The organism is Fictibacillus iocasae (assembly GCF_042665465.1).
GTDB lineage: Bacteria > Bacillota > Bacilli > Bacillales > Fictibacillaceae > Fictibacillus > Fictibacillus iocasae.
The window spans coordinates 1-115343 of record NZ_JBHTCP010000013.1; the positions used below are offsets into that span (position 1 = coordinate 1).

Annotated in this window: 104 protein-coding genes, 1 pseudogene and 3 riboswitches (1 of these 108 running past the window's edge); of the genes and pseudogenes, 35 read left to right on the forward strand and 70 right to left on the reverse strand. The window is 45.2% G+C overall.

All coding sequences use genetic code 11. From position 1 onward, the window contains the following. Positions 1-218: 218 nt before the first annotated feature. From ACFQPF_RS06710 to ACFQPF_RS06755, 10 genes are all read right to left on the reverse strand, one after another. Positions 219-761, reverse strand: coding sequence for a T6SS immunity protein Tdi1 domain-containing protein (locus ACFQPF_RS06710; protein WP_379747858.1), 543 nt, complete (start codon positions 759-761; stop codon positions 219-221). An 11-nt stretch (positions 762-772) separates the two neighbouring features. After that, positions 773-2932, reverse strand: coding sequence for a polymorphic toxin type 15 domain-containing protein (locus ACFQPF_RS06715; protein WP_379747860.1), 2160 nt, complete (start codon positions 2930-2932; stop codon positions 773-775). Between the two features lie 407 nt (positions 2933-3339). Continuing rightward, entirely contained in the window at positions 3340-3861 is a 522-nt protein-coding gene (locus tag ACFQPF_RS06720; protein WP_379747862.1) for a hypothetical protein, read from the reverse strand. A 14-nt stretch (positions 3862-3875) separates the two neighbouring features. Further along, positions 3876-4829, reverse strand: a complete 954-nt coding sequence (locus ACFQPF_RS06725) for a hypothetical protein (RefSeq protein WP_379747864.1) — start codon at positions 4827-4829, stop codon at positions 3876-3878. 13 nt (positions 4830-4842) lie between these two features. After that, positions 4843-5550 (reverse strand): hypothetical protein, encoded by a 708-nt coding sequence (locus ACFQPF_RS06730; RefSeq protein WP_379747866.1) that lies wholly within the window; start codon positions 5548-5550, stop codon positions 4843-4845. Positions 5551-6246: 696 nt separating this feature from the next. Continuing rightward, positions 6247-6423: a hypothetical protein gene (locus ACFQPF_RS06735; RefSeq protein ID WP_379747868.1), complete on the reverse strand. Its 177-nt coding sequence runs from the start codon at positions 6421-6423 to the stop codon at positions 6247-6249. 96 nt (positions 6424-6519) lie between these two features. Further along, positions 6520-6768 carry a Spo0E family sporulation regulatory protein-aspartic acid phosphatase gene (locus ACFQPF_RS06740; RefSeq protein ID WP_379747870.1) on the reverse strand — a complete coding sequence of 83 codons (249 nt, stop codon included), beginning with the start codon at positions 6766-6768 and terminating at the stop codon, positions 6520-6522. A gap of 93 nt (positions 6769-6861) precedes the next feature. Then, on the reverse strand, positions 6862-7230 hold the full coding sequence (locus ACFQPF_RS06745) for an STAS domain-containing protein (protein WP_379748465.1): 369 nt from the start codon (positions 7228-7230) through the stop codon (positions 6862-6864). A 9-nt stretch (positions 7231-7239) separates the two neighbouring features. Beyond that, positions 7240-7593, reverse strand: coding sequence for a nitrogen regulation protein NR(II) (locus tag ACFQPF_RS06750; protein ID WP_379747872.1), 354 nt, complete (start codon positions 7591-7593; stop codon positions 7240-7242). A gap of 163 nt (positions 7594-7756) precedes the next feature. Further along, positions 7757-8287: a hypothetical protein gene (locus tag ACFQPF_RS06755; protein WP_379748467.1), complete on the reverse strand. Its 531-nt coding sequence runs from the start codon at positions 8285-8287 to the stop codon at positions 7757-7759. A gap of 70 nt (positions 8288-8357) precedes the next feature. Between ACFQPF_RS06755 and ACFQPF_RS06760 the strand changes: the two genes are divergently transcribed. Next, positions 8358-8810 carry a hypothetical protein gene (locus ACFQPF_RS06760; protein WP_379747874.1) on the forward strand — a complete coding sequence of 151 codons (453 nt, stop codon included), beginning with the start codon at positions 8358-8360 and terminating at the stop codon, positions 8808-8810. 345 nt (positions 8811-9155) lie between these two features. Here ACFQPF_RS06760 and ACFQPF_RS06765 read toward each other — a convergent pair whose 3' ends face one another. The 4 genes from ACFQPF_RS06765 to ACFQPF_RS06780 form a co-directional block, all read right to left on the reverse strand. Further along, positions 9156-9956, reverse strand: a complete 801-nt coding sequence (locus tag ACFQPF_RS06765; RefSeq protein ID WP_379747876.1) for an SMI1/KNR4 family protein — start codon at positions 9954-9956, stop codon at positions 9156-9158. A gap of 88 nt (positions 9957-10044) precedes the next feature. After that, entirely contained in the window at positions 10045-10998 is a 954-nt protein-coding gene (locus tag ACFQPF_RS06770; RefSeq protein WP_379747878.1) for a glycosyltransferase family 2 protein, read from the reverse strand. Positions 10999-11010: 12 nt separating this feature from the next. Next, positions 11011-11397: a GtrA family protein gene (locus ACFQPF_RS06775; RefSeq protein WP_379747880.1), complete on the reverse strand. Its 387-nt coding sequence runs from the start codon at positions 11395-11397 to the stop codon at positions 11011-11013. Between the two features lie 19 nt (positions 11398-11416). Then, positions 11417-13096: a hypothetical protein gene (locus ACFQPF_RS06780; RefSeq protein WP_379747882.1), complete on the reverse strand. Its 1680-nt coding sequence runs from the start codon at positions 13094-13096 to the stop codon at positions 11417-11419. A 461-nt stretch (positions 13097-13557) separates the two neighbouring features. On the opposite strand from ACFQPF_RS06780, the gene ACFQPF_RS06785 reads away from it, so the two are divergent. The 3 genes from ACFQPF_RS06785 to ACFQPF_RS06795 are packed head-to-tail and all read left to right on the forward strand — an operon-like array spanning position 13558 to position 16670. Beyond that, the gene (locus ACFQPF_RS06785; RefSeq protein ID WP_379747885.1) at positions 13558-14847 is read left to right on the forward strand and encodes a hypothetical protein; all 1290 of its coding nucleotides are present in this window, start codon (positions 13558-13560) and stop codon (positions 14845-14847) included. A gap of 15 nt (positions 14848-14862) precedes the next feature. Continuing rightward, complete coding sequence (locus ACFQPF_RS06790; protein ID WP_379747887.1) at positions 14863-15621, forward strand: hypothetical protein; 759 nt, start codon at positions 14863-14865, stop codon at positions 15619-15621. A gap of 41 nt (positions 15622-15662) precedes the next feature. Further along, the gene (locus tag ACFQPF_RS06795) at positions 15663-16670 is read left to right on the forward strand and encodes a ferredoxin (RefSeq protein WP_379747889.1); all 1008 of its coding nucleotides are present in this window, start codon (positions 15663-15665) and stop codon (positions 16668-16670) included. Between the two features lie 327 nt (positions 16671-16997). Here ACFQPF_RS06795 and manA read toward each other — a convergent pair whose 3' ends face one another. The 21 genes from manA to ACFQPF_RS06900 all read right to left on the reverse strand — a co-directional run bounded on the left by manA (position 16998) and on the right by ACFQPF_RS06900 (position 39252). Beyond that, a complete protein-coding gene (gene manA / locus ACFQPF_RS06800; protein WP_379747891.1) occupies positions 16998-17954 on the reverse strand; it encodes a mannose-6-phosphate isomerase, class I in 957 nt (318 codons plus the stop codon). Beyond that, positions 17947-19680, reverse strand: a complete 1734-nt coding sequence (locus ACFQPF_RS06805; RefSeq protein WP_379747893.1) for a phospho-sugar mutase — start codon at positions 19678-19680, stop codon at positions 17947-17949. The genes manA and ACFQPF_RS06805 overlap by 8 nt, the downstream gene beginning before the upstream one ends. 173 nt (positions 19681-19853) lie before the next feature. Further along, positions 19854-20846: a UDP-glucose 4-epimerase GalE gene (galE, locus tag ACFQPF_RS06810; RefSeq protein ID WP_379747895.1), complete on the reverse strand. Its 993-nt coding sequence runs from the start codon at positions 20844-20846 to the stop codon at positions 19854-19856. A 12-nt stretch (positions 20847-20858) separates the two neighbouring features. After that, positions 20859-21914, reverse strand: a complete 1056-nt coding sequence (locus tag ACFQPF_RS06815) for a glycosyltransferase (protein WP_379747897.1) — start codon at positions 21912-21914, stop codon at positions 20859-20861. After that, on the reverse strand, positions 21914-23299 hold the full coding sequence (locus ACFQPF_RS06820) for a sugar phosphate nucleotidyltransferase (RefSeq protein WP_379747899.1): 1386 nt from the start codon (positions 23297-23299) through the stop codon (positions 21914-21916). The genes ACFQPF_RS06815 and ACFQPF_RS06820 overlap by 1 nt, the downstream gene beginning before the upstream one ends. 26 nt (positions 23300-23325) lie before the next feature. Continuing rightward, positions 23326-24441, reverse strand: a complete 1116-nt coding sequence (locus tag ACFQPF_RS06825) for a glycosyltransferase family 4 protein (protein WP_379747901.1) — start codon at positions 24439-24441, stop codon at positions 23326-23328. A 12-nt stretch (positions 24442-24453) separates the two neighbouring features. Next, positions 24454-25233, reverse strand: coding sequence for a WecB/TagA/CpsF family glycosyltransferase (locus ACFQPF_RS06830; RefSeq protein WP_379747903.1), 780 nt, complete (start codon positions 25231-25233; stop codon positions 24454-24456). Then, a complete protein-coding gene (locus ACFQPF_RS06835) occupies positions 25233-26429 on the reverse strand; it encodes a glycosyltransferase family 4 protein (protein ID WP_379747905.1) in 1197 nt (398 codons plus the stop codon). Before ACFQPF_RS06835 ends, ACFQPF_RS06830 begins: the two co-directional genes overlap by 1 nt. 24 nt (positions 26430-26453) lie before the next feature. Further along, positions 26454-27143 carry a CatB-related O-acetyltransferase gene (locus ACFQPF_RS06840; protein WP_379747907.1) on the reverse strand — a complete coding sequence of 230 codons (690 nt, stop codon included), beginning with the start codon at positions 27141-27143 and terminating at the stop codon, positions 26454-26456. A gap of 25 nt (positions 27144-27168) precedes the next feature. Continuing rightward, positions 27169-28041, reverse strand: coding sequence for an alpha-1,2-fucosyltransferase (locus tag ACFQPF_RS06845; protein ID WP_379747909.1), 873 nt, complete (start codon positions 28039-28041; stop codon positions 27169-27171). 39 nt (positions 28042-28080) lie between these two features. Next, a complete protein-coding gene (locus ACFQPF_RS06850; RefSeq protein ID WP_379747911.1) occupies positions 28081-29061 on the reverse strand; it encodes a glycosyltransferase family 2 protein in 981 nt (326 codons plus the stop codon). A 28-nt stretch (positions 29062-29089) separates the two neighbouring features. Further along, positions 29090-30307, reverse strand: a complete 1218-nt coding sequence (locus ACFQPF_RS06855; RefSeq protein ID WP_379747913.1) for an O-antigen ligase family protein — start codon at positions 30305-30307, stop codon at positions 29090-29092. 40 nt (positions 30308-30347) lie between these two features. Continuing rightward, a complete protein-coding gene (locus tag ACFQPF_RS06860) occupies positions 30348-31814 on the reverse strand; it encodes an oligosaccharide flippase family protein (protein WP_379747915.1) in 1467 nt (488 codons plus the stop codon). A 1-nt stretch (position 31815) separates the two neighbouring features. Beyond that, a complete protein-coding gene (locus tag ACFQPF_RS06865) occupies positions 31816-33009 on the reverse strand; it encodes a glycosyltransferase (RefSeq protein ID WP_379747917.1) in 1194 nt (397 codons plus the stop codon). A gap of 64 nt (positions 33010-33073) precedes the next feature. After that, positions 33074-34153: a GDP-mannose 4,6-dehydratase gene (gene gmd / locus ACFQPF_RS06870; protein WP_379747919.1), complete on the reverse strand. Its 1080-nt coding sequence runs from the start codon at positions 34151-34153 to the stop codon at positions 33074-33076. A gap of 20 nt (positions 34154-34173) precedes the next feature. Continuing rightward, on the reverse strand, positions 34174-35118 hold the full coding sequence (gene fcl / locus ACFQPF_RS06875) for a GDP-L-fucose synthase (RefSeq protein WP_379747921.1): 945 nt from the start codon (positions 35116-35118) through the stop codon (positions 34174-34176). An 11-nt stretch (positions 35119-35129) separates the two neighbouring features. Continuing rightward, positions 35130-35780 (reverse strand): sugar transferase, encoded by a 651-nt coding sequence (locus tag ACFQPF_RS06880; protein WP_379748469.1) that lies wholly within the window; start codon positions 35778-35780, stop codon positions 35130-35132. A gap of 202 nt (positions 35781-35982) precedes the next feature. Then, positions 35983-36864, reverse strand: coding sequence for a UTP--glucose-1-phosphate uridylyltransferase GalU (gene galU, locus ACFQPF_RS06885; protein WP_379747923.1), 882 nt, complete (start codon positions 36862-36864; stop codon positions 35983-35985). Between the two features lie 31 nt (positions 36865-36895). Next, entirely contained in the window at positions 36896-37660 is a 765-nt protein-coding gene (locus ACFQPF_RS06890; RefSeq protein ID WP_379747925.1) for a tyrosine-protein phosphatase, read from the reverse strand. Between the two features lie 175 nt (positions 37661-37835). Next, on the reverse strand, positions 37836-38516 hold the full coding sequence (locus ACFQPF_RS06895) for a CpsD/CapB family tyrosine-protein kinase (protein WP_379747927.1): 681 nt from the start codon (positions 38514-38516) through the stop codon (positions 37836-37838). Further along, positions 38509-39252: a YveK family protein gene (locus ACFQPF_RS06900; protein ID WP_379747929.1), complete on the reverse strand. Its 744-nt coding sequence runs from the start codon at positions 39250-39252 to the stop codon at positions 38509-38511. The genes ACFQPF_RS06895 and ACFQPF_RS06900 overlap by 8 nt, the downstream gene beginning before the upstream one ends. A gap of 536 nt (positions 39253-39788) precedes the next feature. On the opposite strand from ACFQPF_RS06900, the gene ACFQPF_RS06905 reads away from it, so the two are divergent. Both ACFQPF_RS06905 and ACFQPF_RS06910 read left to right on the forward strand, forming a co-directional pair. After that, complete coding sequence (locus ACFQPF_RS06905; RefSeq protein ID WP_379747931.1) at positions 39789-40679, forward strand: LCP family glycopolymer transferase; 891 nt, start codon at positions 39789-39791, stop codon at positions 40677-40679. 533 nt (positions 40680-41212) lie between these two features. Then, entirely contained in the window at positions 41213-44647 is a 3435-nt protein-coding gene (locus ACFQPF_RS06910; protein ID WP_379747933.1) for a S8 family peptidase, read from the forward strand. An 89-nt stretch (positions 44648-44736) separates the two neighbouring features. Here ACFQPF_RS06910 and ACFQPF_RS06915 read toward each other — a convergent pair whose 3' ends face one another. The 6 genes from ACFQPF_RS06915 to ACFQPF_RS06940 form a co-directional block, all read right to left on the reverse strand. Continuing rightward, the gene (locus ACFQPF_RS06915) at positions 44737-45375 is read right to left on the reverse strand and encodes an alanine--tRNA ligase-related protein (RefSeq protein WP_379747935.1); all 639 of its coding nucleotides are present in this window, start codon (positions 45373-45375) and stop codon (positions 44737-44739) included. Positions 45376-45406: 31 nt separating this feature from the next. Next, on the reverse strand, positions 45407-45871 hold the full coding sequence (locus ACFQPF_RS06920; RefSeq protein ID WP_379747937.1) for a VanZ family protein: 465 nt from the start codon (positions 45869-45871) through the stop codon (positions 45407-45409). Then, positions 45856-46323: a DivIVA domain-containing protein gene (locus ACFQPF_RS06925; RefSeq protein WP_379747939.1), complete on the reverse strand. Its 468-nt coding sequence runs from the start codon at positions 46321-46323 to the stop codon at positions 45856-45858. Before ACFQPF_RS06925 ends, ACFQPF_RS06920 begins: the two co-directional genes overlap by 16 nt. 27 nt (positions 46324-46350) lie before the next feature. After that, positions 46351-46773 carry a DUF6584 family protein gene (locus ACFQPF_RS06930; protein ID WP_379747941.1) on the reverse strand — a complete coding sequence of 141 codons (423 nt, stop codon included), beginning with the start codon at positions 46771-46773 and terminating at the stop codon, positions 46351-46353. Between the two features lie 46 nt (positions 46774-46819). Further along, positions 46820-47722: a barstar family protein gene (locus ACFQPF_RS06935; RefSeq protein WP_379747944.1), complete on the reverse strand. Its 903-nt coding sequence runs from the start codon at positions 47720-47722 to the stop codon at positions 46820-46822. A gap of 95 nt (positions 47723-47817) precedes the next feature. Next, positions 47818-48090 carry an excalibur calcium-binding domain-containing protein gene (locus tag ACFQPF_RS06940; protein WP_379747946.1) on the reverse strand — a complete coding sequence of 91 codons (273 nt, stop codon included), beginning with the start codon at positions 48088-48090 and terminating at the stop codon, positions 47818-47820. Positions 48091-48327: 237 nt separating this feature from the next. Here ACFQPF_RS06940 and ACFQPF_RS06945 point away from each other — a divergent pair, with 237 nt between their 5' ends. The 7 genes from ACFQPF_RS06945 (at position 48328) to ACFQPF_RS06975 (ending at position 55759) form a co-directional block, all read left to right on the forward strand. Next, a complete protein-coding gene (locus ACFQPF_RS06945) occupies positions 48328-48870 on the forward strand; it encodes a sigma-70 family RNA polymerase sigma factor (protein WP_379748471.1) in 543 nt (180 codons plus the stop codon). Beyond that, positions 48870-50183 (forward strand): hypothetical protein, encoded by a 1314-nt coding sequence (locus tag ACFQPF_RS06950; RefSeq protein ID WP_379747948.1) that lies wholly within the window; start codon positions 48870-48872, stop codon positions 50181-50183. The genes ACFQPF_RS06945 and ACFQPF_RS06950 overlap by 1 nt, the downstream gene beginning before the upstream one ends. A gap of 176 nt (positions 50184-50359) precedes the next feature. Continuing rightward, positions 50360-50911: a sigma-70 family RNA polymerase sigma factor gene (locus ACFQPF_RS06955; protein ID WP_379747950.1), complete on the forward strand. Its 552-nt coding sequence runs from the start codon at positions 50360-50362 to the stop codon at positions 50909-50911. Continuing rightward, complete coding sequence (locus tag ACFQPF_RS06960; RefSeq protein WP_379747952.1) at positions 50911-52362, forward strand: hypothetical protein; 1452 nt, start codon at positions 50911-50913, stop codon at positions 52360-52362. Before ACFQPF_RS06955 ends, ACFQPF_RS06960 begins: the two co-directional genes overlap by 1 nt. Before the next feature lie 344 nt (positions 52363-52706). After that, on the forward strand, positions 52707-53741 hold the full coding sequence (locus ACFQPF_RS06965; RefSeq protein WP_379747954.1) for an acyltransferase family protein: 1035 nt from the start codon (positions 52707-52709) through the stop codon (positions 53739-53741). A gap of 445 nt (positions 53742-54186) precedes the next feature. Next, complete coding sequence (locus ACFQPF_RS06970; RefSeq protein ID WP_379747956.1) at positions 54187-55110, forward strand: C39 family peptidase; 924 nt, start codon at positions 54187-54189, stop codon at positions 55108-55110. Between the two features lie 472 nt (positions 55111-55582). Beyond that, positions 55583-55759, forward strand: a complete 177-nt coding sequence (locus tag ACFQPF_RS06975; protein ID WP_379747958.1) for a hypothetical protein — start codon at positions 55583-55585, stop codon at positions 55757-55759. Positions 55760-55819: 60 nt separating this feature from the next. On the opposite strand, the gene ACFQPF_RS06980 is transcribed toward ACFQPF_RS06975, so the two are convergent. The 3 genes from ACFQPF_RS06980 to ACFQPF_RS06990 all read right to left on the reverse strand — a co-directional run bounded on the left by ACFQPF_RS06980 (position 55820) and on the right by ACFQPF_RS06990 (position 58145). Then, positions 55820-56236, reverse strand: a complete 417-nt coding sequence (locus ACFQPF_RS06980; protein WP_379747960.1) for a GNAT family N-acetyltransferase — start codon at positions 56234-56236, stop codon at positions 55820-55822. A 184-nt stretch (positions 56237-56420) separates the two neighbouring features. After that, positions 56421-57044 (reverse strand): hypothetical protein, encoded by a 624-nt coding sequence (locus ACFQPF_RS06985; RefSeq protein ID WP_379747962.1) that lies wholly within the window; start codon positions 57042-57044, stop codon positions 56421-56423. Positions 57045-57056: 12 nt separating this feature from the next. Then, positions 57057-58145 carry a YHYH domain-containing protein gene (locus ACFQPF_RS06990; RefSeq protein ID WP_379747964.1) on the reverse strand — a complete coding sequence of 363 codons (1089 nt, stop codon included), beginning with the start codon at positions 58143-58145 and terminating at the stop codon, positions 57057-57059. A gap of 278 nt (positions 58146-58423) precedes the next feature. Between ACFQPF_RS06990 and ACFQPF_RS06995 the strand changes: the two genes are divergently transcribed. From ACFQPF_RS06995 to ACFQPF_RS07030, 8 genes are all read left to right on the forward strand, one after another. Further along, a complete protein-coding gene (locus tag ACFQPF_RS06995) occupies positions 58424-58864 on the forward strand; it encodes a hypothetical protein (protein WP_379747966.1) in 441 nt (146 codons plus the stop codon). 13 nt (positions 58865-58877) lie between these two features. Beyond that, on the forward strand, positions 58878-59096 hold the full coding sequence (locus tag ACFQPF_RS07000) for a DUF2997 domain-containing protein (RefSeq protein WP_379747968.1): 219 nt from the start codon (positions 58878-58880) through the stop codon (positions 59094-59096). Further along, positions 59093-59788 (forward strand): ComEA family DNA-binding protein, encoded by a 696-nt coding sequence (locus ACFQPF_RS07005; RefSeq protein ID WP_379747970.1) that lies wholly within the window; start codon positions 59093-59095, stop codon positions 59786-59788. The genes ACFQPF_RS07000 and ACFQPF_RS07005 overlap by 4 nt, the downstream gene beginning before the upstream one ends. Further along, positions 59788-60414: a 4Fe-4S single cluster domain-containing protein gene (locus tag ACFQPF_RS07010; RefSeq protein ID WP_379747972.1), complete on the forward strand. Its 627-nt coding sequence runs from the start codon at positions 59788-59790 to the stop codon at positions 60412-60414. Before ACFQPF_RS07005 ends, ACFQPF_RS07010 begins: the two co-directional genes overlap by 1 nt. Before the next feature lie 3 nt (positions 60415-60417). Next, positions 60418-62094 (forward strand): AAA family ATPase, encoded by a 1677-nt coding sequence (locus ACFQPF_RS07015; RefSeq protein WP_379747974.1) that lies wholly within the window; start codon positions 60418-60420, stop codon positions 62092-62094. A gap of 189 nt (positions 62095-62283) precedes the next feature. Continuing rightward, positions 62284-66162, forward strand: a complete 3879-nt coding sequence (locus ACFQPF_RS07020) for a bifunctional 2',3'-cyclic-nucleotide 2'-phosphodiesterase/3'-nucleotidase (protein ID WP_379747976.1) — start codon at positions 62284-62286, stop codon at positions 66160-66162. A 145-nt stretch (positions 66163-66307) separates the two neighbouring features. Beyond that, positions 66308-66526, forward strand: coding sequence for a DUF1659 domain-containing protein (locus ACFQPF_RS07025; RefSeq protein WP_379747978.1), 219 nt, complete (start codon positions 66308-66310; stop codon positions 66524-66526). A gap of 151 nt (positions 66527-66677) precedes the next feature. Beyond that, positions 66678-66899 (forward strand): DUF2922 domain-containing protein, encoded by a 222-nt coding sequence (locus ACFQPF_RS07030; RefSeq protein WP_379747980.1) that lies wholly within the window; start codon positions 66678-66680, stop codon positions 66897-66899. Positions 66900-67012: 113 nt separating this feature from the next. On the opposite strand, the gene ACFQPF_RS07035 is transcribed toward ACFQPF_RS07030, so the two are convergent. The 5 genes from ACFQPF_RS07035 to tapA all read right to left on the reverse strand — a co-directional run bounded on the left by ACFQPF_RS07035 (position 67013) and on the right by tapA (position 70417). Further along, positions 67013-67615, reverse strand: a complete 603-nt coding sequence (locus ACFQPF_RS07035) for a class D sortase (protein ID WP_379747982.1) — start codon at positions 67613-67615, stop codon at positions 67013-67015. Between the two features lie 2 nt (positions 67616-67617). Then, positions 67618-68292 (reverse strand): LPXTG cell wall anchor domain-containing protein, encoded by a 675-nt coding sequence (locus tag ACFQPF_RS07040; RefSeq protein ID WP_379747984.1) that lies wholly within the window; start codon positions 68290-68292, stop codon positions 67618-67620. Positions 68293-68380: 88 nt separating this feature from the next. Continuing rightward, positions 68381-68968 carry a TasA family protein gene (locus tag ACFQPF_RS07045; protein ID WP_379747986.1) on the reverse strand — a complete coding sequence of 196 codons (588 nt, stop codon included), beginning with the start codon at positions 68966-68968 and terminating at the stop codon, positions 68381-68383. Positions 68969-69052: 84 nt separating this feature from the next. Next, on the reverse strand, positions 69053-69613 hold the full coding sequence (gene sipW / locus ACFQPF_RS07050; RefSeq protein ID WP_379747988.1) for a signal peptidase I SipW: 561 nt from the start codon (positions 69611-69613) through the stop codon (positions 69053-69055). A gap of 12 nt (positions 69614-69625) precedes the next feature. Next, positions 69626-70417: an amyloid fiber anchoring/assembly protein TapA gene (tapA, locus tag ACFQPF_RS07055; RefSeq protein WP_379748473.1), complete on the reverse strand. Its 792-nt coding sequence runs from the start codon at positions 70415-70417 to the stop codon at positions 69626-69628. Between the two features lie 288 nt (positions 70418-70705). On the opposite strand from tapA, the gene ACFQPF_RS07060 reads away from it, so the two are divergent. Next, positions 70706-70903, forward strand: coding sequence for a DUF2187 family protein (locus ACFQPF_RS07060; RefSeq protein WP_379747990.1), 198 nt, complete (start codon positions 70706-70708; stop codon positions 70901-70903). Positions 70904-70940: 37 nt separating this feature from the next. On the opposite strand, the gene ACFQPF_RS07065 is transcribed toward ACFQPF_RS07060, so the two are convergent. The 10 genes from ACFQPF_RS07065 to ACFQPF_RS07110 all read right to left on the reverse strand — a co-directional run bounded on the left by ACFQPF_RS07065 (position 70941) and on the right by ACFQPF_RS07110 (position 88876). Next, positions 70941-71666, reverse strand: coding sequence for an SGNH/GDSL hydrolase family protein (locus ACFQPF_RS07065; protein WP_379747992.1), 726 nt, complete (start codon positions 71664-71666; stop codon positions 70941-70943). 138 nt (positions 71667-71804) lie between these two features. Further along, positions 71805-73304 carry an argininosuccinate lyase gene (gene argH, locus ACFQPF_RS07070; RefSeq protein ID WP_379747994.1) on the reverse strand — a complete coding sequence of 500 codons (1500 nt, stop codon included), beginning with the start codon at positions 73302-73304 and terminating at the stop codon, positions 71805-71807. Between the two features lie 142 nt (positions 73305-73446). Then, positions 73447-75450 carry a penicillin-binding transpeptidase domain-containing protein gene (locus ACFQPF_RS07075; protein ID WP_379747996.1) on the reverse strand — a complete coding sequence of 668 codons (2004 nt, stop codon included), beginning with the start codon at positions 75448-75450 and terminating at the stop codon, positions 73447-73449. A 968-nt stretch (positions 75451-76418) separates the two neighbouring features. Then, positions 76419-80405, reverse strand: coding sequence for a S8 family serine peptidase (locus ACFQPF_RS07080; RefSeq protein ID WP_379747998.1), 3987 nt, complete (start codon positions 80403-80405; stop codon positions 76419-76421). Between the two features lie 401 nt (positions 80406-80806). Beyond that, a complete protein-coding gene (locus ACFQPF_RS07085) occupies positions 80807-81535 on the reverse strand; it encodes an ABC transporter ATP-binding protein (RefSeq protein WP_379748000.1) in 729 nt (242 codons plus the stop codon). After that, a complete protein-coding gene (locus ACFQPF_RS07090; RefSeq protein WP_379748002.1) occupies positions 81532-82767 on the reverse strand; it encodes an ABC transporter permease in 1236 nt (411 codons plus the stop codon). The genes ACFQPF_RS07085 and ACFQPF_RS07090 overlap by 4 nt, the downstream gene beginning before the upstream one ends. Next, positions 82719-83969 (reverse strand): ABC transporter permease, encoded by a 1251-nt coding sequence (locus ACFQPF_RS07095; RefSeq protein WP_379748004.1) that lies wholly within the window; start codon positions 83967-83969, stop codon positions 82719-82721. Before ACFQPF_RS07095 ends, ACFQPF_RS07090 begins: the two co-directional genes overlap by 49 nt. A 168-nt stretch (positions 83970-84137) precedes the next feature. Further along, entirely contained in the window at positions 84138-85775 is a 1638-nt protein-coding gene (locus ACFQPF_RS07100; RefSeq protein WP_379748006.1) for a hypothetical protein, read from the reverse strand. 526 nt (positions 85776-86301) lie between these two features. Further along, positions 86302-87207 carry a UTP--glucose-1-phosphate uridylyltransferase GalU gene (gene galU, locus ACFQPF_RS07105; RefSeq protein ID WP_379748008.1) on the reverse strand — a complete coding sequence of 302 codons (906 nt, stop codon included), beginning with the start codon at positions 87205-87207 and terminating at the stop codon, positions 86302-86304. A 199-nt stretch (positions 87208-87406) separates the two neighbouring features. Further along, positions 87407-88876, reverse strand: coding sequence for a M36 family metallopeptidase (locus tag ACFQPF_RS07110; protein ID WP_379748475.1), 1470 nt, complete (start codon positions 88874-88876; stop codon positions 87407-87409). A gap of 361 nt (positions 88877-89237) precedes the next feature. Further along, a riboswitch (cyclic di-GMP riboswitch) is annotated at positions 89238-89330 on the forward strand. A 34-nt stretch (positions 89331-89364) separates the two neighbouring features. On the opposite strand from ACFQPF_RS07110, the gene ACFQPF_RS07115 reads away from it, so the two are divergent. Both ACFQPF_RS07115 and ACFQPF_RS07120 read left to right on the forward strand, forming a co-directional pair. Then, positions 89365-90138 carry a hypothetical protein gene (locus ACFQPF_RS07115; RefSeq protein ID WP_379748010.1) on the forward strand — a complete coding sequence of 258 codons (774 nt, stop codon included), beginning with the start codon at positions 89365-89367 and terminating at the stop codon, positions 90136-90138. 395 nt (positions 90139-90533) lie between these two features. Next, positions 90534-91700: a S8 family peptidase gene (locus ACFQPF_RS07120; protein ID WP_379748012.1), complete on the forward strand. Its 1167-nt coding sequence runs from the start codon at positions 90534-90536 to the stop codon at positions 91698-91700. A 52-nt stretch (positions 91701-91752) separates the two neighbouring features. Here ACFQPF_RS07120 and ACFQPF_RS07125 read toward each other — a convergent pair whose 3' ends face one another. Beyond that, the gene (locus ACFQPF_RS07125; protein ID WP_379748014.1) at positions 91753-92691 is read right to left on the reverse strand and encodes a polysaccharide deacetylase family protein; all 939 of its coding nucleotides are present in this window, start codon (positions 92689-92691) and stop codon (positions 91753-91755) included. Positions 92692-92970: 279 nt separating this feature from the next. Between ACFQPF_RS07125 and ACFQPF_RS07130 the strand changes: the two genes are divergently transcribed. Further along, complete coding sequence (locus ACFQPF_RS07130) at positions 92971-93912, forward strand: magnesium transporter CorA family protein (RefSeq protein ID WP_379748016.1); 942 nt, start codon at positions 92971-92973, stop codon at positions 93910-93912. Between the two features lie 66 nt (positions 93913-93978). Continuing rightward, a complete protein-coding gene (locus ACFQPF_RS07135; RefSeq protein ID WP_379748018.1) occupies positions 93979-94788 on the forward strand; it encodes a hypothetical protein in 810 nt (269 codons plus the stop codon). A gap of 33 nt (positions 94789-94821) precedes the next feature. Here ACFQPF_RS07135 and ACFQPF_RS07140 read toward each other — a convergent pair whose 3' ends face one another. Beyond that, on the reverse strand, positions 94822-95004 hold the full coding sequence (locus ACFQPF_RS07140) for a hypothetical protein (protein ID WP_379748020.1): 183 nt from the start codon (positions 95002-95004) through the stop codon (positions 94822-94824). A 329-nt stretch (positions 95005-95333) separates the two neighbouring features. On the opposite strand from ACFQPF_RS07140, the gene ACFQPF_RS07145 reads away from it, so the two are divergent. From ACFQPF_RS07145 to ACFQPF_RS07155, 3 genes and pseudogenes are all read left to right on the forward strand, one after another. Continuing rightward, the gene (locus ACFQPF_RS07145; RefSeq protein ID WP_379748022.1) at positions 95334-95720 is read left to right on the forward strand and encodes a YkvA family protein; all 387 of its coding nucleotides are present in this window, start codon (positions 95334-95336) and stop codon (positions 95718-95720) included. Between the two features lie 18 nt (positions 95721-95738). Beyond that, positions 95739-96402, forward strand: a pseudogene (locus ACFQPF_RS07150) (sulfite oxidase-like oxidoreductase). A gap of 12 nt (positions 96403-96414) precedes the next feature. Continuing rightward, a complete protein-coding gene (locus ACFQPF_RS07155; protein WP_379748024.1) occupies positions 96415-96792 on the forward strand; it encodes a MarR family transcriptional regulator in 378 nt (125 codons plus the stop codon). A gap of 233 nt (positions 96793-97025) precedes the next feature. Here ACFQPF_RS07155 and ACFQPF_RS07160 read toward each other — a convergent pair whose 3' ends face one another. From ACFQPF_RS07160 to ACFQPF_RS07185, 6 genes are all read right to left on the reverse strand, one after another. Beyond that, positions 97026-98972: an FtsX-like permease family protein gene (locus tag ACFQPF_RS07160; RefSeq protein WP_379748026.1), complete on the reverse strand. Its 1947-nt coding sequence runs from the start codon at positions 98970-98972 to the stop codon at positions 97026-97028. Then, positions 98962-99723 (reverse strand): ABC transporter ATP-binding protein, encoded by a 762-nt coding sequence (locus tag ACFQPF_RS07165; RefSeq protein ID WP_379748028.1) that lies wholly within the window; start codon positions 99721-99723, stop codon positions 98962-98964. The genes ACFQPF_RS07160 and ACFQPF_RS07165 overlap by 11 nt, the downstream gene beginning before the upstream one ends. 101 nt (positions 99724-99824) lie before the next feature. After that, complete coding sequence (locus tag ACFQPF_RS07170) at positions 99825-100829, reverse strand: sensor histidine kinase (RefSeq protein ID WP_379748030.1); 1005 nt, start codon at positions 100827-100829, stop codon at positions 99825-99827. A 1-nt stretch (position 100830) separates the two neighbouring features. Beyond that, positions 100831-101517, reverse strand: coding sequence for a response regulator transcription factor (locus ACFQPF_RS07175; protein ID WP_379748032.1), 687 nt, complete (start codon positions 101515-101517; stop codon positions 100831-100833). A gap of 2 nt (positions 101518-101519) precedes the next feature. Next, the gene (locus ACFQPF_RS07180) at positions 101520-101894 is read right to left on the reverse strand and encodes a VOC family protein (protein WP_379748034.1); all 375 of its coding nucleotides are present in this window, start codon (positions 101892-101894) and stop codon (positions 101520-101522) included. 203 nt (positions 101895-102097) lie between these two features. Beyond that, complete coding sequence (locus tag ACFQPF_RS07185; protein WP_379748036.1) at positions 102098-102589, reverse strand: acyl-CoA thioesterase; 492 nt, start codon at positions 102587-102589, stop codon at positions 102098-102100. A 478-nt stretch (positions 102590-103067) separates the two neighbouring features. After that, positions 103068-103283: riboswitch (cobalamin riboswitch) on the reverse strand. Between the two features lie 163 nt (positions 103284-103446). Further along, a riboswitch (TPP riboswitch) is annotated at positions 103447-103561 on the forward strand. Between the two features lie 150 nt (positions 103562-103711). Here ACFQPF_RS07185 and thiC point away from each other — a divergent pair. From thiC to ACFQPF_RS07210, 5 genes are all read left to right on the forward strand, one after another. After that, positions 103712-105490, forward strand: coding sequence for a phosphomethylpyrimidine synthase ThiC (gene thiC / locus ACFQPF_RS07190; RefSeq protein ID WP_379748038.1), 1779 nt, complete (start codon positions 103712-103714; stop codon positions 105488-105490). Further along, complete coding sequence (locus ACFQPF_RS07195) at positions 105468-105665, forward strand: hypothetical protein (RefSeq protein ID WP_379748040.1); 198 nt, start codon at positions 105468-105470, stop codon at positions 105663-105665. Before thiC ends, ACFQPF_RS07195 begins: the two co-directional genes overlap by 23 nt. A gap of 197 nt (positions 105666-105862) precedes the next feature. Beyond that, the gene (locus tag ACFQPF_RS07200; protein ID WP_379748042.1) at positions 105863-107437 is read left to right on the forward strand and encodes an N-acetylmuramoyl-L-alanine amidase family protein; all 1575 of its coding nucleotides are present in this window, start codon (positions 105863-105865) and stop codon (positions 107435-107437) included. A gap of 60 nt (positions 107438-107497) precedes the next feature. After that, positions 107498-109924, forward strand: a complete 2427-nt coding sequence (locus ACFQPF_RS07205; protein WP_379748044.1) for an EAL domain-containing protein — start codon at positions 107498-107500, stop codon at positions 109922-109924. Between the two features lie 227 nt (positions 109925-110151). Further along, positions 110152-110319: a hypothetical protein gene (locus ACFQPF_RS07210; RefSeq protein ID WP_379748046.1), complete on the forward strand. Its 168-nt coding sequence runs from the start codon at positions 110152-110154 to the stop codon at positions 110317-110319. A 68-nt stretch (positions 110320-110387) separates the two neighbouring features. Here ACFQPF_RS07210 and ACFQPF_RS07215 read toward each other — a convergent pair whose 3' ends face one another. The 3 genes from ACFQPF_RS07215 to ACFQPF_RS07225 all read right to left on the reverse strand — a co-directional run bounded on the left by ACFQPF_RS07215 (position 110388) and on the right by ACFQPF_RS07225 (position 114293). Further along, positions 110388-112301, reverse strand: coding sequence for a vWA domain-containing protein (locus ACFQPF_RS07215; RefSeq protein ID WP_379748048.1), 1914 nt, complete (start codon positions 112299-112301; stop codon positions 110388-110390). A 120-nt stretch (positions 112302-112421) separates the two neighbouring features. Next, entirely contained in the window at positions 112422-113306 is an 885-nt protein-coding gene (locus tag ACFQPF_RS07220; RefSeq protein WP_379748050.1) for an ATP-binding protein, read from the reverse strand. A gap of 246 nt (positions 113307-113552) precedes the next feature. Beyond that, on the reverse strand, positions 113553-114293 hold the full coding sequence (locus tag ACFQPF_RS07225) for a YdcF family protein (protein WP_379748052.1): 741 nt from the start codon (positions 114291-114293) through the stop codon (positions 113553-113555). Between the two features lie 218 nt (positions 114294-114511). Between ACFQPF_RS07225 and ACFQPF_RS07230 the strand changes: the two genes are divergently transcribed. After that, a protein-coding gene (locus ACFQPF_RS07230) for a S8 family serine peptidase (protein ID WP_379748477.1) crosses the window boundary here: on the forward strand, positions 114512-115343 show its 5' portion. 527 nt of this gene lie beyond the right edge of the window; the window shows 832 of its 1359 coding nt (coding positions 1-832); its start codon is at positions 114512-114514; the stop codon falls past the right edge of the window.

Consider the following 115343-nt stretch of genomic DNA (forward strand, 5'->3'; position numbering starts at 1 on the left):
GGCCAGTTTTTGTGACAGCATGGAAAAGCACCTCCTTCAATGAGATACTTCTATCGTACCGGAGGTGCCATACAAGTTATATGCGTTGTTTGAATACGGGCTTACGATGTTCTTCATGTCAGGATTTTTTAATTTGAATTTTATAGGGATATAAAAAGCACTTACGCCTAAAAAAATGTAAGTGCTACGTTTGTAAATCGATCTTCCGCAATTTAATTCTACTCAACTGGACCCATAAATTCAGTGATAATGAGGATATGCTCTCTAAGTTTAACTTTCTTTAAGTTCTCTACTTTTTCAGGACCTCCTAAACCTAATAGAGGTGTATAGCCGAAGCATTCGTCATATTCGGGTTCACCATATTTTTCTATAGCGATTGGATAGGGCTGCCACATCAAATATTCGTCTCGGAATTTTTCTGAATCTAGACTCCTTAAAAATAAGAGGAAATTAGGAAAAAGAGTTTTTAAGACACCATATCTAAAGTTAAGCAATCTAACATAACCGTCCGCCCAAATAATTAAATCCCCCATGCTGGTTGCGAATAACACTATTGCATCTTTATATCTTTGACTGCATTCTTGCATAATATCAATGTACTCTTCCGGATTGACAACCTTTAAATAATCTTTCATATACGTACCAAAGCCGTAGTTCTTCCATAAAGCTATCACTTCTTTAGGCACTAGGTTTGAATATTTGTCTATAAACTCTTCTGGAACCTTTAGATGCAGTTCAAAGTCATATAAAATCTTCTCCATGCTATTACCCCTCAGTTTATTAATTTTACATTTAAATAAGTATTTTTTAATTCTGTAGATGTCATTTTTTTCGCTATTTCTCTTATCTGTTCATCAACTATATCAATTCTGTACCTCCATTGGGAACCTATTGAAGAGTTGATACCTTTATCACCCATTCCACCTATATTTTCAGGCATTCCTCCAGCAATTTGATCTGGATTATGAAGTGCAGCTTGTGTATTTAACCATGCTTTCGCTTCCTTTTCTGCTTCATCAAAGGATTTCCCTTCATCCATAAGTATCGTAATTTTGTCGAACAGAGCTTCTTCCCTTGCAGTTTGTTGAGCCGCATTCCCTTCTATAGCTCTACCTTTTGCAATATATCTTCCCCTATTTTTCAAGTACTCATCAACCGTTAGCTCATTCATCCCTATTTCTTGGTCTTTTAACTGCCGTGCAAATTCTTCTGGGTCGTGTTTAATGTTTCTGTTAAAGTGCACTTCAATTTCTTTCATTCTTGGTGCATGACTTAATGGTTTGTGACTGCCACCTTGATTTACAACTTCCTTTTTCCCAACCATCTCACCGACAGTTATCTTGTTCACGTTAAAATGATAATCAAAGAGAGGGAGTTGCCCTCCAGTTCCGACAGGTGATGTTAACATTACCTTTAACTCTGGTACCGGCAATTCAATTTTATAAATGCGATTCGCTACTGCCTTACGTACCGCATTCGCCTTCTCTACCTGGGCCTGCGCATACTCTTTGCTGACGACTTTGGCGTATTGCATCTTTGCGGCGATGTCAGTTTTGAGGCCGCGATAGGCGGCTTGGGCGTTAGCGGTCTGCGACATCGCAAATTCCTTGCCGTCCATTTTAGCGTATTGGACTTGAGCGGTGATGTCGGTTTTAAATCCTACGTAGGCGGACTTTGCGTTAGCCGCCTGATTTCTCACAAACTTCTTCACCGGCACTTTATCTAGAACAGCCGCAGCTCCTGTTACACCCATAATCGTAAACGCGTTGATTAGGCTCTGCTGGCGCTGTTCGTCGGTGAGCTTGTTGCCGAGGAGGTCTTCGCCTCTGAAGTACTCGCTGAACCCGTTGGCGGACACCGCGCCGTAGATGCCGTACTCTGCTTTTTGCAGGTAGCTCCAGGCATCTCCGTGCTTGTAGGCGTCTAGCGTGTTGGTTGTCGCTTTCATGCCTTTGGCTGCCTTAACACCGGTACTGACGCCTTTTACCGCGCGTCCACCCCAGCCGATAACCGGGATGTAGCCGGCGACCGCCATCGCGCCTGCCGAGATGCGCTCGCTCGTGGACAGCCGTTTTCCAGTGACCGGATCCACACCCAAGACAGCGCGCTTCGTGTCGTTTAACCCGGTGACCTCCGCTGCCATGAGGCAGAATGTGTCCCAAGACTTTTCGAGCAGCGGCTTGCTTTCCTGTTCCTTGATCTCTCGAGCAATTTCCCGTTCCTTTTTCTGTTCTTTTTTAAACGTTATGTAATTCGTGCTGTCCTGTTTGACCTTTTCGAGCGTCTGATGAATCTCGTCGGTTCGGTACGCCTCGGCGTTAAAATGGATAGGGGAAATGCTTTCGCCCTGCCGCGAGTGGTTCATGAGCGTCATGAACAGTGCACTCACGCTTCTCTCCGCATCAAGCGACGTGTTGTATTCGGCCGCAAGCTCTGTGTCAAAGCCTTGAACCTGAAGTGCGGTGTCGGCCCGCTTTTTCTGCGCATTTTCCATCAAATCGTTAAACGTGTCGGTGGAAAACGGAGTTAGTGAAACAAGATCACTCACAGAATTTAGTATCCTCTCGAGTGTATCATGCTGGTTGTCGACCATGTTCCGTGCTGTCTGAACGCCACGATGGACGCTCGAGTTCAGAAACTCTTCATAAACGACCGTTTTGCCCGAAAGCTCTCGTGCCTCAGCACCGCCCGGAATACTTTTCAAAAAGGCCGTATGGTGCTCGATGAATTCGAGCCACTTGTCCACGACATCACAGTGCGCCTCGTAAAACCCTTTAATCGCATCCGCTCCGTGACCTTGAAACTCAGTGTCATCCACTATTGTACGAAATGTTTTCTTCAGCTTCAAAAGCTGAACTCGTAAATCTGCATACTGTTCGACCCGCTCCTCCATCGCGTCGAACAGCGTAAGGCTCTCGTAGATTCTGCCCATTCTCCGGTTGCCCTCCATTCCCGCATTATTGAACACCCATTCAGTTAAAAATTACCATTATATTATATACCCCGTGACAAGGTAACGAAACGGACAAACCGACTGTTTATGTGCTGAATTTGTAGTAAGAGTTTACTGTTTTTAGGAAAGATTTTCTTTTTCCTGCCATAAAAATACCGGTTTTCCATCATGGCAAAAAAAAAGACAGACCAAGTCTGCCTTTTCCATTTCTATTATCACTGTCTAAACTCTATTAAAATATCTCGTATTCTTTTATCAAAACGAACGGGCCAACCACCGCGGTGATCCATTTTGGTAATAAAGAGGTTGTGGTCTTCTCTTACCGGTTCTGGGCATTTGAGCAGTTTTTCTCTAGCTGATTTGCTGGCGTTCTTGAACGTTTAACGTCAGACTGTTTCATACTTTTTGTGACTGTACCTCGGCAGCTCCCCAACCCACTCTGGAACCGCTGTTTCTTTCATGTTGATATAATCCGTACCTAGACTACTCCACAGCTCGTGGCGAATGGTGAGGAATAATTGATATATTTGTTCGTTTACTTCTGATACTGGCGATGTGTAATGGTATTCGTAATACGGCTGTTCACCATTTTGAATGAGGTCGGTACGGTGGGTTATTTTGGACTGGATCACAGCGTCTATTCCAAGCGCCTTTAATGGAGCAAGATATAACCGCATCACAACGGCCTCTACCTCTCCGTCGAGTATTTTCTTTTTGCCGCCTTTATACTGGATGGTGCCCAGCTGGATCTTTGCTTGAGGCAGCCCAAGCTTTTCTATTAGTTCTTTTGGAAGCTCGATGGCTGCACTTTCCACTGCGTTTTTCCCGCTTGCGATTAACTTCAGCTCGCAAAACTTTTCGCACAAAAAATGAAACAGCTCTTTACCTGACTCTAGCACCATCACCATTTTTTATCCCCCTATTAGCCTAGTTTATACGCTGCCCGAATCCTTCCAGACGATGAATACCCTAAAGTCTGGTTCTGCAAGTAAGACAGGACAGGCTGTTGATTCGGACAGTTCGATTCTTGAATATAGCGGTGCATATCTTCCCATGTCGCTCGTTTAAAGGTTCCGGCCGTCTGCACGATATGCTTTCCAAACTGGGACTCGATTTCGCGTTCTTTTTCATCGCGAACGAGATTGATCAGGTAAAATCGTTTCCCTTTTTGCTTTGCCATCCACGTTCCGAGCAGCCAGAAACGGAGCAGCTCGTATTTCTTCTCCCCAACGGCAATGCTCGTGAAGTCTGAACGAAACACCGTATCATAATGTTTATCATCCGCTTCTGTATAACACATTTCAACCGAGGCTCTAGATGGCATTGTATTGTTGCCGGACCCTGTTTTGCACTCTATGATAATCAAAGCCCCATCGGTTTCCAGGAGAACGTCCGGCTCGCTCCCTCTTGACGATCGTTCACCAAACACCTTGTGCGCTTGAAGCAACAGCGGATTCGTCCCTCCCGTACGTTCATCGAAACACCAATAATGAATCTTAGCATTGTCGGTACCACTCACCCCGATCGACGCCAAGTATCCCGGTAGCAAATTGTTTTTCTCTAAATAACGAAACGAATTCCACGTAACCGCATCCTCTGAATTGCTGCGCGCCAGCCGGTTTTCCCGCTTTTTCACGAGAATTTTCTCGAGTAATGCCAGATCCTCAGGAGCATCAGAGAGCAAGTTCGATGTATAGTGACTGTACTCAAAGGTCGTCGGAGACAAAAAGATTTGATGAGTGGGGCAAAGATACTTTTCATCTCGTACAAAGTGTTTCTTCTGGCGTTCAGCCGTGTGACGGCAGCCGCGGACCGGGCACTCCACCTGATCCGCGGTGTGGCTCACTTTCTCCTTTAACGTTTTGAGGTTATACATCTACATGCCTCCCTTATTTTAATAAGCTTCTCTGTAAAAACTCCAATACAGGCTCAAAATAACGCGCTCGGTTTCGTAAAGAGAACCCAGGATGGTAGGTGCGGTATGTATGGATTGGTAATTTATCATGTTTCAATTGAGCAAGAATCCTTGGATCAAAACCGTCCACCATCTCAAATGAAACACCTTCAAACGTCTGACGAATTCTTTCATCATAATACGGTCCTGTAAAAAAAATCATGACATCCGGCTCTAGCATTTCAATCTCGCTATGCAGAACAAGAAAACTAGAGCAAACGGCTTCTTCTACCGATTTACTCGGCCTCGTGTTGTTTTGATCAATTCTTATCAAATTTGTTGTCATAAACGTGTAGTCTGGGCTGTCAGGATTTAATGCTTTGTGAATCTCATGAGCTCCCTTCCAGAACGGTGCATGAGCCCATTTGTTGTCTTGGCGAAATTGAAGATACATGTTCTGCAGCTTCCGAACTGCTTCTTCCTTTTCAACCGTCAACAAGTCGGAGTACTTTTCCCAGCCGTTGGACTCTTTTCCAACGATCAGCACCTTATGCTTGTCTTCTATGTACCCAGGTACAACATCAATAAGCCAAGGCATGGACAGTTCAGAAATAGAAACCCCGCTCTGTTGTATGGCCTCCGTTAAGTAATCCCAGTGTTCCAAATAAGTAGATTCTAAAACTCTTTCTTTTGTCCTTTCCATACAGCACGCTCCTAGTTATTTCTTAAACACTTGTTTAAATGGTAGTTTTCACTTAATTCGTATTCTCAAGTTGAATATCCATATATGTCATTATTCTGTTTTAACATGTGCATTCCTTTCATCAACACAACCACATAGTGTTCTATTTAAGTGCTTCCTCATCCACCTGATTGCCTCTGTAAAATATTATGAATGAAACACAAGCTAAAATTTGTTGAAAATTGACCGATAATAACCAATGTAATCTACTGAAAAAGGAGTATGTTTTCTATGCAATTTATTATCATTATACTTATCATTTTTGGACTTATTATGTTAGTAAATAAGGGGCCGGTATCCATGCAAAACCTTTCATTCAATGCTCGAGTCGGAATCTTCTCACTGTTAATTGGAATTATCTTTAAATTTCTATCTTCTACCCAAAGTGTAAGCAGCTCAGGATATGGTGGGGAATCAGAGTCTTTTTTATTTTCAATGTTAACTACTTTTAGCAACCTGGCTTTCCTCGTTTCCATCGGCTGTTTAACGCTTGGATTATTTAGAATGTTCTTTTCAAATCGATAACTCGTTAAACTACGCATAAAAAGAAGCGTGAGACCTCGTCTCACGCTTCTTTTTGTACCTATGATGCTGTTATGGAATTTAGTACCCTAGCCTGACATCAGTACCGGACCCCGATTATGTTAACTAAAACAGTCAGCTGCTCAACAAAAAGGATGCAACGGATGTACCCATAACCATTGCCCAGAATAAGATCGTTCGATTGAGTCTTGCCATCTTCGGCTGCAGCAGCTTTTCTAAAACGGTAAAGATAATCCAGATCATAACAAAGTTACCGGCAAAAAATACTAGAAAGGTTAGTAGTGTATTCATTTCTTCATACTCCTTATGGGCATAAATGATAGCTTCTTTATTAGATGAACGCAAAAAGCGGGTTGCTCTGTGCAGCAACCCGCTTTTCTCACTTCTTTATTGAAGTGCAGGTATGGCCGTGTGTCTGAAGCTCTCTTGACATCGTAAAATTAGCAAGTCCAGTTCCTGGCTTAGGGCTATGATTTTGTTATCTGTCAGCTGTTTCGATGTATGATAGTGTGCATATAGTTCTTCACGCTTTAACGCAATTAACTGTATCAAGTCTTGCTCATTCAAAGGACTTTCCGACCTTTCCTCAAAAAATTTTAACTTGATTGTACCATACATACAGGAAAAATTATACATAAGTGTAAACTATTTTACTTTTCTAGCTAACAAAAACAAGCAGGGGTCCGGTACCTTGGTACCGGACCCCTGCTTGGACTGCTTGTAAGCTTGTTAAATCGCGTATTTCTGAAGCTCTAATATATGCTCTAATCCTGCGTGTGCGGTTGCAAATGTGGGGATGGAGGAGTCGAGGCTTTGAATCGTGATAGCGAGTTCTGTCGAGATGCCGATGATAATGCATTGTGCACCGAGCAAGTGAAGGCAGTCGCTAAGGTTTTGAATGGTCCTTTTAATCCCGTCATCAAAGGAATGCAGGCCGACCAAACTGATTAGCACATATCGAATGCGGCTGGATGTGCATTCATTCAGCACTGACGTAATCATTCGTTCCGCGCGTTCATCATCAAAGCTTCCGATCAGCGGAAGGGCAATGGTGTCTTTCCAAATTTTAAGGATTGGAACTGAGAGATCCTGCAGCAGCTTTTCTTTTTACCGCTCCTCTTCGGCCTTTGTCGTGACGTCCATTAGCATTACCACATAGCCCTCGATTTCATTTATCTCGTTCTTGATGGTTGTGACGACGATATCCGCTACAAAACGGTCTTTTATTTTAATTCTTGCCCGGTGACCTTCTGTCAGGTTCTCCATAATGTGCTGCTGATAGCTGGGCTGCTTGTGAAACCGGTCCATGCTCATACCAATTAAATCCTCGGGACTGGATAGACCGTATAAAGGAACAACCACTTCAAATAAACGTGCCGCATACGCATTCATCCACCGTATCGTAAAGCTTTTGTCTGCAATAATAATGTTCTCGCCAATGCTGTCCAGTACGTTACCCATACGAAAATTTCCGGGCAGCTTTCCGACCGCTTGCATACCATCACCTGATTTCCCCAAATTAATTCTCTATATGACCAAACGTATCTCTATACCCTTCCATAGCAATGTTGAAACAAAACCTAGGGGGTCCGGTACACATGGTACCGGACCCCCACTAAAATTTTTACATCAGCTCAAATTCTACACCCGGAGGATAGAGTGTGACGTACTCTTCTTCACTGTTTTCATAGGCGATTTTCACCGTGCTGTCCAGCAGCTCGTTTTCACGCAGTTCTTCCAAGGTCGCCTGAAGCGCCTTTTCTGGGTCTACTACATAGCAGAATATGTTCGTTGTTCCGCTGCCCACGTCACCGCCGTCGCAATGGCCGTTGCCTGTCCAGCCGAGTGCTTCGTTCATGATGTCTTCTGCGATGTGCCTTTTCTCCAAAGCCTCATCCGCTTTATCCGGTGTGTAACTGAACTGCACGACGAACTCGATCAACTCGTCTTCGTCCAGCTCCTCGTACCCGTTTTCCATCTGTTCGGACGCGAGCCGCTCCATTTCCTTTGCCGGCTTGTCGAACATGCCGAGCTTAATCTCTTCTGCTTCGCCTCGGTCACCGACTGTGCCATAATGAACCGTCAGCAGTTTGCCATCGTTCCACACTTCCCAATATAGCCATGCATTATTCGTTTTCTTCAGCAGTTTCATCATCAATCATCTACTCACCTTCCATTAATTGTTATATACTAATAACATCATCATTGAAAAGAGGACTTCATCTATGAACAAAAATCATTCGCCTTATTTTACTTATTTTTACGGTTCCTCACTGAGTTTTATCGCCTTTCTTCTTATTGTACTCCTGTTTCCACTCGCACTGAAAGACTTTGATGACCTATGGTTCAGTTACTTTCTTGTCACCTTTTGGGGAATACCGTTCGTGTATGTGACCACACTGATCGCCTATGGAAGTTATTTCGTGGTAAAGCGTTTCAATCCTTCTTGGAAACTATCACTCCACCTATTTATTTCCGCTTTGTCGATTGCCGTGCTGTTCGCGATTGGTTTTTCAGAAGACTCCGTGTTTAGCCCGCTTCTTGTCGCCATAATCGGCGGAGCGGCTGCGTTTCTTTTAGGAACAAAGGCAAAGAAATCGGCAGGATCGTATGTTGTCACACTCATTCCTGTCCTGCATCTTGCTGGAGTCGTTCTCGTATCGGTTATCTTCAATTAATAAACGGCACTTACGAAAAGCGGTTTGCTGGAATGGTGAAAATTCTCATTACATTTATTCTATGTTCCATCGCATCTTACGTAGCCATAATGGGCGAGCACACTCACATTCGATCATCCTTCCGAGGGAGCTGGCGTTGGTTTTGGAATGGCCTTTGTAATCGTCTATAGCATTCCCGTTGCCCTGGTGGCCGGCTTTTTTGTCGCCAGTTTCGTTGGCGTCATTTATTTGTTAAACAAAGACCCCGATACCTTTCAAGATGAAGCAGGAAACAAGGAATGACAAACAAGCTCCTTAACGGCCATTGCCATTGAGGAGCTTTTACATTCTGGTATGTCGTCGCACTCACACACGCTTCTTCATCTCGTTCAAACTATACAGCGCCATATCCCGCACGTCTCTGTTCTTGCTCAGAGAAAACTCGTCCAGCATCTCGCGCAGTTCACCATCCTCGATGATTCCTTTGTTGTCGCCTTGTGAACAGCACACAAGAAAAAGCAGGAGGTTAAAGTGAACCTTGGACAGAGCGTGCACTTTCATTTTTCGTACCATATATCGAATCAACTCATGATTGGTAGAAAGGACTTTCGTAAACAAGCGGTCAATCTCGCCTGGCTTCCCTTTCTCTATCATCTGGTCGATTTTTAGATAAAACTCGCTGATTTGCTCCTGACTGAGCGTGTCCTCTGTTTCAGGGCGTTCTTCTATCTCATCCTGAAGTCCGTCGATAAAGGACGCAAAGTCAGGCGCGAGCAGGATTTCCTTCTTTTCATCCACATCGATAAACACAACAGCCGGCTGCTTTTTGCGGCGATAGTCCAAGCAAATGAACAGTGGCGGTTCTGCCGATAGGATGATGACCTTCTTGCTGCGAATGCCCCATTCACGACGCAGATAGTCGTTGTCGAGCAGTCCAGGCTCCGCACCGAGACCGAGCAGGTGATCCACACAAACGGAGTTGTTCGCCCAGCTGTTCGGAACACTAGTCGGAAAATATTTCTTCTTTAACGCAAATCCATTCCGCTCTCTCATCAGCTGGAGATAAGCGTCAGGCAACACGACGCCTAACTCGTTCTGTACCGCCGTCACCAGCTCATCTGTAACTTCTCCTTTATAATAAGCATCCTTTTCTTTTTCATAGAGCATGTTCATCACTCCCACCGCTTTTTTCCCTTTTATCGGTTGAAAAGGCTATTGGCATTACAGAAAAAAAGAGCACCGCCTCAGCGTGTGCTCATGATTCTCCTATCGATTTTCTCTCCACATTGACTGTATCTCTCACAATGTAGATCGGGCGGTTCTTGCTTTCGTCGTAGATGCGGGCGATGTATTGTCCGACGATTCCTAAGCCGAGCAGCTGAATGCCGCTGAAAAAGGTGATGGCGACCATGAGGGATGCCCAGCCTGCTTCGACGGACTGTCCCGTCAGCTTGACGACGATGGTATAGATGAGAACGCAGAGCGAGATCAGCACGGAGATGAATCCGAGCGTCATCACTAATCGCAGCGGTTTGGCCGAAAAGGCGATGATCCCGTCCGTCGCGAACTTGATCATTTTCTTAAAAGGATACTTCGTTTCACCGGCGAAGCGCTCGTCGCGTTCGTATTCGATGTATGTCTGATTATAGCCGATCCAAGAAAACATCCCGCGCACGAAACGGTTTCGCTCTGTCATGTTCTTGAAGACGTCGGCCACTTTTCGGTCAATGATCCGGAAGTCTCCTGTGTCCTTAGGAATATAGATATCCGACATCCAGTTCAGAAACTTGTAGAAATATTTCGCCGTCACGAGCTTGAACCACGACTCACCGTTCCGCTTCTTTCGTTTCGCATAAACGATCTCATAGCCTTCCTGCCATTTCGCGATCAGCTCTGGAATGACTTCTGGTGGATCCTGCAAATCAGCATCAATGATAACGATCGCATCGCCTGTTGAATAGTCAATGCCTGCGGTCACAGCCGTCTGATGACCAAAGTTACGGGCGAAATCCACGATCTTCACGTGTCTGTCGGCTGCCGCGATTTCTTTTAAAATGGATAGCGTTTTGTCTGTGCTGCCGTCATTGACGAACACAAATTCATACGAAATGTGGTTTGTTTCCATGACGGACTTAAGCCGTTTATAGCATTCGCGAGCCACATCTTCTTCAAAGTACATCGGGACTACGACTGAAATGAGCTTTTCCAAACATAACATCCTTTACATTGAGGTTTTTTTGGTTTCGAACGTCCACATTTTGTTAATCAGGTAGTTGACCACCATACCGCATCCGGTTGCTATTACCTGTGCTGTGACTTTATGCAGCGATCCATACGTGACGCCTGCATAAAGCAGCAGAGAGGTGATGGACAGCGTTAATAGATTCACGGCGATAAATCTCATGAAGACAGTCGTGTTCTTGTCGTGCGCTTTGCTGTTGAACACCCAGTTTTTGTTCCAATAATAGCTGTTGCAAACGCCTAGCGCGTACGCCAGCACATTGGCGGCCATGTAGTGAAGCCCGCCATACACGAAGAGCGTGTAGCTCGCAATGGTAATTGCAGTGTTCACGATGCCGACAGCGCCGAATTTAATAAACCTGGACATAGAGCTTCAAGCCCTTCATTTATGGTTTTCTCTTAAAAATTTCGTAATACGCATTCTCATGAACAACGTCGTATTCTTTCTTCACGAGATTGTTCAGGTCATCGCTTTTATAATAACGCATCGGTGTAAGGCCAGCATCCACTAGATATTTCATGCGAATCACCGTGTCTGGCAGCCCGTTTTCCGCTAAATAATCGGAGTGAATTTCACGGTTAATGGAATAATAGAAGATCCAAATCGTGTTCCCGGCAGGCTTACGGTCGGAGAACAAATAACCGGCAGGAAAATGATTATAGTAGAAAATCGTTTCGCCTTTTTTGGAAAACGTATCAAGATCCTTGCTCAGTGTCTTCATGAACGTCATCTTTTCCTCGCTCGTGTACAGCCCTTTATAAGGTCCATCTTCTACCTTTTGTGTCAGCTGATGAATTGGCTGATCGCGGTATACACTTTGCTGCTGCAGCCAAATTAATGAAGCCATTATAAAGACCGGCGCCGAGAAAATCGCCACATGTTTAAACAACTGTTTAACTTTTGTCTTTTCCACACTATGCAAAAGCAGGACCGTCATGGCGATAAAGGCTGGGAAGAAGCCAAGCCCCGCGGCAATGTACCCGTTGCTGCTCGACCAAAGATACGTGACACCCGCAAAAAAGGAAGGAAGAAAGATCAGCACAACCATCTTTCGGACCGTTTCATCACGGCGATGAATAAAATAGAAAAATGGCAGAAGCATGCTGTAATTTGTCACCCAAATGAGCGAGCGAAAAGCGACCGGTTCTTCCGAATGAAAGGGATAGCTGAAGACTGGAAGAAGCATGAGTGCGGCGAGAGACACCGCGTTATATTTTTTGAATAGGAGTGCTGCCGCCGCCAAGACAAGTATCGTACCCCATTTATAATGGTAAGAAGTGAACCAGAGCGAGATGTGGTCCGCGATTTTTTCGATACCGCCGCCTTGTTTGCCGACATATCCGAGGTTTTCAATAAAATACAAGACATGGTCCACTCCGGCAACCGCCATCATGATGAGAACGGGAGAAGCGGCTATGAAACTGCCGGCGATGAATAGAAACCACGCTCGTAATTTCGATAGCCGGACAAGGTAAAGAAACAGCAGCAGCACATACAGAACAAATGGTATGACTAAGGTTGGATAAGAGACGACCGACAGCCCTATGAGCAAGCCGGAAAGTGCAAAATAGAGTGGTCTTTCGCGATGGGAAAGAGCGTGATACGTGATGAAAAGGCCGAGCGTTAAAAATCCGCAGCTTAACGTGTTGTATCCGAGTGCCGGAATATTCAGCGGTATAAAGGCGATGACGATCGCGGAAGATAGAATAGCAGAGTGAACGGATATGACCCGCTTTAATATAAAAAACAGAACGACAGCGACAAGCAGGAAGAACCCTAGAAACAAATGCCGATTATAGAGGATGATCCCTTCCGTCCCGCCGGTCACGAGGTGAAACAGCTTCACGAACGGAAAAAGCAGCAGGCTCGGAAACGTTAAGAAATTCATCTCATCAATAAACGGCCGCATTCCGAGAGCAAACTCATACGGTATACCGGTATAGAAAGCTTCATCCGTAAAATCCACCCCATAATAAAGGCGGTAATAGGTGAACGCCAGCGACGCAATCGCCGCGACCACGGCAAGAACAAGAAGAATTATAGAATTCTTGTGTTTAGCTATCATGAAAACAATCATCCTCATACACAGTCATATAAAAAATTAATACTATACCTGAAACGATGGGATTGCAACCTCTCATAAACATTAGTTTATCAGCCAGTCTACCCAATATTTTCATGATTGTTACAAAAGATATATTCATTCCATACTTAATAATTAAAAACGAACTACCTTAAAGATACCTAAATGTCAAAGCTAAATAAAAAGTTCCCCTAGTAACTTTGTTATATGTGTTACTTGACATTAATTAATTATTCCACTAAGCCTTTTTAAATTACTTTAAAAACATTACCATTTTTTTATATACGTGATAAAATATGGTACATAATATCTATTTTTTTGAAAATTTGATACGTAATTAAATAAAGATGGAGACGTAAAGCTAACGGGCAAAAATAAAATTAGTATTACGCTAGCTAGTTACCGTGTATTAATGAAACTACATAGTGACAGGGGTTTTAAAAATGATTAATGATTACAGTCAAAAAAAACGAGTTCTTGATGATCCAGGTCGGAGAAATAATAACAAGAATAGCTTTAAGAATAGAAAATTCAATAATAAGAAGACGACAATAGATGAATATACAGGCGAAAGAATTTTCCATTCGAATAATGGAAGACTCCCTACCTCAAAAGTTTCAAGTATCGATCACATTACTCCTTTAAAAAAATTAGAAGATAGATATAGCGGAAGTAGAGTTTTCACGTTGGAGGACATTAAGGAAGTTGCTAATGCCGATTACAACCTTGCAGTTACAAATCAACATCTAAATATGTCGAAACTTGATAAATCTAACCTTGAATATATTGTAAATAAACTCAATAAAGGCGAAGCAGTTGATTCCTCAACAGCCTATAATATGCTAAAAAAACAGGTTCAAACTGAAATAATGACACCTGTAAATTTAGTTAGCAATAAGACTGTAGAATATTCAAGCAATATAATTTCCAATACAGAAATTGGTTTAACTAAGGCACACGAATATTCACTAAGAGGATTTAATGCAGGCGTGGATGTAGCATTAGTTTCACTAACAATTTCCAGTATTAATAACCTAGTATCAGTGGCTTCGGGAGAGAAGGATCTAAAGGATGCAGTATTAGAAATTGCTCAAGAAACTGGATCAAGTTTTTTAAGTGGAGCAAAAATGGATATGATTCAAAACGGGGTTATAGAACTTGCAAAGAAAAATGGAAACCAAGTTTTGTTAAACATAGCAGGTAAAGGGTTACCAATAGCTCATATATCTGCATCAATAATGGTTTCACAATCGGTTAATAAGTATCTTAATAATGAATTGAGTGGAGAAGAATGCGTGCTAGAAATATTAATAAATGGAGCAGGTTTAGCAGCTTATGCTATTGGAATGTCTATGGGAGGTCCTGCAGGAGCAATAGTGGCCTCTGTAGTATGTTCCCAAATATGTCAAACCATTGTTGAATACAGAAATATAAACAAATTAGCCGCAGAAAAGTTAACAAAAGTTAATAAAATAGCATCACAAGCTTTAATTGAGATGGAATATCAAAGAAACAAGTTGAAAAATATGGTAGATAGTGAATTTGCTAAATGGGACGAACAATTCAATTTAGGGTTCGAAGAAATTTTCTGTGCTACTGTAAGTAACGATGTAAGAGGAATTTCAGTAGGGCTAGATAGATTGTTAAATGTTTTTAGTCAAGACGTCAAGTTTAAAACCTATGAAGAATTCAACGAGTTTTTTATGGAAGATAATTCTATCTTGTCGTTTTAAAAAGGAGATGTTGTTTTGATATTTAGTTTAATTAAGGCTGAGAAGAACGATAGACAAGCAGACAAAATAAATGTTAAAGCATTTGAAAAAGTAGCAACTGCTGAAGAAAGAAAAAATCAGGTTGAAAAAGACTCTAGAATGTCGTTAGAGAAGCTGACTAATAGAAAAAAAGGTATTCTAGTTACCTCAATGAAAGACTTTGTCGTAACTTATGAAAAAATTATGAAAATTGATTTAATAGAAAGCAAAGAATTGCATTCAATAGGTTTACTTCCAAATCTAATTCAAGACATCCGATCAATGGCTACAATAGCAATCATGAAAAAGAAAACCCCACCAGCAAATGTAATAAGTATTTTGGGGCCTATTATTGAATTTACTAATTCAGATTTAAATCTAAGTGCAGCAACTTTACGAAGAAAACAGGCGAACGTTGTAGATTCTCAAGTTGAAACGATTTGTATTGCTCTTGAAGCAATACAGAAAAGAGCAGATAAGATTTCAGAATTACTTGCGAAACTTAATCTTCTTTTTAGAAAAAGTATAGAAACGGTTAAAAAAATTATTATTAGTAAAGGAAATAATCGGTCATTTTATACAAGGGAAGATAAGGAACAGATAATGACTTGCGTAAATTTTGCTACGACCATTAAGACAATTATAGATACTCCGTTAATAGATGAAAGTGGAGAAATGACTTTACAATCAATTAAAGCAATAGAAACCGGCGAAGAGTATTTAGTGAAAATTAATAATCTATTATCCGATATGTAATTAACTAAACTTAAAATACAAGTAAAGAGGATGATATTAAAATGAAAGTAATTAAAGTTTCTAATAAATGTGTGGCTTCTGGAAGTTGTACTCTATTAACTGATTTATTACAAGAAGGTCCAGATGGTAAAGCAACTCCAGTCGGAACAGGTAAGATAACAGATAAAACAGCTGAGAAGTTTATGGGAGTAATAAATCACTGTCCTGTTGGTGCTATTTCATTAGAAGATTCAAGCATAGTAAAGTCGACAGGCACACATGGATTAAAAGAGATTAAAACACTTATTACAAAAGAACTTGTAGAATTCAAGGTTCCAAGACCTTCAGAAGACATTTGCCGTTATCGTGGTTCTGCTTCTTCTATTCATTATATAAGTGCAGAAGGGCATAACCGATATGATTATAGATCAGACAGTCAAGCTGAGTCAGCGGGTTTAAGTCACTTCGATAGAATTGCCTACTCGCAGAGAAGAGCACTCGTACAAGAAGCGCTTGTAGAATTTAAAGTGAACCAATTGGGAGACTTTATAAAATATGAAACGAAACAAGGGAATTACTACAATGATATTAACGAATACTTTATTAATTTTATAAGAGATGTTTTAAAGGAGATAGATGAAAAGACAGATGGGAAAATTAAGTTATCTCTAGATTTAGATAGATTAAAAATAGGTCCGGATCATCACCTTAATAAAGTGGAAGATGATTTTTATTTATATCAACTCCATAATATTGAATTAATATTTACAGATAGTGTAGTCAATAAACTAAATTCCCTTTCGTCCTATAAAATTTATATAAACACTGACGATATGGAAGATTACAGAGAAAGAGATGTCTATTGCTATAACTTATTTGAAGTTATTGAGGAATTTAGAGGTGATATTGCTAGTGCAATACAAGATGTTTTTAATTATGATGACGCAATTAAAGTTCATATTGAGAGAGTTTACGAGACATACTCTAAGATTTTAAAGGAAGAATTAAACGAGATAGCCAAATTCTTATTTAAGGAAATTGATAACTATTTAGTGGTTACAAGTAAATAATAATTTAATGTCTAATGATAAAAAGAAAATAACACTTTTAGCTGCTTCTATAAGCAGCTAAAAGTGTAATAAGTAAAGAATTTTTTATCCGTTATTATTGGGGAATTTCACACCGTTGTTATTAGGGATTTTATCACCGTTGTTTTCAATACCTCAAGCATGTACCTCCTTCAAGAAAAGAATGATACACCCATTATACTTTATTCTGTTCATTCGGCACTCTGTAATTTCAAATATTAACCAATAACCTATACCTTAGACAGCAAAAAAGCCTCGCCCACTTCAGTAGTTTCTGAAGTGAACGAGGCTTCTTGTTTTAACAAACGTTTAAATCGTCACATGCGACACAACCATCTCGGCATCGCCTTCTAGACGGTATTCATCCATGGTTGCTGGGAGGATATAATGGTCTCCTTTCACAAACGGGTATTCTTTGCCGTCCGCATATAGGGTCCCTCTGCCTTCAATCACACTGACCTGCAAGAAGGAGAACTCTTGAACAAGCTCTGCCGTTCCATTCAGCTTCCACAGGTACACGGTAAAATAGGTATCCTCTACGAGCTGTTTAATCGTGAGGTCCTGCACCTTAGCCTCGGTCTGTTCGATGACTGGGTCACGATGCGGGTACGTGGCAACGGCTATCGACTGATTGATGTGGAGGTCACGCAATTGGCCGTCAGCATCTCTTCGGTCGTAGTCATACACGCGGTACGTAATATCCGAGCTTTGCTGCGTTTCCAATATCATCGTTCCGGCACCTATGGCATGAATCGTCCCGCTTGGCACGTAAAAGAAGTCACCTGGCTGAATGGATACTTGGCGAAGCAGCTTCTTCCATTCCCCTTGTTCCACCATTGCGGCAAACTCTGACTCTGACTCTGCATGGTGTCCATACACGAGCTGAGCTCCCTCCTCACAGCTGATCACGTACCAGCATTCCGTTTTTCCGAAAGAGTAGTTTTCCTTTTCCAACGCGTATTCATCATTTGGATGGACCTGAACAGATAGATCGGTTTGCGCATCCAAAATTTTAACAAGCAGCGGATATTCGCTGCCTTCCAGGTTACCGAAAAGCTGTCGATGCTCGTTCCAGGCACGATCAAGCGGCCATCCTTCTAGCTCTCCGTTTCGGATTCTCGAAGGTCCGTGCTGATGACCTGATATTCCCCAGCATTCTCCGGTTAACTCATTCGAAATGTTATAGCCATACTCAGCTTGAAGCTTCGTTCCGCCCCATATCCGTTCCTTGAACACCGGCTCGAGGAAAATCGGCCCCTTATACATGCTGGACACCAGCCGCAGCAAGATCCATGACACGCTGCTTCAGTGTGGCAAGCTTCTCTTCACTATCCTGCAGTGATGAGCCCTTCACACCGAAATAAAATTTAATCTTCGGTTCCGTTCCAGACGGACGCAGGCAGAACCACGAATCGTCTTCCAAATGAAACTTTAAAACATTTGATGTTGGCAATGAAATAGGAACCTTGTTCTCTCCAGCTGTACGAACACTTGTCTGATAATCTTCAACGGCTGTCACATTCACACCCCCAATAGTAACTGGCGGCTGGCTGCGGAAGTTGTCCATCATCTGCTGAATTTCTTCTGCTCCGTCCTTGCCTTTTCGCGTCTGCGAAACCAAGTCTTCCTGATAAAATCCGTACCTCTCAAACACCTCAAGCAATCCTTCATACATCGTCATACCGCGTGATTTGTAGTACGCAGCGACCTCTGCTGCCAACAGGCATGATTGCACGGCATCCTTGTCACGTACAAAATCACCGATCAAGTAGCCATAGCTTTCTTCATAGCCGAACAAGAACGTGTGCTGCCCTGACGTTTCGTATTCATGAATCTTCTCACCGATAAATTTGAAACCTGTCAGCGTATCGACAGTCGGGATTCCAAAGCGAGCTGCAATGTCTCTGCCGATTTCAGATGTCACAATCGTTTTCAGCACAACGCCGTTGCTCGGAAGCGTACCGTTTGCTTGTTTCTTCATTAAAAGATAATCCAGCATGAGCGCGCCAAGCTGGTTGCCGGTCAGCACCTCATACTCTCCTGCAGCGTTCTTTACTGCCACTCCCACACGGTCCGCATCTGGATCGGTTCCCATCAAGATGTCCGCATTCATCTTCTCGCCGTATGTTATAGCGAGTTCAAACGCGGCGTGTTCTTCTGGGTTAGGTGACATGACCGTTGAAAAATTTTCGTCGGGCAGCTCCTGTTCCTTTACAACCGTGACATCTGTAAAGCCGAGTGTTTCCAATGCGCGGCGTACGGGTACGTTAGCCGTCCCGTGAAGTGGAGTGAACACGACCTTCAAATTCCTTGCATGCGCCTTCAGCAGATTCGCATCCTGCACAATCGTTGTTAACAGATCGTTGTATGCTGTATCGATTTCCTCTAGCACGTACTCCAACAGACCACGCTCTAACAGCTCGCTTTCGGCTGCCGCCGGAACGGTAAGTTCATCTTCAATCTCGTTCACATAAGAGATGATCTCATCGGCCATCCCTGGTGGAATTTGTCCGCCGTCTGGTCCGTACACTTTATAGCCGTTATACTCGGGCGGGTTATGGCTTGCCGTAATCACGATCCCCGCGTACGCGTTCAAGTACCGTACCCCAAAGGAGAGTTCCGGAGTCGGCCGCAGCTCCTTGAAGAGGTAGCTTTTGATGCCAAAATGGCCTAGCGTCAGCGCCGCTTCTCTCGCAAACTCTGGCGACATGCGGCGAGAATCGTAGGCGATCGCCACACCTCTCGATTTTGCTTCTTCTCCCTGCTGCTTTATGTATCGCGCAAGTCCCGCTGTTGCTTTTCGAATACTGTACGTATTGATGCGGTTTGTTCCTGGCCCGATTTCCCCGCGCATGCCGCCTGTTCCGAACTCCAAATTTTTATAAAAAGCGTCCTCTTTCTCTTTGTCTGAGAACTGCTTCATCTGTTCCTTTAACGTGCTGTCAACAAGCATGCTGTTCTGCCACTTGTTAAACCCTGTTTTCCAATTCATTGTATTGACCCCTATTCAATTTTTATACAAGTAAAGAAAACTTGGCTGACGCCAAGCCTTTTCGTCAGCCTTAGTTTTGTTCATTAACTTTTTGACTGCGCCGAATTCCTTCCCTGTTAAAAAGTTAACCATTTCAACGTGCAAACAAGGGCAGCCGCGAATGCGGCTGCCCTTTAGTTGATTACTTTATATCCTGCTGGATGATTTTGATGCCATGTCCATGCAGATGAGATAATTTGCTTTAGCTCAAATTGCGGTGTCCATCCGAGTTCTTTTTGAATCTTTTCCGATGAAGCGACCAGCTCATCCGGATCACCAGGACGTCTTTCACTTTCCACGATCGTTGCTTTTCTACATGTCACATTTTCGCACATTTCAATAATCTCTCGTACGGAATAACCGCGGCCGTTTCCTAAGTTATACGTCACATTCGTATTATCTCCGTTCAACAAACTCGCCAGTGAAAGGATGTGCGCATCGGCTAAATCCGTCACATGGATGTAATCGCGAATGCACGTACCATCCGGCGTGTTGTAATCCGTTCCGAATATGGAAATGTGCTCTCGCTGTCCGAGGAGGTGCTGAAGGACAATCGGAATCAAGTGTGATTCTGGAAAATGATCTTCACCAATCTGACCGTCTGAATAAGCTCCAGCTGCATTAAAGTAGCGCAATACCACATACTTTAACCCGTACGCTTGGTAGAAATCCTCCAGCATCTGCTCTACCATCAGCTTCGACCGGCCGTATGGATTGATAGGCGCGGTAACGGTATTTTCTGTAATCGGAATCGATTCTGGGATGCCATACGCTGCTGCCGTCGAGGAGAAAATAAAGTTCTTCACGCCGTGTTCGTTCATCTTCTGAAGCAGTGTCAGCGTACCGCTGACGTTGTTATGATAATACTTTGCCGGTTCTTGTACCGACTCACCCACCAGGCTGAAAGCCGCAAAGTGCATAACCGCTTCAATCGTATACGTCGTGAACAACGCATCAAGAACGTCAGCATCTCCTAGATTTCCTTCTACAAAAACAGCCCGTTCATCTACGCTGTCACGGTGTCCTGTGGAAAGGTTGTCTAGTACCACGACTTCGTATTCTTTTGAGAGCAATTCCTTCACCGTATGGCTGCCAATATACCCTGCTCCGCCTACTACTAGGATCATGATTCTGCCTCCTTATTTTGCTATATAATCAAGAATCGTATTTGCAATGGTACTCACTTCATTTGGGGCAACAGCACGGTTGTTGGAAAACCGCTCGTACTCCTGCAAGAGATCTATGTGCTGCAGCTCTTCCCATGAAACTGATTTTGCAAAGCCACCATTCACTAATGCTTTTGTTGTGTTTCGATCTTCTGTAAATGCATTTCTTTCTATTAATAAAAGAGGCGTACCTGCCACAGCTGCTTCTGCCGCCGTTCCCCATCCTGCTTTTGAAATGACCAGGTCCGCTGCGGCAACATAGTGCTGCACTTCATTATCATTCTCTTGTATTTGCGTAACATTCGGATGCTCAATGTTCATGTTATGTGAGACAACGAATGAAAATTGAGGATGATCCCAAATTGGCAGTTCATTGATGCTGCCAAGCTCAATCTTCATTCCAATCGGCATAAAAATCAGCTTTTTATTAAACGATTGTTTAATTTTCTGGACCGTTTCTTCATTCACATGCCGCGCATAGAACCCAGCATTGATTTGATTGTCCCAGTGCTCATCACTACCCGCGAGAGCAATGAAACAATCCATCTTCTCATAATAATGCCGCAATGAGGTCAAACATTCTTCCGAGACCATTCCCTGATACGCCGTGTACCACGTGAAATTGGAAACACCGATAACCGGAACACCAAGCTGTTCAGCGGTTTCCATCGCTACAGGAGAAATATCAGATAGAATGGCTGAAACGTTAAAGCTTCTTAAATAATCAGCTTCCTCCACAGCAAGAGCAGGCAGTTTCATCACGTACGTCCTGAGTTCTTTTTCAAGCTCTTCGCTATCTACCTCAAGAGAATCTTTTCTTAATACATAACCCACATCGGTACGCACATAATGAAAAAACACCCGATCACCGTGTTCACTTAATGAGCTCTTCATAAAGTCCAACGCATAAGAGTGGCAGATGACCACTACTATGTCTTTATCCTTTCCGAGCAGCTCTCGAATGAGTGCGATGGAACGGCTTGCGTGGCCGTAGCCATAGTCGGAAATGTAGTATGCCAGTGTCTTCATTAAATAATGACTTGTGCGGTTGACGTGTAATAGCTGTTCATGATCTCATCCCACGTGATATACAATCGGGTAAAGTCGCTGTCTGTCACTTCTTTACCAGTTTGAACCTCGATAAATTCCAGTTCCTTATACGCCTTGATCGCATGCTTTCTGCCTGCCGGAATGTGAATAATATCTCCTGCCTTCACACGGCGGATGTTGTCATCCAGAACGAGTTCCCCATCACCGCGCACGATCGTCCACACTTCATTTCGTAGATTGTGGTAATGGTACGTTGAGTTCTTTCCGGAATAAATGCAGATGCGCTTCGTGACCATTTCTTCTTCATTATATTTGGCATAATCCAATGTCTTAGACCAGCCCCAAATACGCTCTACGTACATAGGTGGCTGTTCATAGCTCGCAATCAAATCCTTGATCTTCGGGCTGGACCCCTTGTCACTGACAAGAATGCCGTCTGGACTTGCCGCGACGACCACATTCGATAAGCCGAGTACCGTTACCGGAATACCCAGCTCGTTCACGAGATGTGTGTTTGTCGCGTCCTGAGAGATCACTCCTTTACCGATTTGTTCGGTTGCCATTTCTTCCGTCAGTGTGTTCCATGTCCCAAGGTCCTTCCAATATCCTTCGTATGGCAATGCCACAATATGCTCGGTCTTCTCAACCACTTCATAATCGAAGCTGATTTTCGGAAGCAGCTGATATTGCTTGGAAAGCTCTTTATAGCTCGTCGGCAATCCTTTGCTCTCCAGTATGGAGATGAGGTAATCGAGCTTAAAAGCAAACACACCCGTATTCCAAAGCGCATTTTGCTGAATGAGCATTTCCGCCTTTTCTTCACTCGGTTTCTCTGTGAAACGATCCACACGGAACGGGTCGTTCGGCAGCACCTCTCCTTGAGGAACAATGTATCCATATTTTTCAGATGGATAGGTTGGCTTCACGCCCATTAGTGCCAGATGTGCCCCAGTAGCATCCAACGCCGTATCCAATTCTTTAACCTTGGCAAAAAAGCCATCCTCTACATAAGGATCAACTGGCAGCACAACAACCGTTTCATTACGATCCGTCTGTTTCTCAGCAAATAAAAAAGCCGCCGCTAATGCGATGGCTGGAAACGTATCACGACGCTCAGGCTCGATAATAAGAGGAACATCCTCACCAAGCTGGCTGTGAATCATATCGGTTTGTGATTTGGATGTAGCAATAACAGTCGAATCAGAGAGCCCAACATTGTCGATCTGCCCCCAAACACGCTGGACCATCGATTCTTTCGTTCCGTTTTCCGCTTCTAGAACTTTTAGAAACTGTTTAGAGCGGGTGTCGTTGGATAATGGCCATAAGCGTTTTCCGGATCCGCCGGATAGCAGGATGAGTTTCATATATACGTCCCCCTAATAAAAATAATTTAGCTCAAGATTTTATTAACAATGTTATCCCAGGTGTAGTTTTTTAGAATATTTTTTTTTGCACTATTCCTTAATTCCTCTTTTAAAGATGAATCATTTAGTATTCCTAATATCATTTTCGACCAAGTTTTTATTTCTAAATTATCCATAATATATTTATTGTTATTCTTTAATAGTGTTTGAGAACCACCATTTAATGTTGATATAATGGGTAACTGATAATACATACTTTCAAGCAAAACCATACCAAATATATCGTAGTTAGAAGGAAAAAGAAAAATGTCCATTTCCTTATATATATATTTCAATTCTGATTGCCTTAATTTCGGTATGTGAATGATGTTTTTCTCAACATTTAATTCCCTTATTAAATCAAGATATTTTTTCAAATCCTCAGATGTCGCTTCGCCAATTAAAACCAAGTTTATATTAGAGACAAATTTGCTTACTTCTGCAATTAGTTTAATAAGAAAGCTGGTATTCCTAGCTTCTTCTAACCTACCAATGTACAACAGGTTTTTTTTGTCACGTAATTGTGCTCTAATGTTTTCTAATAAATCTTTTCTTATATTGCTATCTTCTTCTATCTTTTCAATATCTAAGCCTACACCAATAGTAGAAATCTCTTGAAATCCTTTTTCAAATAAATATTCTTTCGCTAATTCTGATTTAACATATACTTTTTTTATGTTTCGGGCGATTATGGGGGTTAAAAATGCGTCATATAGACTCCGTATCAATTTATTATTATTATCTCTATACGGTCCATGATAAAGATAAAGTGTATCTTTACAATATACAGATAATAAAAAGGTCATAATTTGGTTATATTCAGTTGAAATTATCATGTCATAACCTTTCAATTCTCTTTTATTTAGTAAAGATAAGTAGATACTATTGCTCATAAACTTAATCGCTTTGGTCCATTTAACCGTTAATTTATGCTGATTGTGTTGATAGACCATTTGATCAAAATTTTTATTATTGTAATAGATAACATCACAATCATAACCTCTTTTAACAAAAGCCTTCCCCATACCGATTTCTTGAAGATTGTAGGAATCTATATTAACTTCAGATGCAAAGTTTCTTATAATTAGTACTTTCTTCCCCATCATCATCACCTCTTAGTGAGAGAGATTATTCATATTTTTCTTTTTATTTCGTGAATACGTTGAAATAAATTTCAAGATATATAAAGTATTATTGTATAAATACCTTTTCCACAGTCTTTTAGGTTCATATAATAATCTAAATAACCATTCTAAACACAATTTTTGTAAGATTAAAGGCGGTCTTTTTATTTCACCTATTATAAAATTAAAAGCTGCACCTACTCCTATTAAAATACTGTTTATTTGTGAGCTATTTTCATACATCCACATTTCTTGTTTAGGACAACCTAAACTTACAAATACTAAATCCGCGTTACTTTGATTAATATTATTTCTTATCAGTTCGTTTTCTTCTTCTGATAATTGTCTAAAAGGTGGGGAGTATGTTCCAACAATTTGAATACCCATATAAAGTGATTTAAGTTTAAATTCCAATCGTTTTAGTGTTTCTTCAGTTCCGCCGTACAAGTATATTTTAAAATTATTCATTGCCGATTCTTCACATAATTTCAGCATTAAGTTAGGCCCATCAACTCTGTCTTGTTCTTTAAAGCCGTACATTTTCAAAGCCCATACTAGAGGCATTCCATCTGGTGTACAGATATCTGCTTTCTCCAACGCGCTGCTAAAATATTTGTCCTTACTAGCACTTACTAATGAATGTGTATTACATACACATATATATTTATTTTTTTCTTTTGCATTGACCCAATTTTTTATTGTTGTAATTGTACTCTTAAAATTATTAGCTGAAATTTTTGAATTTAAAATATATCCAAAAGGACTAATCATTATTTTTTCCTTTCTTTAATAACCTCTTTGTAAGTATTAATTAACATCTTATAATTAACTTCAGAAGTATACTTAGATTCAAACTCATGTTTTACATTTTTTTGCATTGTTTGGTAATTAGAATATGTTAGAGCTTTTTGAAGAACTTTTTCTAGACTAGAAATATCATTGTTGTCAAAATGAAAACCTGTTATCCCATTATTGACTATCTCTTTTAAAGAGCCAATATTTGATGAAATAACAGGTGTATTTACTGAATAGGATTCAACTATTGTCATTGGGAAACCTTCATACCATACCGAAGGGATTATTACATATTTTGCTTTTGCCATGTGGTCTAAAACATTATAATCTTTTAACAACCCATGAAATTGAATGTTGTCTATTTGACCATACTCAGATCTGAACTTGTTCAAAAGAGGTCCATCTCCAATAATATCTAACTTCCACTCAATTTTAGGACTTAAATTATTCCAAGCTTCCAGCAATAAATGAACACCTTTCTCTTTAGAGATTCTACCTACAAAAACAATACGATTTTCTTTAATAATTACTTCTTTTGATATATTTTGATTTATAAAATTCGGCTTGACATTTATTCTATTTTCATCTATACCTATTTCTCTAAATTTATTTTTAGCAAAATTCGTAAGAGCAATATATTTATCGACCCTTGAATTCCAAGTATCTAACAGTCTATGTGTGAATAACATACTGCTTATTGGAAGTGTTTGAATACGAGAATTTCTATAACACCCATACTTTAAGGAATTCAACAGACTTCCCTCAATACATTTTTCACAAACTTCACCATCTCTTAATAACATTGCACTTGGACAAGCCAGACGGTAGTTGTGCAACGTTTGAATTACAGGTATTTTTAAATTTTCACATGCATAATATACAGATGGAGAAAGTAATGGGACGGTATTATGGAAATGGACCAGATCAGGTTTTTCTTTTAATAATATCCTTTTTATTTCCCTATAGGATTTATTAGACCAAAGGGTATCAATACCCAGTTTGATTTTTTCTAAAAAGCTATCAGTATTTATTTCTTCGTTTTTAACAAAAAATGTAATTACTTTATTTCCATTCTTTCTTAATAAGTTTATCTCTTCATTTACTACTTTATCTTCTCCGCCACTCTGTTTATAATAATTATGCACAATTAATATTTTAATAAAATCACCCACTTATAAAACTAAATTACAATGTTATCAACTAAGTTTTTCTTTGAATAATTTAATATCAGAGAAATATTTTCCTAATTTTTTTAGGTCTGCTTCTGAGTACGTCCACCATTCAATAGCCTTTAAAAATTCTATTTCATCTTCTTGAAATCTTAACTTAATTGTTCTTGCGGGTATCCCTACATTTATTGTGTAAGGTTCTATATCTTTCGTAACTATAGCTCCAGTACCAATAATTGCCCCATCACCAATTGTTACTCCCTTAATAATTTTTACATCTTCACCTATCCAAACATCATTTCCAATAATAGCATCAAGATTTTTATTTCCCTTTATTATTTTGTGAAAATTAAAGTTTTTTGGCACAGAGTCAACTAGGGATAGTAGTTTTCTTTTTGGAGAATAAAATGCAGCATGAGTAGAGACAAATGTGTGAGTAGGATGACTTCCTCTAACTATTTTTACTCCAGCAGCAATTGAACAGAATCTACCAACTTTGACATTTCTCAAATCACATTTTTTCCCTAAGAAAGAGCCATACCCAATAGCTGATCCTCTAATATCAGTTAATGATGAAATAATTGTTCTATTTTCAAATTTTGTATTCCTGTCACATTTAACTATTAATGACACTTTCGATTTTTTAAGTAAATTTGCTTTAAATATTAAATACGGCATCCAAAAAAAGTAATTAAAACACTTAGACATAATATTCATAATTATCTCCCAATACGTTATTCAATTATAAAACAGTCCATGTAGGCGGGATAATTTCTATATCTTTCACATTTAAGCCTTTTACCCAAACGTGAGGAGCAATCACAATTTTTCCCTTGTTAGAATTTAAATAAGCTCCCCACCAACTAAAAGTACTATTTGAAATAATATTGTGCTTACATTTACTCATTAAATACAATTCTTCATAATCATTAAAATTAAAATCATTAATGCAAATAACTTCCCCACTAGCCATTTGGAAATTTTCTAGAATCCATTCTTTGTCATCTGAAAATATGAATAATTTAAAGTTTGGGATATTTGCAGTAATTTTTTTTAAAGCTTGTGTATAATATTCTAATGGCAAATTCCATCCTAGTCTTACATAATCTCCTCGTCTTACGTGTAGACATATAGATTCATTTTTCTCAATATCGTTTATTACACGTTTGAAATTTTCACTCTCTTTGAAATCTAATACCATTTCATTCTTGATTAACCCTTCAATTCCCTTAAGGTATTCATAAGACTGCCAATAACCTTGGAAATATTTGTTGTCATTTATTGATGTTATTAGTTTTGAATCTAATTTAAATTCTTCAAGTTCTTCATAATAATTACCCAGAACTTTATCAATACCCAAGATTCGTGTTAATTTATTAATTCTATTTATAGTATTGCTATTTTTTTTGAAATTGTTAATTTCTTGTGAATTTGCAACATGAAAATTTGTATTAAACTTATCTATGCTAAAATCTCTAATTTCGTTATTATCTGAAGAAGAAAAAAAGGTGAGATCATATTTTACAACTGTATTATATTTCTCTGCTAGTGCTTTACCAAAAAAATATTGGAAAAGTTGATTTCCTAAACCACCATATACTTTTACGATTATCATATTGATTATTCTCCAATATATTTAAGTTATAACTTATTATTACGTGAAATCTTGTATTCCATTAAAACTTTTTTGTAAAGTGTATTGTTCTCTTTTATAATTTATTTTTTTTAATATGCTATCGCCTAAGAAGCAAGTAAAGTATTTAATTAACAAATTAATTTTAATTAAATTTTTTATATTATGCTTTAAAGTTTTCACATAACTTCTTTGATAGTTTTTTGTATCATTAGCTTTAAAATATCTATTTGCTAAACCAATTAACAAATTATTAATAATATGTTCTTTTTCTTCAATAGATATAATACTTTTTATATGCTCACAATTTAAAATATCATTTAAAGCTAGGCTACAAAAATGATTCATTTTTTCAGCATTTTTTGAATGACTATTAAGTCTCCATCTATAGTTAATTAAAAATTCATTAGTTGAATACACTGAATATTTCATTGAAATCCTATACCAGAGCTCTAAATCTTCAGCATAGTGAAATTTTTCATTGAAAAGCCCTACATCATTTAAGACGTTTTTACATATCATTACTGAAGAAGGTGGACCTATAATGTTTCTATAAAGCATTTTCTTAAATATATGTCCTTTTACTTTATATCCATGAGACCCTATTACATTGTTATTCTCATCAATTACATTACAATATGTGAAAGTTAACCCTAATTTAGGGTCATGTTTTCTAACTGTCTTAAAAAGTTCAATCTGTCTCTCAACTTTTGTGGGTTCCCATTCATCGTCGTCATCTAAAAAGCATATGAAGTTCCCTTTGGATGATTTTATTCCTGTATTCCTCGCTGCCGGTAAACCTTTGTTAGTTTGATATATATATTTTATTTTTCCCTTATATTTTTCGGCTATATCTTTACTTATACTATTTGATGATCCGTCATCTACTAAAATTACTTCTATATTCTTATATGTTTGCTTTATAACACTATTCACTGCACTATCTAAAAAAAACAAGTCACTGTTATAAGAAGTAATAATTACCGAAACTGTATCGTTCATAACATCCACCTTATTTATGACATAATCATTAGATATTTTTTAACGAATTATAATAACCCACATTACTCTTTTCAGATAAAATATAAAAATAAGCTATTAAATACCAAAATATGTAATTCATATTTTCGTATAAAATAATATCAAACATTCCTGCAAGGAAAACTACTAATGTACCAAGAAACAACAGTCTGTCTTTTCTTAATTTTTTAAATATCAATAGGAATATTATGGATAACATAAACATGCCTAATAAACCACTTTCAATTCCCTCATTTAAAATAATATTATGGGCACTCTTTAAATCCAAATTTCTATCTGGATTTTTAAAATAAAAATTATTATCAACCGTAACTATTCCCCATGGATTATTGCATATTTGATATATACTGGCTTGCCAAATATATAATCTATCTCCCATATTTGAGAAATCTTTTCCTTTTGAATTTCCAAAATTGAAAAACAATAAAATTAAAGAAAATAACATAATTAAAAAGAACTTGAACATAATTAACTTGGTATATTTATTAATTGATTTAGTTGATTTTAAGTAATTAAAAATACAAAAAAATAATACACATGCTGCTAACAATAAACTTGTATAAGAAGAGGAAAAATATAGATTAACCATTATAACAACAATAATGAGTAGTTTAAAAATTTTATTTAAATTTTGATGTTTAAGTATAATTATTAATGAAAAAATGCATAATACACCAAACCTACTTTTATGCGTACTCATAAATTGAAGTCTAGTTTCTCCAAACACATCTAAGTAGTACTGATTTGAGATTAAAGAGATAATGGTTTTTGATGATAAATATATATTACTAAATCCTAAAAAAAACAGGAGTAATGCAGATAACATACAAAAGATCAAAGAATATCCAATAATTTTTTGTACTAATAGAATTGCTTTTATATTTTTTTTGAAAGTTATAATAAGTAGTATAAATACATAAAAAGGTAATGATTTTTGTAAAGCGTATATTAATTTGCTTGGGTCAATTATCATAGCATTAATTGTTAAATAAAATGTGTAAATTAAAATTAATGATATGAGGAGTAAATCATTGGAATGAATTCTCAAATGTTTATAATTAAAAAGCAATAAAAAAATTAAACTAGCAGCAGTACTTGAATAAATTGTAATTGTAAAATTAGAAAAGTTTATTGGAAAAGCTGCTACAAATATTAATGTCATGGCATACAAGAAAGTCACATTACTTTTTTGTAGATTAATTTTCATTTAATCTCTTCTTTCTAATAAAAGAAATGGCTTATAAGATTTAATTGTTATTTATTAATTTTTTAATCTCATCAATGTCAATTACTTTAAATGCTATCAAAATCAGTAAATAAAAAGGGATTGTTATAATTGAATAAATTATCAACAAAACATTGTTTTCAACATTAAATAAAGAAATAAATACCAAGGTATTTACAAATATCACTTTAAATAAAGTAACAAATGGAAAAATCACTTTTATTAAATGCTTCGTATAGGCGAATTGTACCACAGAGAAAAACACTTGAGATATTGTACTTGCAGTTGCAGCTCCGATTGCCCCATATTTAGGAATTAAAGCGATATCAAGTACAATATTTAATATCCCAGATAAGATCCCTAAATTAATTATCACTTTTTGTTTCTCAAAATAAAATGGCAAGGAACTTGAAACATTTAAAATTTTGCTTACAACAGTCCCAAATAGCAATAATAAAAACACTGTAACAACCCCAGTGTATTCATTCGTATATATTAATGTAAGAATTGAATCTGAAAATAGGACAGCATAAGTGAATATGAATATTAGCACAATAACGAAATATTTTGAAATGCTATTTATTAATGTGGTTAATGTTTTAGTTTCGTTTAAAGCTACAAATTTAGAAAAATAGTTATTTACTATGGACATTATTGGAGAAATAGCATAATTTATGATGGAAATTAAGCTATATGCTAATCCATAAATAGCTAGTTCTTTAGGGCTGGAATACAACGATAAAAACAGGAATTCGGATTTATTCCAAACAATTTGTTGCCATATAATATTAATGTACATATATTTAGCATAATTTTTTATACGTTTTAAGTCTTTTTTTAGTATGTTAAAACCCATTTGTATTTTCAAGTCCGGTAAAAGTGTTTTAATATTTTTAAAATATATTATCACTTGCAATAACGATGTTATACCTATTACCCCTAGCATAGCTATTATATTTTGGTATTTAAAAGAAATAACGGAGTTTATTGAGATAGTGATTATTTGGAAAGTTACATTTACTTTCGCAAAAATATCAAACCTTTGTAATGCTTGAATAGTACTTACAGTGATACTCATAATCATCATTGGTGAAATGATAACAATAATTAAAATATAAAAACTAAACTTAATATCGTTAATTTTTCCAAACGTTGTTAAAAAAGGGTAAGCTGCAATTAATAAAATAGATCCGAATATTATTACTTTAATCTGTTTGGTAATTATATAACTTATCAAGCTGCTTGAATGTGTTGCTTTATTCTTATAATAGTATTCTGGCAAAAATTTTGTGATCGTACCTTCAAATCCAAAATTGAGTAACAATGTTATTGTGGATATTAACCAAGTATAATACATGTATACTCCGAATAGATTAGCGCCTAATGTCCTTGAAAAAATCACTGTAGAAACAAAACCTAATATCGCCAAAATTATTGTTCTAAAATAATTACTTTTTATATTGGTTAAGAAACTTATTGGTTTACTCATTTTACCCCTGTCGTTTTATAATTATTTCCTCGTACAAATTAATTATTTTAGATGATATTTTATCTGGACCAAAATTACTCAAAATATACTCTCTAATATTTTTTCTATTAAAACTATCTTTTGAACTATACATTTTAAATAAAGCCTTTCCTATTTCTTCAATATTTCTTTTATTAATTAATATCCCAACTTTATGATTTATTATATCTTGTGGACCACCACTCTTAGTAGATAATATAGGTAATCCTGTACTCATAGCTTCTATTAATATTGATCCAAAAGTTTCAACTTCACTTGTTGAAACCAAACAGTCTGACTTCCAAAGTAAATCTCTTACTTGAGTCCTATCAAGGACACCTGTAAATATCACTTTATTTTCCATCCCTAAATCGCTTACTAATTTCTTTAAGTTTTTTTCCTCAGGACCTTCTCCAGCAACGTATAATAATACATTTTTATTCTTAAGCGTATTTACAAACGCTTTAATTAATAAATCAATTCCTTTGTTTTTATCTAAACGTGATATTGCAGAAAAAATAAATTGAGAACTTCCATTATTTTTTTTTTCAGACAATGTAAAAAAATTAGTATCTATAAAATTAGGAATTACAATAATTTCTTTCCTTTGATCACTTGTATATTTTTGAATTGATTTTTTTAACATATTACTCACTACTGTAATTCCGGCTGCACCGTCAAATACATCCCTAGCATATCTTAATTGCCAATTACTTAAATTGTTGAGTGGGAATCCACTACTATGTTCCGTTACAATATATGGAATATTATATTGTTGAGATATTATTTTAGCTACGTAGCCACCAAAAAGAGCACAATGTGCATGAATAATATCAGGTTTACCATATTCTTCAATATATTTTCGGGCTAATTTGACGCTCCTATAAACCCAAATTTTACTTCCTATTTCAAACATAGTAGGAATATAATTCCAACTATGGTTTCTGAGGACTAAAAGCTTGTCTTCTACATAATATTTAGTTTGAAATCTATTAACTAAAATAGTTTTTAATTTTACTTTCTTTACACTTCTTAATTCAGAGTAAATTACTGCACTATTAAGATTATTTCGTGCTATCAAATTCGCTTGTTCCTTAAAAAAGATTCCTTTTATGCTGTCTTCTTGTTGAGGGTAGAATGAAGGTATAGTCAATATATTTAATGATTTTTGTTTCATATTTAGTTACCTCTTCCCATAATTTCTTTCACTGAAATTACGAACAGACAATTCTCCCCTCCACCTAGTCAAACATTTTCTTAACTTTTTCTTCTTGTTCAACCTTTTTTGTATCTGAAGCAACCATAATTTGAACTAGCTCTTCAAATGAAGTCTTCGTAGGATTCCACCCCAACAACGTTTTTGACTTAGTCGGATCTCCCAACAACTGTTCAACCTCTGCTGGACGGAAGAACTTCGGATCAACTTCTACAATCACTTCGCCTGTTGCTTTGTTCATTCCCTTTTCCTCTACACCCGAGCCAACCCATTCAATCTGAATACCAGCGTGTCTAAATGCCAAATCGACAAATTCTCGGACAGAGTGCATCTCACCCGTCGCGATAACAAAGTCCTCTGGCTTATCATGCTGAAGCATCAACCACATGCACTCTACGTAATCCTTTGCATAGCCCCAGTCGCGAAGGGAGTCCAGGTTGCCGAGTGACAATTTCCTTTGTTTGCCTTGAGCGATTCGTGCGGCAGCTAGCGTGATTTTGCGTGTTACGAATGTTTCGCCGCGGCGCTCTGATTCATGGTTGAATAGGATGCCGTTTACGGCGAACATGTTGAATGACTCACGATAGTTTTTCGTGATCCAGAAGCCGTAAATTTTTGCTGCTCCGTATGGTGAACGCGGGTAGAATGGTGTTGTTTCTTTCTGCGGCACTTCTTGTACTTTGCCGAACAGCTCTGATGTGGATGCTTGGTACACGCGTGTTTTCTCGGTAAGGCCTGCAATACGGACCGCTTCGAGTACGTTCAGTGTGCCTTTTGCATCGACATCCAATGTGTAGCCTGGCATGTCGAAGGAAACGCGAACATGTGATTGTGCGGCTAGGTTGTAGATTTCGTCCGGCTTGATTTCACTCACTAGTCGAGTGACGTTCAATGCATCGGTTACATCACCATAATGAAGGTGAAAGTTCTCGTTGTTGATGAGTGCGTCTGCTTCTTCAGCACTCATGATGTCTTCTAGTCGTTCCTGGTTATACGAAGAGCTGCGGCGAATCATGCCATGCACTTCATATCCTTTTTCTAATAGAAACTCTGCTAAATACGATCCGTCTTGCCCGGTTACACCAGTAATTAATGCTTTTTTCATTCGATTCTATTCCTCCGTTATTAGCTGTTCACTTTTTGTACTGCATTGTCTAAGAACCATTGATACGCTTTTTTCAAGCCTTCTTCTAAAGATGTGCTCGCTTTCCAGCCAAGGCTGTTAAGCTTCGTTACATCTACCAGCTTTCTTGGTGTTCCGTCTGGCTTGCTTGTATCGAACTGAATCTCGCCATTGTAGCCAACGGTTTCTTTTACAAGATGTGCGAGCTGGCCGATCTCAATATCCTCGCCCACTCCAATGTTCACGATTTCATTTCCTTCATAGTTATCCATTAAATACACACACGCATCGGCTAGGTCATCGGAGTAAAGGAACTCGCGCTTTGGTGTTCCTGTTCCCCATACTTCAACAAACGGCTGTTTGTTTTCTTTTGCTTCGTGGAACTTGCGAATCAGCGCCGGCAGTACATGTGAGGTATGAAGATCAAAGTTGTCGTTCTCGCCATAGAGGTTCGTTGGCATGACCGAGATGTATTTTGTACCGTATTGACGGTTGTAGGACTCACACATTTTAATTCCGGCAATTTTTGCGATGGCGTATGGCTCGTTTGTCGGCTCGAGTAATCCCGTAAGCAAGTATTCTTCCTTTAACGGCTGCGGTGCAAGCTTCGGATAAATGCACGTGCTGCCTAAGAAAAGAAGCTTCGTTACGTTGTTGCGGTATGCCGCGTCAATGACGTTCGTTTGAATGAGCAGGTTGTCGCGGATAAAGTCTGCAGGGTACTCGTTGTTCGCGACAATGCCACCCACTTTCGCTGCAGCCAGAAACACATAGTCAATCTTTTGTTGCTCAAAAAAATGGTCGACTTGGATTTTATCCGTTAGGTCCAGCTCTTTACTCGTGCGGTATACAAGGTTCGTATATCCTTCTCTTTCTAGTCGTCGTACAATCGCTGATCCAACCAACCCGCGGTGGCCAGCTACATATATCTTGGCATGTTTGTCCATGTTTTCACCTTCTAATACGCATTATCCGATCCAAAAAGGACGGTTATCGTTTTGAGTATAATTTTGATATCGAAAAATACACTTCGCTTGGAAATGTATTGAATGTCCAGGTTCACCATTTCTTCAAAGCTCATCGCGTTTCGTCCGCTTACCTGCCAAAGGCCGGTACAGCCTGGTGTGACGAGAAGGCGCTGTTTGTGATAGGCGTTGTATTGCTCGACTTCGCGAGGAAGCGGCGGGCGCGGCCCAACGAGGCTCATGTCGCCAGTGAGGACGTTCCATAGCTGCGGCAATTCATCGATGCTTGTTTTTCGGATGAACTTCCCGATTTTCGTAATACGGGGATCCTCCTTCATTTTGAACATCGCTCCTTCAATCTCGTTATATTGAAGCAGCTCTGCCAGCTTTTCCTCCGCATCGCTTACCATGGAACGGAACTTATACATGTAGAACGCTTTGCCATCTTTTCCAATGCGGATTTGTTTAAAAAAGACAGGTCCTTTTGAATCTTCTCTTTTAATAAGAAGAGATACGATTATAAACACCGGTAATAATAAAATAAGTCCGACTAACGCGCCGAGAATATCGAGCATTCGCTTGCTGCCCTCATAAAAACGATCATCTTTCACTGCCACACTTGCTGGCTGGCTGGATACCTTCATGGTTTGAACTTGTGTTTCTGCCACTTGTTCCGCTCCCCCTTTCATCATTTATCTACCTATATAAGTTATGTAAAATAGGGCATCTAACCCCCCCTCACACCATGCTACTGACAACAATGTGCTAAGGCGGTTAGACACCCACAGCATAGCCGAGTGCCTCCATTGATACAGGTAAGGAGACATCACCTTTTACAGCAGTTGACTACTTTACTTTTAAACTACTAAGAATGCGTTCCAGCTCTGGAATAAGTTCTTTGCGTATTTGCTTGTCACGCAATGCGAATTCGAGTGTTGTCGTGATGAAGCCAAGCTTCTCTCCAACGTCATAGCGGATGCCGGAAAAGTCGTAGGCGAATACGCGCTGAAACGTGTTGAGCTTTTGAATGGCATCCGTCAGCTGGATTTCTCCGCCTGCGCCTTTTTCCTGCTGCTCTAAATACGTGAAGATTTCGGAAGTGAGCACGTAGCGTCCCATGATGGCAAGGTTCGATGGTGCTGTTCCTTTTGCCGGCTTTTCTACAAAGTTTTGAACACCGTACAGCTTGCCGAAGCTGCTGATCGGATCAATAATTCCGTATCGGCTCGTGTGTTCGTCTGGTACCGATTGCACACCGATGATGGAAGAACCTGTTTGTTCGTATTGCTCGATCAACTGTCTCAAGCAAGGCTTGTCCGCTTGGACGATGTCGTCTCCTAGCAGGACGGCGAATGGCTCGTCGCCGATGAACTTGCGTGCGCACCAGACGGCGTGTCCGAGGCCTTTTGGCTCTTTTTGGCGGATGTAATGGATGTCTGCCATTTGCGAGGATTGCTTTACTTTTTCAAGCAGGTCGGTCTTTCCTTTTTCAAACAGGTTCTGTTCGAGCTCGAACGCATGGTCGAAGTGGTCCTCGATGGCACGCTTGCCTTTACCGGTTACGATGATGATGTCTTCAATGCCTGAAGCAATCGCTTCTTCGACGATGTATTGAATTGTCGGCTTGTCGACGATCGGCAGCATTTCTTTTGGCATTGCTTTGGTCGCTGGCAGGAATCGGGTTCCGAGGCCCGCTGCAGGAATGATGGCTTTGCGAACTTTTTTCATTAAGAGTTAACTCCTTCAAATATTTACTTTGTTAACTAAACCATAATAGAGAACGCTGCCTCACCTTTTCCGGCACATCTTTCATGATGCTCCGGCCTTCTGCGAGCAGGTAGGCATTTTCCTCGAACTGATATCTTGCTGTTCTGCCAAAATCCTTTTCGAGCTGTTCGTAGGCGCGCCTTAAATGAAAGGGCCGCTTTTTTGTATCGTGTGCGTCGCTTGCGATAAAGTGAGCAAGATTGCTTTCGACAATTTTTTTCGAAAAAGACTTAACATTTCTCCCTAATCTGCCGATATAAGAGGCAGCCGTCACTTGAGTGAGTGCACCGTTCTTGACAAAATCGTATAATTTGTCAGGGTTCTTTAGTATGGCTTTGTTTCTCTCGGGATGGACGATAACAGGGATTAAGCCCTCGATCTGGATGTTGTAGAGCATCTGCTTGGTGTAATGCGGCACCTCGTTGTGAGGCAGTTCCACAAATATGTACTTATGAAGATTGTTGATGGTTAACAGATCTTCTGTTTCGTATGCACGCAGCATATCTCCAAAGAGTCTTGGTTCTTGGCCAGGCAGGATCGTAACTGGGATGGATCGTTCGGTTAATGTTTGGTTTAACGCATGGACTTTTTCTAGGATGGTTCGTTTGTCGTTCTGGTAACGATGGTTATAATGAGGAGTTGCGATGATTGTGTCGATTCCTTCATTTGCAGCAGCACGTGCCATGTCAATAGAATCTGCGATTGAAGCTGGTCCATCATCAAGGCCCGGAAGGATATGACAGTGAATATCGATCACGTTAAACACCTTCTTCCTATTTTCCTGATAATTTCCCAATTACTGATAAATACCAACACATTTGGATGAGGACTAAAGTATGATTTTCGTCTTCATAATCCTATCATACAAATTCCTTATGGATAAAGGGGGTGATATTGTCGAAAGTTGACTAATTCCCCCTATTTACACATTCTTAATAATAGTAATAATAATCGTCATTCTTCTGATTTTTGCTGTTTAACACGACTCCAAGCAATTTGCCTTGACCAGTCATGAGCATTTCCTTCGCTTTCACTGCCTGATCCTGTTCGGTTCCTCCGCTTTTCACGACAAGAATGCTTCCGTCTGTTATGTTAGATAGAATCTGCGCATCGGTTACCGCAAGCACGGGCGGGCTGTCAAACAGGATGAGGTCAAACTCAGCTGATGCTTCTGCCAACAGCTCTTTCATCGAGTTCGATCCGAGCAATTCGGATGGATTAGGCGGAATCGGACCAGAGGTGATGAGAAATAGGTTCTCATTCTCCGTTTTCTGAAGTACCTTTTTCATGTTGCTCTGCTTGGATAGGACATTTGTCAGGCCTTCCAGGTTTTCCGTTTGAAACGTGTAATGCACCGTTGGCTTGCGCAGATCCGCATCGATCAGCAGCACTTTTTTCCCTGTTTGTGCGAACGCAACAGCTAGGTTCGCGACGGTCGTCGATTTCCCTTCGCCTGGTCCAGGAGAGGTGATAACGAGTGTCTTCAGCTCTTTATCCACACTCGCGAACTGGATATTCGTTCGAAGGGTCCGGTACGCTTCGAAAACAGGAGATTTACTGCTTAATTTCGTGACAAGCGCACGCTGTTTCATCGGTGTCTTCTTCTTAAACATGTACGCTGCCTCCCTTTTCTGCCGTCCTTGCTTCTCTGCTCGTTTTACGCTGTGACGACGCATCGATTTTCATTTCTGCGATCGATCCAAGTACGGGCAGCTCTAGCACTTTTTCAATGTCCTGCTCTGTTTTGATCGTGTTATCCAAATATTCAAGCAAGAACGCTAATCCCACCCCTGCCATAAGGCCTACAACAAGCGCAATTGCCATGTTCAGAAGCGGTTGTGGTTTGACAGGTGACGGGTTTTCCGCCATTTGTGCTTTTGAGAGAATGCTTACGTTATCGACGCTCATGATCGTCGCGATTTCTTTTTGGAAGACGTCTGCGATCGTGTTCGCCATGTTCACTGCCATCACAGGGTCTTTGTCTTCTACTGTTACTTCCACGACCTGCGAGTTTTCTTTTGAATTCACTGTAATCTGGTTATTCAGCTCGCTAACGCTTCGATCCAAATTCATTTCCTGTTGCACTTTTTCCAATATCGCCGGGCTTTTAATAATGACGTTGTACGTGTTAATAAGATCAAGGTTTGTTTGTACCGCGTTAAAATCTATTTGCTTATCGCTTTTTGCTTGGTTGACAAGCAGCTGTGTTGAAGACTGATAAATGGGAGTCAGCAGGTAAAAGCTGACCAGTCCAGCTGTGATCGTCGCCGCAACTGTCAGCGCGAGTATAAGCCACAATCGCTTTCGTAAAATAGCAAACAATTCTTTTAGGCTAATTGTCTCTTCCATTTTCCCCTCCAAAGGTTTGATTACAAATAGTGATTATATCACAGTGCTTTCCAATATAAAGAATTATTTTGGAAAAATTACAGGTAATTTTACAAGTAGATGTTTTTTGTAACAAAAATGTAACTATGGTGCGTAAAAAGTGGATTATAACGAGTGTTATCAATAGTTGATGAAATGATGGAAAGATACTGAATTATTATTCTAGTACGTTAAATTCGCGGGTAAATGGCTTCTGAGGTATTGGAAATTCCGGGTGCTTATTCGGATGAATGTTGATTGACTTTTGTGTGATTTGTCTCGTATCTACTCTCCTAACCTATCATAGTGAAAAATACCTACTGACAGTTTAGCACAAAGTTTTCCAATGTCATGAGGGAAATTTGCCGTAATACGCTGTTTTCGACACATTCAGACGATATTTGGTAGGATTGTCGAACGAAAGTCCTTGTCCTTTGTGCCTATGTAATGAGAACGTTATAAAGAACAGCATGACAATCACACAATCAACATACCTCATTCGGGTGGTGACAGGCACCGTGAAAAAGTTCTTGATTGTATTTGGCATTACCGCAAGTGTATTTCTTGCCGCCGCGGGCGGATATGCGTTCTATCTGTATTCGTCAGCCAAGCAGGCTGTAACCAGGATGCAGGAACCGGTGGAGACAAATGAACCGAAGCCGGTATTCGCTACAGAGAACCTTCCGCCTATTTCAATTCTTTTGCTTGGAGTGGATGAGCGAGCCAACGATAAGGGCCGGTCGGACACGATGATCGTGGTGACCGTGAACCCGAAGCGTGAAAGCATGCTGCTGTTCAACATTCCGCGCGACACGCGTACAGAGATCATAGGAAAAGGAACGGTCGATAAGATTAATCATGCTTATTCGTTCGGCGGTCCGCAAATGGCGATGGATACGGTCGAGCACTTTCTTGACATGAAGCTGGATTATTTTGTGAAGATTAACATGCAGTCGTTCCAGGAAATCGTCGATGCGGTTGGCGGTGTGACGGTGAACAACCCTTCTGCTTTCTCGTTTGAAGGCTACGAGTTTCCCGCTGGCAGCCAGCAGCTAAACGGCAGTGAGGCACTCGCGTATTCGCGCATGAGATATGACGATAAAAAAGGTGATCTCGGCCGCAATGACCGGCAACGGCAAGTGATTCAGTCGATCATCTCAAAGGGCGCAAACGTTTCAACCATTACGAAGTTTGATAATATCCTAGAGATCCTGAGTAAGAACGTGAAAACGAACATGACGTTTGATGAGATGCAGGATATTCAAAGCAACTATAAGAATGCGCGGCGTACGATTGAATCTACTGAGATTAAGGGTGTTGGGCAGAGGCTGAACGGGGTTTGGTATTATTCGGTTAGTGAAGAGGAGCGGCTGCGGGTTGTGCGCTTGATAAAGGAGCATATGAGCTAGATCGATACCTGAGGGCATGTTGCCTTCGGGTGTTTTTTTGTGGGGAGTTGATCTGCGTTACAGGTGCACGCTTTTCGCGGGGTGCAGCGAAAAGCAGAAAGGGCTCGTCCAGCCACGACAAGCAAAAGGGCAAGAGGCCGGTAAGTCGCTCTTTGACTTATTGGACTTTTGAACTTTTGACCTCGAGTGGCTAGCCCTTTCTGCTGGACAAGGTGAGCCCTTCCGTCGCACGCGCCAATGGAAGGGCTCACCTGTCTCACTCATCCCGCTGGACAAGGAAGGCTGCGGCAGCAAGACATCAAACGCAAGAAAAAGTGAAGTTCTTTTTCGAGGAGTCGGCACCTTTCACTCCGATCAACTTGCAGGGATGTATTCTCTGTCTATCAACCTTCGAAGTTCTACTCTTCTAGCATTCTTTTCTACTACTAATTTCTTAATTTTTTCCAGTTGGAAGGGTTTGTGGGGAGTGTTGGCGAATTTGTTTTTGAATTCCTAAATCTACCAATATATAGAATGGGGGAACTTTTTTGTCTATGAAGTGGCTTAAGGTCTCGGCTGTGCTGGGGCTGTCGATCAGTATGTGGAGCGGTCCGACCGCTTCTGCTTTTACGGGTAGCGGTTTGCCGTCTGCCTTGAATACGAGGGATTTTCATCCGCTCGGTCATAATGTGTACACACCTGAGAAGAAAAACGCCCAATTGGAAACGGACAAGATTGTTTTAAAGCTGGAAAAGTCGCTTACGTCTGCTGATTATTATAAATCAGGCACGAAGCTGATTCGCTCGGTTCCTGAGCTTGGGTATGCGGTCGTGCAGGTAAAGGACAAGAAAGGCTTTGGCAAGGCAATTGCTTATTTCCAAAAATCAACGAAGGTTCTTTCTGCTGCTCCTAGCGTGAGCTACTTACCGCAAGCAACTCCAGATCCGAAGGTGAGCAAGCAGTATTTCCTGAATACCCTTCAAGTCGATGAGGCACATAAGCTTGCGGGCACCAAAAAAGTGAAGGTGGCGGTGATTGATCAGGGCATCGACCGCAAGCATCCTGAGATTGATTCGAAGGTGATTGAAGCGATTAACGTCGCCGATCCGATGAACGCACCGATGCCGGATTTCCACGGTACTCATGTCGGCGGAATTATTGCTGGTGAGAAAGGAAACGGCGTCGGCGGGTACGGTGTCAGCCAAAATGCGGAGCTCATTTCTATTGATGTGTTTGACCGCGGCTGGGGTGCGAGTGATTATATCGTCGCAGAAGGCATTTTAGAGGCCGTCAACCAAGGCGCGAAGGTCATTAACATGAGTCTTGGCTTCAGCCGTCCGTCTCCGATTTTAGAAGAAGCGGTAAATGCGGCTCTCGCGAAAAATGTGACGGTCGTGGCGAGTGCGGGTAACCGCGGAAACAACACGCCCAACTATCCGGCGTCGTATGAAGGCGTTATTTCTGTCGGCTCGACGAACGATAAGAATGCGCTGTCTTCGTTCTCCTCTTATGGAACGGCGGTTGATGTTGTCGCGCCTGGTGAGGACATTTACGCGCCGCTATATGATTATGAGTGGAAATCCACGTTCTATAATTTGAGCGGAACGTCGATGTCAGCACCGATGGTTTCGGGCCTTGCTTCCCAGCTTTTGGCCAAGCACCCGTCACTCAAGCCGTCTGAGGTAGAATACATTATCGAGCACACGGCCAAAGACCTTGGTTCAGCAGGATACGATACGTCGTATGCACACGGCTTGATCCAGCCCGTCGCGGCATTGAAGTTTGATCCGAAGAAAATCCCGGCTGCTGTTAAAAATCCGGCGAACGATGCGGAAATTTTAAAAAGCGCTGAGTCTCTCACGTTCACAGGGATGAGCACAGAGAAAAAGAATTATTTTGCGAAAGCGAGCCAGATGCACTGGTACAAGTTCCCTGTCACTGAGGGGGACTACATCCAGACGCAGCTTATTGGCGCGGCGAACTATGACTACAAGTATGATGCTCGTGTGTTCGGTGAGAATCAGTCGTATAGCGTGAGTATCAACCGCCACCAGGACGACCACAGTGAAGCCGGCCTCCTTAAGGCTCCTTTCACGGGTGTGATGGTGATTGGCGTGAAGGACGCGAACGGAAATTATGACGACTCTACTGGCAAGAAATCGAGCTACACGCTGAAAATCGATAAAACGAAAACACCGCCTAAGGATGAAAACACGGCGGAAAACATGAAAAAGGTCGATGCCCTGCCGTTCGATTATAGCAGTGAAACACTGTTTGGCGGCGAAAAAGGCGACCAGGACTATTATGAACTGTCGGTAAAAGAGCCGCAGCTCGTAAAAGTGGCCACGAAAGGCGTACCTGGTGTTAACACCGGAATCCGCGTGTATATGAAGAGCGAGGAAATGCCGCCTGAAGGAGAAGGAAAAGGCGTTATCACCGAAAAAGGTGACGAGCCAGAAGGTGAAGAAGGCGGATCGTCGCTTGAAGAGCCTATGTTCATGAGCAACTCGAACGGTTCTGGAGACGGTGAAGTACTCACCTTCCCTGCTATGCCGGATGTGACGTATTATGTGGAAATCACGAACCAAGAGTTCTTTAGCGGAAACTTTTTCGAAGAGATGTTCTTTGAGCGCAAGGAAGAAAGCAAGCCAGAGCAATCGCTGCTGCCATATGAACTGAGCATAACCTCAAAGGTGATTTCCGGTGATGAGGATGGCCTTTCTGCTCACAATGGTGATGAGGAAGAAGAAGACAGAGAGGAAGACAGCGAAACACGGTTTGTTGAACATGTGATCGAACAGTCTACTCCGTATGAAGTGGGCGGCTCCGCTTCTGGATACATCCAAACGCCGGATGACGCGGATCATTTCAAATTCACGTCTGGTGAAGCCGGCGTGTATGAGTTCAACTTCGGCGATGCTGGACTGCCGATGGCCATGATTCTGAAAGCGAAGGAAGTGCAGGACGAGGATGGCAAGCTATACAAATATTTCGAACCGGTCTCGTATAACTTTGACTTTACGTATAGCGGGATTGAATTGAAGAAGAAGATGGTCGCGGGACTAGAGAAGAATACTCAGTATGTCCTTCGCATCATGCAGAATGAGATGGACTCTAATGTATCGTTCGACCCGTATTCGTTCACGTCCAAGCTGAGCTATGCGAACGTGGCGGACAGCTATGAGCCGAACAATGACCTTAAATTGCCGGTAAAAGCGCTGCCGTCGACTTGGAGTGTGAAGGGGAACTTCGCTTCGGCTGGAGACTATGACCCTTACTACTTTAAGGCAAAGGAAGATGGAATCATCGAGGCGTCTCTTAAAAAGGATGAGGTAACATCCACGTTGTTGAAGAAATACCCTGCTGAGCTGCTGGCTGATTATGTGGGCTTGATCAGTGTGGTAGAGGATGTGAACCAAAACCAGAAGATTGACGAAGAAGAATTCGGTACATTGAAGTTCTTCAGCAAAAATTACTACACAGGCACGACACGCGGATCGTTTAAAGCGAAAAAAGGAAAAGGGTATTTTGTTGTGGCAGAAGGCTGGATGCAAAACAGCTCGAACCTTTCCCTCCTGCCTTACACCCTGAAGCTTCAGTCGGTGAACAAAAAGGATGAGGACGCAGGATCTGTTGTTCAACGAAACAAGCCATCCAAGCCGCTTTCACTGAAAAAAGTGAACAGCACACGCTCTGAGTTCAGCGGTTACTTGAACGCTGGCAAGACAGGCGGCGATGAGGACTGGATTCAATACAAAACGGTCCGTCCGATGAAAGCAAAGATCACGCTTGATGTTCCGCTTGATCTTGACGGTGTGATCACGGTGTATCAGAACGGCCGAGCGATCGCCTCGTCTGACCATTATGTCGACGGCGACGATGAAGTGCTGTACGTAAACTTCAAATACGGCACGTACTACATTGAAGTAAAAGACCGTTTTGGCAAAGCCAGCACAACACCTTACAAGCTGACGGTTTCCAAGCAATAAGTGACGGGGTCCGGTACCTTTTCATGCAACGGCGCGCTGCTGCGCCGTTCATTGAAAAGAGTACCGGACCCCTTTTTAGTTTTTAGTTTTTAGTTTATGTATATCTCGATGCGCTCCTTGCCTTTGCCGATGTTGTTTCGCTTCAGCCTAATATTGCCGACCTCGCCGGTTGTTCTCAGATGAGTGCCTCCGCAGGCGACTCTCGCAAACCCGTCGATCTCCCAATACCTTCTGCCTTCCTCTTGGCTGCTATACTCACTTGTAATGCTATCGTTCTCCTCGATGAGACGATGTGCTTCTTTTTCAAGGCGCGCAAAGGCAGCGGAGATGTTCTCGCCCCAAATGAAGTCGATGCGTGATTTGTCTTCTGCGATGTGTGCGCCGATTTTTTCAATGCCTGGCAGCTGTCTGTACGCGAGTTCAAGGATGATTTCGGCCGCAAAGTGCAGCCGCATCAAGCGATATCGTCTCTGCCAGTCGATTTCGACTGTTACCTCATCTCCCGTTTTGAGGCTATGCCCGTCTTCCAATGTATAAATAATCTCGTGTCCGTCTTTTTGGGCTCGAGAGACGCTGTATCCTCCGATCTTGCCATTGTCACTTTCCTGTCCGCCGGAGAAGGCATAAAAAATGGTCTGCGCTAACGTGATGTCATTGCCGTTCACACTTGTTAAACAGGTGTTTAATTTCGTTGCGTAAGGATCTTTCCAAAACCATTTTTCAACCATAACGGCACTCCTTTTTATAGAAAAAACGCCATTAGCGGCGTTTTTTCCTTCGTTTGATGATCATGGTGCATAGCAGCACACCGAGTAATGCCCCGACTGCATCGATTACGACATCCTCCCAATGCGGCGACCGGTTCGGCGTGAGTGATTGATGGTATTCATCGCTCATGGCGTATAGTACTGCGAGCACCCAGGATACTGCCGGATTGCGTGTAGCATTGTACAGCAGGACCGCGAGTATAAAATACGTGCCAAGGTGGGCAGCTTTGCGCACGAAGAACTCGATGACCGCCGCCGCGCCGTCCTCTGCGACACTAACCCACTCGCCCGCATACGGAACTTCTATGAATGCTGCGTTTTCATCGATCCACTCTGTCGGCAGGTTCTCCTCCCAAACGGGTTTCATGTCCTGCTTCTCATATGGCTGTGATGACGCATAAAAAATGACGCTCGCCCAAAGCGCTACGAGCAGCCAGCTGCCTATTTTCTTTGCCAAATCTGTCTTCCTCTCAGCTGTTGTATTTCCTTTTTGAGCAGTTCGTTTTCTTTTACAAGAACGTGCTCGATATACGTATAATCCTTCATAATCACGTCCAAAAACTCGTCAACCTCGTTCATATTATAGCCGCGGAACAAGCTTTTGTTAAACGTTTTATGATACACGAGCACATCGCTGAGCAAGAGATTATGGTGTATCCCTGACTTGCGCGGGTCGAGTTCTTTTACAGATACAGAGCGAAAATAGCCTTGTGAGGCGATTATCAAAACACGGTGCCCCTGTTCATTTTCCAAAATCACTTCCGCCGTATCCAGATCCTCTTCGTCGTAAACGGCGATCGACCGAATGACAATATCGGTCGGTGAATAGCCTTTCTGCAGGTGCTGCTCATACTCCCCGATCACTTCGGGAAACTGAAGCAGCAGCCTTTTCAGTTCATCAGACAGCATAGCCTTCCCTTCCTTTTCACCATTCTGCTAAAAGATCCACATAACGATTGTGTAAACACCTATCAAAAACGTGCCTATGATGGCTGCCACGGCGACAAGACAGCCGATGTTTTCAATGGTGTCTGATATGGTATTTTCATGAAATGTTCCGCGATTCTGGTGTTTCGTATATTTCAGCGCGCGTTCCACACGATCAGGCTTGTAGCCGTGCGCTTTCTCAAATTTCTCACACGCTGCCTGCATCTCTGGCGTCTTCTCTTTTTCCAAGTACCAATAGCGGCCCGCCATCGCAGGATCCTGCAGCTGATGATACACGTCACCGAGCTTTTTGCGGATCTCCAGATTATCTGGATACGTGGACAGCAGTCCGTGCAAACGGTCTCTCGCTTTTCCGAGATCACCCGCTGCTATATCCTCTTCCACTCGTTTCAGCGCAGGTGGAGTAATCATCAGAAGCCCTCCTTCTGTCTTTATCCTTTATTCGTTCCGCGCCAGCTTATCCCTTTTCATCACGAAAGAAAATGTTGCACTGCAGCCCGTCTATTTTTCCGTAATAGCGCTGAAAATCCTGCAGAGTTTGTTTCAGCTTCTCTGCTTCAGAAGGTAGACTAGCGGCCAAGCTGTTCCATCGCTTCAGCACGAGGGTTTCTGGAATGTCCGCCTCAAGGCTTGTGAGGGCATCCCAAAAGCCTTGCCAGTCAGGCGCATAACCTGGCGGAAAGGAGAGTTTTTTTTGAAAAAGGGTGTGAAGGTCTACTGGCGTTTGGGCGGCAGAAACATCGATAACGATTTTCTTCGTCCGCTCCTCTCCTTCTTCAGCATATTCGAATCGTTCTGTCATGATGTTGGATGGCAGTGTCGCGATTAGCTTGTCATACGTTGAAAACCTCGTATCGTTGGACAGCACGACGATTCCCTGCCCGTCGTAATCGATCCAGAACACTGTGCTTTCCGGCTGTTCCACATGAACGTTCAGTTTGCCGTTATGCCAGGTGAACGCCTTCTCGTGCAGCGACCACGCGGCAAAATCATTCATCGTCCCTAAGCTGACCGCCGTCTCCCAAAGTGCTTGTAACTGTGTGGCTGACGTGAGCGTGGCAACCGCCATCGTTCTCCCCTTTGGAATACGTGTCAATGTGAAGGAAATCTGTGCCGCTTCACACGTTTCCTGAAAATCATCGATCCAATCCTGATACGTTTTGATGCAAAGATAGACCGGAAACGCGTTCAATCTTTGCAGCCACTCGTTCATCCAGCGGCTTTCCTCCACATCGACAAGATTGCACTGCAGGCTTATCGCATGCTCGACGTTCCCTTTGAGTTTAAACGGAAAGATTTCGTTGTAGTCAGGCTGTCTGCTGCTATATTTTCCCGTTATGTAGCCTATTTCTATTTTCATGATGAGTACTTCTCCCTGTCTATGACGTTAGAAAATGATGAAAAAAACAAGGAAAGAAGAATGCAGCGTCTTCTCTCCTTGTTTTGGTGTGCAGCTTATCTTTCGCAGGCGATGCCGTCTCTGTCACGGTCGCTTTTGCTGTTTGCCTGGTAAAGCGGCTTGGAGGCGAACGGCTTGTACTTTGTCTTGCCGCCTTTATTCTTGGTTGTCGCCGAAATCGCTACTCCGCCTTTGTAAGTCTTGTTCAGCTCTGTGCAGTTCTTGAACGATTTCACCTTTACCGTTGCCGCATCCGCTTGCCCCACTGTTCCAGATGAAAAACCGAACACAAGCCCTAATGATAAAATAACCGCAGATGTCTTTTTCAAGATCATGACTTCCCTTCAAGTAAATTACTATTCTCAAAGAACATTTTATTACATAATTAGGAAGTTAGCAAACTTCATTCTTATTGTGGGGGTCCGGTACGTTTTCACATTCTCGCAGTAAGGACAACGCTGCGGCGAAAACGTACCGGACCCCATACTTTTTTGAAGCCTGTCAGCCAGCTGCTACGTCTTATGTTTAGAGAAGCACAACAAGGAGGGTTTATCACGTTGGAATCAATGGAAGAAGAGCTGGATTGGCGTTCTCAAAGCAACGAGGATGCGGTGGTATATTTTATGAAGCTGTATGGCGAGGAAATTAAGCGGCTGACGTTCTCGTTCGTGAAGAACTGGGAACAGGCCGAGGATATCACGCAGGATGTGTTTGTCACCCTGTACACGAAGCTCGATACCTTTAGAGGCGAGGCCGCGGTCCGGAGCTGGATCTATACGATTGCGATTAACCGCTCTAAGGACTTTTTAAGAAGCTGGCATCACCGGAAGATTGCGTTCACCGACAAATGGCTCCCATTGACCGCCGCCTCCCCTACCACTGTGGAAGAAGACGTGATGATTCAATCGGACAATAAAATGCTCGCTCGTTCGGTGCTTGAGCTGCCGATCAAGTACCGTGAAGTGGTCATTCTTTATTATTACAATCAATTCTCACTGAAGGAGATCAGTGAGATGACAGGCATAGGTGAAGGCACACTGAAGACGAGGCTTATACGAGGCCGAAACAAGCTTCAGGACATTTATTGTAGAAATGGAGGCCGCGATTAATGGAGCAAAAGCTGAAGAATTTAAAAACGATCATGGACGAAGAACTGTATACGAAGCCCGTATTCACAGCGAAGGATGAGGAAGCGGTCTTACGGAAAATTCAGGAATTACGGTACGTGAAAATAAAACCGAAAAAGCGGAACGTGATGCCTCAGCTGCTGACGGCCGCCGTCGTTGCTGGCCTCGCTTTTACCGGGTATGAGGTGATGAATCACGACAAAGCACCGAACACAGCGGTAGAGAAAAATGAAACGAAGGAGCTTTTCGCTGCGCCAACTGAGCAGTTCTCGCAGCCTAAGGGAACCGCCACGTATGACCCTGACATGATGAGCGTGGACGTGCAAGGCAGAGTTGTGAACACATCCAAGCATAACGGCGTTCCTTTTAAGATGAAATTGGTGCTGAAGAATCCTAGCTTGGCGGACGCAGCCGGCCAATCTGAGGTGCTCGTGGATGTACCGTCAGGCGTCATGCGCGCCGGCGACCCGTTTTCGTTTGCCTCTTCTATTGCGCTCAGCACGCCCATTGATCCAGCTGCACTTGAGAACGGTGTTGAGGTGGTGTTCTTCAACGATGATCGTGTGCTGTCGTCGTATGTGATCAGTGATCTTGTGATCAATGAACCCGCTCCTCCTCAAGCAACGAAAATTAACGTAGAGACGGTCGACGAAATTCGTTCCGATGAAGGGACACAGCTCAACGTTCAAGTGACCTTTGAAGGAAACAGCTCAGCTGAGATCGTAAACGTATTAAATGATGAAAACTATCGCAAAAACGTTACATTTGACGTTAGAGACGAGAACGTTGTAACGGTCAGTGAGACTGGTGTCGTTCAGGCCGTTCGTGAGCCAGCCGCCTATGATACGGTCATCACCGTCACCTATCAGGACGAAATGGGAGAGGTGCTGACGTTTGAGGTGCCCGTAAAAATAGAGCAATTGGAGAGTCTAGATTTAGGTACGTTAACATGGGAAGAACTCGTGGCGGTTATGAAGCCTGGCATGACGATGGAACAAGTGAAGGCCATGTTCGGCAGTAACTACCGAACAAGCGTGGATGACATGGACAGCAATCTGGTATGGGACTATCGCTTCGGTATGATAGACGGGTATAAGACGTATTATGGTGCTGTTGCGGGCGTTGATGTAAGAGATGTGGAGGGACTTGAACAGGAAAAAATCCAAAAAATCGTGCACTTCTATTGGAAAAAAGATAACACGATTCGAGCGTTCAGCATGTACACAGGAGAAAATGGAGAATTCATTAAAGACAAACATAAAGAATTTGAGCCAAGTATTAATCAACTTCACTGATTGGTTCGGGGTCCGGTACCTTTTGAAAGGGTACCGGTCTTTTTTTATGACTTAATCCGTACATATCGCCCCTTTCCTCTCCCTCATTTTTCCTTCACAATAAAATAATGGAGATTTTGAATCCCTTTTTTCATGAGCGTCGTCTTACCATCAGAAATATGAAGGAGGTACATTTCTTGAACACGGTAGATGAAGAGTTGGATTGGCGTTCCGAGAGCAATGAGGATGCGATTGTCTTTTTTATGAGGCAGTATGGCGAGGAAATTAAGCGGCTCGTCTTCACGTTTGTGAAGAACTGGGAGCACGCTGAGGATATTACACAGGACGTTTTCGTCACCCTTTACACAAAGCTGGATACGTTTCGCGGCGATTCTGCCGTTCGCAGCTGGATCTATTCGATCGCCATTAACCGGTCCAAGGATTTCTTGAAAAGCTGGCATTATCGAAAAATAGCGTTTACCGACAAATGGCTGCCACTCGCGGCCAGCTCAGGCACATCAGTAGAAGAGGATGTGATCACACAAACAGACAACAAGATGCTGTCCGATTCCGTGCTGCAGCTGCCGCTCAAATATCGCGAGGTTATCCTGCTTTATTATTACAAACAATTTTCGATAAAAGAGATAAGCGACATGACAGAAATTAGTGAGGCAACCCTAAAAACCAGGCTGATCCGCGGCCGGAGCAAACTGCAGGAAATCTTTATGAAGAACGGAGGCCAACTGTGATGGAGAAGAAGCTGAAGACCTTACACACCACAATGGATGATCAGCTAACCCAACATAAAGTGTTCACAGAAAAGGATGAGAAAGCTGTGCTGGAGAAAATCAATGATCTGCGCTACAGAAAAATGAAGCCGCAAAAACGCCGAAACATCGCACCTCAGCTGCTGACGGCCGCCGTCGTTGCTGGCCTTGCTTTTACCGGGTATGAGGTTATGAACCACGACAAAGCACCGAGCACAGCGGTAGAGCAAAATGAAACGAAGGAGCTTTTCGCCGCTCCAAGCGAGCAGTTCTCACAGCCACAGGGCACGTTAATATATGATGAGGAAAAGAATACGGTGGATGTGAGCGGAATTGTTACGAACACATCACAAAAGAAAGGCGCTCCGTTCAAGCTCAAGCTTCGGCTGACGAACGAAGAACTGATCAAAGCCGCTGGAATGTCAGAAGTGTTGCTTGATGTACCAGCAGGTGAGATCGAAGCCGGAGAGTCCTTTACCTTTGATTACTCCATTCCACTCAGCAGCAAGATCGACCGTAGCAGCCTTGAGAACAGTGTAGAAGCGGTGTTCTACAATGAAAAAAGAGTTCTCTCATCGTTTGTCTTCCAAGATCTGAAAGTGAACGAAGAAAAAAATTATTTGGTGGTAACCGGACTTCAAATCAACAGTGCGGATGAGTTAAAAGCTGGTGAAAGCATGCAGCTTGAGGTGTTCGCGGTGATGGATGATACAAGACCAACTGATATAGGCGTTGGACCGCAAGAGGCAGTGAAACATGGAGAAGTAACGTTCGAGGTTCGTGATCCAGACGTCCTGACCGTGAGTGAAGAAGGATTCGTGACCGCAGCAGCCAATCCGGTGAAGGATGAAACGGTGATCACTGTCCGATTCACTGGACACGATGGCACAGAATTTGAAAAAGAAGTGCCGGTTAAGGTGATGAGTGAGTACCCCCTTGCTACGCCAGAGACTCGTGCCTTTTATGAACAGTTCACCTGGGGCATGACGAAGGAAGAAGTTATCAAATTGCAAGGTAAGAATGGAACAACAACTTCCAGCGGCTCGCTTCGGTATCCTTTTTCCTATTTTTCCAAGTATTCTTTTACAACAAAACTGACCTATATTTCTTATGGCTTTCAAAACAACAAGCTAAGTACGATTACTATCCTTTTCAACACCAATTTCCCATTCGACGCTAAGTCACAAAGCTACGATGGCAGTGAACAAGTAAAGCCTGTTTATGAATTTGTGTACAATGTTTTCGATCCTCACTCAAAAGTGAACATACCCGCTTTTTCATTAGAACCGACTACGTGGACTAATGGAAACACAAAATTCCTTGTCCATTTCGACTATGGCTTTAATGTTAATCCGCCAAATGACGCAGTGACTAGCACCATGATCAATCTGCAGCCAGCTGGAAATGCGGATGGTGTTAAAGTTGTGAAATAATCTTTTTCCACTTTGGCCTTTCGGGGGTCCGGTACGGTACCGGACCCCCGAATTTTTTTATCCTCCTCCCCATTCTCCTTGCGCATTGGTCCATAGAATAAGTGTATTTCCACTCCTCATAACTCCTGCAATAAAGCCTAAATTCTCGCAACATTCCCATTCCTTCATGAGTAAAATATCCCTTTGAATCCAATTTATAGACAGCTTATTACCGCTATATTTAATTCACTTGTCATTGTGATGACAACTTCTCTTTTGGTGTTTTTACCGCTGAGCTTATCTGTTAAGTTAGCAGTTGGGTTTTTCGATTTTGCTTTTATAAAATAATATAAATGAGGGATATTATGATAAAAGAGTGGAACTTGTTACGTACTATCGCTTGTTTATCGATCGTGTTTTTGCATAGTACATCCCAGGTGGGACTGGCCACGGGATTTCCGCAATCAGAGTATTATCAGCTTCTCAGAACCATTCTATGCTACGCGACACCCACTTTTGTAGTGCTGTCAGAAGTTATACTAGCCAACCGTTATCCCGATAAACTCCCTGAAAATTTTTGGTCAAAACGGTTTAAATGGATCCTTGCACCGTACGTTTCGTTCGCCATTATTGATGCCTTCATCAGCTATAAGATGAGCCCTACCTTCGATTTGGGCGAAAAGATGTTAAAAAACTTGTTTCTCGGTGAATTTGAAGGCTATTTTGTACTGATCATCTTTCAGTTTTATCTTTTGCATTATTTCGTGACAAAATACCGTCTTTCCATGAACTGGCTCGTTCCTGTCAGCATCCTTGCCATGGTCTTTCATTTCAAGATCCTAGAAGGCAACATTCCGTTCGTGCAAGAGCATATCGCCTTTTTCAAAATTCCGTTCACCGCTTGGTTCGCGTACTTTACCATCGCGTATGTGATCGGCAGGCATTATAAAAAGCTTTCAAAAATGTTTCTGCAATACAAATGGTGGACCTTAGCGGGTGTTGTGGTATCTCTGCTCGTCGTATTTGTTCTGTTTGAAGCAGGTTACACGAGCGTCGGATCACGACGAATCGATCTGCTCCCACTCACGATTGCGATAAGTGTTGCCGTTATGGCTTGGGGCCAGCTTATGCCTAATTTTAAAGTAATCAATGTGATTAGCAGCTATTCGTTCGGCATCTACTTTCTTCACTGGCAGCTGCAGCGTTACTTTGGCGCAGACATCGCCGGGTTATTCGAGAACACCTTTACACGCGTGTTCGGTTTATTCTTCATCTCATTAGCCGGTTCCATGCTGATCATCTTCCTATTTTCCAAGCTGCCTTTCGGGTCGTTTGTGGTGGGAAACACGAATCGAAAGGTACCAAAAAAGAAAGAAATGAAGCTGTCACGTGCGGCTTAAACTTATTGTGCTAGCCAGGCCGCTCTCTGATCAGAGAGCGGCCTATTTTATGATGGGGGTCCGGTACTTTTTCGTCGAAAGTACTATCTGGCAGGATAACATTGAAAAAGTACCGGACCCCCAAAAATAATCATCTGTTATGTGGATAACCATACTTATCCACCGTATCGTCAACAGTATACACAGCCGCGGTTTAAGAAAAAGGGCAAACAAACTCGTTATTTGTCGGAATTCTTAAATAATCGAATAAATCTGTGGATAAAGTAAGAAAGTCTGATCAAAACTTATCAACAGGTACCGTACCCCGCTAAAATTTTTGGGTGTGCTCTTTATACTTATTTTTCGATGAATTTAAGCTTTAAATTGATTATGTTTCCTCATGTTGAAAAATCTGTCTAACTATACACTTATATGTAGAAACAGATCGACATCGAGGAGGATAAGAATGATCAGAATCACAAAATATCTCGTCGCCTTTATGATGGCCTTTTCGTTAGTCACTCTTTATTTGCCTGCTGAGCAGGCATCCGCTGCCGCTACACCGATCAATAAAGCGGTCTATGTCAGCGTGGATGTGGCCAATATCCGTTCAGGTGCATCGTTAAGCTATAAGGTCATCGCTCAGTTAAAAACGGGAGCAAAAATGACAGCGTATGAACAGTTCACGAACAGCAAGAATGAAATCTGGTACCATGTCGTGCTGCCGGACGGCCGTAAAGGCTGGGTCGCGAGCTGGATTGTTACCACTACTGCTCCGCCTGCTACAAGAGTGATTCTCAGCGCTCCGCTAATCAGCCAGATGCCTGAGCTGCCGCGCGGCTGTGAGGTCACGAGCCTCGCGATGATGCTTCAATATGCCGGCAAAAGCGCCAACAAGATGACGCTCGCGAGCCAGGTCAAAAAGGATCCGACGCCATACCGCAAGGCGGCAGACGGAAAAGTATATTTCGGCAATCCGTACGTTGGATTTGTTGGGAATATGTATGACAAAGACAAGCCAGGCTACGGCGTGTACCATGGACCGGTTGCCTCGCTGGCACGCCAGTACCTTGGGACGCGTGTGGTCGACCTGACAGGAAAGACTTTTCAAACCGCTGTGATCGGGCAGCTGCAAAAGAAGAAGCCAGTGTGGGTAATCGCCAACTCCTGGTTCACGGCCCTTCCTGCATCGCAGTTTACGACATTCTATACACCTCAGGGTCCTGTAAAAGTGACGTACCGCGAGCATTCCGTTCTCGTAACCGGATTTGACAGCCAGTACATTTACTTTAACGATCCGCTGACGAATCAGAAGAACCGCAAAGTTGCGCGGTCGAGCTTTGCTGCCGCCTGGGATCAGATGGGCAAGCAAGCGATTAGCTATAACTGATGAATGAGTGCTTGACTTGGAATGACTTGGGGTCCGGTACCTTTCCGGTTGGAAGCTGCTGCAAAGCGGTTTTTCCGGAAAAGTACCGGACCCTTTCTTTTTTATTGCTGCAATCCCATCATTTCAGCAATTGTCGTAACAATGAAGGATTATGCTGTAAAGAACGCTTGAAATGCTTTGAAGAATTGATAACTTGTTGTGAAGATGTCTTAACTTGATGCATGAATTTCAAAAAGTGTTGTGACACGGTATTTTAACTACACTTTTTATGAAAAAAAACACCCTAGAAATGCCCACACTTTCAAAATTAGATAAAATCGCTCGATTTTGTTTAAAAAATCACCTTGAAACGACTGAAATCTGGAGGAAATTACTCTAAAATTGTTCATAAGAAGAAATTTGGGGAGCAAGGCACACTCACGAACGCCACATATGCAGCCCACTCACAAAATTAACCATGAAGGAGTGCAATATGGAAAAGAAAATCACGAAAAAGGAAAATGGCAACGAGTATATCGAAGGAACATACCGTCTCTGGAAGAATCCGAACGGTGGCATCGCAATAAAGTTTGATAAAGAAAGCGAGCTTTATACCATTCCTAAGAACTCGGATTTGCATAAGCGCATTGGAGAAAGGTTTAACATCTAAATTGTTCACGAAAAAAAGAGCCCACGGATGACAAGGTATTTCGTCATCCATGAGCTCTTTTTATTCTTTAACCAGCCTCATCAATCGGCTGCCATTCACTTCTGTACTAAACCCGAACCTTTCATAATACGGGGCAAGCCGGTCAGGACAGTATAGCTCCACCCTGTCGACGCTGCTTACACGTGGGTGCGATAGAATGCTTTTCATTAACAGCGAACCGATTCCTTTGTTTCTAGCTGTCTCTTTCGCGATGACATCAAAGATAAACGCACGGTATACCGTATCGGTGATCACACGGGCAAACCCGATTAGTTCTTCTGTTTCTTCGTCCAAAACGCCAACAACTAACCCGCTGTTTTTAAACATTTGTTTCATATCCTGCATCGTGCGATCCTTTGTCCACCATTCCTGCTGAAATAAGTGATGAACCTGAAGCAGCTCATTTTCGTTAAATTCCTCGATTATTTTATAGCTCATCCTCTTCCCTCCTGCCAGAGGAATTCGCCATCCCGGGGTCCGGTACCTTTTAGGTTGGATGCGGCTGGAACGCCTTTTTTAAGGGGATGTACCGGACCCCAGATCTTGGAACCTAGATCTTGGAACCTAAATCTTGGAACCAAGATCTTGGAACCAGAAAAAAAGCCAGGGAAAAAACCCTGGCTTAGTTCACTTTTGAGACGCTGAAGATCACGCCTGCTTTTTGGTCGTATTTTAGGTTGTAGCGGATAAGGTTCACTTCTACTGAAGTTTCATTTTCATGAAATTGATAGGACTTATCAAACAGTCTCAAATCCTTCAGCACGTCGCCTACTTCTTTTTTACTCAGTTCTGGATTGGTCGCAGCGATTAACAGTCCCATCGTAAGAACGATGTCGTTTCCGTCTCCCTGGCCAACCATGATTAATTCGTGAACTTGCCCAGTATCATTCACATTTTCCATGATTGTCACATCATCAGACACAAGCGATGTGATGGTTTCTTTATCTTTTCTCGTTTCCTGCAGCTTGTAGTTCAGCTTCATCTCTTTGTTGGCTTCCGAAAAAGCGCTTGTGAATTCGTCATGATTTTGGAACAGCGGAACGGTCATTAACGCTCCGGCTACGATAGGAGCGCAAAAGTACGCAACTGTTCCAGCCGTGATGACCCATCGTTTTTTCTTCGTATACTTTTTTTGTTTCCATAGGATGAACAATCCTAGCGGTGGAAACAAGATCAAGAATGTCCATGTGATCCAGGACTTCTGAAGTAGGCTTTTTTTACTTCGAACGGTTGTATCTGGCTGCATTTCTTTGTCCCCTTAAAATAATTCTTTAATGTTTGTTTTAAAAATGAAGCGTAGTTCTTCGCCTTTTTCGACAAGACGGTCTTTTAAACTCTCGGCAATTGACTTGTTGTAGGATGTCTCGTTTTCAGGCTCCATAATGTGGTTGAAAAGCGATTTCCCTTCACGGTCCCAGCTCGAAACACCTAGCGTCTCTTGGATGACTGCTTCTTCTTCCACATCCTCAAGCAACGCTTTGTATTCAGGATGAAGCTTGGCTGGTGCGTATACGATCAGCAGCTTCAGCCATTTTTTCGCTTTTTTATACGATTGCTTTTGAACCGCTTTTTCCATTTCTTTAGTCAGTGACTCCAACGACTGCTGCTTCAGTTTTGATACTTCTTCAGCATTTTTCTTTGTGTCATGCATCTTCTCAATGCTGCGGAATGTCTCTTCATATTCTTTTTTAGCTAGCGACTTCTCCGCTTTTTTCACTAGTTTGTTATACTTCTCTTCTGCCTTGATCGCTTTAAGCAGATCTTCGCTTTTCTTTTTCAGTTCTGAGCTGGAGCGTTTGTGATCTAAAATGTAGTTCAATTCTGATTTGGCTTTTTTGTATTTCTTGTTTTGACTGGATTGCTGTGAATTTGTCCAAACTCCGTTAAACGCATTGCTCATGAGCTTTTCCACTTTCGCATCAATCTTGTCCAACTCATAAATCGCTTCGAGCTCGGTTATTGCACCTTTGTAGTCTTTGGATTGAACCATAGACGAGGCTGTGGTGAAATGTTTGTCCGCTTCTACCTGCTTTTCGTCCACTTTTGGTGCGGGCTTTGGAGCTGGTTTTGGTGCAGGTGCAGGCTTCGGTGCTGCTGGCTTTTGAACTGGAGCTGGAGCAGGTTTTGGCGCTGGCGCAGGGGCGGGCTTTGGTGCCGGTGCCGGAGCAGGGGCAGTTCCCCCTCCGTTATGATAGTGGTACCCCGTGCATAGGCCCTTTGCTATAGACTTTGGTGAACAGTTATGGCCTCCATTACCGTCCAAGCCGCCGGAATGGGCAGAAACGGTAGAGGCGGTTCCTAGCATATACATGAAAGCTATACTGAAAATAGTGATTTTCTTCAACATATTGTCACTCCTTTACAAACTTCCTATAATTTATCATTTATTACAACTAGATTACAAGTGTTATTATGATATTACAATAATAAAATTATCGGCAGATTTTAATCGGGGTCCGGTACCTGCTTCTATGCGTGTATTAGCAGTGCGGTGTCTATGAAAAAGGTACCGGACCCCGGATCTTAGCTTCTGAAAGAAACATTTTTCTCCAAAATGTGAGGCGGAAAATGGTATACTCATACAAATACTGTCATTTTATGACGATGGTTTAAGGAGGCTTGGCCGTGAGTATTGAACTTGTTTTGATTCCTGTTGCGATTGCGGTTTCTCAATATACGTCGGATCAGCTGGAGAAGAGAAAAGAGAAGAACCAGTCGTTCGTGCTTCCTTCTTATATGAAGGACGAAACGCTTTTGCAGCAAGCACTGGAACAGTATGGCTGCCATACGGTGATGGTGGACGAGCAGAATCTTTCTATCCATACAGGTGCTCATCAGATGGTTTTTTATAAAAATGAGGAAAATATCTTCGACTTGGCTGCGGATTCTTCTGTTTCGCGGGAGGATGCCGAGGAGTTTCTCCATCAGATACAGGACGAGTACACACGCATTCTTCAGCAGGAGACGTATCAGAAGTTACTGCAGCGTGCGGAGCGACAAGGGTATGTGCTGGAGTCTGAGGAGATTACAGAAACGAATTCCATCGTTTTGACGTTTAAAGTGTAGAGGGGGATGACCCATGGATCAGCGGATAAAGATTGAGATTGGGCCGGACGGCAAGATTAAGGCGGAGACACTTGGCTTAAAGGGCAAAGAGTGTCTCGCATTTTTGGAGCAGCTGGAAAAGATGCTGGATGCTGAAACGGTGGACTCTAATTTTACGAACGAATACTATGAAACAAGTTTGCAAACAGAAGAGAAATCGATCATACAGCTTAACAGGGGGATGAAAGAATGAGTAAGGGGATTACGCAAAAAGGAAAAGCGTGGGAGTGGGGAAATTCCTTATGGATGCTTTGGGCATTAGTAACCTTTGGGTTGTTTAACTATATTTCTTTCTTCTATATTGGCTATCGGGTGAAGCAGAGAAAATGGACGCTTGCTGGTGTGCTATATTCTATTCCATTTATCTTGATGATCATTTTTTCTGAAACGACCGATGAAGATCATTGGTCATATGGTTTAACGTTAGCCATTTACTTTATCTGTTCCACCATCTCCTTTTTCCATGTGTTTGTCGTGAGAAAGGAATACCTGCTTCGGCTTGAGAAAATGAAAGACAGTAGATTTGAAGAAAAAGAGCTAGAACGATTGAGACAGAGCATTGACCGCGAGTATGCGATGGGCCAGCATATGGCGGCTGCTAAAGCGGAGGAACCGCGGCCGCTGTCTTCCAACCCTTCCGTTCTGGATATTAACACGTCATCGGAAAAAGAAATCGCCGCACTGCCGATGATCGGGTCCATTCTTGCCAAAAAGGCGGTGCAGCATAAAGAGCTGAACGGCGGGTTTCAACATTTTGATGAATTCTGTGACGTCCTGCAGCTGAAACCACATGTGATGGAGCGTGTCAGACCTCTTGTCGCATTTTCGGCCATTCAGCGGCCAGCTGTGGAAGGAGCCAAGTCTGGAAGGGTTATTGATTTTTAATGAAGCTGCGCATCCACCGGTTTCTTCCTCTCACGACGGTTGAGGGTCCTGGAAAAAGAGCGTGCCTCTGGGTGCAGGGGTGCTCTATCCATTGCCGCGGCTGCGGTGTTCCGTGGACGTGGAGCACAAAAGGCGGCAAAGAAACGACTGTACAGCAGCTTTTTTCTGAAATCGTAAAAAGCAAGCATCAGCATGATATTGAAGGGGTCACGTTCTTGGGCGGTGAGCCCTTTGACCAAGCCGAGGCGTTAAGCGAGCTGGCTGCCTTAGTAAAGGAAGCGGGCCTATCAGTTATGTGTTTCAGCGGATATACTTATGAAACGATTTTGGCGGAGAACAAACCTGGTTATTCTGCCCTCCTCCGCCAGGTTGACCTGCTGATCGACGGGCCCTTTGTTCAAGAGCAGCTCGACCTTAGCCGGCCATGGATCGGATCAGCTAATCAGCACTACCGGTTTTTGACCAGCAAATATGCTGATCTAGCCTCACAGCTTCATCGTATTCCAAACAAACTGGAAATCCGGATCGAGCGTGATGGAACTGTCGCGCTGAACGGAATGGCCACTCAAGAAGAGCTGAGGCTCCTGACAAATGGCCTTGGTGAACGAACGAAGGGAGAACAGTAACGTATGACAACTGCGGTGATACAAGAAAAGACAACACAATCCATTTTAGCTGACCTGCTGAAGGCGCGCTTTCCGCTTTTATATATCCAAACGTTTGAAGAAGACCGCATTTTATCTGTGATTCGGTCTGTCGGTGCCAATGCACAGCTTGTGAAACGGCCCCGAAATGTTTTGACGTGGCGCCTTACTTCGGGCATGGAGAACGAACTCTCACAAAAGGTGCCAGATACCGTCGCACCGATCAAAGCGTTAGACTATATCGAGAGCTATGATGACGCTGGAATCTTTGTGCTGCAGGATTTTCATATTTATTTCGGCGGTCAAGGAAAGCTGCCCGATTTTCAGGTGATCCGGAAGCTGCGGGATATGGTGTCCAAGCTGAAGTGCAGCCCTAATCCTAAGAGCATTATTTTCACATCGCCTACCCTCGTTCTTCCATATGATCTTCAGAAGGATGTGACGATTGTTGATTTCCACCTGCCTTCTTTACAGGAAATCAAGAGTGTTCTCGATGAAATGATCGCCGTTAACGAACAGAGCGGCCGAATTCAAATAGACCTATCTTCTATTGAAAAAGAACAGCTCGTCAATGCGGCTCTCGGCTTAACGTTATCCGAAGCGGAAAACGCATTCGCACGAGCGATGGTAGAAGATGGCCGGCTCAGTGTCGACGATGTTGACGTTATCCTCCGAGAAAAGGAGCAGATCATTAAGAAGACGGGCATTTTAGAGTTTATCACGAGCGATCTTGTGATGGAGGATGTTGGCGGACTGGAGAACCTGAAGCGCTGGCTGCACAAACGCAACAAATCGTGGCTCGATTCAGCAAGCAAATACGGTTTAGACGCGCCTAAGGGTGTCCTGATTACCGGCGTGCCTGGCTGCGGAAAGAGCTTAATCTCTAAAGCCATCAGCTCGATGTGGCACCTTCCTCTCTTACGGTTTGATATTAGTAAAATTTTCAGCGGAATTGTTGGAAGCAGTGAGGAGAACATGCGGGAAGCCATTCGAACGGCGGAGGCGCTCGCACCTGCTATTCTGTGGATCGATGAGATTGAAAAAGGGTTCAGCGGCATGAGCACGGGTGGTGACAGCGGCACCTCGGCACGTGTTTTCGGCCAGTTCCTCACGTGGATGCAGGAGAAAAAGAGCGCGGTGTTCGTTATTGCGACAGCCAACAACATTCAAGCCCTTCCTCCTGAAATGATGAGAAAAGGACGGTTTGATGAGATCTTTTTCGTTGATCTGCCAACCATGAGGGAACGGGCGGAAATTCTGAAGGTGCATATGGACAAGCGGCTGCTGCATCCAGATGTGATCGGGACATTTCAACGTGACGAGAGCACGCTCGAGCATCTTGCACGCATGACAGAGGGCTTTGTCGGTGCCGAAATCGAGCACCTCGTCATATCCGCGATGTTCGAGGCTTATTCAGAAGAGCGCAGCATAACATTAGCTGATTTTGAGCGGGCAATCGAAAATACCGTTCCACTATCGGTTACACAAGCGGAACAGATTCTAGCGATTCGTGAATGGGCGAACGTTCGCGCCATCACGGCTACGCCTCGTGAAGACCGCGCGGAGTATGCAGAGCGGCCAGCGGTTAACGGCAGCACCATACCATCTGCTGGCGGCGACGACCTCCGCTCCACCCGGGGCGGAAGAGCCATTGACTTTTAACTACAGTTCGGGGGTCCGGTACCTTTTTCCCTAGAAGCCGATACGACGCGGTTTCTTCAGAAAAAGTACCGGACCCCCGTTTTGGTTTTGAATTTCTCAAAATATTTACAAAAAATTATATATTTTGCATTCAAAATTAATGATATATTATTGGAGGATTTAAATAATTTTTGAAAGGTATGTGAATTTATGGTGTTAAAGCGCAATGGTAAGAGATTGCTAGCTTCTATGCTTGCAGTCGGTCTTATTTCTCAATCTGTTTCTCCCTCTTTTGCTGAAGCAAAATCAGCGAAAAAACCTGCTCCTAAAGTACCATTTGTTATTTCTGATCCTTATGTGGATTTTTCAAAAGGTACGAAAGCAAGCGTTAAAGTTACCCCTTTAAAAGAAAACAAAGGCTTGGAAACGGTTGTATTTCAGCTAATGAACGGCAGCACGCCGGTCGCTCAAGCCGCTGTTGAAACAGATATCAAGACACCTGAGAAGTTCAACGCACACTTTGATTCTACTAACCAAAATTATTGGATTAAGGTTTCGGTCGTTTCCCACTATAATGGCGAAACGTCGAAATTCGGAACTCATTTGGCAAAGCCGGTTTCCACTTCACCTTTCACGTTAAGAATCATGGAAACGACGGACATCCACACAAACTTTGTAGCCTATGACTACTACAAAGGAGCGCCTTCCGATGTTCTGGGCCTTTCAAAAACGGCAACACTCGTCAAGCAAGCACGTCAAGAAAATAGAAATACGGTATTAGTTGATAACGGAGACCTTCTTCAAGGAACGCCGCTTGCTACATATAAAGCGAAGATCGCTCCTCTTAAAAAAGGTGAGGTTCACCCGGCATATAAAGCCATGAATCTCATGGGCTATGATATTGCAACTTTCGGAAACCATGAATTTAACTATGGCCTTCCGTTCCTGAACGAAGCAATCAATGACGCGAAATTCCCGTACGTCAATGCTAACGTTTATCAAGTCGACAAAGACAAAGATCCTAAGAACGATAAAAACATGTTCACTCCTTACAAAATTCAGGAGAAGCAAGTTCTAGATAAAACAGGAAACTTAAAAACGGTCAAGATCGGTTACATCGGTCTTGTTACACCTCAGATCATGGACTGGGACAAGCAGCACCTTGAAGGCAAAGTAACGGCGCGCGATATCGTCGAGACAGCGCAAAAATTTGTTCCTGAAATGCGCAAGAAAGGTGCAGATGTGGTTGTTGCCATCACGCACTCTGGCTTTAACGGCGACAAAAACAACAAAGAAGACGTGATCTATGAGCTAAGTAAAGTTGCTGGCATTGACGCGATCACGTTCTCGCACACACACAAAGTGTTCCCTGCAGCTGATGAGAAGTCTTTGGACATCCTTTTCAAGGACTCAACAGGCAAGCCTCTTCCAGGCGTTGATAATGCAAAAGGAACGATTAACGGCGTTGCAGCCGTACAAGCGGGCTATGGCGGAAATTCTCTTGGCCTGATTGACCTAGAGCTTCAAAAAGTAAAAGGCAAATGGAAAATCGTGAACACGCAGTCCTCTACACGCGGCATTTTCAATAAAGCAACGGGTGAAAAAGTAGCGGAAGATCCAGCGATCGTGAACGCGGTAAAAGCAGACGTTGATGCAACGATTAAGTATGTGAACACACCGATCGGTAAGACAACAGCTCCAATTCACAGCTTCTTCGCTCTTGTTCAGGACGATCCTTCTGTTCAGGTCGTGACCAACGCACAGAAATGGTATGTAGAAAAGTATATTGCAAGCAACAAACCGCAATACAAAGACCTTCCGATTCTATCTGTCGGTGCGCCGTTTAAAGCAGGACGCAACGGTGTGGAAGAATTCACAGAAATCAAGACGGGCGACCTGACGATCCGCAGCGCAGGCGACCTTTACCTTTATGACAACACGCTAAAAGCGCTTAAAGTGAAAGGTTCTGTTGTAAAAGAATGGCTCGAAATGTCAGCTGGCAAGTTCAACAAAATCGATCCTAAGAAAACAGAAGAACAAGCGTTGCTGAACGACTCGTTCCCTGTTTATAACTTCGATGTAATCGACGGTGTTACGTACAAAGTCGATGTAACTAAGCCGGCACGCTATGACGGCAAAGGCGTAAAAGTATCTGATGCTAGCCGTATCGTGAACCTAATGTACAATGGCAAGCCCATTGATATGAACCAAGAGTTCATTGTTGTCACAAACAACTACCGTGCATCTGGCGGCGGTAACTTCCCTGGTATCAAAGGCAGCGAGTACGTGGTGGATTCAGCGGAAGAAAACCGTCAAATCTTGATGGACTACATCACTGAAGTAAAAGAAATCAACCCGACTGCAGATAACAACTGGTCGATCGCACCGATTCAAGGCAACGTGAACGTCACGTTCACAAGCTCTCCTAAAGGAGAAGAATACTTGCCAGAAGGCGGTAAAATCACATACACAGGCAAGACTAACGAAAAAGGCTTCGGCATTTACTCGTTTGATTTGAAGAAAGAAACGTTTACGCTTAACTTAATGCATACAAATGATACACATGCACAGCTTGATAAAGTGGCGAAACGCATTACGGCGATTAAAGAAGTTCGCGCGGATAAGCCGGATGCTCTATTAGTCGACGCGGGAGATGTGTTCTCTGGCAGCCTTTATTTTAACGAGTTTAAAGGCCAGGCTGACCTTGAGTTTATGAATCTTGCAGCTTACGATGTTATGACACTTGGAAATCATGAGTTTGATCTTGGCGGAACTCCTGAAGGCCATAAAGCGCTAGCAGACTTTATTAAAGGAGCGAAATTCCCAATCGTCAGCTCAAACGTTGATTTTTCTAAGGACAGCCAGTTATCTGGACTGTTCAAGGACGGTATCACTTCTGATGCTGCTGGCGGAACGGTTTACAACAGCATCGTTAAAAACGTAAACGGTGAAAAGGTTGGATTTTTCGGTCTGACTACAGCTGAAACTGCTAGCATCTCAACTCCTGGCAGTGTTGCATTTGAAAATTACATTGCTGAAGCCGACAAGGCGGTTGACGCTCTTGAAGCGCAAGGCGTAAACAAAATTGTCGCCGTTACTCATCTTGGGTTCGATGACACGAAAGAATACGATAACGATCAAGAGTTGGCTAAGCATGTAGACGGCATCGACATCATCGTTGGCGGACACAGCCATACGCAGCTTAACGCACCATTCGTAGTTGCTGCAGACGAAGCTGGAAAAGCAAAAGAGCAAACCATTATTGTTCAGGCTTTTCAATACAACGAGTTTCTTGGTACCGTTGATGTTGAATTCGACAAGAACGGCGTCGTGAAATCATATGCTGGCCAGTTAATTAAATTAGCAGATAAAGCCGATGACGCACAAGCGGCTGAAATGCTGAAGAAGTATTCTGAAAAAATTGCTGCACTAAAGAACACACCGACTGGTGCGGTTGCAGAAAAAGCATTGCTTGCACCACGTACGAGCGAACCAGGTAATACAGGTATAAGCATTCGAAACAGCGAATTCGAGATTGGCAACCTGATCACAGACGGCATGCTTGAAAAAGCTAAGACTTACAATAAAGATACGGTTATCGCGCTTCAAAACGGCGGCGGAATCCGTGCTTCCATCAATGCTGGTGAAATTACACTCGGAGAAATCTTGACAACTCTTCCTTTTGGAAACACACTGGCTACAATGAAGCTTTCTGGCGCAGAAATTAAAGCTGCTCTGGAGCACGGCGTAAAAATTGCGCCAGCTGAAAATGGCGCATTCCTGCATGTAGCTGGCATGAAATTCACATATGACAGCAAGAAACCGGCTGGTGAGCGTGTTGTGTCCATGGACGTGAAAAACGCTGATGGCACATTCACAGCGATTGATCCGGCTAAAGAATACGTTGTCGCAACAAACGCATTTACTGCTAAAGGCGGCGATGGATTTACAGGATTCAAAAAGATTTATGAAGCTGGCGGCGTAACGGATCTCGGTATTTCTGACTGGGAGATCTTCCGCGACTATGTAGCTAAATTAAAGAACGTTAACCCGGCTATCGAAGGCCGTATCGTTGACGCTGGTAAATAAAAACTTAAACATGGGGTCCGGTACTTTTTCGGAGACACTGCACGGCAGTGGGCTCGATACGAAAACGTACCGGACCCCTTTTTCTGTTTGTTAGCCTCCTTTTCCTCCCTTCATGCGATCTATTGTATGAAAGGAGGTGATACATATGGCACAAGCTTCAATCCAACGATCTCAGCTGCAGATGGTGTTTCAGCAAGGTGTTGACGGTGAAGGTTATCCGGTTCTAAAGCGTAAAAACTTCTCGAGCCTGAAAACGACGGCAACACCCGATCAGATGCTCGCTGTTGCAAACGCGCTATCTGGCCTGCAGCAGCATGTTCTGTACGCGGTCGAGCGCAATAACGCTTACGACATCCATACGTAAGCAAATTTAGTGAAGGGGTCCGGTACTTGAACGATAAGCTGGTGTACCGGACCCCGAACGGTATAAACCCGCATAACGGCGGTAATTCTTGATCTCCTGTACCGGACCCCAAATCTATTAAAACCACTCAAACTAAACGAAAGGAGGGACCATGATGGCTAGAACGCTTGAGCTTCAGTTTTTGAATGAAGATGCGAAGACGGTGACGATTCGTTTGGATGCACCGGTTGAGCCTGCGAACTCGGCTTCTATCGCTGCTGCGATGGATGTTGTGATCGCACAAAACATCTTCAACACGAACGGCGGCAATCTCGTCAGCAAGAAAGGCGCCCGGATCGTTGATCGCTCTGAGAGCCCGATTACGCTGATCTAATGTAGAAGACCGATGACAGCCAGCTCCTGGCGCATCGGTCTTTTTATTTTATAGCAAAAAAAATACACTCAGACGTATTCTTGATCTGAGTGTCCCTCCATTAAAACCTGGGTTTACTGCTCTAATACCGCCTGTACAATTAACCGTTTTGTCGGGTTTTTCATCGGTTCGCATGTTATGAGAGTTAAGAGAGCCTCTCCCGGTTTCGTGCTTAAGACAGAAATATCATCTGGCATCACGGTAAATACCTGATTCACTGTATAGCTATAGCTTCCATCCTTTGTTTCGATGATAATCTCATCGTTCTTCACGAGCTCATTCAACCGGTTGAATTGCTTGCCGTACGTAAAACTTCGGTGCGCCGCTATGGCGGTGTTCCCTTTTGTTCCAATTGGAGTGGTGCCCTCCAGCCTGCCTGCAGCATGCTTCAGATTTTGCTGGCTGGCACCTTCCAAAACCGGCAGCTGCACGTCAAGCTTAGGAATGCTGATCGTTCCTAGTAAACTATTGCGTTCTGGCAGTCGTGGTTCCTGCTGCTCTTGCTCATTGAACACCGTTTCGAGCTTTGTGAAGCTCGTTTTCGCTTTATCATCGATATGATTTTCCCATTCTCGCATCAGCTGTTTTTCCTGGTAAGAAGAATACACACTCTTCATTTTTGGATACATCATGGTCACAATCCCTGTCAGTATGAGTACATAGGCGAGCCATTTCATGATTACCGCCGTCTAAACAGGCTGTGAAGGATTGATTTCTTACTTAACAACAAAATTAAGCCCGCTGCCGTAATAAAGAAACCTGTCACGATCAGCAGCAGAGGATCCTCCTCCCCGGTTTTCGGCAGGGTACCGGTATTTGGCTGGCTGCCTTGATTTGGAGTTTTGCCGTCACCGTCAGCTGGCGGGTGAACAGGCGCATCGCCTTCTGCAACCAAAGTGAACGCCACAACCGTTTCAAGTCCTTGAAACTCATTTCCCGATTCATACGGAAACTCGACCGTAATCGTCAGCTTTTCCTGAGTGAATTTTGCAAGCTTACGAGGTGGTAACTTTGTGAAATTATTTAAATTCCCTTCATACAAAATGCCCTGATCGTCCTCTATCTTCACATCAAGTTGCTTGTAAAGCTTCTCAGAACCAGACTTTAGGCGAGATGTCAGATCATATGAAAAATCCTGGTTGCCGTTATTTTGAACCGTCAAAACGCGAGGTGCCCAATCACCTGGCTTAAAATGATCAATCTCAAACAAGACGCTTTGGGGAAAGGTATCAATCTTGATCTCAGGCGCGCTGCTGTCTGCACCAGTCTTGCCAATGGGAGCAAACACGATGATGGCGAGCAGGAGACAAGAAAAGATAATACTCAATTGAAATCTAGTAGAATAGATGTTCATAGGATCTACCTCTCATCCTGAGAATATTAGAGATAAACCAATCTTACATAAAGAAAAGGTGAGTCTTCTCACCTTTTCCAAGTCAATCTTATTTCCACTCACCATTTCCTTGTTGTGCATTAAACGTCCAAGTAAGATTTAAGGAATCACCCTGGAATTTATTTTGATCTTGATTATTTTCTACAAAAGTAAACACTACGAATAAATTATCAAACGTTTTTGCTTTAATTCCACTGCCTTCAGGAGAAAACCATTGAGCAGCAACTGCATCAGGGTCTGGACCATTTTTTAGGTTATATAGTGAGTCACTCCAAATTACTGCACTAGCTTTATCTACGTTTGCTAAGATATCTACTCGAATATGCTTACCAAAATCATCGCCACCATTATTACCGTTTGTATCGTTGACCGTATAAGCCGTATCTAAAAGTATTTTCTTTATATCTAATGAGCCATCATTTTTTAATTTGAACGTTCGGTATATTTTGTCGCCAGGCTTTAAATTATCCATGCCTACCATTACAGATGGATCAGTATTAATATCTAGTGTACCTGCTGCAAATGTACCCGTTTCTGTAGCTGTATCACTAAAATAAGCATACGTCCCTCCACCAACCAATGACAATCCAAGTGCGGCTGAAGCTACCCCTAGGCCTAGCTGTTTTTTCAAACTCATCTTTTTTTCCTCCCATTCACCCTTTTTTGGGTATGTATAATATTTTTTATATTGAATCCGTTTGGAAGTGATCCTCCCGGAGTTTCAACCAGAGACAGGTGGTGCTTTTTTCACTTCTATTTCCTTAATCGCTTTGAAAATCGTAAAGGCGGAGTAAATTAAGAGCAATATTCCTGGCAGGATTAGCAGTAAGGCTGCACCAGACTTAGACTGTGCTGCGTTCAGGAAATACCCTATATACGGGATGGTGAATCCGTTGTACTCCCCGACAACATTGGCTGCCAATACCGGCTTCATATCCGCCGCGTCGTTGTTGTCACCTTTTGTGATGTACGATGTGTTTGGCCCCTCGCCTCTTACTTCTAAGACCCGGTGTGTCACCAGTTTGGTTTCAGATTCCTTGAACGTGATGACGTCTCCTTTGCTGAAGCGCGTCATATCGCCACCTGGTTTTATGGCCACGATCGAGCCGGTTTGGATTTCAGGCTCCATCGATCCGGATAACACCGTTTTGAGCTGATATCCCATGATGGCCGGCTCTCCGCCTGAAGCTTTAGAGGAGATGGCCACGAAACCCATCAATAAAAACGTGATCAATAAAAGAACCGTCATAATGTTGCTGATCCATCTTTTCAAAGAAATCATTTCTCTCACCCTTTATTCACTATTTGATATACGCTCATTTGGCTGCTGATCGCCTGCACTGTTCTCGCTTGGCTGTTCAGGGTCAGCCGGCTCCGGGTCAACCGGTTTCTCCGTACCTTCTGCTGGAGGATCAGACGGCGGTGGATCTGCTGGCACGGCTGGTTTGGCTGGTTCCTCCGGTGCTGGTGACGGTGTTTCTGGTTCGGAAGGAACTTCTGGAGCTGGAGGAGCAGGTTCCATTTTTGAAGACTCGGTACATTCCGTAACGGATAGTTGCTCGCTCCATAATTCACCTTTTCCAGGATGACCTGAACGCTGGTACGCTTTAAACTTGTAGATTCCGTTTTCTTGCGGTTCAAAGCTCAATGTTGAGCTCGCTTTTTCCTTTAATGCCTCGATGACCCCTTCTGCTAGTTTCTGCCCATCCTTGGGGTTGCCTTTTAAAGCAAACCAGACCTCATATGTAACGGAGCCTTTCATGTCATTGCCGCGATTTTGTATTTCAGCTGAAATGGATGTGCACTTGTCTACACTTACATTTCCGAATTGTAACGAGCTTTTATCCCAGCCCTCATTTTGCGGCGGCTTTTCTTCTTCCCATACACCTGCTTCTATCGAGCCTGTAACTGTTTTGGTATCATTAAAGTAGGCGTTGGTGGATCCTGTAAGGTTGGTTAAGGTGATGGACAAAGAGTAGAAGATGACGCCTATTTTCATGGTGGAAATGTAGAGATAATGCTTGTTTCGAAACTTTCTTAGCCGTTTGCTTCTAATTTTTGTTCCCTCCCAACGTAGAGGATCGATTTAATTCAGTTCGTTCTTTTTAACGAACGTTATAATGGAATTATAGAACGTTACTTTTGTATTTAAAACATTCGTTTAGGGTGGTTTACGTTCTTTTTTGAGTACAATCTTACTAGTTATCTTCCTTTTTCTTCTGTTTTCATGGAATATCGTATTTTTTATAGAACTTTTTGTTCATTTTATAGAACAATTTCATTAAGACCCCCAATAAGAGAAACCGTTACCACTGAAAGCCCTATTTATGGTAAACTTAAATGAAAAAGTTATCTGCCAAAGGGGACTGTAAACATGGAAAACGTTGAGAGCTTGGGTGTTAAAACCGGGGATACGATCGTTACAACCAAAGGGTGGAAAGGCGTGGTTACCGCCACTCTTACGAATACAGTAGTCGTTGATTTTTCTTCAATGGAAAATTATGAAGAGCTGTTCGAGCATGAGAAGCAGGTCGTTCGGGTCGCAGATATTAAAGAGTTGATCTCTAGATAAAGGAAAAAGGACACGATGATGTGTCCTTTTTTTCATGTTATTTGTTTTTTTGCTTGAGGATTTCTGTTACAAACAGCCGGGCGATGCTCTCGTAGCCTTCTGTGCTTAAATGAATGTCCTGAGGATTTGGCAGAAATTCTAAGGCCTTTTTTGCGATAACCTCATTGGTCGGTATATATGTATCACCGTTGTGCCAGGCTCTCAGCTGGATTTGAGCGTTAAGCGCGTCCAGTAAGGGCAGCAGCTGCTCCTGCTTGTCCACTGGATAATACGGAAATGGATTATAGTATCCCATCACATATACATTGGCGTTTGGATTCAGTTGATCAATTTGAGTCAAAATCAGCTCAAGATTCACGGCCACTCCAGCAATGGCCACGCCGGCTTTTGCCGGATTCGTTTTCAGGATAGGCAGAAGGTCGTTCGCCCCGATATCGATAGTAATGTGGCTAGCATCCTTCAACTCGCTGCGAACGGATGGATTCAAAAGAACATCATTTCGCAGCTGAACAGACGTATAGCCGGAAACGCCAAAATTGTGATACTGCATTTGATATTGTGACCGTTCAAAGTGATCGGCAATATAATCCGGATATCCGTCATCAAACGTTCGGTATGGCGTCTGGCCAGCGGCTAAAGAATCACCTAACGCAACATAATCCATGGTTTTCTTCGGGTTATTCGCTTTAGCTGCAGCATCCTCTACCGGCAAGGATAACAGCAAAACACCTGCGGCTAGAAATGAGAGCGCTTTCTTTTTCATCTGAATTTCCTCCTTTTCAATTCCTCATAGCTCGAGTCATTTAGACTTCCATTATAGCTTTTCATGCGTTATAAAGAACGAACTTTCCCTCGACAGAAACTAACAAAGCCAAAAGCCGCGAATGAACGGCTGTTGGCTTTATAATAGGGAACTGACCGCTTTGTTCCGTTCATCCTCTGCTTTTTTCAAATTGTCGTATTCCTTGTTCACCTTCGTTCTCCAGCCAGACAGCTTTCCTTTCCTCTCCGCGATCATCCGCTTCACTTCGTCCGGGTTCGGTCCGCCTTGGATCTTGCGGCGGCGAACGAATTCGTGCGGACAGGTGATGCCGCCCCATTCCTTTTCTGATATAACAACTGAAGTGACGGAGGAGATCAGCTCGTTGATCTCCTTCACTGTGAGTTCATCCAGTTCCTTTTGTTTCTGTGTGCACGTTTTCGCGACTAAGCTGGCGATGTGGTGCGCCTGTCGGAAGGGCACCTTCTTTTCGCGCGCCAGTACGTCGGCGAGCTCGGTAATCGTGATGCATGATGTTCGCGCCCTGCTGCCCAAGGTTTCTTTGTTTACGTCCATCGTCCGGATAACAGCATTCATGAGGCGCACGACGCGGTTCGCTTTTTCATAGCTTCGGTACAGATGCGGCTGAAGGTCGTCTTCTGTGTCCACGATGTCGCCGAACGGTGTGTTGTGGATCATCTGGATGGCAGCGAGTGCCTCGCCGGCTGAACTGCTCGCGAGCGATCGGGAATGCTCGATCGAAACCGGATTTCGCTTTTGTGGCATAATGCTGCTGATTTGGACGTACGGATCCGCCACTAGTATCACGCCATACTCGTGCGTCGTTTGCTGCAGAAAATCCTGAATCCAGCGTCCGGCATTCGTCATCATGCTCAGTGTTGCGGTCGCCGCCTCGATCAGGTAGTCGGCGGCTGCGATGGCGTCATACGAGTTTTCGACGAGCCCATTAAAGCCCAGCAGCTGTCGGACACGTTCTCTGTCGATCGGAAAGCTGGTCGTAGAAAGCGCTGCGGCTCCAAGCGGTGACAGGTTCACAATCTCGTACGCGCGCCAAAGCCTCGACATGTCACGCATGAACATGTCATAAAGGGCAGCAAGATAATGTCCGAGCGTGGTAGGCTGCGCCGGCTGAGTGTGGGTGTAGGCAGTCATGACCGTTTCGGTGTGTTCCGCTGCTTGTGTGAGGATGGCATCAGCCAGCAGGAGCGAGCTATCCATGAGCGTAAGGATGTGCTGGCGCAGAACGAGGCGGTACATCGCTACGCCCATGTCGTTCCGGCTGCGCCCGATATGGATGTTCCCCGCAAGATCTGCGCCAATCTCTTCACTCAGCTTGCTTTCCATCATAAAAAAGAGATCTTCAAATTGCGGCTCGTATTGTAGTTTCTTATGATCAATCTGTCGCACTTTTTCAATGCCATGAAGGATGACTGATGCCTCTTTACGAGAGATGATCGACTGCTCTGTCAGCATGACCACATGTGCGCGATGAATCGAAAACATCTCATGAAAAAGATGGTCCCGCTGGTCGTTAAAGATGTGGCGCAGCAGGTGGTCGGCGTACGTTTTACCAGGAAATGCGGTTCCTTCTTCTTGCAAAAAACGCTCTTTCTCGTTCATGCGCTCTCTCCGCCCTTACGTTGAACTCTGTACGATACATTATGCAGCGAGTGCGGTCAGCGGACTATAGAAAAAGCCGCCCGGGTTATAACAGCACCTCCAATCGGGGATGCCGTTCCTTCATGCCGGGCGGCTTTGTGGTTTATTGCTTTGCTTTAGCTTTGTGATTTTTAAAAATTTGCTTCACTTTCGGTGCCAGGTAATGGCTGCCGTTGCGGTCCTGCACGTCCTCGATCATCATCGCGACAAGAAGTGACGGGTTGTCCGCGTTGTAGGCGACATACCAGCCGTATTCCGCCCCCTTTTCATCTGCTTTTCGCTTCAGTTCGGCGGTTCCGGTCTTGGCTGCGAGCGGCAGGTCCGCCATGTACGAATCGTGTGCGGTCCCTTTTTTATTCGCAACAACCTGCTTCAAATCTTCGTTTATACGCGCGGCCGTCTCAGGGCTGATCACGCTTGCTGGCTCGCCTTTATCGCTGCTTACAAGCTTTGGCGAGGCGAGGCTGCCTTTATTCACGAACGGCGTGTACGAAAGCGCCAGGTGAAGCGGGCTCATCTGCACCTTCCCTTGGCCGTATGAGCTGTCCGCGAGCTGCACTTCGCTCATGTCGCTCTCGCCGTACGTGGACTTGGTGATCGGAAACTGTATTGAAAGTTCCTTTTCAAATCCAAACTCCTGCAGTCCTGTCAGGTACTTCTCTTTGCCGAGCTTGACCGCATGCTGCGCGAAGTAAATGTTATCCGAGTAAATCATCGCGGTTCGTAAATTCACGCTCGGCACCTCGGTCACACGGTTGACCGCATAGTTGCCCCAAGAAGCATCTTTCTTCCAGGCACCTTTAATCGTTAATGCTTTATCTGGATCGATTACCCCGTTTTCCAGCCCGATGGCGGCCGTCAACGGTTTGAGCGTCGAACCGGGTGCGTACGTGTGCTTGAACCGGTTAAGGAACGGCTGCTTCGGATTCTTTTGCAGCGCATCAAACTGCGACTGCTTCATGCCTAGGATAAAATCGTTCGGATCGTACGACGGGCTGTTCACCATGGCCAAAATTTCGCCGGTCAGCGGATGGATGGCCGAAGCGGTACCGGCGTCGCCCTTCATGCTGTTAAAAATCGATTGCTGAGTAGCGCTGTCAATCGTCGTTTTCACGTCCGCACCATTTTTGACCGGCGTTTGGGCGACGACTTCTTTTTCTTCACCGTTTTTGTCGAGAATTTTGATGACGCCGCCGCTTTTACCGCGCAGCTGCTCCTCGTACACTTGCTCTAGCCCCGCTTTTCCGAGCCAATCCTGGTCAGTGTACCCTTTTTTCTTTAACGTTTTCAGCTCTTCCGCATCGATCGGCCGGATGTAGCCGGTCAAATGCGCCGCAGCTTCTTTCAGCGGATAGATGCGCGTCTCGTTTTTCTGCGTTTTCACGCCAGGCAACGCAACCGCTTTTTTGGCGTTCGGGTCGTCGATCGCGAGCTTCTTGATCGGAACACTGTGCTCAGGCTTGACCCATTTTTGCTCCAGCTTCGCCTGAATGTCTTCTATCGACAGTCCGAGAATCGGTGCGAGCTTCGTGATCGTTTCCTCTTTATTTGCTCCTAGCTCTTTTGGTACGATGACGATCTCATGAGCCGTTCCGTTCACTGCGAGGGGTGCGCCGTTCTTATCAAGAATCGCGCCGCGCTTCGCCGGCAAAGTAGTAGCGGACACTTTGTCGCCTTCCTTCATCTGCGGAAAAATGTGCGACGCGTTCCATTCCATCGCCCACTGCTCACTGTCGTTCTTTTCTTCTAGCACCATGTTCATTTTGTGTGTATATTCGACCGGACCGGCGAGTGTGTTCATTTTGAGGTCATAGTTGACGCCGGTTTTATCGCCATCGATTTCTTTGCTGCTCTTCTTAGCTGTGATGTTCAGCTTGTCTGCTTCAATACCAGCGTAGATTGCCTCGTATCTTCTAACGAACTCCTCTTTTTGAATGCTCTGCTTGGATTCGGCAGACAGCATGTTATACATCTTCTCAAATTCTTGCTTTTCCCAATGCGAAATGTACGTCTTCATCGCTTTGTCCGGCTTCGGCGGCTCCGAACAGCCCGATAACGCCACGATCGCTAACATAATAAAGCCTGCTGCTATAAATCGAATGTTCATATGCAGCTCCTTTCTGTGAACCCTTTTCTTTTTTGCTATTTGGCTATTATAACAAAAATGATGTCAACGTTAAGAGATTACCCTCTTTGGTGTGTGCTTACGCATGGGATGTGGGGTGACGCGAGGATGGGATGGGTTGGTTCTTGGTTGATGCTTGGGGTCCGGTACGGTGCTTGGGGTCCGGTACTATGCTTGGGGTCTGGTACGGTGCTTGGGGTCCGGTACTATGTCATGAATGTCGAGAGCTGATGCGGGGTCATTGATTGTGGTACCGGACCCCAGAAGATTTGAGGAACGCCAATAAATCTCCAAAAGCTGGATCATCTTGTCATTTAGTCCCCCGGCGCTTATTTGGTTGATTTTCATAAATTTTGTTGATATTTTTGCTTAATTCTGTCTGGTTTTTTATATTAGCGGCCATATCACAGCAATAGCCCTCGATCCAGTATGAGCGAGGGCTAAATATCAGCTTGCTATTCCTAGTTCAACCATCTATTATGCTCTATTACAACAATTCCAGCGGAAATCACTACAATTTCTATATTTCTCACAACAGCTTTTTGAAAAGTTACAGCAATCCACCGAAATGTCACAACATTTCAGGAGAAAGTTACAACATTTGCTCATCCCCCACTAAAATAATGCCTTTGGAGCAAGTTATCAGCTGCCGTATCACAGCAAAAGCCCTCGATCCAGTGGGAGCGAGGGCTAAATATCAGCTTGCTATTCCTAGTTCAACCACCTAGTATGCTCTATTACAACAATTCCAGCGAAAGTCACTACAATTTCTATATTTCTCACAACAGCTTTTTGAAAAGTTACAGCAAATCACCGAAATGTCACAGCATTTCAGGAGAAAGTTACAACATTTGCTCATCCCCTCACTAAAATAATCCCTTTCAAACAAGTTGCCAGCTGCTGCGTCACCACACACAACCCCTCGCTCCATAGAGCGAGGGGCTTCACGATCAGCCTACTTTAACAGATGTTGCTTTGCTTATGTTCTTGGCTTTGTCTTCTGCTGTGACGGTTAAGATCGTGCCTTTTTTCTGGGCTTTGATCTTCACTTTATAGCTGCCTTTTTTGTCTGCTGTCGCGGTGCCGATCACTTTTTTGCCTGCTTTGACCGTCACTTTTGCGCCAGGCTCTGTTTTACCAGAAACATATGTGCTTTTGCTGTTCAGCGCGTTCACTTTCGGCGCGGCTGGAGCGACGATGTCGGCTTTAAGGATCGTTACCTTTTTCGTTGTTTTGTTGCCGCCAAGGTCGGTCACCGTTAAGTGGAACGTGTTCACGCCTGGCTTGAGCGCTACTTTAACATTGACCGTGTCGTTTGCCGGAACGAGGATATCGACCGGGCTTTCGATGGCCTTGTCGTATTCATGATTGTCGTCCACGTAAAGTGACAGGTAGTTAAAGTTATCTTTCATGTTAATTCTGAGCGTCGCTTCGTTCACGTTTGTGTGAACCTTCGCTGGAGCTTTTACGGAAATTTGAGCAGCAGTCGTGTCGATGAACACTTTGCGTGCGATCGCGAACTCTTTTCCGTCGTAATCCGTCACTTTCAGGATCACATCATGCAGTCCTTCGCTCGCAAAGGCAGCGGTTGTTTCGAATTGATAGTTGCCGTCCAAATCCTTCGTCACAACGGTTTCTTTTCCGTTAACCGTCAATTTCTTGATGCCGCTGTCTTCTGTCACATACCCTTTTACCGGAACTACTCTCGAGTTGTACTGACCGTAAGGCTTTGGTGCATGGTCGTCCAGGAAGATGATCGGCGTGTCGATGTCGCCGATCGCGGCTTTATCGCTGCCCGCGTTGCCCGCGTAGTCCATCGCGATCACATCGATGACCGCTTTTTCAGGCACGTCTTTCAGCTGATAGACCGTCTGATCGCTGCTCACCGTTTCGATCAGCTTGCCGTCAACGTAAATGCCGAACACATCAAGACCTGTACCGCCGTCTTTCGCGCTCCATGTGACGACCTTTTTCTCGGCATCGTACTTGGCATTCACTTCAGGTGCGGTTGTATCGACAAACACTTTGATTTTCTTCGACTGCCACTGGGCACCGGCATAATCGATGACCGACTTGATTTCATAGTGATAGAGGCCGTCTGGCACTTTAGTTCCTTTGACCGTTCCATCCCATGCACGTTTCGTGTTCAAGCTGAACGCTTCGCCTGATCCGGAATCATAAAAGGATTTCAGCACGTTCTTCTCCAGCTGCACGCGGCGCAGGAAGTTTCCATTTTTGTCGAGCACGTTGTATTGCACTTCTGCCGCGTTTCTTAGGAACGATGGAAGCGGATAGATGTCATCAGCGAACTTATCGCCGTTCGGTGACAGCGGATAATAATCCTTGCCCGGCACCGTGCCGATAAAGTCACTGTCTGCTCCTGTTACCATGTCGTGCGGCGTTTCTTTCGGGAACAGGTAATTCAGATCATAGAAGCGCGTTTCGCCAAGATCTTCAAAGCCGTCCACGATCGCCGGACGGTCCCATTTGCCGTAGAACCCTGTGTACGGCACCGCAAGCGTTGGCTGCACTTTTTTCACATCCGACAACGTTACGAAGCCTTCTACGAAAATGTCCTGCTTTAGGTTTTGGAACTGTTCCTTGCCGTCTTTATCGATTACCGGAATCTTGGCATTTGTGAAATCGACCTTCACTTTGAATGTTGAGGTCTTGCCTGCTTTTACCGTTACGGTGCTTGGTGCTGTGACCTTCGCATCCTTCATGTCGCCCGCGATCAGCGCGTTATAGTCCGGGCTGCCTTCCACTTGCTGAATCGTGTCTGTCAGCACGTCTGTGTTCACGTTATACGTCACATCTTTGTCCGAGATGTTCTTTGCGGTAAATGACATTTCAAAGACTTTGCTGGAGAGCTCCTTCAGCTCGACCTTTGCCTCGTGGTTCGCATTATTGTAAAAGTAAACCGGCGTGTCGACGGCTGCATACGTCTGCATCATTCCAGCACCTTGACGGCGAGGAGAGAACGGCTGATCGTTCAGGTCTTCAATCACTTTTGATGTGTTCATGAGAAGCACCTTCGCTAAGCGCGTGCGCTGCTCCACCGAAAGCTTGCCGAAACGCTTGTCTTCTTTTAAATATTCCTGAACGAGCGCTGCACCACCGGCAACGTGAGGCGCTGCCATCGACGTTCCGCTCATCTGGCCGTATTGGTCATCGTTCAGCGTGGACAGGATCTTGCCGCCTGGCGCTGTGATCTCTGGCTTCAGCTCAAGGCTTGGCGTCGTTCCCCATGATGTGAAATCGGTCATGCGGCCCACTTCGGCATCTGCTTCTTTTTTCGCCTGCTCAACATGCAACGTTTTCTTGCCTTCGCTGATCGCATTTTCTAGAGCCAATCCGTCTTGTTTCGAGATCTTCATGAACGGCACTTGCCATCCGCCTTGATCTTTGAAAAAGACCGGATTGTCGCTGTTGTACACGATAATACCGATCGCTCCAGCATCTGCCGCGTTCTTTGTTTTGTCATAGAACGTCAGACCGCCGCGGGATACGACGACGACCTTGCCTTTAACGTCAACGCCCGCATAGTCTTCTGGTGCGCCGAGCTTTCCGCCAAGACTGACGAGCTCGAGCGAGTTTTTATGAGCAGCAGCAAGCTTCGTCCAATCATCGACTCCGTAGCCGATACTCGCGAAGCCATCCACTCCATCGACTGTGATCTTATGTTCGTACAAATACGCTTCGTTTCCAGACGCCGCCACTTGGATGGAGTCTCTGTTAAGGCCCGGCGCCCCTACAACTCCGATGTCAGGATTCTGGGCAAACGGGTTGTCCCATCCGCTTGAGATGTGGCCGGAGTTTCCTGCCGATACCGAGCAGACGATTCCGTTCTCCACCGCACGCGTGATGGCGAGATCTTCGGCACTGCGCTCATCATAAAACGACGCAGTAGAGCCAAGGCTCATGTTCACAACATCCGCTCCGAGCTTGATGGAGTCATCGATTGCCGCCAAATAAATATCCGACCATGTGGAAGGATAGTTCGGGTCGTTACTGAACACCTTCATGCCGAGTACCTGCGCTTCAGGCGCGACACCCTTTAACCCGCCCTTTGTTTCATCACCGTTCGCTGCCACTGTCCCGGCAACGTGCATGCCGTGCATGGACGCATCCGGACCGATGTCAAGGATCGTATCGTTCTGGTCATAATAGTTGTAGCCATAAGGGACTTTGTTTGTGTAAAACTTACCTTTAAGGCCCTGTGAGCTGACAATCGTGTTGACTTCGCTTTGCGAAAGGTCGCCCTTCGCGTTGTCTGAGAGCACGAAGTCTTTATGTGATGGATCGACACCCGAGTCAATGACGGAGACAACCATCCCTTCTCCTTTAAAACCAGCATCCGCCCACGTCTGGCGCGATTGGATGAACTGATGGCTCGTGACCATATCCGGTTTCACTTCTGGACGGTTGTACTCGTTTGCCAGGTACACATTTTTCACGCCCGCGATGCTTTCGATCTTGGCCACATCGCCGTATGTAACTTCCCCAGAAAACCCGTTAAACGCAACACTGAAGTTCTTTTTGTAGCTGAACTTGACGCCCTTTGAGCGAATCAAGCTTTTCACGGATTTCTGCTTCTTTTCTACCTTTGCTCCGATTTCCTTTTTCTTGGAAGAAGAAAGAGACTTATACAGCTTTCCATTTTCCGTCGCGTATTCAACAGGCGTCTGCCCTTCTACTTCGACGATCACGCGGACTTTATCCGACGCTTTCAGCTGGTTCTTCGCTTGCGTTTCTTTCTGCTGAGATTTTGCCGCGCTCTGTTTCGGAGAATGCTGCTCTTTCAGCTGGCTGATCATGGACTCCATGTTGCGTGTTGAAGCCGCTTCAGCCGGTGTAGCAAAGCCTAGATTTGATAGAATAAGTGCCGATGATAATGCGTACGTTGCGAGTTTGCTATATTTATTCATCCTTTTCATGTACCGCTCGCACATCCTTTGATTAGATTTTGGAACGCAAATAAAAATACAAGATTTGTATACTACTTTTATATTAGAGCCAGCCAGCAAGTTAGTCAAATAATAGTCAGAAAATTCTATTTAATAGAGTAGACATTTAACTATGTGAATCTTTAAGAATAAACCCTATTTGGGGGTCCGGTACTCGTTGGTGAAACCCTCGCCGTGGCGCGTGTTCATCACGATGAGTACCGGACCCCGAACTTTCCGAACTTTTTGAAGCGAAGATCCATATTTATGATCAAGTTTAAATGAAAGGCCTCCTGAGAGTGTCAGGAGGCCAGATTGCATATACTTTTTCGTATACTACTAAAGTAGTAGTTGCGGTAATAGCCGGAATGAGAGCCGGCGGGGCGTTTTCGTTATCTTCGGCTGCCCCATGCGCCGACATGAGCAAGGCTTTCTGTGAACGATTGGTTGTAGGGTGATGGTACGTGCTGGCGCAGTTTTTCTTTTGGTCCGTGAAAGAGCAGCTCGCCTTCTTTCATGATTAAATAAGAGTCGCAGAGCATCTGCAGCTCCTGTGCGTCATGGCTGGAATACAGGATGGTCTTGCCTTCATACGCCAGCTGTTTAAGGTGCGACACAATCTCCTGCTTCGCGGCAATATCGATGCCGACGGTCGGTTCGTCGAGAATGAGGAGATCAGGCTCGTGAAGCAGGGCGACGAGGATGTTCAGCTTTCGCTGGTTTCCGCCTGAGAGGTGCTTCACTTTTTTCCGGTAATGCGGCATCAGCTGCCATTCTTCACATCGTGTCAGAACCGCACGCAGATCGCGGCGTCCGGCAAGCTTAGCAAAAAACTCGATGTTCTGCTTGACTGTCAATTCTTGATACACCGCGATTTCCTGCGGCACGTAGCCGAGCAGCGGCCTGACTGCGCGCGGATCGGATGCGGCGTTCATCCCGTCAATGACGATCAGCCCGCTTGTCGGCGGCATCATTGTCGCAATGCACTTGAGCAATGTTGATTTTCCAGCGCCGTTCGGTCCGACAACGCCCGTGATTTCACCGGCTGGCAGTGAGAACGAAATATTGTGAAGGACGGTTTTACTGCCATATTTTTTGGACACGTTACTCAGTTGAATCATCGCTGTTCACCTGCTTTTCTCGTACTGTGAATGGCAACGATCATAGCCGCCGCTGCCATACAAAATAGTGTGATATATGGCGGATGTTGGGAGACCGCGGCATCTGCTGCCCAATATTGCGGCGTCACATAAGCCAAATAGTGCAGCCGCTCTGTGATCTCATCGGTCGGGATAAACGTTCCGCTGAAAAGCGAAGAAAGCAGCAGCACGGTAATCGTGATCATGCCCCATGTCCGCATGTACCGAACACGGTGCGCGAGGTAAAAAACCACCGTGGAAACGAGAACACCATACATGGCAAGTGATGCTGTTTGCTGCAGCATATCCTGTGCTGGCAGTTTGCCAGATTGGTAGGCATAAACCGTAAATCCGGCTAGTAACAGCCATTGTAAGGCGGTGATAGCGAGCAAGCTTCCCGCGACATAGTGATGGGGCTTTGCCGTGAGCAAAATACGGCCGGTGATCGCGCTGTTTCGTTCGGTGATCACCCACCCGCACCATGCAAAGGAAAACAACATAAGAAACAAAAGGACACCCGGCAGGTAGAGTGAAGAAACTGCGGCGGGCTGAACCGGTACTTCGGGGTCCGGTACTTTGGTGCCTGACCCCTTAGTGCCTGACCCCAAAGTACCGGACCCCAAACTTGAAACGGGTATGTTCTCGATCGTCATGAGTGTCTTTTTGTTCCATGTGGTGTTTGTGTATTCGTATACTTCCTTCCAAAGCTGCTGCTTTTCGGCTGCGTTCATCCGGCTTGATTGGTGGGCATTTTCGACGGCTGTTTCTGCGCCAAGCGCGCTCGCAGAAGGCCGCATAATTTCGGCTGCAACCATTTCTTGGACAGCGGCGGTTGAAATCACCGTTGGTGTCGTCCAGACGGTTACACTCTCTTCTGCCTCGTTCTGCAGCACATCATCGCCGAAGTTCTCAGGAAAATGAAAGCCTGCCGCCGCTTTTTGCGTTTTAACGAGGTTGCGTGCTTCGTCCTCACTGTCCGCTTGTAGCACGGTCATGACCGGATTTTTTTGGATCGCGGAAATAATCTGCTTTGTGATCTCACTCTGGTCGCTGTCCGCGATCACGATTGGAATGTTGCTCTTCGATACGGTGTCTGCGGCAAAACGGTCAAGCAGACCAAGAAAAAGGACAGGCAGCAGCAACAGCAGCGCGCTGCGGCGGCTGCTTAGGAGGATTCGTATACGGTTGACGGCGATTGCGGCTGTTGTGCCCATAAGTCCCTCTTTTTTAATTTAATGAGAAGCTGTTTGGCAAGAAGCAGAATAGCTGCGGTGCCGGCGAGCTTTGTGAGCGTCTGTAGCGGTATGTTGCCAGAGCCGTACAGGGCATCGAGCATGCCGTTCTGCGCCAGGCTCATGATGCTATACTCGCTGATATTCTGCCATTTTTCCGGCAGCAGGCTCGCTGGAAACAGCACGCCGCCAAGGATTGTGGCTGTAGCCGTTACGGTCATCCCCGCGAGCAGCGCGGCTGTTTCTTTTGTAAAGAGCTCGGTTATCAGCGAGAACATTGCCCCGATGGCGATGAGATAAACTAGCAGGACGAGTGCTGCGATCATATTGAAGTGCTTTGTGACGGCGTAGAACATGCCGCCTAAGACGCCTGCCTGCAGGAGCAGCAGAAACATGCCTGACCAGAACCGGCTCCACGTCATTTCGGTGCTAGAGACGCCGTACAATGCCAGGCGGTCCTGCAGCGCCTGCTGTTCGTTCGGCTTTGTCATTTTTATCGTGAAGATACCAGTGATCAGGAGCAGCAGCAGCATGCCAGAAAGGGCGTAATAGCTTTGCTGGTTGGTCCCGCTGTACACCGATACTTCTTCATTTGTAAAAAACTGATTACGGTCGAGCGCGTGAAGCGTCAGTTTCGTCGCAATCTGCTTGCGCTGCTTTTTTAACTCGCTTTCTGTTATCGGAAGTTGTTTAGAATAGTCGTACGCCGCATTCGCTCCGGCTTGTGCGGCAGAAATGAGCTTGGCATTGGTCGCCATAAATTCGCGGAACAGCTTCGCCTGAAAGCCGCGCCGGTCGTTGGTGATGACCCCGACCGGCATGTTCTTGCCCGTCCAAAGGCTCTCGGTAAAGCCTTCCGGGATGATGGCGATGCCTGCGATTTCGTTATTTTTGAGCTTTTGCATTGCTTTATCTTCAGATAAAACGCTGAACGTCATGAGTTTCTTCAACTCTTCTGACTTTTGATATTGCTTGAGCAGCAGCTTTGTCTCAAACGTCTGCTCATGGTCCACAATGGCCACCGGAAACGGTTCGATCCACTGCTTTTCTTTGAGAAGAGGCTGCAGCCCGGTGTACAGGATGACTAGCAGCACGACCGGAAACAGCAGGGTGATCAGCAGCGGCACCGGATTGCGGAGCCACGAGCGTATGGTGTTAGAAGCGAGCAAGAATATGAGCCGCATGGTCGGTACCGTCCTTTCCGTCGTGTCGTTGTGCGCGCTAGGTTTGGATTTGTGAGCCATTAACCTGACACTTTGTCACCCTCATTATACTGAAGTTTATGCGTCGCAACCGTAAAAAAGGACAAGATAACACGTGAATGTTATTCTTGTCCTTTGATGTTCGTATCGTTAGAATCCGCCTTGAAACAGCTCGGCGTTCGATCCGATAAAGTTCTGAATGTTCATCTGCACTTCTTGCATGATCGCTGCGATATCCTCGTCGCTCGCCTCGGCCGCGTTCACTGCGTTGCCGTCAGACAGCTTAGGAAATTTCAGCTTATCTGTGAACGTCGTTTTGGACTTGATGTTCAGATCCATCTTCATCTCACCGCCAAGTGACGGGTCGTTCACGAGGATGGTCGTTTTAAAATCGTGCTGTGCTTTGTTGTTGTCCAGATCCTGCTTGCCTTTGTGCTCAAGCTGCAGCTTAAAGTCCGGCAGCTCAGCCGCTGCCATATCGCCAACCGGCGTCATTTCAAGGTTCCATTTTGACTTCGATTTGTCGCCTTCGCCCCAGATGTGGAATCCAGCGCCTTCTGTCGTGCCGTTTTCAACCATCTCAAATTTCGTCTTAATATCACGCTTCATACCTTCGCCTTTAGGCTCGGAGTCCATCTTCATATCCAGTGTGAGTGCACCCTCGCCTGATTTCGGCGTCATCACCATTTTCCAGCTGGACTTCGTTTTGTCGCTGTTTTTCTTGGATTCTGAATCATAGGCAATGGCTACCGCATCGTTCGGAGCGTCCTTTGGCCCTACTTCAAAATCAAAGGAACGGCTGACGATGACCTCGTCGCTGTTGATGATGACCGTCTGCTTAAATCCTTTTGGCATGCTCATTTCTTCTTTAATGCCTTTTTTGATTTCCTTCAGACCGTCGCGGATCTGTTTCTTTGTTTCTTTTTCGCTTTGCGCACCCGTCATAGTCGGGTCCATCCCGCCTGAGATAGCGGTTTGCTTCGCGAGTTCGTCGATCAGCTTATCATCGCTTTCGATTTTTTCAACGTATGCGACAAGCAGGTCCTTCACTTCTTTTTCAGAGAGTGTGAGTGTGAGAGACGTCATGCTTTCTCCGTTAAAGTCAACATCCTTCTCTGTCACGTTTTCGTCTTTGATTTTATCCTTCAGTATTTCAGCATACTCTTTTACCATTTCCTTGCGCTCATCTTCGTCCGTTAAGTAGCTGTCATACGCCTTGAAGAAATTCTGCATTTCTTCGAGCCCTTGGTAAGAGGCATCGAACTTTCTCATCAGTTCGCCAAACTCTTTGTTCTCGAAATACACGTGCTTGCTGTACAGCTCAGGCACCTCTAGCGCCGTTTTTTTGTTATCCTGATAAAACTCCGCTCCCGCGATCTCGGAGTCGTTCATTAAAACACCAAGCTTGACGGATCCTTGATCGTTCTTTGGATCATGCTGCGTTTTCACCTGCAGCTCTGCGCTTTTTAAAAGAGACTGAGCAAGCGCCGCTTCCATCCCGGTCGCTCCCATCGCACCAAGATCCATGTCGATGTTCACGCGTGTATCCGACTCGTTCGCTTCACTCTGCGTCTTTTCAGACAAATCGGTAAAATCGCCAAACTGGCTGTCAAACGACTCACTCATCGCTTCATACGATTTAAACTCTGACAATAAGTATTGATTTTTTGGCGTGTTCATCATCATCGCGTAAACCGCTGCCCCGCCGCCGATCAGCAAGACTGCCGCCAGTGCGATGATCAAAAATTTCTTGCTCGACTTCGCCGGTGTGTTCACTTCCGTTTGCATGTATTGCCCTCCTTAAATGTGCTTGAAGCAATAAATATCCACTCTTGAATAGTACGAGCCTGTGCGCAAAATTATGTATACGTGCTGTCTTGTGCATGGTCCATCAGCGCGGCTCACGATTACTTACTATACGGCAATCACTATGGAATTTCTATAAAAATTGGAAAATTACAGGAAATAGTAAGATGGTCCGGGGTCCGGTACCACAAAAAGACAACCAGCCCTATATGTCCGCGCGGAATGGACAACACGTGCCTTTTCTCACTCTCACGTGATGTATGTACGCATCAAGCCAATAAATGGTTTCAGCGTTATCCAATAATAGGATAATAGCCTCATAACGATACTACCACCTCAAATATCGCATTAAACATATATTTACAAAAAATCGGGGTCCGGTACACCTTTCCCCAAACCCCGCTGCCGTGCGGCGGAGTTGGAAAAGGTACCGGACCCCAAACAATAGCCCGATGAGGCGAATTTTTCAAAACTCCAGCTTCACCGGGCTTTTCATTTTTATATCATGTCAGATGCTTTCCTTGCTTTCTGGTGTTAAGTGCTTCGCATCCTCTACGAGCTGGCGCAGCTCGCGGTAGAGCGTGTCTTGGATGTCATGGTCGCGGAGCGCAAATTCGACAGTGGTCAGAATGAAGCCGAGCTTTTCTCCGACGTCATACCGGCGTCCTTCAAACTCATAAGCGAACACACGCTGAAATTCATTCAGCTGCTCGATCGCATCGGTCAGCTGAATCTCTCCTCCAGCTCCCATTTCCTGCTTTTCAAGGTAACGGAATATTTCCGGGCTCAAAATATAGCGCCCCATAATCGCAAGGTTCGACGGCGCTTCTCCAAGCGCTGGTTTCTCGATAAATTTATTCACGCCATAAAGCGGCCCTTTTGTCTGAACAGGATCAACGATGCCGTAACGGCTCACCTGCTCTTCCGGTACCGTCTGGACACCGATGATGGACGAGCCCGTTTTTTCATATTGCGTGATCAGCTGCGCGAGGCACGGCGGCTCAGCCTGCACAATATCGTCACCGAGCAGCACAGCGAACGGCTCGTCACCGATAAACTTGCGCGCGCACCAGATCGCATGACCAAGGCCGCGGGGCTCCTTTTGCCGGATATAATGAATCTCCGCCAGCTGGGAGGACTGCTGAACCTTCTGCAGCAGGTTCACCTTTCCCTTTTTCAAAAGATTCTCCTCCAGTTCAAACGCATGATCAAAATGATCCTCGATCGCCCGCTTGCCCTTTCCAGTCACGATGATGATGTCCTCGATTCCTGAGGCGACTGCTTCTTCTACGATATATTGGATCGTCGGCTTGTCCACGATCGGCAGCATTTCTTTTGGCATCGCTTTAGTTGCCGGCAGAAAACGTGTGCCAAGACCTGCAGCCGGAATAATCGCTTTACGAATCTTCTTCATCTCTCGATCAGCTCCCTGATGGTAATCAACGTTTACCAACAGTGTAGCGAAAAACCGCCGTCAAAATACGTACTTTTACAGAGATTTAACAAAGGCTTATTAATTTCGGGGTCCGGTACTCATTCCGCAAAAGCGGCATGGCTGCCGCTTTATGTGCGGAATGGTACCGGACCCCGACAAAGACAAACCGACAGTGCTTTTAATTCGTTGACAGTCCCCTTGCGGCAAAAATCGAATCAATGGCCGTGGCGTTTCGACCGGCGTTCAGCAGCTGATCTGCCTGCTTGATCGCTTTTGCTCCGTTATTGAACGTCGCGTTCGGTGTCAGTGACCAGTGTGACTGAAGCACGAGCTTTGTCGCCGTATCACGGCCGAGTGCCCCTGCCAGATCGTACAGTCCCTGCGACCAGATCTCGCCGTCCGAATGTACTTGGTTCACAACATCACGCGGATACACTTTGTTTTTATCAAGCCTTCGCAGACATGGCGGGTTGCTGCTAGAATACGAGGCGGCATCCCACTCTCCTACACACGCTGTTCCGAACGCACCAGGCGCGGCGGCATCTTCATATGTGGCGCCGAGGAAATCGCCGAATCCTTCACCCATCGCGCCGCCTTCTGCTGAGTTCCCCCACCCTGGGACCTGGTTGTCCTGGATCGAATGGCCGTATTCGTGTGCGATGATGCCTGAATCCTCCGCATCGTCCACTCCGCCTATGCCGAATGTCAGCTCTTTTGTCGACGGACTGTAGAACGAGTTGTCCTGGCGGTACGTGTTCACGTTTGCTTTAATCGAGCGGTTGTTTATGTTGGAAAAACCGAGGGATTGAATATACCGCTGCAGCGTGTCGATATGGTAGTACACCATCACGTCCTCGAACCGGTCATCGCTGCGTGTGTAATTGAACACATGGCTGGCACTCGTCGTTCTCGATTTGGAATAAATGTTCACGTATTGGCCCTCGAGCTTTCCGGTGCCGTTCAAGCCTTGAAGAGACACAGGCTTCAGCTGGGCAGTGAGGGCTGCTGAATCGGCGTCATTGCCGTCTGTCAGCCCCGTTTTAGATCCTTGTGATTCAATCGGATTTGGCAAGAACACCTGGCCTGACCCGGTCACTTTTTGGTTCAAATCCTTCTTCTTCAGCACTTTTCCGGTGCCTGCATGAACATACATTTCCCAAGCCCCGAACGGCTCATCGGCATGCAGGGTTATTTTATAGACAGGAATCGCGGTGCCGTTTTCAATAGAATAGCCAAACACATTCTCAGTCTGTGACCAGCGGCCAGCCTGAGCGTTAAGGTGCTGTGCCGCTTTCGATTCTGCCTCGCTTTTTGTGATGTTCTGCTTCGGCTCTTCCACTTTCGAGTAAGACGTATAATCAGAGACCGCCATAAGTGCCTTGCCGTTTCTATCGAGCGTAACCGTCACTTGATTGGTAAAAACGGGTTTGTCTTTCACCGTTTGCTGATAACGGACGTACGTTCCAGCGTTCGCTTCAATCGTCGTGACATATGTAAGACCAGAAAGATCGGCGTTAAGGTTGTATTGCGCCGCATTCTTCTTTAAGTACTCATCCGCTTTTACTTTCGCATCAAAGCTCTGTGCCTGAACCGTTCTCGGTGTGTAGTCTGGTGTGCCGCCGCTAAAGGTTGGGAGAGCCAATGTCATCACAAGCGCAGCCGAGCCAAGCATCTTAATCAGATTCTTCTTTTTCAAAATAACAGCCTCCTAAAAGTTTGAATTTTCATACAATTAGTGTAAGGCCTGTCCTAGCCTCAATGCAATGGGTCTATTTTGATAGATTTTGTAGGAATAAAACATCTGGAACATCTGGGGTCCGGTACACATCTGGGGTCCGGTACTCTTCTTTCAAATGCTGCTTTATGGCGTTGAATGATGGAGATGGTACCGGACCCCGATTGTACCGGACCCCGAAAATACGAAAAAATCAAATATACAAACCCTGTATACGGTTTTTGTCGAAATAGGTCGCCTGTACTATTTCCATATTTTTTATTTATTTGTAAAATATTGATATCGGTAAAACCAGAGAAATCTGGCGGCACAAAGCTATAGGGGCTAAGGGCACACACAGAATCGCCTACGCCAGCCAGCTGCCTTTACCACATTTTTATATCCTTAAGGAGGATGAGGTAATGAAAAAGAAAATGATGAAGTTCGCTGCGGCTGTTCTTGCACTCGCTGTCATGCTTGGCGCGCCTGCTGGATCGTACGCGAAGGAAAATGGTTCGAAGCACGAGCTGCAAAAAAAGAAAGAACAGAAGAAAAAGAAAGACAACAAGAAAAAAGGCCACGAAAAAAAGAAGCAGGATGAAGCAAAAAAGAAAGCTGAACTAAAAAAGCAGTACACCAATAAATATCGCGAGCTGAACAAAAAGCTTATTCAAATCGAGTCAAAGGTTAAGTCTCTTAATGAAGAGATCGAGCTGTATTATGGAGAAGAGCCTGTTAAAGAAGAACCGCCTAAGACAGAGCCTCCTAAAGAAGAACCGCCAACAGAGCCAGTTCCGGTTCCCAATCCGACTCCTGTTCCAAACCCTGCACCAGAACCTGTGAAAGCATCTTCTGATGATGACGAGGAAGAGGATGAAGAAGAAGAGTGCGATCATCACGAGGAAGATGAAGATTGCGAGGAAGAGGACTGCTGTGAAGAGGAAGAGGAATCACGCTTCGAGGAGTTTGAAAACAAGCTGATGTCTCTTGATAACCAGCTGTATCAAGTGAAAAACCAGATGAACAAATTGGTTTCCGACGCTAAGAAAAAAGGTGTCACCCTTGATGCATCCATTACTAAAGCAGGAAATGAAAAGTATGCAGCTGTTAAAAGGCTCATCGCCGAAAGCATCACGAACTTAAACAAAAAAGAATCTGGTGAACCAGCTGAAAAGCCAGCTGAAGTAATTAAATAATAGAAATGAGCTGCCGCAGTGTGCCGGCAGCTTTTTTGTGGCAGATCCACGTTCGGGGTCCGGTACTTTTTTCCATAATGGTGCTAAAACGGGGTTGGAGATGGAGATGTACCGGACCCCGACGTTGTGCCCCAACGTTGTGAATCGGTTTTAAACTAGTCATTTCTTACCTTTTTTCTCGTTTCCAAATTTCGTCTATTATCCAAAACCTGTTTTTTCTATAGTCGAATTTTAACACGGGTTTCGAAGGTCACACATTATTTTTCTGAATATTTCGTTACTTTAGTGTTATTTTAAGATAATTTAAAGGGTTTGTTAATTTTATATCGAACCCCTTTTCCCTTTTTGAGATTGTGTTAACCTTGAAAGCAATCAAACAGAAGGAGTGATCAGTCATGCTAAAACGTTTCGCTGCAGGTTATACTTCTCTAGCACTTTTGGTTGGACTTGCTGCACCAACTCAAGCGGGAGCAGCTTCTATACCAGAGCAATCCGATTCAAAGGAAGCACCGAAAGAAATTATCGTAAAATACAAAGAAGGTGTTTCTTCTACTGAGAAGTCATCACTTATCTCTAAGCTTGATGATTCCCTTAAAGAAAAATACAGTGCCTTTTCTGTTGTGACTGTGACCGATGGAAGCGTGGCTGAAGCGGTTAAGGAATATGAAGCGAACCCGAACGTCGAGTACGCGGAACCGAATGTGACATATAAGGCAAGCTATGTGCCGAATGATCCTGATTATTCGACAAAGCAATATGCTCCTCAAAAGGTTGGAGCAGAAGCGGCCTGGGATGTGACACGCGGTTCTTCAACGGTAAAAATCGCCGTTGTTGATACAGGTGTGGACTACAACCACCCGGATCTTGCCGGAAAGGTCATTAAAGGCAAGGATTTTGTTACTGATGACAACGACCCGATGGATGAAAACAAGCACGGCACGCACGTTGCGGGGATTGCAGCAGCATCCACGAACAACGGAGTCGGAATGGCTGGCCTTGCGCCCAACGTGCAGATCTTAGCCGAGCGAGTACTTGACGCGGACGGCAGCGGAACGCTTGATGATGTAGCGGCAGGTATCCGTCATGCGGCAGACAGCGGTGCGCAGGTCATCAACTTAAGCCTTGGCGGCGCGGTCGGAACGAAAACATTGGAAGATGCCGTAAACTATGCGGCAAGCAAAGGTTCAGTCGTTGTAGCGGCAGCGGGTAACGAGAGCACACCGCTTCCTAGCTACCCTGCGTATTATGATAAAGCGATCGCTGTAGCGGCGACAGATCAAAACGACAAGATCGCTTACTTCTCTAACTATGGGCCATGGGTTGATGTAGCGGCACCTGGGGTAAGCCTCTACTCTACAGTTCCTGGCGGAAAGTACGAGAACCTGAGCGGAACAAGCATGGCATCACCTGTTGTCGCAGGTGTAGCAGGCTTGCTCGCATCACAGGGCAAGAACGCAACACAGATCCGCACAGCACTTGAAGGAACAGCGGATAAAGTAACGGGGTCCGGTACACTTTTCAAACACGGACGCATCAATGCAGCAAAAGCAGTCACTCAATAGGTCTATAGAAAAGAGGGGGTCCGGTACTTCGCGTACCGGACCCCCTCTTTTTTTATTTTAAGCTATGATCCTCCAGCTTCACGAAGCGGAAGCCTTGTTCGATGAGCAGCGGCACGGCTTGAATGATGCCTTGTGCGGTACCGCTTTTGGGCTGGTTCATGTGCAGCAGCGCGATGGAGCCCGGCTGAGCCGCTAGCAGTGCTGACTTGACTTGTTCACTTGTAAAGGTCGCGCCTGCATCGCCTAGCACATTATAGTTGACAGCTGTTTCTCCAAGGTCACTTGCGATCTGGACCGCCACCTCGTCATAATATGCCGTTCCCGAGCGGAAATACTTCGGCTTTTTTCCCGTGAGTTCCAGGATTTTATTTTCATTTGTCATGACTTCTCGTACAGCCTCTGCGACACTTTCTGTCCCCTTTACACCATATGCCGACTGGCCTTTCACCGATAACGGCTTATGCTCGGTGCCGTGGTTCTCGATTTCAAACAGCGGATCACGCGAAAGGGCAAGAAAAGCCTCTTTGTTCGCATCGATCCATCGGCTGTTTACAAACAGCGTGGCGGGAATTTTTTGCTGCTGAAGAAATTGGATCAAAAGCTGATCGTAGCCGCTTCCGTTTGGACCGCCGCAGGCATCTAGGGTGAGCGCGATCACTTTTTCTTGGGTGTTCAGTGCCGTTTTAACACCCGTGACGTTCTCTCCCCATTGGCGTGGTTGGATGCTGCTGTATTTCTGAACGAGCGCTCGCTCAGTAACGGTATCCTCATCATCACCTTGGCTCGTTCCCTTATCCTGCTCTCGCTCTTTTGACAAATCTGGTTGATGGGCTTCATTATTTTTACCTTTATTTGTGTCCTTCTCTGCTTCTGAATGATTCGGTTGTTGATGTTCCTCTGTGCTGCTCCCCGCCGGTTCCACTCCGCCTGCACATCCTCCTAGAAATAGCAGGGCACCGCCTAGCACAATCCCCTTTTTTATCCACCCCATATTTTATCTCCTCTGTTAAAAATAACCTTTATTTTCATTATGGGGTACGGTACGCCGAAAAGACAATCCTTGTTTTTTGTCCATATGGCAAGGACACGATCACTCTTCTCCACTTATAGCAAGGTTCTTTGACCATGGTCCGGTACCATTTCCCAAGTGTTTGGGAAATGGTACCGGACCCCGCACTTCGGACCCCGCACTTCAGGTTTGCCACCTTGCTGGCAGGGGGAAATTAGCGGTATAGTGAGGGAGTGATATAGGCAAGGAGGTCTCTCTAACATGCTGCAAATATTATCAAATAAACATCATTCGTTGACAGAGCTTGAGCAGATTGAGCAAGGCTGCTGGATCAACTTGATCGCTCCGACGCCGGAAGAGATTGAAGCTGTTGTACGCGCAACAGGGATCGATCCGGAATTCCTGCGAGACGCACTCGATGAAGAAGAGCGTTCTCGCATTGAAAAGGAAGACGACACCGTCAGCGTAATCGTCGATATCCCGCTGCTCGAGCAGGACGAGAACGGTCAGAACGCTTACGATACCTTCCCTCTCGCCATGATTGCGTGCGAGCATTATTTTATTACGGTTTGTTTAAGAGAAAATCCGATCATTGAAATGTTCGTGAAAAAGAAGGTTCGAAACTTTTACACGTTTAAGAAAACGCGCTTTATCTTTCAGCTGCTGCAGCTGATTTCGCAATATTATTTGCGCTACCTGCGCCAGATTAACCGAAAGACCGACACGATCGAACGGGAGCTGCGGCAGACGCTGAAAAACCAGGATCTGTTCGAGCTGCTCAGTCTCGACAAATCACTGGTCTATTTTACGACTTCTTTAAAATCGAACGATGCGGTACTCGAAAAGCTGCTGCGGATGAACTTTTTGAAAATGTATGAAGAAGACCGCGAGCTGCTGGAGGACGTGATCATCGAGAACAAGCAGGCGATCGAAATGAGCCAGATCTACAGCAGCATCCTAAAAGGGCTGACGAATGCGTTCTCCTCGGTTATTTCGAACAATTTGAACCTGGAGATGCGTTTTCTGACATCGTTCACGATCATACTGGCGTTGCCGACGATGGTCGCGAGCTTTTATGGGATGAACATTCCGATTCCGTACCAGCACAACCCGCATGCGTTCGGCATCATGCTCAGCGTTGCCTTCATGCTCTCAGGCGCCGCCGCGTTCTTCTTTTGGCGCAAGCGGTATTTTAAAAAATAACGAGCGAACAGCCGTCAGCACAACATGCTGGCGGCTGTTCATCTCCATAGAAAGGAACTCTCCTCTATGTTATTTACAGAAAAAGTTCTGCATACACCGGAAACACCGGCTACCATTATCGACGCCGATTATCGGGCGGAGTACGGGGTTATTGTGGCTGAACGAAGAAACCGCCGCCGTTCGTTTTATCATAGCCGCGAGAAGCTTACTCTTTCGCTCTCCATATCGTTTTCAAAAGTCCGTTGGATGAATGCTGACACTATCGTACTTGCGGACACTCGACCAAAAAATGCCGATGACAAGAATGTTCACATCGTTTCCCTCACAGACGGCGTGCAGGATAGTTTTCATGGCGGCAGCTGCATTCAGGATATCGTGGTCACTCGGGACGGGATCTGGATCAGTTATTTTGATGAAGGCGTGTTTGGGGAAGGAGTGTCTACTGGGGGGGGCGTGCTGTTCAGCCTAAAGGGCGATGTTCTGTACTCTTTCAACCACCACAACCATAAAGAAATCATCATTGATGACTGCTATGCTGTTTGTTCGGGTGATGATGATGACATTTGGCTTTTCCCTTATCATTCGTTTCCGCTTGTCCGGTTTTCCTACAAAAACAAGGAAACGGCCGTCTTTCCGGTATCTGAGAAGCTTCATGGCGCCAGTGCTATAGCTGTCCGCGAATCACAAGCTTTTTTTCACGGCGCTTATGACCATAAACAAAGCATCCTGGGCACCTCGTTACACGGCGCATCTGAAATCAAGAACGTTGCGGACTACGGGATGACGAACGGCTATGTAAGAGGGCTGGCGCCTGAATGCGGTGGTGCTGCATTTATTCGGATTTCCAAGCACGTATCGCTTTTACATTTGGCATAAAAAACTCCGCACGAAATTATCGTACGGAGGGTGTTAATTTTTCTGGCGTTCTTCAATTCTCTCCAGCAGGGCGCGTACTCGCGTTTGCAGCTGTACGATGTCTTGCTCGTCCTGGGCGTTTTCGATCGCATCTTTTATTTCATAATATTCGTCGCTTTCCTCTTTCGTAAGCGTCACTTTTGGAAGCGGCATTGGAAAAGGTATGATCTGGCCCATCTATTCACCCCATAACTGTCAACAATATAATATACACTCATTGTACGGCAAATTCTGTCGAAAAAACAATTTTATTTCTAGACAATGTGCTGAACAGCCGTTTTTTCTTCCTATCCGATTAAAATGCTCGAGAAAAGGGAATCAAAATAGCAGAGAGCGAAACGAAGCTAAATGACTGAAAGGGTGATTGCACATGATGAAGATTCTCATTATACTAGCGGTAATAGTTGTGGCTCTGTATTTCTTTAAACGCGTAAGATAAACTCACAGACGGTGCTGCAGAATATGCGGCGCCGTTTTTTTCTGTACATGGAAAGGCGGAGGCAAACTTGATTACCGAACTGAAACAAAAAGCGCGCGAGCTGAAGCAGCAGCTGTTCGTCCTATACCTCGCGTATCACGATCCGCGAACACCGCTTATGGCAAAAACAGCCGCGATTTTAGTGGTAGCCTATGCGTTCAGCCCGATCGACCTGATTCCTGATTTCATCCCGGTGGTCGGCTATCTTGATGACCTGATCCTGCTTCCGCTCGGAATCATGCTCGTGCTGAGGCTGATGCCGCCGCACATTTTGGAGGAACACCGCGAAAAAGCGTTACAGCTCGCCAAGCAGCGCAAGCCGAAGAACTGGTTTACCGGTGCACTGTTCATCGCGATCTGGCTGCTTGCGGCGTACTGGTTTGGGGTGAAAATGGTGCATATTCTGGGACGATGAGCTTAGGAGGGTCTATCGATGAACAAAGCGGACCGCATTAAAAAGATGCGCGTGCCACAGGCGGCGGATGAGCTGGAAGGCCGTTTGCCGCCCGGACAGGTGCTGACTACCCGGTTTCCGATCCTGCACGAAGGGGACGTGCCGCAGTATGATATGAAAAAATGGCATCTTACGGTCGATGGCCTTGTGGAGGAGCCGAAGATGTTCACGTTCGGCGATCTGTTGGCGATGCCGCAGACGACGGTCGTCAAAGACATCCATTGTGTGACGCGCTGGTCGCGGTTCGATAATGCGTTCACAGGGGTCCTTTTTTCCGACTTTTTAAAAAGCGGTTGATGTCGACCCGGCGGCGAAGCACGTGATGGCGTACGGCGATTTTGATTATGACACGAACATTCCTCTAGCGGATCTGATGCGTGATGATATCCTGCTCGCCCACTCGTTTGACGGCAAGCCGCTCACGGAAAAGCACGGCTATCCGCTGCGTTTGATCGTGCCGCATCTTTATTTTTGGAAAAGCGTGAAGTGGATCCGCCGCATCGAGTTTATGCGTGACGACCGGCCCGGCTTTTGGGAGCAGAACGGCTTCCATCACTACGCGGATCCGTTCCGTGAGCAGCGTTTTTCCGGAGAAGGATTCGACATGCCTGAGGACGAATGGAAAAAGAAAGACTACGATTGAGGAGGAAAAGATGTGGGTACGTGGGGCACGGATTTGTGGGAAGATGACTTCTCATGTGATATTCAAGAGGACTGGAATCATTTTATCGATGAAGGAATGACTCCTGAAAAGGCGACAGCGGTCATTTTAGAAGAGTGGCTTGTGGAGCTGGACGATTATGATGACGATGAGGAGCGCCAGCCATACGAGGCGCTGCTTTATATCGCGGTCGCGGCGCTTCAGCTCGAGAACGAGGCACTGCAAAGCAAGGTCAAAAACAAGGCGCTGCAGCTGATCGATGCAGGCGGCGATCTCTCACTCTGGGAGGACGGCGATTCGACTGACTATGAAAAGCGAAAGCAGGTGCTCGCCCGATTTAAGCGCCAGCTGGAGGATGCGAAAGCGAACTAAAGAAAACTCAGGCCCGCGATCTGCCTTTCGCGTCAGCCTTAGTTGTCCTTATCCCTTGTTCCTGAACGTTTTGACTGCGCGGGCTTCCTTTTCTGTTAAAAAGTGATGCTTTCTTAAAGTAAAAAACCGTTTCAACGTTGCGCTGTTCCTTAAACAGCCCGCTTGAAACGGTTTTTGTTTTTGTTTTTGTTTGTGTGCGTACCGGACCCCGATTACAACGAACTAGAATTCTATCACAGCGCTGCTTTGATCACTTTTTTATAGTGTACCAGCGATAGGAAGCCGAATACAGAGTATAGGGCGGTGTAGATGATCATGACGATGGTCATTGGGGCATAGACTTCGGCACCGAACAGGAACCAGCCAGACTGTACGGCAAAGTAGCTGTGAATGAGCCCGAGACTTAGCGGAATGCCGAAGCTGAACCATTGCTTGAGCTTGATTCCGGCTGAAAGGTCATCGACCGTATAGCCAAGCTTTCGCAAAATGGTGTAGTTCGGCCTCTCTTCTTCACTTTCATCCATCTGCTTAAAGTACAAAATACAGCCTGAAGTGATCAGAAAGGTAAGGCCGAGGAACCCAACGATAAACATCGCGAGGCCGATCTGATTTCGCTGAGCACTAATCATTTCAAGACGCGAATCAGCCCCATTCTCCCTCTCATAAAAAGACGCAACGAACAGTTTGTTTGCTTTCTTCCACTTCTTTTTATCCGTTATATCGATACCGATATATTCAGAGTGCTCCTTTTGAAGGGAGGGCTCGAGGTTTTTTTTCAGCTGCCGATAGACGGAATCATCTACCACTGCGGTCGACTGCCCCTCTCCGATAAAATACCACGATATCGGGTACTCTTTTTTCAATCCTTTGTATTCTAAACTTACTGCCTCGCTTTTTCCTTTCAGCTCAATCGTTCCCTTGTTTTTTAGCGGCAAAAACTTTTGCATTAAATCGTTATAGCCGGCAAACAGCACGTCGCCTCGCTTCACATCGTACTTCGGAAATTGCGCATCGCTGATGACGGCCATGCTCGTCTGTGAAGGATCCATGAGGAGATCGCTCGTATCGCCTAGCAATATATCTTTCATGTTCGCGTTTGCCATCAACACATCGATACGCACTTCGCGATAGGATATCATCTCAGAAGCTAGCATTTTTTTGAACTTTTCTGCAGCCTTGCTATCTGTCAGCGAGAAGTGTGCTGGAACATTGTTTTCCGCTGTTTTTTCAGAAGAATAATAAGAGATATAGCTTAATGACAGCAGTCCGATGGCGAGGGCTGAAACGGTCGTGATGATGGTGAGAAGCATCGCGTTTGATTTCATGCGGAACATTATCGACGTCAGGGAAAGAACCTCTCGGACCGTCACATAGCCGTCTTTTTTCTTGCGGATGATGTTCAGCACAAAGCTGACGGATCCTTTGTAAAACAAGTAGGTGCCGATAATGACAGAAGCGAGGATAAAAGCCATAGCCAGAAACAGCTCGGTCATCTGCCTGAAGCTGCCGCCAAACAGCTCTGAGGACACATAATATCCTGTTATGATGAGCACCAGACCGGCGATTCCCATCATGATCTCTAGCTTAGACAGCTTCTTCACACGCTCTTCAGTGGTCGAACGGACCGCGAACAGAGAAAGAATGGTCTGCTTTTTAATAAACAGGTAATTCATGAGCAAGATCAGCATGTAGATGGCGGTGAAAATCAGTATTGTCTGAAGAAGCGCTTTTCCTGAAAAGTGAAGCACCGCCACTGCATCAACGCCTGTGATACGGAACAAGATCATCGTGATGAGCCGCGAGAATGCGAATCCGAAGAAAATGCCGGCCAAAAGCGAGCTTACGTACAGAATCGCGTTTTCAGCGCTCAGCAGATAAAAGATGCGCCTCTTTGTCATGCCGATCAGCTGGAACAAACCGATTTCCTTGCTTCGCCGTTTAATAAAAATCGCATTGGCGTAAACGAGGAACACCGCCACGATCGCGACAAGAAGAACGGATGCCGTGCGGATAGCCGCGCCGCCTTTCACCGTGTTTTTTGCCGTGTCCATCGCCGGATCGTACTGCAAGGTCACAAATGAGAAGTACAACGCCACACTGAACACGAGCGCGAATACGTACAGAACATTTTGTGCCAGGTTCTTTTTCAAGCTGCGCCAGATCAGCTGTTTATTGTTCAACCGAAACACCGCCTAACACGCCTTGTGTTTTCATGATGTCCTTAAAAAATGACTGCCTTGTTTCGGTGCCTTTGACGAGCTGCGTGTACACGTTGCCGTCTTTAATGAAAATGACGCGGCTGCAATAGCTTGCTGCAACCGGATCGTGTGTGACCATCACGATCGTCGCATTGCGTTTCTCGTTCATCCCGCTCATCTTGTTCAGCAGGTCTGATGCTGATTTGGAATCGAGCGCTCCTGTCGGCTCATCAGCAAAAATAAGACTCGGCTCGTGAATGAATGCCCGTGCGGCTGAGGTTCGCTGCTTCTGGCCACCCGAGATTTCATTCGGGTATTTATCTTTCAGCTCATATATGCCAAGATCTTCAGCTACGATTTGGAATTTAGCGTCTGCCTCTCGCTTTGGAATGCTGCGAATCGACAGCGGCAGCAGGATATTTTCTTTGACCGTCAGCGTGTCGAGCAGGTTATAGTCTTGAAAAATAAAGCCGAGGTGATGTTTGCGGAACTGAGCAAGCTCGCGCTCTTTCATGGCCGTGATTTCTTTTCCTTCCACCTGTATGCTTCCGCCGCTCACTCTGTCGATCGATGACAGCACGTTCAACAGTGTCGTCTTGCCGGAGCCAGAGGCCCCCATGATGGCGACGAACTCCCCCTTCTCCACCTTCATGTCGATGCCTTTTAACACTTCCTGGCGGTTCCATCTATTGCCGTAGCTTTTGGTGATTTGATTTGCGGTTAACACATTCATGTATTCACTTCCCTTTGACTTGTTTCTTCAACTATACTGCCAGCGGGGAGCTTTTGCGTTTGATTGGACTAACAAAACGATAAAAGCATGTGACAATGCTGTCACATGCCGATGATGCGGGACATCTCGTTCTGTTTCGGAAAGATGAGGGTAAACTCGCTGCCATGGCCCGGAGTTGAACGGACCTGAATCGCAATATGCAGAGAATCGGCTGCTTTTTTCGCAAGATACAGGCCCATTCCTGTAGCCGCCTGATCGTGGTGATTAGAGGTCGTCGTGAACCCTTTATCAAAAATGCGCGGCAAATCCTTTACAGCCATACCGCGGCCGTTGTCTTTCACCGTCAGGAATAGCCGTTCATCTTTTACCGCACTCGTTACGATGATATCGCTATTTTCACTGTATTTAACCGCATTCGTCAGCAGCTGCCGGATGATGAATGATAGCCATTTTCCATCTGTCAGCACCTCTTGCTCCTGCAGATCAACTTCAACCCCGATTTTCTTTTGCATACACCATGAACGAAGGGTTTTCAGTTCGGCGGAAAGGACCGTTGCTACGTCTATCTTTTCAATGTATAGATCGTTTTGGATAAAAGGAATCCGTTTTTGGTGAAGCTGCTGATCGAGCAGGAGATGGATGCGCAGCCATTCGTAGGTGAGCTGCGACTTTGTCTGTTGATCCTCCACGCGGTCGAGTATGAGGTGCATGGCGGTGAGCGGTGTCTTAACTTCATGAATCCATGACAGCATCTCATCCTTTTCTGTCTGCATCAGCATTCGGTTCTCGTCAGACAAGCGCTTCAGCCGTTCGGTCTGCAAGGTGATCGCCTCGCTTGTTATTTGCTGCAGCGGACTGACTGGTTCCGCGATATCCGACAAATCCAAGTCATGATCCCACTGTTGCAGGCTTCGGTAAAAGCGTGTTTCTCTTTTAAAACGCAGTGCCAGAAACCCGGCAAACAGGATAACTCCTAAAAAAATCATATAAACGACGGGCATGAGCGGAATGGTTTTGTCAATAAAGGCAATGAACAGCATCAGCAGCTGCGAAAGCAGAAAGAATCCAATCCAGCTGCGCCTTTCTTTTAAAAACGCTGAAATCATTTTATTGTCCCTCTCCTGCGGCCATGTAACCTTGCCCTGTCTTAGTCTCGATATAGCGCCCGAGCTTCAGTTCATCCAGTTTTTTGCGCAGCCGGTTCACGTTCACGGTAAGCGTGTTGTCGCTCACAAAGCGTTCATCGTCCCATAGGCTTTTGATCAGCTCGTCGCGCGTCACGATTTTGTTTTTGTGTTGCAGCAGTTTTTTTAGGATAAACATCTCATTTTTCGTCAGTTCAATGACTTCTCCGTTTAAGGTGACCGTATTTTTGTCGCTGTCTATCGCTGCACCAAACCACGTTTTTAACGTGATGGCGTCGCTGCTGTAGTTATAGACACGCCGTAGGACAGCCTGGATTTTAGCGATGAGCACGTCAAAATGAAACGGCTTCTGTACAAAGTCATCCGCACCAAGCTGCATCGACATGACCATGTCAGTCGGATGGTCACGAGAGGATAAAAAGAGAATCGGCACGTTAGAATGAGAGCGGATCATCCGGCACCAGTGAAAGCCGTCAAACTTTGGCAGCTGAATATCAATGATCACAAGGTCTGGCTTGACGGTCGTGAATTCCTGCAGAACATTTCCAAAATCCTGAATTCCATGAACCGCGTAGGACCATTGCTGCAGCCTATCTTGTATTTCGGAGAAAAGTGTCGCATCATCTTCAATCAGCAATAATTTAAACATTGTTATGTTCGTTTCTTCGACAGAAATTCAATGCGGTTGTTAAACGGATCGCGAAAGCTGAACCGTGTGACATTCGGAATCGGCTTCTCATTGAACGTTTCCACGCCGTTTTCTTCTAAATAGGCGCGGACTGCCTCAACGTCTTCTACCTCAAACGCTGGATGGCTTTTCGTGTCATAGTTGTCGCGGTTCTCCACGCCTACATGTACCTCAATCTCTCCTGCCTGAAACCAAGCCCCGCCGTTTCCTTTTAACGACTCTGGCTTCTCTTTTTCCGGAAACCCGAGAATATCTGTGTAAAAAGCACGCGCCTCGTTTTCAGCACCTGCCGGAATGCAAAGCTGGATATGATCAAATCTTTTAATCTGGATTTTCATGCTTGGTAGCTCCTCTCATTGGTAGCTGGATAAGTTGCGGTCCGATTAGTCAGGGTCCTTAGTCGGGGTCCGGTACGCGCACCGTATAAAGTGCGGTGCAGCAACATTCATGCTATGTGCGTACCGGACCCTGGTCATTATGTGTCTGACTTTATTATTTCCTTGTGTTATACGCTTGTCAATTAATGGGTTCTGAACACATTTCAATTAACCTGATTGTTTTCTCGTTGTATTTTCCGCTGCTCTCGCCGGATGGGTGCTGTTTCAAGCAAACGTTGCTGCATCAGTGTTTCTGGAATAACGCCTGGTACGGGGCAAGGCTTGCCATCTTCGTCAACTGCGACCATTGTGAGAATTGATGTCGTCGTGAGCTTTTTTTCTTTTTTTAATAGATTTTCAGAGAATACTTCGACGTACACTTCCATCGACGTTCGTCCGGTCGACGCGACGAACGCTTGAAGGATGAGGATGTCTCCGACTTTCGCTGAACCGACAAAATTAACCGAGTCGATTGATGCGGTAACGACGACGGAGTTGCTGTGGCGCATCGCTGTGATAGCGGCAATTTCGTCGATAAACGACAGCACCTGGCCGCCAAAAATCGTATCAATATGGTTCGTATCGGGCGGTATGACGAGCCTCGTCTGGATGGTGTACGACTGGCTGGATGGGACGTTGTAGTTTGAGAGTGTCATGTTGGTTGTGCTCCTTTATGAGTTTATTTATGCTAAAAATGCGCGCCGTTTTAGCGATTTTCGGGGTCGTTCCGCGCCAAAACAGATAGGATGCGAGCGGGTTTGTTAATGTTTCGCGCCGTGCGGATTTGCCGGCGTATTTTTAACTAGTCAACCTCCTCTTCTCAACGGCTTTCGCGCCAACTTTTGGGTTTGCGCGCCACAACTAAAATTTGCGCGCGGTTGGGGCCAGCTTGCGCGCCGAATGAGACCTCTTTCACGCCGTTGTGCGGTTGCGCGCCATTCCACTCACCTTGCGAGCGGATTTCTATCAATTATTTCGATATGCGCGCCACACGTAACAGCTTGCGCGCCAATCGCCGCTCGCCCAAACTCCCCATTAAAAAAGCACCCGTTCCGCATGAAAGCAGAACGGGTGCACAAATAAGCGTTACGAATGAATAACGTTGCGCGGCACCTCCCTATCTTCCGTAGGTTTCTAGTGTCAGTCTTCATGGCAGGTTTCCTGGCTAAGATCATCGTGCTGCTCCTGGCCTTCCCATTCCTTTCAAAAAGTGAACAGTGGCAGTGGCGAAAAATTAGTAGAGAGCACTCTCTTTTACAGTGGCGGGACCGCGCCGGGATGAACCGGACTTCCCTATTAAGCTCTTTATATAAACTAGATAAAAAGAGCACCATAAAGCGATATATGGTTGTTCAATTTTAGTGTAGCATGCGAATGCCGGGGTACGGTACTTTTTCTTGAAAATGCTGGTATAGGTAGTGATTCAATTACATGGTACCGGACCCCCGACTAGTGGTCCCGACTAAACTTGCATACATGCCCCGTCTTTTGTATGATAAACATAATTTCATAGCTTTTCTGCTAGGGGTGCCTGTTAGCCAGGCTGAGATGAGAACGCGTCTGAAGTTCTTTGACCCTTTGAACCTGATCTGGATTATGCCAGCGGAGGGAAGCAGGGCGCAGCCGAAGCACGATACATTCACATGCTATCTGCTTCATTCTACGTATGCAGCCTACTTGCACATTCCCGCCGGGTTCTCTGATCTATAATCATCAGAGCCCGGCTTTTTATTTGGCGTAATACCGAATCACCACGAAAAATGAGGAGGAATTTTTTGATGAACAAGCATGACGTGAACGTACAGCTGCAATCGCCATTTCCAATGAGCCGGAAGGTGTATCACGAGGTCAATGGTATGCGGGTTCCAATGCGCGAGATCTCGCAGCATCCGACGTCCGACAGTCTCGGGCATGAGGAAAACGAACCGATCACCGTGTACGATACGAGCGGGCCGTATACAGATTTGAATTATCGTGCTGACATCACACGTGGATTGCCTGCACTACGCCATAGTTGGATTTTGGAACGCGGTGATGTGGAGGAATACGACGGGCGCACAACTATACCGGAAGATAATGGCTACAAACGTGATGATAGTGCGCCCACAAGAACGGCTGAGTTTCCGTCAAACGGCAGGCGTCCGCTCCGTGCGGCATCTGGCCGAAACGTGACTCAGATGCATTACGCCAGGCGCGGGATTATTACGCCTGAAATGACGTTTGTCGCGGTGCGCGAAGGAATGACGCCGGAGTTCGTGCGTGATGAGGTCGCGTCAGGGCGTGCCATCATCCCATGCAACGTCAACCATCCAGAGCTCGAGCCAATAATCATCGGCCGCCACTTTCATGTGAAAATCAATGCGAACATCGGCAACTCGGCCGTCACATCTTCTGTTGCGGATGAGGTTGAAAAGATGACATGGGCGACACGCTGGGGTGCGGATACGATCATGGACCTCTCGACAGGAAAGAACATACACACGACCCGCGAATGGATTCTCCGCAACTCGCCGGTTCCGGTCGGCACGGTGCCGATTTACCAGGCACTCGAAAAGGTGTCCGGCATCGCGGAAAATTTGACGTGGGACGTGTACCGCGACACGCTGATCGAGCAGGCGGAGCAGGGCGTGGACTATTTTACGATTCATGCCGGTGTGCTGCTGCGGTACATTCCGATGACCGCAAAACGAACAACGGGCATCGTGTCGCGCGGCGGTTCGATTCTCGCCCAGTGGTGCCTCGCCCATCATGAGGAGAATTTTTTATATACGCATTTTGAAGAGATTTGCGAGATTTTAGCAGCGTACGACATTGCCGTGTCGCTCGGTGACGGGCTGCGTCCGGGATCCATTGCCGACGCGAACGATGAGGCGCAGTTTGCTGAGCTCGAGACGCTTGGCGAGCTGACGAAAATTGCCTGGAAGCATGATGTACAGGTGATGATCGAAGGACCAGGACATGTGCCGATGCATATGATCAAAGAAAACGTGGACAAGCAAATGGACATTTGCGGCGAGGCGCCGTTTTATACGCTCGGGCCGCTCACGACTGACATCGCACCAGGATACGACCATATCACGTCTGCGATCGGTGCGGCGATGATCGGCTGGTTTGGGACGGCGATGCTGTGTTATGTGACGCCGAAAGAGCACCTTGGCCTTCCGAATAAAAACGATGTGCGGGAAGGTGTGATCGCCTATAAAATTGCGGCGCATGCGGCAGATCTGGCCAAAGGGCACCCGCGGGCGCAGATCCGTGACAACGCCCTTTCAAAAGCGCGGTTTGAGTTTCGGTGGGAAGATCAGTTTAACTTGTCGCTCGATCCGGAGCGTGCACGCGAGTACCATGACGAAACGCTGCCCGCCGAGGGAGCGAAAACGGCGCACTTCTGCTCAATGTGCGGTCCGAAATTTTGCTCGATGCGCATCTCGCACAATATCCGGAAAACTCATGGCACGGGAGACGGCGGCGGTGGTGTGATGCTGGAAGACGCAGAAAAAGGGATGAAACGAAAAGCAAAGGAGTTCGTGGAAAATGGCGGCAGACTGTACACGTAATTGCACAGTGCTCGTTTTTGCGCTGCTCGCCAAGGTGCGTGAGCTGCAGGAGCAGGTGCACACACTGCAAACCCAGTGCCGCCATGTGTTTGTTGAAACGTCCGAGAGCGACATTCGCACGTGCCTGTCGTGCGGCTATACCGAGGCCGTCATCTGCCGGTTTCCTAACGTGTAAGGAGAGATAAAACCTTAAAAACCTTGGGGTACGGTACCATAACCAGGAAATCCGCGACTTTATCACGATTTTGTCATGAAGTACCGGACCCCATCAGTACCGGACCCCATCTCCCTCCCTTTTTGCCTAAAAATCTGCTGAATTGTGCCGATAACTACAACACAACTATTGACTTCGGCAAAGGGAGAGTGGACAAGGTGAAGCTTCATCCATATCAAAAGGCATTGGTCTTGTTTTTCGTTATTTTTTTATGCGTTTCCTCTATCGCTTCACATGGCGCAGCAAATGGACGCACGTCGTCTGAGGCAACGGTTACGGCAACGAACTTGAATGTGAGATCAGCTCCTGGAACAGCTAGTGAGAGAATCGGCTCTGTCCCACAAGGAGAAACGGTTCAGCTAATCGCCGAGAGCAACGGCTGGTCACAGATTCTCTACAAGGACCTAAACGGCTGGGTACATTCTTCTTTTTTGACTGCTGCGAACCAAGCACACCACGTAACGGCTGCAGCTAATAAAGCAGGAACGGTTACGGCATCTTCTCTTAATGTCCGTAGTCAGCCGCATACAAAAGCGAGCATCACAGGATCCCTTAAGAGCGGAGCTAAAGTGACGATCACAGCAGAGAAAAACGGCTGGGCGAACATTACCTCAGGCCGCCTTTCGGGCTGGGTTTCGTCTGCCTATATCCTTATAGATAAAAAAACAGCAACGCCGCCTCAAGGAAAGCCTGTTAAAAAGCAGAACACCGGCACGGTAACCGCATCTTATCTGAATGTGCGCACCTCGCCGAGCTTGAACGGAACCATTATCGGCGGACTCACCCAGAACAGCAGCGTGACGATTTTACAGGAAAGCAGCGGATGGCTGAACGTCCAGTCCGGTTCATTAAAAGGCTGGGTCAACGGTTCATATATCCAAAAAACGAGCGGAGCATCGGCGCCGAGGACACCTCCGCCAAGCAAGCCGGCCACTCCTGTCAGCGGTGACACACTGACCGTGCTCTACGATAACGTAAATTTGCGGAGCGGTCCATCGACATCGTTTATCGTGGTCGGTACGGCACAGCAGGGAGATACGTTTAAAATCATCAAAAAACAGAACGACTGGGTGCACATCTCGCTGCAAGGCGGAAAAAAGGCTTGGATTGCCGGCTGGCTCGCGTCTGTTTCAACAAAAAGCGGGACTGTACCACCTACATCTCCTCAGCCGCCGGTTCCTGTTAACATCAATTTAAAAGGAAAGCGCATTGTCATTGATCCGGGACACGGAGGAGCCGATCCTGGTGCAGTCGGCAAAGCCTACGGCACGCATGAAGCGATGCTCGCGCTGACCACCGCGCGCCTGCTCGCGACACAGCTCGAAAATGCAGGGGCGACGGTTATTATGACTCGAAGCAGCGATCAGTATGTCTCTCTTTCCTCTCGTGTGCATGTGAGTCATTACCATTTTGCGCATGCGTTCGTCAGTCTGCACTATAACTCTGCTTATGACACCCGGGCGAACGGTCTGCTCACCTTTTATTACGGAAACAAAGATTATGCCCTCGCCAGCTCGATCGACAAGGCGCTATCGGCAGGAAAGACGGGCATTGCAGCGAAAGGAATGCGCATCGGCAATTTTCAAGTATTGCGAACGAACAAACAGCCTTCTGTTCTTGTTGAGCTTGGGTTCTTATCAAATGCCAATGATGAACAAGTAGTTCGGGGTTCACTCTTTCAATCCAGAGCCTCAGCGGCTATCGCAGCTGGACTGATGCAGTATTTTCAATAAGCAGGCTACGAGCCGTAGTTCAATCATGGTTCTCAACACTACACATAAGGAGTCATTTTAATGGAGGCTATTACTCATACGTATCACTTGCCTTTGGTGCTGCTTTCCATTGTGATCGCTATTCTTTCGTCCTATGCCTCACTCGAGCTGGCCGGACAGATCAAAAAGACGGACACCTCTGCCCGCTATATGTGGCTCGTGACCGGCTCGCTGGCGCTTGGGCTTGGAATCTGGTCGATGCATTTTATCGCGATGCTCGCATTTCACCTTTCCATACCGGTCTCGTATCAGATGAACGCTGTGCTTATTTCCATTTTGCCCGCGGTCACTTCGTCTGCCCTTGCTTTTTTCTTGATTAGCAAGCCGATTATGAGAAGGGCGCAGATCCTGCTTGGCGGCCTTTTCATCGCGGCAGGCGTCGTTTGCATGCATTATCTCGGCATGGAGGCGATGAAGATGGGCGCTGTCATCGAGTATGATCCTCTTCTTTTCACGGCGTCTGTCATCATTGCCTTTATCGCGGCGATCACCGCGTTATATCTGCTGTTTTATACCGAATACGAAAGCACGAGCCAGATCAAGTGGCGCAAGGTCGTGAGCGCTTTCGTCATGGGGCTGGCGATATCAGGCATGCATTATACAGGGATGGCTTCTGCTGATTTTGTTCCGCATGATCACCATCAAACGACAGGCATTCCGATCGAACCAATGCTGCTCGCCATACCGATCGGTTCCGGTATTCTTGTCATCTTGGGGTTTGTGTTTATCAGCACCTTTATCGACCGGCGATTTAAACACCAGACACAGCTCTCTGAAAGGAAATTCCGCTCAGTCATCGAATCGGCAAACGACGCGATCATTTTAAGTGACAGCAGCGGACGTATCATTTCGTGGAATGAAGGCGCTGAAAAAATGTTTGGGTATATGAAGCAGGAAGCGCTAGGCAGTCCGCTATCTATCATTATTCCTAAAAAATATCAGGAAGCTCATTCGAAGGGGATGCAGCGGTATCTTGAGACTTCTACTCCGCATGTGATCGGGCGCAGTGTGGAACTCGAGGGCCGCAGAAAAAATGACAGCGTGTTTCCGATCGAGCTGTCTCTTGCAGCATGGAGTGAGGATAAGCTTCTATATTTCAGCAGCATCATCCGGGACATTACAGAACGAAAACGCACAGAAGAAAAAATGAACCAGCTCGTCTATCTTGATCCGCTGACAGGGCTGCCTAACCGCATGCTGCTCAGTGACCGGTTTTCACATGCACTGAAGCAGGCGAGTGAGCATAAGACGAATCTTGGCATTCTGTTCCTTGATATTGACCGGTTCAAATATATTAATGATACCCTCGGCCATGCCGTTGGGGATCAGCTGCTCATCCAGATCGCTAAAATTCTTGAACAGTGCACAGGTGCCGGCCATACGGTCTGCCGCCAGGGCGGTGACGAATTCATCCTGCTGCTTGCCGACACGACTGCCGATAAGATCATGAAAACCGCACAAACCGTTTTGGCGAAGTTTGATAGTGCCATCTGGGTCGATGATTACGAATTATATGTTACCCCTTCCATCGGGATTTCTGTTTACCCTTCTGATGGCGCAGACATGGAAACGCTGATCAAAAATGCGGACATCGCCATGTATCGCGTCAAAGAGCAGGGGAAAAATCATTTTCAATTTTACACACCCGAAATGAACGATCGTGTGATGAAAGAAATGCAGCTGGAGATCGGCCTGAGAAAAGCGTTAGAGCAACAGGAGTTCGAGCTCGTCTATCAGCCGCAGATTGATGTGCGGACAGGTACGCTCACCGGGGCAGAAGCTCTTATCCGCTGGCATCATCCGGAATGGGGAACGATCTCACCTGCCGAGTTCATCCCGATCGCCGAAGAAACCGGGCTGATCCTGCCGATCGGCGAATGGGTGCTGCGCGAAGCTTGCCTGCAGAACAAGAAATGGCAGAGAGAAGGCCATCCTCCCATTCGGATTTCTGTTAACATATCGTCCCGCCAGTTTCAGCAAAACGAGCTCGTGGCCATGGTGCAGAATATCCTGAACACAACAGAACTCGAGCCTCGTTATCTGGAGCTCGAGCTTACAGAGAGCATCATTCAGGATTCGACACATGCGGTTGAGAAAATGCAGCAGCTGAAGAATATGGGGATTCATCTTTCCATTGATGATTTTGGAACCGGCTATTCCTCTTTAAGCTATTTAAAGACCTTTCCGATTAATACGCTGAAAATTGACCGCAGCTTTACAAGCAACATCTACAACGATCCGAAAGATGCTTCGCTTGTCGAAACGATCATTACTATGGCTCATAACCTGGACTTAAAAGTGATCGCAGAAGGCGTGGAGACACAGGAACAACTCTCATTTCTGCAGCAGCGCCAATGTAATGAAGCACAAGGCTACTATTTCAGCCAGCCTATCGCCTCGGCTGACATGGACAAGCTATTGAAAAATCATAAAACGGTATTATCCTGAACCTGCAGAAAAATTCTGCGGGTTTTTTTTGCACTCGTAAAGTGGAGGTCATCGTTAGTTTTGTAACTATGGTCATGGTCGATTTGAGCGCGTAAGATTTGGGGCCAGCCAAGTTATCTTTGTGCTGCTGGCCGTTATGGTTAGAGGCTCGGGCTAGCTCGTTAGTTTTGATGATGAGGGGAACGGGTAATTTTTAACAGAAATCGTTTAATAGGGAGGGAACAGCGATGCCATTTAGCATGACTGCCATCTGGATCTTATTCGGTGCCATGGTGTTAATTCTCGTACTGACTTCGATCATCCGCTTTATCCTGCCGAACTGGCTGGCCACTCTCATCAGCACATTCTTAGTGTTCGCCGCACTCGCCAGCTGGTTTCAGATGCTTGAAAGCTAGTTAACATAATAGGGGTACGGTACCAATTGGGATGTCCTGATCGGTGCCGTACCCCTTTTCTCTTTTCGTTATAGCAGTTTAAACAGCAGTTTTCGCAGCACGGGCATCAAATATTCGGTCAGCTGGCTCGCATCAGGAACGACGACACTCTGCGCGCCGTATATGTTCTGCATCAGCTGCTCTTCTTTTTCCGTCACTTCGCCATTGGCGATGAACATACCGAGCGTCTCGATGCCTTGCTTACGCGTTTTCAGCACCGCCTCATGCGAATCCATGATCCCATGCGTCTCATAATCGAACGCCGCCGGTTCGCCGTCTGAGAACACGAGCAGAAACTTTTGCTTTTCGGTACGCTTCAGCAGTTCTTCTCCCATCCGCCGTATCGCGTAGCCATCACGGTTATCTTCCTGCGGCTCGAGCTGCAGGATGCTGCTGCCGTTTTGATAGAGCGAGCTGCGGTACGAAATCACTTCCTGAAAATAATTCGGCTGTTCTGTGGCGGATGCATCTGCCGCGTCCTCCCAAAATCCGACGACACTATGCGGTATCTTCAGCGATTTAAGCGTTTCATGAAACAGCACGATCCCTTTGTGCGTCTCTTCCATCTTGTTGAACATCGATGCCGAGCAGTCCACGAGCAGCGTGAATGTCGTATCGAGCTCCTGCTGAGACTCTTGTTTTTTGTAAAAAAGGCGCGGGTTGTCATCCGTCACCAGCCGGATCAGCTTCTTTCCGAGGCGGCCAAAATGCAGGTCACCCGCCGGCTGATTCTTTTTGTGCTCCATCGTTTTCAGGAAGCTTTGCTTGAGCTTGGAAACAAACGGAGTGACTTCCGCTTTTATCGCGTCGTATTGGAGAAGCTCGTCTGTATCCGAAGGCTCCGCCTGCTTGTGGTGCTCGGTCACATGGCGGTTCACATGGCCATATGGGTTTGGCGCGTCGCCACTTCCTGGTATGGTGCCGTCTGTTTCCGCTTGTGCATCGGCTGTTTCAGAAAAATCGTTTCCTTGCGCCGACTGAGCGCTCGCTTGCACGCTTCCGAACACCTGATCACCACTCTCCGCCTTACGCGCACCTTCCCCTAGCAAATCCGTACTCGTCCCCTGGTCTAGATCCATCTGCAAAAACGAATCCTGCGGGTCGGACGTTTCATCGTGCCAAGAAGAATACGCCTCCTTCTTTCCTTCATCCTGTTCGTTCTGATCATCATCGATTCTATTACTCGCCCCCGATTTTTTCTCATTTTCACGAGTCAAATCGTTAAACGTTTCACCGTCTTCACCTTCAGCACGATCCGCAAACGAAAAATACGCAGTGGACATGTCAGTGTTTGGAAGATTCGACTGTGACAGTATATCTGCTATGTTCAAAATGATCTCAGCTATTTCGGCTGTTGATTCTGCTTTTCCCAACTCACCAAGCGGGCGCCTCAGCTGCTTGTACAATTCTTGCAGAGTGTCCGGCACTGCCGCAAATCGGCGGTTAGCCAGCAGGACGATATGGCAAAAAAGTGCGTCTATCCAGCGCTTGGCTTGCATGTGCTGGCGATATTGCCGGCTGTAATGCACCAAATACGCCTCTTTACGTACGGCAAACGCCTCCTGCATTCCCTGACGGTCAGCGACACACCACTTTTCCAGACGGAAATCCTCTGAAAACATCAAAATCTGCTTCAGAAATTCTTTTTGCGGATGCTGTGACAAACCCTGCAGTGTCTGCCAAATCACCTGGTCATCGGTATAATAAAACGCCCCGTAAGCCCGCAGATACACGTCTGATTTCCAGCCTTGCAGCTGCATTTCTTTCGGATACGGATTCCAGAACTGGCTCACATGCACGGCAGATAGGTGGCGCTCCAGATAAGAATGAAACGAAAACTCGACTTCCATCTTGTCATCCTTCGAGAGAGCACGCGCCAAGTCAATCAGCTGCATCTGCACGAGTGAATCAATCTTTGTATCCGCAAAAACTAAAAATTTCACCTTCAAACCCTCCGTTCGGAGTCAATACCGGGGTCCGGTACACCCACCGCACGACCCCTTGTCATACGCGGTTCATTGCGGCGGTGTACCGGACCCCGACTAAAAACGACTAAATCCTTTTTAAAACAGCGTGCCGGCTACGTTGCTGACAAGCGCTTTTTCTCTCTGGTCTTCAAGCTTATCCGCGATCGCCCGCTGAACCGCGCGTCTTGGCGGCATATAGACGGATAGATCCGCCGCATCCAGCAACGCACGAATTGATGCCGCTTCTTCTGAAAGATGCCCCGCTTTTGCCTGTGAAACGAGATCCGCCGACAGCTGTACGAACTTCGACAGCACGTCTTCGTCCCCCTGCTGCGATTGGCTGCTCAGCATGCTTTTCAGCGTGTCGCCTTGAATATAAGGGACTTCAATCACAACAAAGCGGTTCTTCAGCGCCTCGTTTAGCGGCACCGTACCGATATAGCCTTCATTAATCGCAGCGATCACGTTGAATCCTGGCTTCGCCTTCACCACTTCACCGGTAAAAGGATTCGCGATCGTTCTTCTATAATCCAGCATGCCGTTTAAAATCGGCAGTGTTTCTGGCTTCGCGATGTTGATTTCATCAATATATAAAAAATGCCCAAGCTCTGCCGCTTTCGTGACAGGACCTGCAATAAAGTCAATTTCCTGCCGACCTTCACGGTAGGAAAGCGTCTTGTGTCCGAGCAATGCCTCTGCATCCAAATCAACAGACGCGTTCACCTGGTGCAGCGGCTGGCCGAAAAGATAGGATAATAGCTCCGCGAGCTTCGTCTTACCAGAGCCCGTCGGTCCTTTCAACAGCACGTTCTTCCCCATCGCGAGTGCGATAACCGCATCCTCCACAATGTTTTCATCAGGAGCTGTATATCCCGCACTGCCGATCAGTTCCTTATATACAGGCTGCAGGTTCTTATCTCGTTCAGCGCGTTCTGTATTCATCTGTTTTTGAAGCATTTCAGGCAGGTTCAATTTCATCATCTATAGATCCTTTCATTGTTCACTAATCTAATCATTTGTCATCAGTATAGCCTCAATAGCTGACTGTTATTTTAGCACACCACTTCCGGGGTCCGGTACTATTACGAATGGTTTCCCAAAACTGGGATGAAGATGCTGCTTCATTTGCCTTTCTAGCAAGGGCTGAAGTGAGTTTGTCTTTTCCACCCGTACAAAATATAAGAAATGTCCATTTCGCGTACCGGACCCCCCTAAAAAATTAACTATTTAAGAGCTAATGAGTGTTTTGATGATGGCAAAGTATTCTCTTACATGCGCTTGCGGAATCGAGGAAATACGAAGAGGAGCGCCTAATCCTTCTGCTTTGATGCCTTGCTTTTTAGCGATGTATTTGGCACGAAACAAGTGAAAGTCGCTTGTTACGATAAGCAGTTTGCCGCTTCGGCTCCTTTTTTCTATCAGCTGGGTGGCATATGCTATATTTTCATGCGTGCTCGTCGCTTTATCCTCAATGATGATGCGCTCTTCTTCGACCCCATTATCCATTAAATAATTTTTCATCACTTGGCCTTCACTGACCTTTTTCCCGAGACCTTTTCCGCCACTAACCACGAACAGCCCTTTGTTATGTAGAGAATCGAATTCGAGCGCTTTATCAAGCCTTGCTTTCAGTACAGCGCCAGGACGGCCATCCTTCGTTCCGGCTCCAAGTATGAGAATCGTTTCAGCACGACTGTCTACCTTTTTAGGATCGGTAACGGCACTTGTGAGAATAAAAGATTCCAAAACGATGACAGCAGCAAAGGCACATACCCCGGCTGCCCAAAATGCCAAACGATGCTTTCTATACCATCCCACACTTTGTTCGAACCATTTAGCCGCCGTGAGCAGCAGCATTCCCAAAACAAGAAAAAATGCTAGACCTGCGTCCATATTCGTTGTCTGCGCTACCATCGCCAGCGCATAGATGACGCTCCCTGCCCCAACTATCCATAACCATTTCCTCACCACTATTCGCCTCATTTCACTAAATTAAACAGCCGATTTGTCCACCCCAAGCGGAAAATCGCGTAAAGATGTCCATTTCGCGTACCGGACCCCTAAATTGATTGCGTTACGCCTATCGTGACAAAATGCCCACTGCTTGTCTACATATTCAGGAAAATAGACTCAAGGGAAATCAGAATATTTTGTCAAATTAAAGCAGTATGCAAATTAGAGAGGACGTGTATGGGTTGAAAAAGAACACAAAAACAATGCTTGCTTCACTTAGTTTAACAGCCACTATGATTTTAGGGGCTTTTGGCGCACCTAGTCATGAGGCAAAAGCAGCAGAATCAAAACCATTTCTTGTCTTGTTCAAAAGTGAAAGTTCACTTCCTGCAGACTATGAAAAATTAATCACGGATGCAGGCGGTTCTATTAAAAAAGCGATAGGGAAAATGGGCGCGGTACAGGTCACTTCCGCTAATCCAGATTTTGAGTCGCAGATTGAAAGATCGAGCGCCGTTTTAGAAGCGGGCGTTGAGAACACCATCATGCCTGACGCACCGGTGTTCGAGCAGGAACTCGATGCCACTCTAGCGACTGGTGATCTTTATCAAGCACTTCAGTGGGATATTAAACAAGTAACGAAAAACGGGGCATCATGGAGCTTGCCAGGCGGAACAGGAAAATCCGTTGACGGCAAGGATATCGTTGTAGCGGTAGTCGATACAGGAATCGACTACAACCATCCGGATCTAAAAGCCAATTATGCATACGGTAAATCGTTTGTGCCAGGGTTTCCTGATGCGATGGATCAGAACGGCCATGGCACGCACGTAGCGGGTTCTATCGCGGCAAAAGGCCGTACGATGGGAATCGGTCCTGATCTAAAAGTGGCCGCTTACCGCGTGTTCGGTCCGACTGGCGGAGCCGCTACAGCTGATATCGCCAACGCCCTCATGACAGCAGCGGATGACAATGTGGATGTCGTGAACATGAGCCTGGGCGGCTATGACTGGTTCCAGAATCCTGATTATGCAACAAAAGACACGGTCGAGGACGTGCGTCTGT

Coding starts and splice junctions, on each gene's coding strand:
- ACFQPF_RS06780 (WP_379747882.1), bottom strand. CDS start 13,096: ATGATAGCTAAACACAAGAATTCTATAATTCTTCTTGTTCTTGCCGTG.
- ACFQPF_RS07165 (WP_379748028.1), bottom strand. CDS start 99,723: ATGAATGTGTTAACCGCAAATCAAATCACCAAAAGCTACGGCAATAGA.
- ACFQPF_RS06840 (WP_379747907.1), bottom strand. CDS start 27,143: ATGAATATTATGTCTAAGTGTTTTAATTACTTTTTTTGGATGCCGTAT.
- ACFQPF_RS06915 (WP_379747935.1), bottom strand. CDS start 45,375: ATGGTTGAAAAATGGTTTTGGAAAGATCCTTACGCAACGAAATTAAAC.
- ACFQPF_RS06725 (WP_379747864.1), bottom strand. CDS start 4,829: ATGTATAACCTCAAAACGTTAAAGGAGAAAGTGAGCCACACCGCGGAT.
- ACFQPF_RS06860 (WP_379747915.1), bottom strand. CDS start 31,814: ATGAGTAAACCAATAAGTTTCTTAACCAATATAAAAAGTAATTATTTT.
- ACFQPF_RS06775 (WP_379747880.1), bottom strand. CDS start 11,397: ATGTCCAGGTTTATTAAATTCGGCGCTGTCGGCATCGTGAACACTGCA.
- ACFQPF_RS07090 (WP_379748002.1), bottom strand. CDS start 82,767: ATGGGCACAACAGCCGCAATCGCCGTCAACCGTATACGAATCCTCCTA.
- ACFQPF_RS07015 (WP_379747974.1), top strand. CDS start 60,418: ATGACAACTGCGGTGATACAAGAAAAGACAACACAATCCATTTTAGCT.
- ACFQPF_RS06720 (WP_379747862.1), bottom strand. CDS start 3,861: ATGGTGATGGTGCTAGAGTCAGGTAAAGAGCTGTTTCATTTTTTGTGC.
- ACFQPF_RS07080 (WP_379747998.1), bottom strand. CDS start 80,405: ATGAAAAGGATGAATAAATATAGCAAACTCGCAACGTACGCATTATCA.
- ACFQPF_RS07170 (WP_379748030.1), bottom strand. CDS start 100,829: ATGATTTCAGCGTTTTTAAAAGAAAGGCGCAGCTGGATTGGATTCTTT.
- ACFQPF_RS07110 (WP_379748475.1), bottom strand. CDS start 88,876: ATGACATTGGCTCTCCCAACCTTTAGCGGCGGCACACCAGACTACACA.
- ACFQPF_RS06805 (WP_379747893.1), bottom strand. CDS start 19,680: ATGAATTGGAAAACAGGGTTTAACAAGTGGCAGAACAGCATGCTTGTT.
- ACFQPF_RS06750 (WP_379747872.1), bottom strand. CDS start 7,593: ATGGGTAACGTACTGGACAGCATTGGCGAGAACATTATTATTGCAGAC.
- ACFQPF_RS06935 (WP_379747944.1), bottom strand. CDS start 47,722: ATGAAAATAGAAATAGGCTACATAACGGGAAAATATAGCAGCAGACAG.
- ACFQPF_RS07210 (WP_379748046.1), top strand. CDS start 110,152: ATGCCATTTAGCATGACTGCCATCTGGATCTTATTCGGTGCCATGGTG.
- galE (WP_379747895.1), bottom strand. CDS start 20,846: ATGATCCTAGTAGTAGGCGGAGCAGGGTATATTGGCAGCCATACGGTG.
- galU (WP_379747923.1), bottom strand. CDS start 36,864: ATGAAAAAAGTTCGCAAAGCCATCATTCCTGCAGCGGGCCTCGGAACC.
- sipW (WP_379747988.1), bottom strand. CDS start 69,613: ATGATTTCTTTGAAAAGATGGATCAGCAACATTATGACGGTTCTTTTA.
- manA (WP_379747891.1), bottom strand. CDS start 17,954: ATGTATAAGGGGCCGATTTTCCTCGAGCCGGTGTTCAAGGAACGGATA.
- ACFQPF_RS06845 (WP_379747909.1), bottom strand. CDS start 28,041: ATGATAATCGTAAAAGTATATGGTGGTTTAGGAAATCAACTTTTCCAA.
- ACFQPF_RS07025 (WP_379747978.1), top strand. CDS start 66,308: ATGGCACAAGCTTCAATCCAACGATCTCAGCTGCAGATGGTGTTTCAG.
- ACFQPF_RS07005 (WP_379747970.1), top strand. CDS start 59,093: ATGAGTAAGGGGATTACGCAAAAAGGAAAAGCGTGGGAGTGGGGAAAT.
- ACFQPF_RS06785 (WP_379747885.1), top strand. CDS start 13,558: ATGATTAATGATTACAGTCAAAAAAAACGAGTTCTTGATGATCCAGGT.
- ACFQPF_RS06710 (WP_379747858.1), bottom strand. CDS start 761: ATGGAGAAGATTTTATATGACTTTGAACTGCATCTAAAGGTTCCAGAA.
- ACFQPF_RS06765 (WP_379747876.1), bottom strand. CDS start 9,956: ATGCTCTATGAAAAAGAAAAGGATGCTTATTATAAAGGAGAAGTTACA.
- ACFQPF_RS07095 (WP_379748004.1), bottom strand. CDS start 83,969: ATGCGGCTCATATTCTTGCTCGCTTCTAACACCATACGCTCGTGGCTC.
- ACFQPF_RS06930 (WP_379747941.1), bottom strand. CDS start 46,773: ATGATTACTCCACCTGCGCTGAAACGAGTGGAAGAGGATATAGCAGCG.
- fcl (WP_379747921.1), bottom strand. CDS start 35,118: ATGGACAAACATGCCAAGATATATGTAGCTGGCCACCGCGGGTTGGTT.
- ACFQPF_RS06910 (WP_379747933.1), top strand. CDS start 41,213: ATGAAGTGGCTTAAGGTCTCGGCTGTGCTGGGGCTGTCGATCAGTATG.
- ACFQPF_RS06730 (WP_379747866.1), bottom strand. CDS start 5,550: ATGGAAAGGACAAAAGAAAGAGTTTTAGAATCTACTTATTTGGAACAC.
- ACFQPF_RS07140 (WP_379748020.1), bottom strand. CDS start 95,004: ATGGGCCAGATCATACCTTTTCCAATGCCGCTTCCAAAAGTGACGCTT.
- ACFQPF_RS06795 (WP_379747889.1), top strand. CDS start 15,663: ATGAAAGTAATTAAAGTTTCTAATAAATGTGTGGCTTCTGGAAGTTGT.
- ACFQPF_RS07040 (WP_379747984.1), bottom strand. CDS start 68,292: ATGAACATCTATTCTACTAGATTTCAATTGAGTATTATCTTTTCTTGT.
- ACFQPF_RS07220 (WP_379748050.1), bottom strand. CDS start 113,306: ATGATGAAATTGAACCTGCCTGAAATGCTTCAAAAACAGATGAATACA.
- ACFQPF_RS07115 (WP_379748010.1), top strand. CDS start 89,365: ATGAAAAAGAAAATGATGAAGTTCGCTGCGGCTGTTCTTGCACTCGCT.
- ACFQPF_RS07030 (WP_379747980.1), top strand. CDS start 66,678: ATGATGGCTAGAACGCTTGAGCTTCAGTTTTTGAATGAAGATGCGAAG.
- ACFQPF_RS07180 (WP_379748034.1), bottom strand. CDS start 101,894: ATGAAAATCCAGATTAAAAGATTTGATCATATCCAGCTTTGCATTCCG.
- thiC (WP_379748038.1), top strand. CDS start 103,712: ATGAACAAGCATGACGTGAACGTACAGCTGCAATCGCCATTTCCAATG.
- ACFQPF_RS06850 (WP_379747911.1), bottom strand. CDS start 29,061: ATGAACGATACAGTTTCGGTAATTATTACTTCTTATAACAGTGACTTG.
- ACFQPF_RS07065 (WP_379747992.1), bottom strand. CDS start 71,666: ATGAAAAAGAAAGCGCTCTCATTTCTAGCCGCAGGTGTTTTGCTGTTA.
- ACFQPF_RS06945 (WP_379748471.1), top strand. CDS start 48,328: ATGGAAGAAGAGCTGGATTGGCGTTCTCAAAGCAACGAGGATGCGGTG.
- ACFQPF_RS07175 (WP_379748032.1), bottom strand. CDS start 101,517: ATGTTTAAATTATTGCTGATTGAAGATGATGCGACACTTTTCTCCGAA.
- ACFQPF_RS06985 (WP_379747962.1), bottom strand. CDS start 57,044: ATGCAGCCAGATACAACCGTTCGAAGTAAAAAAAGCCTACTTCAGAAG.
- ACFQPF_RS06715 (WP_379747860.1), bottom strand. CDS start 2,932: ATGGGCAGAATCTACGAGAGCCTTACGCTGTTCGACGCGATGGAGGAG.
- ACFQPF_RS06830 (WP_379747903.1), bottom strand. CDS start 25,233: ATGATTAGTCCTTTTGGATATATTTTAAATTCAAAAATTTCAGCTAAT.
- ACFQPF_RS06755 (WP_379748467.1), bottom strand. CDS start 8,287: ATGATGAAACTGCTGAAGAAAACGAATAATGCATGGCTATATTGGGAA.
- ACFQPF_RS06825 (WP_379747901.1), bottom strand. CDS start 24,441: ATGGGGAAGAAAGTACTAATTATAAGAAACTTTGCATCTGAAGTTAAT.
- ACFQPF_RS06865 (WP_379747917.1), bottom strand. CDS start 33,009: ATGAAACAAAAATCATTAAATATATTGACTATACCTTCATTCTACCCT.
- ACFQPF_RS07205 (WP_379748044.1), top strand. CDS start 107,498: ATGGAGGCTATTACTCATACGTATCACTTGCCTTTGGTGCTGCTTTCC.
- ACFQPF_RS06970 (WP_379747956.1), top strand. CDS start 54,187: ATGATCAGAATCACAAAATATCTCGTCGCCTTTATGATGGCCTTTTCG.
- ACFQPF_RS07020 (WP_379747976.1), top strand. CDS start 62,284: ATGGTGTTAAAGCGCAATGGTAAGAGATTGCTAGCTTCTATGCTTGCA.
- ACFQPF_RS07075 (WP_379747996.1), bottom strand. CDS start 75,450: ATGAACATTCGATTTATAGCAGCAGGCTTTATTATGTTAGCGATCGTG.
- ACFQPF_RS07195 (WP_379748040.1), top strand. CDS start 105,468: ATGGCGGCAGACTGTACACGTAATTGCACAGTGCTCGTTTTTGCGCTG.
- ACFQPF_RS06980 (WP_379747960.1), bottom strand. CDS start 56,236: ATGAGCTATAAAATAATCGAGGAATTTAACGAAAATGAGCTGCTTCAG.
- ACFQPF_RS06965 (WP_379747954.1), top strand. CDS start 52,707: ATGATAAAAGAGTGGAACTTGTTACGTACTATCGCTTGTTTATCGATC.
- ACFQPF_RS07135 (WP_379748018.1), top strand. CDS start 93,979: ATGTTATTTACAGAAAAAGTTCTGCATACACCGGAAACACCGGCTACC.
- argH (WP_379747994.1), bottom strand. CDS start 73,304: ATGAACGAGAAAGAGCGTTTTTTGCAAGAAGAAGGAACCGCATTTCCT.
- ACFQPF_RS07000 (WP_379747968.1), top strand. CDS start 58,878: ATGGATCAGCGGATAAAGATTGAGATTGGGCCGGACGGCAAGATTAAG.
- ACFQPF_RS07120 (WP_379748012.1), top strand. CDS start 90,534: ATGCTAAAACGTTTCGCTGCAGGTTATACTTCTCTAGCACTTTTGGTT.
- ACFQPF_RS07035 (WP_379747982.1), bottom strand. CDS start 67,615: ATGAAATGGCTCGCCTATGTACTCATACTGACAGGGATTGTGACCATG.
- ACFQPF_RS06895 (WP_379747927.1), bottom strand. CDS start 38,516: ATGTTTAAGAAGAAGACACCGATGAAACAGCGTGCGCTTGTCACGAAA.
- ACFQPF_RS07130 (WP_379748016.1), top strand. CDS start 92,971: ATGCTGCAAATATTATCAAATAAACATCATTCGTTGACAGAGCTTGAG.
- ACFQPF_RS06735 (WP_379747868.1), bottom strand. CDS start 6,423: ATGAATACACTACTAACCTTTCTAGTATTTTTTGCCGGTAACTTTGTT.
- galU (WP_379748008.1), bottom strand. CDS start 87,207: ATGAAGAAGATTCGTAAAGCGATTATTCCGGCTGCAGGTCTTGGCACA.
- ACFQPF_RS07010 (WP_379747972.1), top strand. CDS start 59,788: ATGAAGCTGCGCATCCACCGGTTTCTTCCTCTCACGACGGTTGAGGGT.
- ACFQPF_RS06820 (WP_379747899.1), bottom strand. CDS start 23,299: ATGAAACTCATCCTGCTATCCGGCGGATCCGGAAAACGCTTATGGCCA.
- ACFQPF_RS06975 (WP_379747958.1), top strand. CDS start 55,583: ATGGAAAAGAAAATCACGAAAAAGGAAAATGGCAACGAGTATATCGAA.
- ACFQPF_RS06815 (WP_379747897.1), bottom strand. CDS start 21,914: ATGAAGACACTGGCATACTACATTTCCGACTATGGCTACGGCCACGCA.
- ACFQPF_RS07125 (WP_379748014.1), bottom strand. CDS start 92,691: ATGGGGTGGATAAAAAAGGGGATTGTGCTAGGCGGTGCCCTGCTATTT.
- ACFQPF_RS06880 (WP_379748469.1), bottom strand. CDS start 35,780: ATGAAGGTATCCAGCCAGCCAGCAAGTGTGGCAGTGAAAGATGATCGT.
- ACFQPF_RS07100 (WP_379748006.1), bottom strand. CDS start 85,775: ATGCAAACGGAAGTGAACACACCGGCGAAGTCGAGCAAGAAATTTTTG.
- ACFQPF_RS06925 (WP_379747939.1), bottom strand. CDS start 46,323: ATGCTGTCTGATGAACTGAAAAGGCTGCTGCTTCAGTTTCCCGAAGTG.
- ACFQPF_RS06760 (WP_379747874.1), top strand. CDS start 8,358: ATGAACAAAAATCATTCGCCTTATTTTACTTATTTTTACGGTTCCTCA.
- ACFQPF_RS07045 (WP_379747986.1), bottom strand. CDS start 68,968: ATGAGTTTGAAAAAACAGCTAGGCCTAGGGGTAGCTTCAGCCGCACTT.
- ACFQPF_RS06950 (WP_379747948.1), top strand. CDS start 48,870: ATGGAGCAAAAGCTGAAGAATTTAAAAACGATCATGGACGAAGAACTG.
- ACFQPF_RS07060 (WP_379747990.1), top strand. CDS start 70,706: ATGGAAAACGTTGAGAGCTTGGGTGTTAAAACCGGGGATACGATCGTT.
- ACFQPF_RS07085 (WP_379748000.1), bottom strand. CDS start 81,535: ATGATTCAACTGAGTAACGTGTCCAAAAAATATGGCAGTAAAACCGTC.
- ACFQPF_RS06990 (WP_379747964.1), bottom strand. CDS start 58,145: ATGTTGAAGAAAATCACTATTTTCAGTATAGCTTTCATGTATATGCTA.
- ACFQPF_RS06740 (WP_379747870.1), bottom strand. CDS start 6,768: ATGTATAATTTTTCCTGTATGTATGGTACAATCAAGTTAAAATTTTTT.
- gmd (WP_379747919.1), bottom strand. CDS start 34,153: ATGAAAAAAGCATTAATTACTGGTGTAACCGGGCAAGACGGATCGTAT.
- ACFQPF_RS07185 (WP_379748036.1), bottom strand. CDS start 102,589: ATGACACTCTCAAACTACAACGTCCCATCCAGCCAGTCGTACACCATC.
- ACFQPF_RS06960 (WP_379747952.1), top strand. CDS start 50,911: ATGGAGAAGAAGCTGAAGACCTTACACACCACAATGGATGATCAGCTA.
- ACFQPF_RS06900 (WP_379747929.1), bottom strand. CDS start 39,252: ATGGAAGAGACAATTAGCCTAAAAGAATTGTTTGCTATTTTACGAAAG.
- ACFQPF_RS06855 (WP_379747913.1), bottom strand. CDS start 30,307: ATGAAAATTAATCTACAAAAAAGTAATGTGACTTTCTTGTATGCCATG.